Origin of the sequence: Salipiger marinus (genome assembly GCF_900100085.1) — a bacterium.
Lineage (GTDB): Bacteria > Pseudomonadota > Alphaproteobacteria > Rhodobacterales > Rhodobacteraceae > Salipiger > Salipiger marinus.
This window is the reverse complement of sequence record NZ_FNEJ01000011.1, coordinates 1-109,472: the sequence shown is the minus strand read 5'-3', so window position 1 is coordinate 109,472 and position 109,472 is coordinate 1. Positions and strand designations below refer to the sequence as shown.

Here is a 109,472-nt window from a genome sequence, read left to right as displayed (position 1 = left end):
CCGATCACCCACGACAACTACCTGTCGATCATCGCGGCGCGCCAGTCGCAGTCCAACTGATCCACGCTCCTGATCCGGGGCCCCGCGGCAGACGCGGGGCCCCTTTGCCTGTCTGTCCCCCCCTGATCCGGAAGCCCGCATGACCCAGATGCCCGACGCTCCCTTTGACACGCGCGCGCATTACCTTGCGCTGACCGCCCGCCGCAGGCTTTACGGCGGCATCCTGATGGCGGTCTTCGTGCTGCTCATGGTTTCGGGATTCCTGCTGGCCGACGGGCGCAATGCCGGCGGGTTCTGGGACGGGCTGCCGCATATCCTTGATTTCCCGGCCGATGTGGTGCGCGACACCATCCCCCGCCTGAACCTGCTGCCGGGCTATCTGGTGAAATATTTCCCCGCCCTTGTGGAAACCGTCAACATCGCCGCCGTGTCGACCCTGCTGGGCACGCTGGGGGCCATGGTGCTGTCGCTGCTGGCGACAAGGGGACTGGCGCGCTGGCCGCGGCTGATCCCGGTGTTCCGGCGGCTGATGGATCTGCTGCGCGCTGTGCCCGAGATCGTGGTGGCGCTGGTGCTGATCTTCGTGCTGGGCGGCGGGCCGGTGCCCGCGATGATCGCCATCGCGCTGCACACCGCCGGGGCGCTGGGGAAACTTTTCTCCGAGGTCAATGAAAACGCCGATCTGAAGCCGGTCGAGGGGCTGCATTCGGTGGGCGCCACATGGCTGCAGCGCATGTGGCTGGGCGTGGTGCCGCAGGTCTCGCCCAATTACCTCAGCTATGCGCTGATGCGCTTCGAAATCAACATCCGCGCCTCGGCCATCCTTGGCTTCGTCGGCGCGGGCGGCATCGGCTACGAGCTGCGCAACACCATGTCCTGGGGGCAGGGCAAGTTCGACGAGGCCGCCGCCATCTTCATCCTGCTGTTCCTGACCATCGTGGTCTTCGACCAGCTGTCCGGCCATGTCCGGCACATGATGATCACCTCCAGATCGAAGGGTCACTGACATGGCCGATGCCGCCCTTTACGCCTCCGCCGACCGGCTGTTCACCCGCAAGAAGCTGCTGAGCTTCGGCCTGCCCGCGCTGGTGCTGGCCTATCTGGTCTATGTCTTCTTCGCCTTCGACCTGCCCGGCCTTGCGGAACGCGCGCGCATGGACAATGCGCAGACGCTGCTGTCGGACACATGGAGCTACAAGACCCATGTCACCCGCGACAACCGCTCCGGCGGGATCGACATCGCCATCGAGGGCGAGCGCAAGGGCGCCTATGCCGAAGGCACCTCGCCCGACTGGGTGACGCCCGAGGGCGAGGCCACCCGTGTCGATCTGGGCGAGGGCCAGCATATCCTGCTGCTGCCGGAGAACGGCTTTGTCTGGGACGTGCCGGGCTACGGGCTGATCGAGGGCCGCCTTGACGGGCGCAGCCTCGTCACCAACCTGCCCGAAACCGGGCTGCCCGAGTGGATTTCCGCCTCCTCCTCGCGGGTGCAGATCACCCGCCCCGAGGCGCGCGTGGCGCTGACCCGCGCCAAGACCGAGGTGTTCCGCTATTTCCCCGGCTGGGAGCTGTTCTTCTTCACGCTGGACAGCCCCTATCATGGCCATGGCCTGACCGAGATCCTGTTCGGCGACCAGATCGATCCCGCGCGCGGCAATCTGGCCGGGGCATGGCATGATTTCTGGCAGAACGGCATGTGGCGCCACGCCGATGTGGCCTGGGCGCTGTTCGAGACGCTGCTGATGGCCTTTCTGGGCACCATGGGGGCCGCCATCGTGGCGCTGCCGCTGGCCTTCCTGTCGGCCAGGAATTTTGCGCCGCTGGGGGCGCTCCGCTTTGCCACGCGGCGGGTGTTCGATTTCCTGCGTGGGGTGGACGGGCTGATCTGGACCATCGTGCTGAGCCGCGCCTTCGGGCCCGGCCCGCTGACCGGGGCGCTGGCCATGCTGATCACCGATACCGGCAGCTTCGGCAAGCTGTTCTCGGAGGCGCTGGAAAACGTCGATGGCCGCCAGATCGAAGGGGTCGCCTCCACCGGGGCCAAGCCGCTGCAGCGCTACCGTTTCGGGGTGATCCCGCAGGTGATGCCGGTGCTGATCAGTCAGGTGCTTTACTTCCTTGAATCCAACACCCGCTCGGCCACCATCATCGGCGCGATCACCGGCGGCGGCATCGGCCTGCTGCTGACGCAGGCGATGATCACCCAGAAGGACTGGGAAGAGGTGACCTATTACATCCTGCTGGTGGTGCTGATGGTCATGGCGATGGACAGCCTGTCGGGCTGGCTGCGCCGCAAGCTGATCCGGGGCTCGTGATGGCGCGGCTGGGACGCGAGCCGCTGATCCATCCCGACTGCGAGATCGCGGACTGCAGCTTCGGCGGCTGGGTCGAGATCGGGCGCGGCTCGCGGCTGAGCCATGTGGAGATGGGGGATTATTCCTACTGCGACCGCTATGCCGATCTGGCCAATGCCAGCGTGGGCAAGTTCGCCAATATCGCAAGCTTCGTGCGGGTCGGGCCGACGGATCATCCGATGCAGCAGGCCTCGCTGCACCATTTCCTGTATCGCTCGGGCGATTACTGGGACGACGCGGCGCGGGACGAGGCGTTTTTTGCCCGCCGCCTGTCGCGCCGTGCCCGCATCGGCCATGACACATGGATCGGCCATGGCGCGGTGATCCGCCCCGAGGTGACGATCGGCGACGGTGCCGTGGTGGGCGCGGGGGCGGTGGTGACCAAGGACGTGCCGCCCTACTGGATCGTAACCGGGGTGCCCGCCACGCCGATGCGCCCGCGCTTTGCCCCGCCCATCGCCGAGCGGCTGAGCGCGCTGGCATGGTGGGACTGGGATCACGCGCTGCTGCGCGAGCGGCTGGAGGATTTCCGCAGTCTGGAGATCGAGGCGTTTCTGGAAAAATACCACGGCTGAGTTTCGGGTGGGCAGAGGAGGGGGCGCTGCCCCCTCTTGGCGCGTGCCGCGCCAATTCACCCCCGGAGTTTAGGGGCAAGATGAAGCCGGACGCGGCAAGGGCCGAGGCTGGGGCGGGTCCGGGAAAACTCGCTAGGGCGAGCGGCGGTCGGGAGGCGTGCGGGCGGCGGCGGGTTATTCCGCGGCCATCCGGGTTTCCTGTAGCGCCGAGACCATGCGGGCCCCCGCGCCGCCAGCCAGATAGGTGAGCCGCCCGCCGCTGACCGTGGCCTCGATCGCGCGGGTGGCTTCGTTGACCACCACAAAATCGGCGCGCTTGCCATGGTCCAGCGTGCCGCGATCGGCAAGTCCCATGATCTCCGCAGGCGTGGTCGAGATCATCGCCCAGGCCTGCGCCAGCCCGCGCAGGCCCTTGTCGACCAGCACCCATGCCGCTTCGGCAAGGCAGGGATAGTGGTAATCCGACACCAGCGCGTCACAGAGCCCCGCCGCCACCAGATGCTGCGCCGAGACATTGCCCGCCTGACTGCCGCCGCGCACCACATTGGGCGCGCCCATCAGCACCGGATCGTTGCAGGCGCGCGCCAGCTTGGCGGCGCTGACCGAGGTGGGAAATTCCGCGATCCGCGCGCCGATGAGCCGGTAATATTCCCGCGTCTCGCCATCGGGATCGTCATGGCTGCCATAGCGGATGTCCATGGCATCGAAGGCCTCGGCCAGCGCGCAGAGATGGCGCGGCACCTCGCGGGCGCGGTCCTTGGCCGCCTGCAGGCGGCTGCGGAACACCTGCGGCGCATCGCCCGCGCGGTCGGCCCATGCGGCGAGCCGACCGGGGGCGCGTTCCGCCACCTCCAGCGCTTCGGGCAGGTGGTTGTTGAACACGACGTAATCGACGCGGTGCCGGGTCACGGCGGCCAGAAGCCGGTCGCGGGTTTCGGGCATATGGGTTTCGCAGCGGATCTGCAGCCGCAGGTCGGTGAGCGCCTGCGGGCGGTAGCTGTCCAGTTCGCGCAGCACGGCTTCGGCAAAATCCGGGCCGCGCATGCCGCCTTCCCAGCTCCAGCACTGGGCGAGCCATGCGGTGGTGACGCCATGCGAGGCGGCCTCGCGGTCGGTGGCGCGCAGGCCCGAGGCGATGGGAAAGGGCGCTGAGGGCCGTGGAGCGATCTGGCGTTCGAAGGCGTCGCCATGCAGGTCGATGATGCCCGGCAGGATCAGATAGCCCGACAGATCCACCTCTGGCCGGGGGCCCTTGCTGATGAAACCGCCCTCGATCACCAGAGAGCGCCGCTGCAACATGCCGTCGCGCAGGATCGTGGCGCCGGTCAGGCGCAGGGGGGGAAGTTGGGCCGTCATGCAAGTCACCTGCCTTGCCTGCTCTGCGTTTTTCCCGTCTCTACCGACTCTCTGTGTCAGGGGCATGACGCGCTCAGGCGTCATGTTCCGGGCTGACGGTCAGCGCCACGCGGTCGCCCGCGAACCATGTGTGGCCCTGTTCCACCGGCTGCCCTTCGGGGTCGAGGTTGAGCCCCACCGACCGCAGCAGCGGCGCGCCTTCGCGCAGGTTCAGATGCAGCGCCTGCGTGGCGCTGGCAGGCTCGGCGGTCAGCCGGGTGAAGACGCGGGTGTAATCGGCCACACCCGCGCGGCGCAGCGCCTCGGTGACCGAAGCGGTCTCGCGCAGCGCCTCCGCCAGACCGGGCAGGCGGGATTGCGGAAAGAGGCTGATGAAATGCGCAACCGGCGTGCCGCCCGCCAGCGACAGGCCCTCATGCACCAGCACCGGATCGCCGGGGGCGAGGGCCAGCGCCTGCGCCTCGGTGGTATCTGCCGGGCGGGTTTCCAGCCGCAGGATGCGCTTGTCCGGCAGACGGCCCGTGGCGCGGACATTCTGATGAAAGCGCACCCGTTCGCCCAGCGGGTAATCCATCGGCGCCATGCGCACGAACACGCCCGAGCCGCGCCGCGCATGCACCAGCCCGCGTTCGGCCAGATCGGCAAGCGCCCGGCGCACGGTGTGGCGGTTCACCCCGAAGCGGCTGGACAGTTCCGCCTCGGTGGGCAGCTTGTCGCCCGCGCGGTAATGGCCGCGCGCGATTTCCGCCTCCAGCGTGGTGGCGATGGTCGACCAGACCGGGCTGCGGGTCATGGCGGGCTCCTGTCATTGAAATTTCACGCTTTGGCGCTTGCCGTCGGGGGCGAGTCGCGCCTAGTATTTGTCTAGTTGTATAGGAACCTAGACAGATCGGCAAGGTGTCCAGATGAGCGGAACCGAAACGGAAACGGCGGCCCGGCAGGGCTGGATGGGGCTTCTGGCGCGGGCGCCCGCGGCACGGCTGGCGGCGCTGATGGCGGGGCGGGCGCTGCCGGGCTTTGACTGGCTGCGCGTGCCGGAAACCGGCGGCGTGATGCTGCGCGGGCGGACGGGCGGCACCGGCGCGCCGTTCAATCTGGGCGAGATGACGGTGACGCGCTGCACGCTGCGGCTCGCCAGCGGCGAGACCGGCCATGCCCATGTGATGGGGCGCGACCGGGCTCATGCCGAACGCGCGGCGCTGGTGGATGCGCTGATGGCGGGGCCGCGTGCGGCCGAGATCCGGGCCGAGGTGCTGGAGGTGCTGGCCGCCGAGGAGGCCGCGCGGCGCCATGAGCGCGCCGCCAAGGCCGCCGCCACGAAGGTGGAGTTTTTTACCATGGTGCGGGGAGAATGACGATGCCGACCACGGAGGCCCTGACGGGCGGATTTTCCGACGCGCCGGTGCAGGCGGCGCGGGCGTTTCGCGCAGCACTCGAGGTGATGGCGCGCCCTGGCCATATCGCGCCGGTGACGGGGGCGCAGGCGCCGGGCCTGTCGGGGGCCGCGTCGGTGCTGCTGCTGACGCTCTGCGACCGCGAGACGCCGCTGCATCTGGCACAGGGCAGCGACAGCGCCGCGCTGCGCGACTGGGTGGCCTTCCATCTGGGCGCGCCGCTGGTTCCGGCGGAGGAGGCGATGTTTGCGCTGGGATCTTGGGCGGCACTGGCACCGCTGGAGCGGTTCCGCATCGGCACCGCCGAATATCCCGACCGGGCGGTGACGCTGATCGTCGAGATGGACAGGCTGGCACCGGATGGCGCGCGGCTGACCGGGCCGGGCATCGCCACGGAGGCGCGGCTGAGCCTGCCGGAGACCGCAGCGTTTCAGCGCAATAATGCCCTGTTCCCGTTGGGTTGGGATGCGTTCTTTACCTGCGGCGACGACATCGCCGCACTTCCCCGCAGCACGAAAGTGGAGGCCGCCTGATGTATGTGGCAGTCAAGGGCGGCGAGCGCGCCATCGAGGCGGCGCATGACTGGCTGGCCGAGGAACGCCGCGGCGATCCTGCGGTCCCGGAACTGACGCTGGAGCAGATCCGCGAACAGATGACGCTGGCGGTGAACCGGGTGATGGCGGAGGGCTCGCTTTACGATCCCGATCTGGCGGCGCTGGCGATCAAGCAGGCGCGCGGCGATCTGATCGAGGCGATCTTCCTGCTGCGCGCCTATCGCACCACGCTGCCGCGGCTGGGGGTGTCCATCCCGGTCGATACCGGCGCCATGCGCTGCGACCGGCGGGTCAGCGCCACCTTCAAGGACGTGCCGGGCGGTCAGGTGCTGGGCCCGACCTTCGATTACACGCACCGGCTCTTGGATTTTGCCCTGGCCGCCGAGGGCGAGGCGCCGCGCGCGCGGCAGGCGGAGCCGCGGCAGGAGCCCACGCCGCGCGTGACGGAATTTCTGAACAAGGACGGGCTGATACAGGACGAAGTTCGCACCGAGGACACGCCGCCCGACATGACCCGGCAGCCGATGGAATATCCGGCGGGCCGCGCGCTGCGGCTGCAGGCGCTGACCCGGGGCGACGAGGGGTTCGTGCTGGGCATGGCCTATTCCACCCAGCGCGGCTACGGGCGCACCCATCCTTTCGTGGGGGAGCTGCGCATCGGCGCGGTGGAGGTGGAGATGGAGATCCCCGAACTGGGTTTTGCCATCTGCATCGGAGAGGTCACGCTGACCGAATGCGAGACCGTGAACCAGTTTTCGGGGTCAAGGACAGAACCGCCCCAGTTTACAAGGGGATACGGGCTGGTCTTCGGACAGACGGAACGCAAGGCGATTTCCATGGCGCTTGTGGATCGGTCGCTGCGCTGGCAGGAACTGGGAGAGGAAAATACCGGCGCCCCGGCTCAGGACGAGGAATTCGTGCTCGCCCATGCCGACAACATTCAGGGCACCGGCTTTCTCGAACATATCAAGCTGCCGCATTACGTCGATTTTCAGTCCGAACTGGAACTGGTGCGCCGGATGCGTGCGGATGCCATGACAGCAAAGGATCCCGCGACATGACCAAGGCCTATTTCGGAGCAAAACTTCCCGCGCTGCCCAACGGGCAGGACTGGTATTGCGGGCTGGTGGAAGTGATCCGCATGCCCGGCACCGACTGCCCGTTTTTTGGCGACGAGCCGGAAGGCGACGTGGTGCTGGCGGTGCTGTGGATCTGCCTTGCCGCGACCTCTGCCGCCGAAGCCGAGGTGCTGCTTTCCGAACATGTCACCGAATGCGGCGGCGTGGCGGGGGCCATCGAGGACATCAAGCTGATCGCCCAGCCCTCCGACCTGCCGCTGGACGAGGACGGATCGCCTGATCTGTCCCTGCTGGAAGCCTTCAGCGACCCCGAACTCGGTGACGAGATCGTCTGGGGCGAGATTTACCTCTTTGCCGAGGAAGATGAGGAACCATGACCGACGCCGCCTATAACTTTGCCTATCTGGATGAGCAGACCAAGCGGATGATCCGCCGCGCCATCCTCAAGGGGCTGGCCGTGCCCGGCTATCAGGTGCCCTTTGCCAGCCGCGAAATGCCGATGCCCTATGGCTGGGGCACCGGCGGCGTGCAGGTCACCGCCGCCTGCCTGACCCCCGACGACGTGCTGAAGGTCATCGATCAGGGCGCCGACGACACCACCAATGCCGTGTCGATCCGGCGCTTTTTCGAACGCACCGGCGGCGTGGCGGTGACCACCCGGACCGAGGAGGCGAGCGTGATCCAGACCCGCCACCGCATCCCGGAAACCCCGCTGACCGAAGGGCAGATCCTTGTCTATCAGGTGCCCATCCCCGAACCGCTGCGCTTTCTTGAGCCGCGCGAGACCGAGACCCGCAAGATGCACGCGCTGGAGGAATACGGGCTCATGCATGTGAAGCTTTACGAGGACATCGCCCATAACGGCGCGATCTCCACCGCCTATGCCTATCCGGTGAAGGTGGAGGGGCGTTATGTCATGGACCCGTCGCCCATTCCCAAATTCGACAATCCCCGGCTGGAAAGTGCCGCGATCCAGCTGTTCGGCGCGGGCCGCGAACAGCGCATCTACGCGCTGCCGCCGCATACCAAGGTGGTCAGCCTCGATTTCGAGGATCATCCCTTTGATCCCAGCAAGGCCGATCATGACTGCGACCTGTGCGGATCGGGCAGCAGCTATCTGGACGAGGTCATCATGGATGACGAAGGCGGGCGGATGTTCGTCTGCTCTGACACCGATTACTGCGCGACCCGCCGCGCGCGGGGCTTTCGCGGCGCGCTTTCGTCCGAGGAGGATGCGGCATGACCCCGCTGCTGAAGGTGGAAGGCGTCACCAAACGCTACGGCGCCCGGCTGGGCTGCGGCGATGTCAGCTTTGATCTGTGGCCGGGCGAGGTCATGGGGATTGTGGGGGAATCCGGATCGGGCAAGTCCACGCTGCTGTCCTGTCTTGCCGGGCATCTGGCCCCCGATGCGGGCCGCGTGATCTTTGACACCCGCGCCGAGGGGCCGCGCGACGTGCTGGCGCTGTCGGAACCCGAACGGCGGATGCTGGCGCGCACCGACTGGGCCTTTGTCCACCAGAACCCGCGCGACGGGCTGCGCATGGGCGTATCGGCGGGTGGCAATGTGGGCGAGCGGCTGATGGCCGTCGGCGCCCGCCATTACGGCGACATCCGCGAGACGGCGATCGACTGGCTGGGCCGGGTGGAGATTGCCGCCGACCGGGTCGATGACCGCCCGCGCGCCTTTTCGGGGGGGATGCAGCAGCGGCTGCAGATCGCGCGCAATCTCGTGACCGGGCCTCGGCTGGTGTTCATGGACGAGCCGACCGGCGGCTTGGATGTCAGCGTGCAGGCGCGGCTTCTGGATCTGCTGCGCGGGCTGGTGCGGCAGATGGGGCTCTCTGCCGTCATCGTCACCCATGATCTGGCGGTGGTGCGGCTGCTGGCCGACCGGCTGATGGTGATGAAGGGCGGGCATGTGGTGGAAAGCGGGCTGACCGATCAGGTTCTGGACGATCCGCAGCACGGCTATACCCAGCTTCTGGTGTCGAGCGTTCTGCAGGTCTGACATGCTTTTTGCCTATCGCAGCACCGGGGCGGGCCTGTCGCGGGTCATCACCGAAAACCCCTCTCTGGCAGAGCCGACGCTGGCCTTCGATCTGCCCGCCGATGCGGTCTGGGTCGATCTTTATCGCCCGCTTTCGGGGCAGGTGGCGGCGGTGGGGGGGCTTGGCATCCATGTGCCGACGCTGTCGGAAATGGAAGAGATCGAGATCTCCAGCAGGCTCTATCACGAGGATGGCGCCGATTATCTGACCGTGGTGCTGCCCGGGCGCGATCCGGACGGCCATGTGATCGCGGGGCCGGTGACCTTCGTGCTGCAGCCCTCGCGGCTGATCACGGTGCGCCACCATCTGCCGCGCGCCTTTGAAACCTATCCGCTGCGCGCCGGTCAGGGGCCTGCGGGCTGCGCCACGCCGGACCGCATCTTTCTGGGGCTGATGGCGGAAATCGTGGGCTCGCTTGCCGACAGTCTGGAAGAGGCGGGCCGGGTGCTGGACGAAGCCGGGCGCCGGGTGTTTTCCGGCCATGCCGCCAACCGCCCCGACCTGCTGCAGAAAACGCTGGAGGAGGTGGGGCTGCAGGGCGAACGGCTGAGCCGGGTGCGCACCGCCACCACCACGCTTGACCGCGCGCTGAACCATTTTGCCGCCGCCCGGGACGGGCAGGGGCTGAAGGCGCTGGTCAAGGCGGAGCTGCGTGATCTGGCGGCGCTTGCCGTGCATGCGGATTTTCTGGCGGCAAGGGTCGGGCTGGCGGTGGATGCGACGCTGGGCATGATCCATCTGGCGCAGAACGCCACGGTGCGGATCGTGTCGGTGGTGGCGGTGCTGTTCCTGCCGCCGACGCTGGTCGCTTCGGCCTATGGCATGAACTTTGCCACCATGCCCGGGCTCGACCGGGGCTGGGGCTATCCTGCGGTGCTGGGGCTGATGCTGGCCTCGGCGCTTGGCACCTATCTTTTCTTCAAATGGAAGCACTGGCTATGATCGAGATCCGCGACCTGTCGAAATCCTTCGTGCTGCACAATCAGGGCAGTGCGGTGATCCCGGTGATGGCGGGGGCCAGCCTGTCCGTGGCGCGCGGCGAGTGCGTGGCGCTGGTGGGCAATTCGGGGGCGGGAAAATCCACCCTGATGCGCATGATCTACGGCAATTATCTGGCGCAGGATGGCGCGATCCGGGTCGGCGATCTGGACGTGGCGCAGGCCGAGCCGCGCCAGATCCTCGCGCTGCGCCGTCATGTGCTGGGATATGTCAGCCAGTTCCTGCGCGTGGTGCCGCGCGTGCCGACGCTGGACGTGGTGGCAGAGCCGGTTCTGGCGGCAGGCGGCAGCACCGAGGCAGGGCTGGACCGCGCCCGCGACCTGCTCGCGCGGCTCAACATCCCCGAACGGCTGTGGTCGCTGTCGCCCACCACGTTTTCCGGGGGCGAGCAGCAGCGGGTCAACATCGCGCGCGGCTTTGCGCATGACTTTCCGGCGCTGCTCTTGGATGAACCCACCGCCTCGCTGGATGCCACCAACCGCGCGGTGGTGCTGGATCTGATCCGCGAGGCCAAGACGCGGGGCGCCGCCATCCTTGGCATCTTCCACGACGCCGAGGCGCGCGAGGCGGTCTGCGACCGCGAGGTGGATGTCACCGCCTTCACCCCGGCCCGCGCGGCATGAGCCGGATCTTTGCCCTTGTCGGCCCGTCTGGCGTGGGCAAGGACACGCTGCTGGCGCGCGTGGCGCCCGGTCTGCCGGGGCTGCATGTGGTGCGCCGGGTGGTGACCCGCGCGCCCGCAGCCGGGGGCGAGGATCACGAGGCGGTCACGCCCGCCGAATTCGAGGACCAGCGCCGCGCGGGCCGTTTCGCGCTGCACTGGCAGGCGCATGGGCTGCATTACGGCATCCCGCAGGCCGAGCTGACCCGCGCGCCGGTCACGGTGTTCAACGGCTCGCGCAAGCATCTGGCCGCTGCGGCGGCGGCCATTCCCGGGCTGGAGGTGATCCATGTCACCGCCACCCGTGCGGCGCTGGCGGCCCGGCTTGCCGCGCGCGGGCGGGAGACGGCAGCGGACATCGCGGCGCGGCTGGACCGCGCCGCCGAGCCGCTGCCGCCGGGGCTCTGCGTGCATGTCATCGACAATTCCGGCGATCTTGACACCGCCGCCGCCGCGCTGCGCGCGCTGCTTCAGCCGGTCAGGGCGTAGCGGTGCAGCAGATGGAACCGCCCGTCCTCTGCCTCGCCGAAAAGGCACAGCGCGCCCAGCACGAAAGGTCGCGGCAGCAGCGGCGCCAGATGCGGGCGCAGCGCCTCGGCCACCTGATCCGCCTCGTCCCCGGGCAGCGGCCCGGTCAGCGTCAGGTGAAAGCGGAACTCCTCCATCACATAAGGATAGCCCCAGCGCTGCAGGTTCTGCTCCTGCCGCGGGCTCAGCCCCTTGGCACGGCGGCGGGCCAGGTCCGCCTCGGTCTGGGGCGCGCGGTGAGGATCGAGTGCGGCCACCACCTCTGCCGCGAGATCTGCCAGCGCCGATGCGTCGCCCTCGGGGACCAGCGCCAGAAACCGGCCCAGCCGGGCCAGCCGCAGCCCGTCCAGCGTGACGGGGGCCAGCCGGGCGGCAAGTGCGGCCAGATCGGCCTCAAGCCGCGCCTGACTTCCGGTCGGGCGGAAGGGCGGTTTCAGCGTGCCGTGAAAGCCATATTTGCGCGGATCGGCGGTGATCTCCGCCTGCGGACGGGGCAGGCCGGTCACATCGGGCGGCGCGGGTTCGGTCCCGGTGACCGGATCCCAGCCCAGCCAGCGGGCAGCAAATTCGGCCAGCGGCCCGGGATCGGGCGCGGCATAGACGGCGAAGCGGCGGAAGGGGGGCATGGCATCTGTCATGCGCCTGTTCTGCCACGCAAACATGACGGCGGGAAGACCGCCCGGATCCAAGACAAGACACAGGAATTGAGGTAAGGCATGGGCAACACGCTTTTGACCAACGCGCGCATCGTTCTGGACGATGCGGTGATCCACGGCACGCTGCATCTGCAGGACGGGCGCATCGCCGACATCACCGACGGCGCCACCACCGTGGCCGGGGCCGAGGATTGCGCGGGCGATCTGCTGATCCCCGGCCTGATCGAGCTGCATACCGACAATCTGGAACGCCACATGCAGCCGCGCCCCAAGGTGGACTGGCCGCATATGGCGGCGATCCTTGCGCATGATGGCGAACTGGCCTCGACCGGCATCACCACGGTGTTCGACGCGATGCGCGTGGGCTCTGTGGTCAGTGCCTCGCGCACGCGCTATGGCAAATATGCCCGGTCGCTGGCGGGCGAACTGCTGGAGGCGCGGCGCGCGGGCATGTTGCGGATCAGCCATTTCCTGCATCTGCGCGCCGAGATCTGTTCGGAAACCCTGCTGGAGGAGCTGGAGGAATTCGGCGCCGCCGACCGGGTGGGCATCCTGTCGCTGATGGATCACACCCCCGGCCAGCGCCAGTTCCGCGACATCAGCAAGTTCAAGGATTATGTCTGTGGCAAACATGGCCTGTCGGATGCGGAATTTGCCGAGCATGTGGCGAACCTGACCGGGCTGCGCGACAGCCTGGGCGCGCGGCACGAGGCAGGCGCGGTGCAAGCCGCGCGCCGTCTGGGCGCGGTGCTGGCCAGCCACGATGACACCACGGCGGATCATGTCACCACCAGCGCCGGGCATGGCGTGCGGCTGGCCGAATTCCCCACCACGGTGGAAGCGGCAGAGGCCTGCCATGCGGCGCAGATCGCGGTGATGATGGGGGCGCCGAACCTGATCCGGGGCGGGTCGCATTCCGGCAATGTCGCCGCCGAGGATCTGGCCAAGCTGAACCTGCTCGACATCCTGTCGTCGGATTACGTGCCCTCGTCGCTGCTGCTGGCGGCGTTCCGGCTGGCGGATCTGTGGGAGGATCTGCCGCGCGGCATCGCCAGCGTGACCCGGGCCCCCGCAGAGGCTGCCGGGCTGCAGGATCGCGGGCGTCTTGCGCCGGGGCTGCTGGGGGATGTGGTGCGCGTGGCCCATATCGAAGGCCAGCCGGTGATCCGTGGCGTCTGGAGCCATGGCCGCCGCGTCGCCTGATTTAGCCTGATTTCGGCAGTGTGCCGCGCCCCTGATGGGGCGCGGCGCGTTTATTCGGTATCCGTGCCGCGCAGCGCCAGAATGCCAAGGATGCCCAGCACCGCCAGCCCCGCCACCGCGATGTTGAGCGGGCTCAGGTTCGCCACGATCACCGCCACCAGCGCCCAGATCACCGTAATGCCGTAAAGCGGCGCGCGGTGCAGGCGGTATTGCACCACCAGCGCCAGCACGAGCGCCAGACCCAGCCCCACCAATGCGGCGGGCGTCGCCTCCAGAAGGCCATAGCCCGCCAGCAGCAGCCCGACCGAGACCGAGGCGGCAGCGGTCAGCCAGCCCGCATAGACCGCCACCGGCGACAGCTGCCACCAGCGGTCCATGTCCCCGGTCAGGAACAGCGCCCGCAGCACCGCAGCCGTCATCACCCAGATCATCACCGTTGCCGCGATCGGCGACAGGTTGGCCACCGGCAGCCAGAACGCCCCCACGGCAAGGCTCAGCACCAGCGGCGGGCGGGCAGGCGCCCAGTCTTCGGAATCGCTGCGCGCGAACAGGCCAAAGCCCGCCCCCGCGATCAGCCACAGATAGATCAGGCCCCAGATCGAAAAGGCATAGCCCGCCGGCTGCACCGGCGGATCGACCTGCGGCACCGGAAAGGCCTGCGGGTCAAATCCGTTGAAACCCGGCGTCAGCAGCGGCGAGGCGGCAAACGCCACCGCCGCCAGCAGCACCAGAACGGCCCAGATGCGTGTCATGTCAGATCAATGCCCCTTCCGCTGTCAGCCGGGTCTTGCCTCCCAGCCACGGGCTCAACGCCTCGGGCAGCAGGACGGATCCATCCGCCTGCTGGCCATTTTCCAGCACCGCGATCAGGCAGCGCCCCACGGCGAGGCCGGAGCCGTTCAGGCTGTGCACATATTCCGGCTTGCCACCCGCGCCCGGCTTGAACCGCGCGTTCATGCGCCGGGCCTGAAACGCGCCGCAGAGCGAGACCGAGCTGATCTCGCGGTAACAGTTCTGCCCGGGCAGCCAGACCTCGATGTCATGGGTGCGCCGCGCGCCAAAGCCCATGTCGCCGGTGCAAAGCACCACGGTGCGATAGGGCAGGCCCAGCTTCTGCAGGATGCCCTCGGCGCAGCCGGTCATCCGGTCCAGTTCGGCGCGCGAGGCGTCGGGATGGGTGATCGACACCATCTCGACCTTCTCGAACTGGTGCTGGCGCAGCATTCCGGCGGTGTCGCGCCCGGCGCTGCCCGCCTCGGAGCGGAAGCACTGGGTATGGGCGACATAGCGGCGCGGCAGGCTGTCTTCGTCCACGGTCAGGCCGCTGACGATATTGGTCAGCGTCACCTCCGCCGTGGGCACCAGCCACCAGCCGTCCCGCGTCTGATAGCTGTCTTCGCCGAACTTGGGCAACTGCCCGGTGCCCAGCATCATTTCCTCGCGCACCAGAACCGGGGTCCAGGTCTCGGTCAGGCCGTTTTCTTCGGTATGGGTGTCGAGCATGAACTGCGCCAGTGCGCGATGGATCCGCGCGGTGGCGCCCGACAGCACCACAAACCGCGCCCCCGACAGCTTGGCCGCGGTTTCAAAATCCATGCCGCGGGTCACCCCCTCCAGCTGGTAATGTTCCTTCGGAGTGAAGTCGAAGCTGGCGGGCGTGCCCCAGCGGCGGATCTCCACATTGTCGGCCTCGTCGCGGCCTTCGGGCACTTCGTCCAGCGGCAGGTTGGGGATTTCCAGCAGCAGCGCGGTCAGCGCCTCGTCCAGATCCTTGGCGCGGGCCATCATCGCGGCGACCTCGGCCTTCTTGTCGGAAACCAGCGCGCGCAGCCGTTCAAATTCGGCATCATCGCCGCGGCCCTTGGCGGCGCCGACTTCCTTGGAGGCGCGGTTCTGTTCCGCCTGCGCGGTTTCGGCGGCATGGATGGCGGCGCGGCGCGCCTCGTCCATCTCCAGCAGGCGGGACGACAGCGGTTCGGCACCCCGGCGCGACAGCGCCGCGTCAAAAGCGGCGGGGTTTTCGCGAATGGTGCGGATGTCGTGCATCGTCCTGATCCTTTGGCATGAAATGGCGACTCGGGGGCGTTATGCCCTGATTTGCTCAGCGAGGGTAGGGGGCGCCCGGCATCACCTGCCCGCGCAGCCAGCCATCAAGCGGCACCACCAGCGTGCCATGGTCAGAGCGGGCTGAAACCACCCCCACCACCTGCCAGCGCCCGTCCTGCCGCGCCAGCACCGGCCCGCCGGAATTGCCCGGGCGCACCGGACAGTCCAGCAGCAGCATCCGGTGCGACCTGCCCCCGCCGCAGTCCATCCGCCCCGACAGCCGGTGCGGGCGGTGATCGTGATAGCCGATCAGGGCAAAGGGCGGCCCGGCCCGTGTTCCCAGCGGCACCGGCGGCGGATCAAGCGGCGCGGCCAGATGCAGCAGCGCTAGGTCGTGCTCGATCGACAGCGCCTCGCCCTGCAGCGCCTTGGGGTGCAGATCGTAGCGCGCCACCTCCGCCACCCCGGCATGATCGCCGCCACGCCAGCCCGCGACAAAGCGCAGATCCGCCGCCCGCACCGGACGCGCGTCGGGCCCCAGCAGACAATGCGCCGCCGTCAGCACCAGATCGGGCGCCACCAGCGTGCCGGTGCACATGCCGACCCGACGGTAACCCTGCGTATTCACCCGCCCCACCGCCTGCCAGTCCGCCAGCTGATCCTGCGGCAGAACCGGCAGCTCCGCCGCCCGGACGGGCAGGGCAAGGATGAGGAGCAGCAGAGCGAGGCGTGTCATTGCAAGAGATGTGCGGTCCTGTGGCTGGATCGCCTTCTGCGCCAGCGGGTGTGACATAGCGCATCGCCCGGCTTTTTGCGCGACCAATGTGGTGGCCCAGCAGCCCCAGCCGCACAAAAAGGCCCGGAACATCCCCCCGGCGCCACGGGCCGAACGGTCCCCTGATCCATGCTTTCCCCAAGGTTCATGGGGTCAGGTCAGGGTGCGGCCGGGCCAGCGTCCATCTGCGAAGATCCGGCGCCTTGCATCCGGGGCGCTTCGCACATAGGTTCCGGCCAAATTTGCGGGGGGTGCCCCGCCTGACCAGCAAGGAGAGCCCCGCATGGATAGCAGCGCAATTGCCCAGTTTGTTCCTCTGATCCTCATTTTCGGGATCATGTATTTTCTGTTGATCCGCCCGCAGCAGAAGAAGGTCAAGGAACACCAGAAGATGGTGGCGGCGCTGCGCCGGGGTGACCAGATCGTGACCCAGGGCGGGCTGATCGGCAAGGTGTCGAAGGTCAAGGAAGGCGGCGAGCTGGAAGTGGAAATCGCCGAAGGCGTGCGCGTCCGCATCGTGCAGACCACCGTGGCACAGGTGCTGTCCAAGACCGAACCCGCCGCAGAAGCCTGATCATAAACGGAAAACGCCCGACACATGCTGCAGATCGATCTCTGGAAACGCCTGCTTGTCTGGGCGACTGTCATCGTGGGGCTGGCCTTGGCCAGCCCCAACCTGTTCTACAACCGCGTCGAGGCGCATAATGACGCGGTCGCCGCCATCGAGGAAAGCGGCGCCACCGCAGAGCGCGAGGCCGCCCGTGCGGGCTGGCCGGACTGGCTGCCCTCGGGACTGGTGAATCTCGGGCTCGACCTGCGCGGCGGCGCGCATCTGCTGGCCGAGGTCAAGGTGGCCGAGGTCTATCAGTCGCGCATGGAAGCGCTCTGGCCCGATGTCCGCGACATCCTGCGCGGCGAGCGGGACTCTGTGGGCACCATCCGCCTGCAGCCTTCGCCCCCGGGCGAGCTGCGCGTGCGCATTTCCGAACCGGACGGCATGGCCCGCGCGCTGGAACTGGTGCGCGGACTGGCGCGGCCCGTGGTCTCCATGACCGGGGCGGGCACCACCGATCTGCAGGTGGCGGGCGAGGGATCCGATATCGTGGTCCGCCTGTCGGAGGCCGAACAGCAGGCCACCGATGACCGCACCATGCAGCAGAGCCTTGAAATCATCCGCCGCCGCATCGACGAGGTCGGCACCCGCGAACCCACCATCCAGCGTCAGGGCGCCGACCGCATCCTGATTCAGGTGCCGGGCGTGGGATCGGCGGCAGAACTGAAAGCCATCATCGGCACCACGGCGCAGCTGACCTTTCAGGGCGTCGTCAGCCGCACCAGCAATCCCGACACCAGTGCCGGGGTCGGCAACGAGATCATGCCGTCGCAGGACGAGGAGGGCGTGTTCTATGTGCTGGAACAGGCACCCGTCGTCACCGGCGAGGAACTGGTGGATGCGCAGCCCGCCTTTGACCAGAACGGGCAGCCTGCGGTCAATTTCCGCTTCAACCCTTCGGGGGCGCGGAAATTCGGCGATTACACCGCCGCCAATATCGGCAGCCCCTTCGCCATCGTTCTGGATGGCGAGGTGATTTCCGCCCCGGTGATCCAGAGCCACATCCCCGGCGGGTCGGGCATCATCACCGGCAATTTCACCGTGGAACAGTCCACCAACCTTGCGGTGCTGCTGCGCGCGGGCGCGCTGCCTGCGGGGATGGATTTCCTTGAAGAACGCACCATCGGCCCGGAACTGGGGCAGGACAGCATCGAGGCGGGCAAGCTTGCCACGGCGGTGGCCTTCATCGCGGTGCTGGGCTTCATGTGGGCGAGCTATGGCCTCTTCGGACTCTTTGCCAATATCGCGCTCATCATCAATATCGGCCTGATCTTCGGCCTGCTGTCGCTGGTGGGGGCCACGCTGACCCTGCCCGGGATTGCGGGCATCGTGCTGACGGTCGGCATGGCGGTGGATGCCAACGTGCTGGTGTTCGAACGCATCCGCGAGGAACTGAAGACCGCGCGCGGCCCGGCCCGCGCCATCGAACTGGGCTACGAGAAGGCGCTGTCGGCCATTGTCGATGCCAACATCACCACCTTCCTGACCGCCACCATCCTGTATGTCATGGGCTCCGGCCCGGTGCGCGGTTTTGCCATCACGCTGGGTCTGGGGATCCTGACCTCGGTGTTCACGGCGATCTTTGTCACCCGGTTGCTGGTCTCCATGTGGTTCGCACGCCGCCGCCCCAAAAGCATCGAGGTCTGAGCCATGCGTCTTCGTATCATCCCCGACAATACCAGCTTTGACTTCTTCAGCCGCTGGAAGCTGTGGCTGGGCATTTCCGCCGTGATGATCGTGCTGGCGCTGGCAAGCTTCGCGCTGCGCGGTCTCAACTACGGCATCGACTTCCGGGGCGGCACCACCATCCGCACCGAAACCACCGAACCCGTGGATGTGGGCGCCTATCGCGAGGCGCTGGCCGCGCTTGATCTGGGTGACGTGCTGATCTCGGAGGTGTTCGACCCCTCCTTCGGCCCCGACCAGAACGTGGCCATGGTGCGCATTCAGGCGCAGGACGACGTGGAGGCGGTCAGTCAGGACACCATCGCGCAGGTCGAGGCGGCGCTGCAGGGCGTGGCCCCCGACATCCGCTTCATCTCTGTGGAATCGGTGGGGCCCAAGGTGTCGGGCGAACTGATCTGGACGGCGATTCAGGCGGTGGCGCTGTCGCTGGCGGCGGTGCTGGTCTATATCTGGCTGCGCTTCGAATGGCAGTTCGCGGCGGGGGCGGTGATCGCGCTGATCCATGACGTGGTGCTGACCATCGGCGTCTTTTCAGAGCTGCAGATCAAGTTCGACCTGACCACCATCGCGGCATTGCTGACGATCGTCGGCTATTCGCTGAACGACACCGTGGTGGTCTTTGACCGGGTCCGCGAGAATCTGGTGAAATACAAGAAGACCGAGCTGCGAGAGGTGCTGAACCTGTCGATCAACGAGACGCTGAGCCGGACCTTCATGACCTCCTTCACCACGCTGCTGGCGCTGGTGGCACTGTTCGTGCTGGGCGGCGACGTGATCCGCGGCTTTGTCTTCGCGATGATCTGGGGCGTGCTGGTCGGCACCTATTCCTCGGTCTTCATCGCCACGGCGCTGCTCTTGTGGTTCGGGGTCAAGCGCGACTGGTCGAAGCCCGAGGCAGAGGCCGAGGCCAAGAAAGCCGGTCCCTTCGTCTGAGGTGCGGGCCCGGCGCGGATTTGTGCCGGGCCTTGGCTTTTCAGCCCCGCTGCCCTATGGTCACTGCTGCGGTCAGGCCAGACGCGGCATATGCCGACGCGGGGGGAGGTTTGCCGTGTCCTGTGGCCTGACAGCTGATCGGGGATGCAATCCGTCCGCGGATTGCCTGTGTGGGATAAGGGGATCACCATGCGGTTGAACGAGATCACGTATAGCGATGCGATGCCGGTCGAGGGCTACGGCCCCGGGTTTTTCCGCATCGGCGGACAGGCCGTGGACGGGCCGGTCTGCATGACGCCGCGCGGCCGTATCGGCTGGGGCGGACTTTCCGACGAAGACACGCTGCTGGCGCTGGCAGACAGCATCGACGTGCTGTTCGTGGGCACGGGGCGGGACATCGCCTTTTTGCCGCAAAGCCTGACCGAACGTCTGGAACAGGCAGGCGTGGGCGTCGAGGTGATGAACTCTCCCTCCGCCTGCCGGACCTATAACGTGCTGCTGGCCGAAGGCCGCCGGGTGGCGCTGGCCGTGCTGCCGGTCTGACCGGGGCGGGGCCGCAACACCTTGTCGCGGGGCGGCTTTGCCGCTTTCCCGTGCAGAAGGGCTGGGCTAAAGGCAGATCATGGATGTGATCGCGCAGGATCTTGCGGTGGCCCGCGGCGGGGTGCCGGTGCTGGAGGGGCTGAGCTTTGTGCTGGGGCCCGGACAGGCGCTTGTGCTGCGCGGGCCCAACGGTTCGGGCAAGACCACGCTGCTGCGCACCGTGGCGGGCCTGCAGCCGCCGCTCGCCGGCAGCCTGAGCGGCACCGAAGACCGCATCGCCTATGCCGCCCATGCCGACGGGCTGAAATCCATGCTGAGCGTGGCGGAAAACCTGCGCTTCTGGGCGCAGGTCTTTGGCGCCTCCGACATCAAACCGGCGCTTGCGGCCTTCGATCTGGACCCGCTGCAGGACCGGCTGGCGGGCAGCCTGTCGGCGGGGCAGAAGCGGCGGCTCGGTCTGGCGCGGCTCATGGTCACCGCGCGCCCGGTCTGGGTGCTGGACGAACCCACCGTCTCGCTGGATGCGGCCTCGGTCGCGCTCTTCGCCGGGGTGGTGCGCCGCCATCTGGCCTCGGGCGGCTGCGCGCTGATCGCCACCCATATCGATCTGGGCCTGACCGAGGCGCGGATCCTCGATGTCACCCCCTACCGCGCCGCCCCCCGCGCCGCCCTTCAGGACGAGGCCTTCCTGTGACGGCGCTGCTCTGGCGCGATCTGCGGCTGGCGCTGCGTGCGGGCGGGGGCTTCGGGCTCGGGCTTGCGTTTTTCCTCATCGTCACGGTGCTGGTGCCCTTCGGGGTCGGGCCGGAAACCGCGCTGCTGACCCGCATCGGGCCGGGGGTGCTGTGGATCGGCGCGCTGCTTGCCTGCCTGCTGTCGCTGGACCGCATCTTCGCGCTGGACTGGGAGGATGGCTCGCTGGACCTTCTGGCCACGGCGCCGCTGCCGATGGAGGGTATCGTCAGCATCAAGGCGCTGGCGCATTGGCTGACCACCGGCCTGCCGCTGGTGCTGGCGGCCCCGGTGCTGGGGGTGCTGCTGAACCTGCCGCCCGCGGGCTATCTGTGGGTGGTGGTGTCGCTGGCGCTTGGCACGCCCGCGCTGTCGGTGATCGGCACCTTCGGGGCGGCGCTGACCGTGGGGCTGAAACGCGGCGGGCTGCTGCTGTCGCTGCTGGTGCTGCCGCTTTACGTGCCGACGCTGATCTTCGGCGCCGAGGTGGCGCGGCGCGGCGCCGAAGGTCTGGCGCTGCAGTCGCCGCTGCTGATGCTGGCGGGGATCAGCTTTGGCGTGATCGCGCTGCTGCCCTTTGCCAGCGCCGCCGTGCTGCGCATCAACCTGCGCTAGCGCGGCAGGCTGCCGCAGAGGCCCCCATTGTCCCTGTCGCAGTTTTGAAGTGTAACGGAGCCGGGGCTGGGGTAGAGGAAACACATGTCGATCTGGGAATATGCCAATCCGGTGAAATTCATCCGCGTGACGGACCGCATCCTGCCATGGATCGCGGGCGGTGCGGCGCTGTGTCTGGCCGTGGGGCTGGTCTGGGGCTTCTTCTTTACCCCCGATGATTACCGGCAGGGCGCCACGGTCAAGATCTTCTACCTGCATGTGCCCGCCGCCATGATGGCGATCAACGCATGGGTGATGATGCTGGTGGCCTCGCTGATCTGGATCGTGCGCCGCCATCACGTCTCGGCGCTGGCGGCGCGGGCGGCAGCCCCGGTCGGGGCGATGTTCACGCTGATCGCCCTGATCACCGGCGCCTTCTGGGGCCAGCCGATGTGGGGGACATGGTGGGAATGGGATCCGCGGCTGACCTCCTTCCTGATCCTGTTCCTGTTCTATCTGGGCTATATGGCGCTGTGGCAGGCCATCGAGAATGACGACACGGCGGCGGATCTCACCTCGATCCTCTGCCTCGTGGGCTCGGTCTTCGCACTGCTGTCGCGCTATGCGGTGCTGTTCTGGAATCAGGGCCTGCATCAGGGCGCCTCGCTGTCGCTCGATGCCGAAGAAAACGTCGCCGATGTCTACTGGTATCCGGCGCTGGTCTGCATCGCGGGCTTCGTGCTGCTGTTCGTGGCGCTGGTCTTTCTGCGGACCCAGACGGAAATCCGCGCCCGCCGCACCCGGGCGCTGCTGGCACGGGAGGGACGGGGATGATGCCCGATCTTGGAAAATACGCGGTGGCGGTCCTGGGATCCTACGGGGTCAGCCTCGCCATGATTGGCGCGCTGGTCTGGCACAGCATCGCCCGGGCCCGCCGGGCCCGCGCCGAACTCGACAAGGTGGAAGCAAGGCTGAACCGACATGGCTAGACTCTCGCCGCTCATGGCGCTCCCGCCGGTGATCTTCGCGGGCTTCGCGGTCATGGCCTATCTCGGCATGTACCGTGGCGATCCCAATGCGCTGCCCTCGACCTTCATCGGCCAGCCCGCGCCGCCCTTGCCCGCCGAGACGCTCGCGGGCTTTCCCGCCGCAACCGATGCCGACCTGCGCAGCGGCGAGGTCACGGTGGTGAACTTCTGGGCCAGCTGGTGCCCGCCCTGCCGCGCCGAACATCCCATGCTGCTGGATCTGCAGGCCGATGGCGTGCGCATCATCGGCGTCAACTACAAGGACCAGACCGCCGCCGCCTCGGGCTACCTGACCGAGGACGGCTCGCCCTTTATCGGCGTGCCCTATGATCCGCAGGGCCGCGCCGCGATCAACTGGGGCGTGACCGGCCCGCCGGAAACCTTCATCATCGCGGGCGACGGCACGGTGCTGCACAAACATGTGGGCCCGCTGGCAGGCACGCTCTACACCGATGTCTTCCTGCCCGCCCTCGACAAGGCGCTGGCCGCCGAAGACTGAGTGCGCTCAAAGCCCTTTCATCTTGCCCCTAAACTCCGGGGGTGAATTGGCCGCAGGCCAAGAGGGGGCAGCGCCCCCTCCCTCCATACCGCCTGCACCCGCTCAGAGGTCGCAGTGGTCGCTCACCGCCAGCGACGGGCAGCTCTTGGGGGTCTCGGAGCTGGCATAGGCGCCAAACACCGCCAGAACGGCAAGTGCTGCGGCCTGGATCAGGGTCAGAAGTTTCATGCTCGGCCTCTTGGAACGGGTCTTTTGTCCTGATCAGATGGCATCTGCCGCCAAAAGGTAAAGACCCCGCCGCGCGGGACGGGCCCTGCACCGGCGAACCTCCGCGCAGGCGGCGCGCGGCTGCCGCCGCAGCAGGCAGCGCTGGTGCGGGCAACGGAAAACCCCGCCGCAGGCGGGGCCTGCGGCGGGGTCATGTCGTTCAGCCGATGCGGCGGGGCGCCGGATCAGGACGCCTTGGCAAGGTTGCGCAGCACGTAATGCAGCACGCCGCCATGCTCGACATATTCCTTCTCGATCGCGGTATCGATCCGGCATTTCAGCTGGATGACCTTCTCGGCGCCATCGGCATAGGTGATGGTGCAGGGCACTTCGGCCAGCGGCGTCACGGTGTCGAGCCCGCCAATCGCCACGGTCTCGTCGCCGGTCAGCTTCAGCGTCTCGCGGGTGTCGCCCCCGGTGAACTCGAAGGGAATGACCCCCATGCCCACGAGGTTGGAGCGGTGGATGCGCTCGAAGCTTTCCGCGATCACGGCCTTGACGCCCAGCAGGGCCGTGCCCTTGGCCGCCCAGTCCCGCGAGGACCCGGCACCGTAAAGCTCGCCGCCAAAGATCACCAGCGGCGTGCCTTCGGCCTGATGCGCCATGGCCGCGTCATAGATCGAGCTCTGCGCGCCATCCGGACCCTTGGTGTAGCCGCCTTCGACCCCGTCCAGCATCTCGTTCTTGATGCGGATATTGGCGAAGGTTCCGCGCATCATCACCTCGTGGTTGCCGCGGCGCGAACCGTAGGAGTTGAACTCCCGCACCGGCACCTGACGTTCCACCAGATATTTCCCGGCAGGCGTCGTCTCCTTGAACGACCCCGCGGGCGAGATGTGGTCGGTGGTGATCATGTCGCCCAGCACGGCAAGGATGCGCGCGCCTTCGATATTGGTGATGACCCCCGGATCCTTGGACATGCCCTGGAAATAGGGCGGGTTCTGGATATAGGTCGAGCTTGCGGGCCAGGCGTAGGTCTCTCCGCCATTGACCTCGACGCCCTGCCACTTCTCGTCGCCCTTGAAGACGTCAGCATATTTGGACTGGAACGCCTCGCGGGTCACCACCCGCTCCACCAGTTCGGCGATCTCGGCGTTCGACGGCCAGATGTCCTTGAGGTAGACGGGGTTGCCGTTCTGGTCATTGCCCAGCGGTTCGGTGGTGATGTCGACATTCATGTCGCCCACCAGCGCATAGGCGACCACCAGCGGCGGCGAGGCCAGATAGTTGGCGCGCACGTCCGGGCTGATCCGGCCCTCGAAGTTGCGGTTGCCCGACAGCACCGAGGTGGCGATCAGGTCATGATCGTTGATCGCCTTGGAAATCGGCGCGTCCAGCGGACCGGAATTGCCGATGCAGGTGGTGCAGCCATAGCCCACGAGGTTGAAGCCGATCGCGTCCAGATCTTCCTGCAGGTCCGCCGCTTCCAGATATTGCGTCACGACCTGCGAGCCGGGGGCCAGCGAGGTCTTGACCCACGGCTTGCGGTTCAGACCCAGCGCGCGCGCCTTGCGTGCCACCAGACCCGCGCCGATCAGCACATAGGGGTTGGAGGTGTTGGTGCAGGAGGTGATCGAGGCGATCACGATGGAGCCGTCATGCAGCTGGTGGGTGCTGCCATCCTCGGCCTGATAGAAGCCGCGGTTGTGATGACCCTCGTCGCCGGGGATCTCGCGCGGTTCGGGGGCGCCGCCTTCACCTTCCCAGCGGATTTCCTCCTTGGGGGAGGCGTCCTTGCCGTCGCGCACGCCCTTGACGAACTTGCCGAAGGCCGAAGCGGCGGTGGTCAGCGGCAGGTAATCCTGCGGACGCTTGGGGCCGGAGATCGCGGGCACGATGGTGCCCATGTCCAGCTCCAGCGTGTCGGTGTAGATCGGCGCGTAATCCGAGCCGCGCCAGAAGCCGTTCGCCTTGGCATAGGCTTCGACCAGCGCGATGCGGTCTTCCTCGCGACCGGTCTGGCGCAGGTAGCGCAGGGTCTCGTCGTCGATCGGGAAGAAGCCGCAGGTGGCGCCGTATTCGGGGGCCATGTTGGCGATGGTGGCGCGCTGCGCCAGCGGCAGGTTGTCGAGCCCTTCGCCGTAGAATTCCACGAACTTGCCGACCACGCCCTTCTTGCGCAGCATCTCGACGACCTTCAGCACGAGGTCGGTGCCGGTGGTGCCTTCCAGCATCTCGCCGGTCAGCTTGAAGCCGACGACTTCGGGGATCAGCATGGAGATCGGCTGGCCCAGCATCGCGGCCTCGGCCTCGATCCCGCCCACGCCCCAGCCCAGAACGGCGGCGCCATTGACCATGGTGGTGTGGCTGTCGGTGCCCACCAGCGTGTCGGGATAGGCGACTTCGACGCCGTCCTGATCGCTGTCGGTCCAGACGGTCTGCGACAGGTATTCAAGGTTGACCTGATGGCAGATGCCGGTGCCCGGGGGCACGACGCGGAAGTTGTTGAACGCCGACTGGCCCCATTTCAGGAACTCGTAACGTTCGATGTTGCGCTCGTATTCGCGGTCCACGTTCATCTGGAACGCGCGCGGGTTGCCGAATTCGTCGATCATCACCGAATGGTCGATGACCAGATCCACCGGGTTCAGCGGGTTGATCTTCTGCGCGTCCCCGCCCAGGGCCTTGATGCCGTCGCGCATGGCGGCAAGATCGACCACGGCGGGCACGCCGGTGAAATCCTGCATCAGCACGCGGGCGGGGCGATAGGCGATCTCGCGCGGGTTCTGGCCGCCCTGCTTGCCCCAGTCAGAGAAGGCCTTGATGTCGTCCACCGACACCGTCTTGCCGTCTTCGAAACGGAGCATGTTTTCCAGCACCACCTTCAGCGCGGCGGGCAGCTGCGAAAAGTCACCAAGCCCTGCGGCCTCGGCGGCGGGGATGGAGTAATAGGCGAAGGACGTGCCGTTCACCTCAAGCGTCTTGCGCGTGCTGGATGTATCTTGGCCGACTACGATGGGCATGTCTGGCTCCCTATCAATGGCTGGAGAAAAGGGGTTCGCTTGCTCTGCCTTCTGCCCCATGGGCGCGCAGCGTTCAAGGGGGGCAGCGACGTTTTTGTATACCGTAGAATACCGTAGTGCGCAATTCTTGCCTCACCCGCTCTCGCAAAACCTTGATTGGTTATTTCAGACGCGCTTGGATACCCCGGACATGGCAGCAGAATGGGGAAGACTGGCCAGATGTTCCGACTCACTAACTGGATGGCACCGCTGGCCTTTGCCTGCGCGGCAACGGCGGCGCCCGCGGATGACAGCCCGGTCGTGGTCGAGCTTTTCACCTCTCAGGGCTGCGCCGCCTGTCCGCCCGCCGACGAGGTGCTGGCCGGGCTTGGCGGGCGCGACGATGTCATCGCCCTCGCCCTGCATGTGGATTACTGGGATTACATCGGCTGGAAGGACAGCTTCGCCGATCCCGCTTTCACCAAACGGCAGAAAGGCTATGCCCGCAGCGGCGGGCGCCGGTCGATCTACACGCCGCAGATGGTGGTCAACGGGCGCTTTGACGTGGTGGGCTCGCAGGCCATGAAGGTGATGGATGCCATCGCCGACGCGTCGGACGCCCCCGCGCCCGCAACGCTGAGCCTGAGCCGCGACGGCGCCGAACTGGTGGTGCAGATCGATCCGCTGGCGCCGCTGCCGCCCGAAACCGTGGTGCATCTGGTGCGCTACACCCCCGAACGCCATGTGGAAATCCTCGACGGCGAAAATGCCGGGCGCTCGATCACCTACACCAATGTCGCGCATGGCTGGCAGGTGCTGGGGAACTGGGACGGGCAGGGGCCGTGGCAGACCCGCGTGCCGCTGGAGGGCAGCGATCCGGCGGTGGTGCTGCTGCAGGAGCCGCCCTTCGGCGCCATCCTCGCCGCGGGGCAGCTGCGCTAGCCCCGCTCCGCCGCCGCCCGCGCCGCGCGCTTGCGCTGCCGCTTGGGCTTCCAGCGCCGGTGAATCCAGAACCACTGCCCCGGATGCGCGGCGATCCGCGCCTCCAGCCGCCGCGTCACCTCCGCCATCATCTCCACCGGCGGGCCATGCGGCACCGGCGCCTCGAACACCACCTCGAAGCTGAGGCCATCCGCCTGCCGGATCCCGAAAAACGGCACGAACAGCGCGCCGGTCTTCACCGCGATCTCGGCGGCGGAGGTCAGCGTGGGGGCGGGCTGGCCCATAAAATCCAGCGTGACCCCGGCGCTGTCGTAGACATCGAACAGCAGCACGCCCATGCCGCCATCGCGGATATGCCGCAGCAGCCCCATCGTGCCGCGCCGCCCCTGTTCGAAAACCGGATCGGAGAGCGCGTGCATGTTGGCGGCGTAATGGCTGTTGAAAAACGGGTTGGCCATGGGGCGGTAGAGCCCGCCGATCCGCCAGCCCCGGGCCACCAGCGCCGCACGCGGCGCCTCGAAATTGCCGAAATGGCCGGTGACGAACAGCACGGGCCGCCCCTCGGCCCGCGCCGCCTCGATCTCGGGCAGGCCCGCGCCGGTGATGGGGGCATCCTGCATCCGCGCCAGAAGGCCGGGCACGTCGTAATTCTCGATCATCGTGCGCCCGGCATTGTCGGCCACCGCATCGGCGATGCGCCGCCGTTCCGGCTCTGGCATGTCGGGCCAGACATGGGCCAGATTCTCCATCGCGCGCGCCCGATAGCCCGCCAGCGGCGCGATCACCCGCGCCACCGTCCAGCCCATCAGCCGCAGCCGCGTGCGCAGCGGCAGGCGCAGCGCCAGCCGGATCAGCGCGCGCAGCACCCGGTCGGCGATCCAGTCGCCCTTGCCGCCGCGCGGCTTCCGCTGTGCCGTGATCCGTGTCAAACCCTGCTCCGTGCCGCCGCGGTCCGGGCGCAGAGATAGGCCGCGCGGGCCCGCCGCACAAGCCGGGGCGGCTCATTCCTCCTCGTCGCTGTCGGGATCCTTCAGGTCGATCTCGCCCGCCTGCACCAGATCGCGGATGGTCGAGATCACCGCATTCTGCGCGGCCTCGCCGCGTTTGCCCTTCACGCTCATGCCGGCGGCATCCTCGCGCAGGCCGCCCGCCATGCGCTTCGACATGTTCTCCAGCAGGAATTCCACCGTGCGCAGCTCCGCCTCGCTGCTGGCAGAGGCGATGGCCTGCGTCAGCACATCCGCAGGCACGTCGCGGCTGATCTTCGGGACATCGCTTTTCTTCAGCCGGTCGGGGATATTGGCAAAGGTGAAGATCGCCTTGCGCACGGCCTCGGCGAAATCGCGGTCGGTCTCCTCCAGCCCGCCCAGCACCTCGTCGCGCTTGGCGGAGGCGGCGTAGTTGAGGATCGCCCCCAGCCGCTCGTCGGGACGTTTTTCAAACGCCTTCAGCGGCTCGGCATCCAGCTGCGCGGCAAGGCTGATGCCGATGCGGTCCACCGCTTCGGGGCTGACACCCGCCGTCATCGACACGGCATAGGTGATGCGCCGCGCCCGGTCCCCGGGCAGCCGCGCCAGCACCTTCGCCGCCTTGGCGGTGTCGATCTTGGACATCATCACCGCCGCCACCTCGGTGGATTCGCTGCTGACGAACCGCGCCAGCCGCTCTTCGTCGAGCTTGTTGATCCGCTCCCACGGATCGCCGGTCTGCCGCACCCCGGCCTCCTTGCGCAGGCGCATCGCGGTGCGTGCGCTGATCCGCCCGTCAAGCAGGCTCAGCGCCCCGGCCATGTCGCCGGGAAAGGCCAGCCCCACGGAATCGAGCGCATCGGCAAATTCCTCGACCACGGCATTCAGCGTCTCGCGGTCGACATAGCGCATGCGGCCCAGCTGCTGGGTCAGTTCGGCCTGCAGATCCTCGGGCAGGGAGGACAGCGGCACATCCGCGCCTTCGTTGAGCAGAAACTGCACGATGATCGCGGCCTTGGCGCGCTGGGTCAGGGGCGGGCGGGCCGCAGGCAGGCCCATCCGCTGCGGGGCGGCAAGCTGGGGAAGATTCGGCATCCGAGGGCTCCTGTTCCGGTGCCCCTCCAGTGCTAAGCCCCCGGGGTTAACGAAGCCTCTCCAGATCTGCCCCGGATCGGCCCCCGGTCGCGGCAATGCCCGGGGCGGCGCCGCCCCGGGTCGGTGGCTCAGCTGTTCACGACCTTGCAGCTGTGGCTGGCGGCGTCATAGGCCATGCCCGCCTCGCAGCTCATCTTGGCTTCGGAATGGGCGGGACAGGCAAGCGCGCCGGTCACCGAAGCCGCGACAAGCGCTGCGGCGGTCACAAGGGTCTTGGTCATCTGGCATCCTCCATGCTGACAGGGCTCCAGCCTAACACGGTCATGCCCCGTCCCAAAAAGAAATGCGCCCCGGCGCGCGGTCCCGCGCCGGTCTGCTGCTTCTTCTGACCGGAAATATCCCGGGGGAGCGGGCCTGCGGCCCGCGGGGGCAGAGCCCCCCGCGCCCTCAGCCGCCGAAGACGCGGGCGAAGATCGTGTCCACATGTTTGGTGTGATAGCCCATGTCGAACTTCTCGTTGATGCCGTCGACGCCAAGCGCCGCCACCACCTCCGCATCCGCCAGCAGCAGCTCGCGGAAATCGAGACGTTCTTCCCAGACCTTGAGCGCGTTGCGCTGGACCATGGAATAGGCATCCTCGCGGCTGACGCCCGCCTGTGTCAGCGCCAGGAGCACCCGCTGCGACATCACGAGACCGGGGAACTTGTTCATGTTGTCGAGCATGTTCTGCGGATAGATGATCATCTTCTCGACCACCCCGGCGAGACGGTTCAGCGCAAAATCGAGCGTGATCGTCGCGTCCGGCGCGATGCCGCGTTCCACCGAGCTGTGCGAGATGTCGCGCTCGTGCCAGAGCGCCACGTTCTCCATGGCCGGGATCACCGTCATCCGCACCAGCCGGGCAAGGCCGGTCAGGTTTTCGGTCAGCACCGGGTTCTTCTTGTGCGGCATGGCCGACGAGCCCTTCTGCCCCATGGAGAAGAATTCGGCGCCTTCCAGCACCTCGGTGCGCTGCATGTGGCGGATCTCGATGGCGACGTTCTCGATGCTCGAGGCAATGACGCCCAGCGTGGCGAAAAACATGGCGTGGCGGTCGCGCGGGATGACCTGCGTGCTGATCGGCTCGGGGGTGAGGCCCAGCATCCTGCAGACATGCTCTTCGACCGCCGGGTCGATATTGGCGAAGGTGCCGACGGCGCCCGAGATGGCGCCGGTCGCGATTTCTTCGCGGGCGCGCTCGAGCCGGGCCTTGTTGCGGTCCATTTCGGCATAGAAGCGCGCGAAGGTGAGGCCCATGGTGGTGGGCTCGGCATGGATCCCGTGGCTGCGGCCCACGCGCACCGTGTCCTTGTGTTCATAGGCGCGGGTCTTGAGCGCGGCGAGCAGCTTGTCCATGTCCGCAAGCAGGATGTCGGCGGCGCGCACCAGCTGCACGTTCAGGCAGGTGTCGAGCACGTCCGAACTGGTCATGCCCTGATGCACGAAGCGCGCCTCGTCGGAGCCCACATGTTCGGCGAGATGGGTCAGGAAGGCGATGACGTCATGTTTGGTCACGGCCTCGATCTCGTCGATGCGGGCCACGTCGAACTCCACGTCGCGGGCTTTCCAGACCGCCTCGGCATTGGCGCGGGGGATGACGCCCAGATCGGCCTGCGCGTCGCAGGCATGCGCCTCGATCTCATACCAGATGCGGAACTTGGTGGCGGGATCCCAGATCGCGGTCATTTCGGGGCGGGCATAACGGGGGATCATGGGCGGTCCTCGGATGGCTTGCGTGGGGTTTGCGCGCGTCATAGGGCTTGGGGGCCGTCGCGGCAAGGGTCCGGCGGCAGGCCGGGGGCGCTGCCCCCGGACCCCCGGGATATTTGGAGCCGAAGGAAGGGCAGGACGGTGCGCGGGCTGGAGGCATTTCTGGGAGAGTGGCGGCTTGACCGTGACATCCGCCATGGCGATGGCAGCCGCGCGCGGTTCGAGGGGCGCGCGGTCTGGCGCCGGGACGGGGCGGGGGCGGTCTGCGAGGAGGCGGGCGAGCTGATCCTGCCGCAGGGCCGGTTCCGGGCCGAACGGCGCTACCTCTGGGGGGAGGATCTGGTGGTGCGCTTCGAGGACGGGCGGTATTTCCATCAGGTGCCGCCCGAGGGCGGGCACGCGGCGCATTGGTGCGATCCCGACCAGTATGACGTGTGGTACGAGTTTGCGCTCTGGCCGGTCTGGACGGCGCGCTGGCGGGTCGGCGGGCCGCGCAAGGAGTACGAGATGCTGTCGCGCTACGCGCGGGGCTGAGCCCGGTCCGGTATGCGGTGGTATTCTTGTAATCGCATGAAAAACATGATGTATTTATCCTGCCTGTCTGGTTAGTCTGCTGCGACACAGCGGAGCCGGACCATGCCCCCGATCGACGATCACCCCTTGCGTTACCAGCTGGCGAACGAGCTGCATGCGCGGCCCTTTCCGTCGCTGGGCGTGCCCTGCCGCGCGGTCTATCTGGCGATCAAGAAGGAGCGCGATGCCGCCTCGCGCGACCGGGCGCAGGATCTGGCGCATCTGCGCGCGCTGCTGGACCGGCATGGCGCGCCGCATCCCCAGCCCGGCGCCACGCATTATTCCGGGCAGATCGGGCAGGCGGTGGTGAAATGGGAGCAGCATACCGAGTTTGTCACCTATACCGCCTTTCTGCCCGGGCTGGGGGCGCGGCCTTTTGATCCGGCGGATTTTGGCGTCTTTCCCGAGGACTGGCTGGCGGAGGCGCCGGGGGTCCGGGTGACCTCGGCGCTGATCCGGGTGGTGCCGCGGCCCGAGGCGGCGCGGATCAATGCCGATCTGGAGGACTGGCTGGTGGCGGATAGCGTGGCGGTAAGCCGGATGCTGGATGACGCGCTGGTGGTGGCCGGGGATTTCCGTATCGATCCGGCCGGGCACCAGCGCTTTGCGGTCTTTGTCAGCGACGGCGTGGGCGCCCGCCGGGTGGGGCGCGTGGTGCAGCGCATCTGCGAGATCGAGGTCTACAAGACCATGTCGATGCTGGGCTTCACCCGGGTCAGCGCCATCGGTGCCCGGCTGACCGAGATCGACGCGCAGCTGACCCATCTGATGACCGAGATGACCCATGGCACCGCCCCCGAGGAGGAGACGCTGCAGGCGCTTCTGCGGGTGAGTTCGGAACTAGAGACGCTGTCGGCGCAGACCGCGTTCCGGCTGTCGGCCACCGCGGCCTATGAGGCGCTGGTGACCGGGCGCATCGCGGTGCTGCGCGAGGAGCGCTTCGAGGGGCGGCAGAGTTTCCGCGAATTCATGGCGCGGCGCTTTGATCCGGCCATGCGCACGGTGAAAAGTGCGGAGAAGCGGCTGGAGGCGATGTCGGCCCGGGCGATGCGGGCGGGCGAGCTGCTGCGCACCCGGGTGGAGGTGAAACGCTCGGCGCAGAATCAGGAAATTCTGGCCAGCATGGACCGCCGCGCCGATCTGCAGCTGCGGCTGCAGACCACGGTGGAGGGGCTGTCGGTGGTGGCGATCAGCTATTACGCGCTGTCGCTGGTGGGCTATCTTTTGTATCCGGTCGCGGATTTTCTGGGCATGTCCAAGGGGATGCTGACGGCGCTGGCGGTGGCACCGGTGGTGCTGGCGGTCTGGGTGATGGTGCACCGGATCCGGCACCGGGTGGAACGGCAGGGCTGACCGGGCCCTGTGCGCCGGATGCCGCGCCGCTGCGCGCCAAACGGGCGGCGGTGGCGCCGGGGGGTGGCGCCGGCCCCTTGGGGGCTTGTGATCGGCGCGCGGGCAGGGCTAGGTCAGGGCAGATGACCGAAGGATGCCACATGACTTCCCGCCTTTCCCCGCGCGAGATCCTTGCGCAGCTCGTGACCTTTCCCACTGTCAGCACCGGCAGCAACCTTGATCTGATCGACTGGGTCGAGGGCTATCTGGCCGCGCATGGCATTGCCGCAGAGCGCATAGCCAAGCCCTCCGAGCCCGATCTGAAGGCCGCTCTTTTTGCCCATGTCGGGCCGGAGGTGCCGGGGGGCGTGGTGCTGTCGGGCCATACCGATGTGGTGCCGGTGGCGGGGCAGGTCTGGTCCAGCGATCCCTTCGAGATGACCGAACGCGACGGGCGGCTTTACGGGCGCGGAACCACCGACATGAAGGGTTTCGACGCGCTGGCGATCTGGGCCATGGTCGAGGCACGGGCGCGCGGCGTGACCCGCCCGCTGCAGCTGGCGCTGAGCTATGACGAAGAGATCGGCTGCACCGGCGCGCCGGATCTGGTGGCGGCAATGGCGGCGCTGCCGCAGGCCAGCGCGGTGATCGTGGGCGAGCCCACGCTGCTGCGCCCGGTCACGGCGCATAAGGGCGGCATCAGCTTCGAGGTGCATGTGCATGGGGTGGAGGTGCATTCCTCGATCCTTGAACGCGGCGTGTCGGCGATCATGTGGGGCGCCAAGCTTATCGAGTGGTGCAATGCGGTGAATGCCGAAAACGCCGCCCTGCCGCCGGGGCCGCTGGCGGTGCTGTTCGATCCGCCCTGGACCAATGTGCATGTGGGCCAGATCCGCGGCGGCACGGCGCAGAACATCACCGCCAAGGACTGCGTGTTCACGCTGGGGTTCCGCGTGGTGCCGGGCGAGGATGCTGCGGACTGGCGCGCCCGGCTGGAGGCGAAGGTGGCCGAATTGCAGGCGCAGATGCAGGCGGTGCAGCCCGCCGCCCGGATCGAGCTGCGCGACACCTTCCATCTGCCGACCTTTGCCCCGGCCCCGGGCAATGCCGCCGAAGAACTGGTGCGGCGCATCACCGGCGACAATGCCATCCGCCATGTCAGCTATGGCACCGAGGCCAGCCATTTTCAGGCGGGCGGCTATGATGTGGTGGTCTGCGGCCCGGGCGATATCGGCATCGCCCACCAGCCCGACGAATATCTGGAGATCGCGCAGCTGGAAGCCGGGCAGCAGTTCATGGAGCGGCTCCTGGAGCAGCTGGCATGAGCTTTCCGTTTCAGGACGTGATCCCGCGCGAACACGAGGCCGCACTGCCCGAGGCCTGTGATCTGGTGGTGATCGGCGCGGGCGTCATCGGCATCTGCACGGCACTTTATGCGGCTCGGGCCGGGCTGCGGGTGCTGGTGCTGGAAAAGGGCCGGGTGGCGGCAGAGCAAAGCTCGCGCAACTGGGGCTGGATCCGGGTGCAGGGCCGGGACATGGCCGAGATCCCCGTGGCGCTGGAGGCGCAGCGGCTCTGGTCCGCGCTGGAGGCCGAATGCGGCGGGCGGCTGGGGCTGCGCACCGTGGGCGTGGGCTATCTGGCGCGCAGCGACAAGGACATGGCCGCCTTCGGCAGCTGGCTGGAGGAGGCGAGGCCGCTTGGCGTCAGCTCGCGCCTGCTGGACCGGGCGGAGACGGCGGCGCTGACCGGGGCGGCGGAGAGCCCGTGGTGCGGCATGCTGCACACCCCCACCGACATGAAGGGCGAACCATGGGCCGCCGTGCCGGAACTGGCGCGGCTGGCGGTGGCCGAAGGGGTCACGATCCGCGAAGGCTGTGCGGTGCGCGGGCTCGACCTGGCCGCAGGGCAGGTGGCGGGCGTGGTGACAGAGGCGGGGCGGGTGCGCGCGCCCCGGGTCGTGCTGGCGGGGGGCGCGTGGTCCTCGCTGTTCCTGCGCCGCCATGGCGTGGATCTGCCGCAGCTGTCGGTGCGCTCGACCGCCATGGCGACGGGGCCACTGCCGCAGGCGGTGCCGCTGGCGGCGGTGGATGACCGGCTCGCCTTCCGCCCGCGCGCCGATGGCGGCTATACGCTGGCGCCGTCGGGCTGGTCGGAGCTGATGCTGGGGCCGGACACGCTGCGCCACATGCGCCATTACCTGCCGCTGGCGCTGAAGGGCGAGTTCGACGTGCATCTGCGCGCGCCCGCGCCGCGCGGCTATCCCGATGCCTTCGGCACGCCCCGGCGCTGGCGCGACGAGGAGCAGACCCCGTTCGAGCGGATGCGCATCCTGTCGCCCGAGCCCGCCGCCGCCAAGGTCGAGGCGACGCGCGCCGCCTTTGCCGCGCAGTTCCCGCAGATGGGCGAGGTGGCGCTGGCGGCGTCATGGGCGGGCATGATCGACGTGCTGCCCGATGTGGTGCCGGTGGTGGATCAGGTCGCGGCCCTGCCCGGGCTCATCGTCGCCACCGGCATGTGCGGCCATGGGTTCGGCATCGGGCCGGGCTTTGGCCGGGTGGTGGCCGACATGGTGCAGGACAACGCACCGGGGCATGATCTGGCCCGGTTCCGCCTGTCGCGTTTCAGCGACGGGTCAAAACTTGTGCCCGGGCCGAACCTCTAGCCGCCTGACGCAGCGGCGCCGGGCGGGCGGGTTGCGGGCCGCCGCAGCCGGTGGCAGGGTCGCGCGCATCATGATCCAAGGAGACCGACATGCCCGTGAAGAACCGCTTTGCCGAACTGCAGACAGAGATCACCGCCTGGCGGCGGGATCTGCACGAGCATCCCGAGATCCTGTTCGACACCCATCGCACGGCGGGGCTGGTGGCAGAACGGCTGCGGGCCTTTGGCTGTGACGAGGTGGTGGAAGGCATCGGGCGCACCGGCGTGGTGGGCGTGATCAAGGGCCGCGCGCAGGGCTCGGGCCGGGTCATCGGCCTGCGGGCCGACATGGACGCGCTGCCGATCCTTGAAGAAACCGGGCTGGACTATGCCTCCAAGACGCCGGGGGCGATGCATGCCTGCGGCCATGACGGCCATACCGCGATGCTGCTGGGGGCGGCGAAATATCTGGCCGAGACGCGGAATTTCGACGGCACGGCGGTGGTGATCTTCCAGCCCGCCGAAGAAGGCGGCGGCGGCGGGCGCGAGATGTGCGAAGACGGGCTGATGGCGCGCTGGGGCATTCAGGAAGTCTACGGCATGCACAACTGGCCGGGTGTGCCGCTGGGGCAGTTCGCCATCCGTCCGGGGCCGTTCTTTGCCGCGACGGACGTGTTCGAGGTCAAGATCACCGGGCGCGGCGGCCATGCCGCCAAGCCGCACGAGACGGTGGATCCCACCGTGGCCGCAGCGCAGATCGTCACGGCCCTGCAGACCATCGCCAGCCGCAACGCCGATCCGGTGAGCCAGATCGTGGTGTCGGTCACCTCGTTCGAGACCTCGTCCAAGGCGTTCAACGTCATTCCGCAGTCGGTGACGCTGCGCGGCACGGTGCGCACGCTCTCCCCGGAAAACCGCGATCTGGCAGAGACCCGGATCGCCGAGATCTGCACCGGCATGGCAACGGCGCTGCGGACAGAGGCCGAGGTAGAATATACCCGCAACTATCCGGTCATGGTGAACCATGACGAGCAGACCGACTTTGCCGCCGAGGTGGCGCGGGCCGTGTCCGGCGACTGCGCCGAGGCGCCGCTGGTGATGGGCGGCGAGGATTTCGCCTTCATGCTGGAGGAACGTCCCGGCGCCTATATCCTTGTGGGCAACGGCGACACCGCCCCGGTGCATCACCCCGCCTATAATTTCAACGACGAGGCCATCCCCGCCGGCTGTTCGTGGTGGGCGGAAATCGTCGAACGGCGCATGCCCGCCGCCTGAGCGCGGCAAGGGCCATGCGGCAGGAGGGGGCTCTGCCCCCTCTTGGCCTGCGGCCAATTCACCCCCGGAGTTTAGGGGCAAGATGAAGGGGCGGGCCGCGCGGGCAGGCTGGTCTTTCCATGCGGGTCCGGCGTCAGTCGTCCTGCCGTGCGGCGCGGGCGGCGGCCATTCTTGGGTGCGTCGGGGTGTGGCGCCTTACCAGCCCTTGCGGAAGGTCACCACCTTCGCCTCTGACGCCTTGGGGTAATAGCTGAGCCCGGCGCGGTGCATCGCGTCGAACACCGCCTGCACCCCGGCCTGACCGATCCATTGCGGGTGCAGTTCGATCACCGCCACCCGCAGCCCCGACCAGTCGCCCGCGGGCAGCAGATCCGCCTCGGCGCCTTCGATGTCGCAGACCAGCACCGTGGGACACACTTGGGCCAGCGCCTCGGCCAGCGGCTGGCGCGGCACCTGCACGGTCCGGGTGATGCTGTCGGGATCGCTGTCGCGGTCCATGGAGGAGGCGAGCAGGTTGCGCCGCACATGGAAGGCCACCGGCGGGCCCGGCTCCGGCGACAGGAGCGCATTGTGCAGATCGACATTGGTCACGCCATTGGCGGCATGCACCGAGCGGATATAGGGGATCAGGGCCGGATTGGCCTCGTAGCTGGTGACGCGGGCCACGCGGCGGGTCACCGACAGCAGCGTCGACATGTAGCCGATGCCGCCGCCCAGTTCCAGAACCACGTCGCCTTCCTGCACCACGCGGGCGACGGCATCGCATTCCTTGCGCTCGTAACTGTCGCTGCGCAGGGCGGCGCGCAGGCGGCCCGTGGTGATCTGCGGATGTTTGGGGATCAGCAGCCCGCGCGAGCGCAGGAAGGGGCTGCGGGGGGCGGCGGGGTCCATCGCTCAGCTTTCCATGTCGAGGGAGAGCGCGTAGGCCGCCCGTTCGGTGGGGGTCAGGCGCAGCGCCAGCGCCTGTGCGCGCAGCCGGGCAAAATCGGGGAGGCCGCGCAGTTCGGCGGCGCGGGCGCGGTGCCAGTCAAGCCCGTGCGCGTGCCAGCGCGCAAGTTCGGGATCGGCCAGCAGCCGTGCCATTTCGGTCCGGAGCCGGGGCAGGTTGCGGCGGATGGTGACGTCGCGCGCGCCGGACCAGTCCATGCGGATCCAGTAGTTCAGCCCGATGTCGCGGTCCACATGCAGGGCGCGTCCGCGCTGCCGCTTGATCAGGAAACTGTCGGCGGAGCGCAGCGCGTAATGGTTGAGCTGCACCAGATCATAGCCGATGGAGCGGCGGGAATTGCGCCAGCCCCGGTGCAGCACCTCCCCGGTCATGTCCGCGCCCGATCCGTTCACCCAGCGCACCTGTGCGGCCTGATCCGGATCCAGCTTGGTGGGGCGGTGGCAGGACAGCTTGGCATAGGCGCCGGTGGTGCGGGACAGCGTCTTGAACCCCCATGCGATATGCGGCTTGGGGCAATAGGCGGGGGCGCAGTCGGTGAACTGCGCGATCACCGGATCGCCGGACAGATCGGTGACGCCACCATGACCGAACAGCCGCCACGTCATCGCCACATGGGTGGTCTCTGCAGGCAGGCGCGCGAAAAGATCGTCCAGCGTGCCGTTGCCGCAGCGCAGGTTGATGAATTCGTCCACGTCGATATGAGCGATCCAGCCCGCCTGCCGCAGCAGCGGCTCGTCGCGCGCCTGATCCAGCGCGTGCTGCTGCGGGGATTTGCCCTGCCATGCGCTGTTGTCGCGATGCTGCAGCACCCCCATGGCCTGCAGCCGGTCGAGGATCTGCGCCGTGCCGTCCTCGCAGTCATTGCTGTAGATCAGGAAGCTGTCGAAGCCGATGGCGCGGTGATAGGCGACCCATTCGACGATATAGGGCGCCTCGTTCTTCATGCAGCCGACGATCACCCGCTCCGCCCTCCCGTCGGGCCGGGGCGGGCGCGGCGCGGCGGAATAGGCGGGCGCCTCTGCCGTCTCGTCGCAGGTGCCGAGCCGGTTATGCGGGGCAAAGGGGGTTCCGGCCAGCCGCTCCAGCGCCTGCTGCGCCTCGGGCGGCAGCGCGCTTCTGGCGGCGGGCGGCGGGCCTGCCTGCCCGAGCCTTGGCGCGAAGGCCATCAGATATTGCGTGGCGCGAAAGCCGTAGAGCGGATCCGCCTCCTGCCAGTCGGGCAGCGCCGGATCGGCGGCCATGCGCGCGGCGTCAAACCCGGCATGGCGGGCACAGAGCGCGGCGATGTCCGGCGCAAAGCGCGCCGACACGGCATGCAGCGCACCGGGGGCCAGCGCGGGGCCCGCCACCCGGATTTCGGTCAGCAGGCTGCGCCAGAGCGGCGGCGGCAGGCTCTGGCCATGGCGCGCCTGATGGCGCTGCAGCGCGTCGTTCATCAGGCGGCAGCGCGTCAGCCATGCTTCGGCAGGGGCTTCGGGCAGCGGCTCCGGCCTGCTGCGCCCGGTCAGGGAAAGACCGAAGGCCGCGCCGATCTCGGCCAAGGCATCTGGTCCGTAAAGCCGGTGCGGATCAGTGCTGCAGAACCGCACCCGGTCGACGCCAAACACCGCCTGCCATTCCGCCTCCAGCCGGGCGAAATCCAGCCAGAACGGCGCGCCCTCCACCTCGGGGAAGCGTCCGGCCAGCGGATCGGCGGCGGGGCGGCCCGCCAGCGCCGCCTGCCACCAGTCGGGCACCTCACAAAGCGCCAGATCCTGCGTCAGGGACGTGCTGCGCCCCGCCACCAGCTGCGCCGCGTAGTGCCGCGCCAGCAGCCGCGCGGGATCATCAAGATGCGCCAGCACGTGAATGTCATCCGACAGGGGCCGCAGCAGATCGCGCAGGCTCTGCAGCTCGGCGCGCGAGCAGAGCCCCGATCCCAGCTGCGGGGCCGACAGGATCAGCAGATCGGGCCGGTGCTGCGCCACCTCTTCCTGCAGCTGGCGCGCGATCTGCTGGCGCAGCGCCGCCTGGGCCTCGGGTGCGCCAAAGCCCTGCTGCACCCGCAGCCGGTCGATCCGCTGCGGATCGCTGGCCGCCATGGAAAGCCGTGCCGCCCCGCGCGGGCCGTGGTCGCGGGGCAGCAGCGCGCCCGCCGCGCGCAGCGCCTCCTGCGCCTCGGCCAGAACGCGGGCCAGCCGGTCGCCCGTGGCCCTGTCCGGCCCGATCTGCAGAACGATCCTCATGCGCGTCCCGATGCTGTCTGGCGGTTGCTGTTGGCCGTGCCCCACCACGGCAGGCTGAGGCCCAGATGGGCCCCAAGGCGCGCGGGGGCGGTGGGATCGCTTGTGTCATAGGCCAGAAACCGGGGATCCCCGGCAAACATCCGGTGCAGGAAGGCATGATGCGCCGCGATCCACTGCGCGCGCTCCAGCCGGGTTTCGCCATAGCCGCGCGGCAGGCCCGGCACCGAGCCCTGCGGCAGCCGGTCGGTGCCCAGATCGGACCAGCGCAGCATGGACTGCGCCATCTCGCCCGGATCGCGCATCGAGGCGACAAAGCGCAGATCCGGGTGGCGGGTGCGCAGCGCCTCGATCAGGCCGAAATCGGTCTGCGGCCACAGGCAAAGCCGCCGCGTCAGCACCGAGATCTCCGACAGCGCGTCAAAGCCCTGCAGCCGGAGCAGCGGATCGCCCGCGCCGAAATAGCCGTCATAAAGCTGCCGCGCCACGAAACTGCCCGCGATGTCGGGATCGGGGCATTTGCCGCGCCGCAGCCGGTAATCCGCCACGCGCCAGCCCGCCTTCTCCAGCGCCACCGCCAGCGTGGTCGTGCCGCTTTTGGGCAGGCCAAGGTTGATGACCCGCACCGTCATGCCAGCCCCAACTCGGCGCGAAGTTCGGCTTCGCCGGGGGGCAGGGCGGGCAGGGCTGAGAGACGCGCGCGCAGGGCCGCGGTGGCGGGATCGGCGGCCAGTGCCGCGATCCTGGCGCGATGGGCCGCGACGCAGGCGGCATGGCACGGCCCCAGCCGGGGATCGGCCTTCATCTTGGCCAGTGCTGCGGTCAGGGCGGGCAGATGGCGCTGGATCGACAGATCCTGCCATGCGGGATCGTTGCGTTCCTGCCAGTAATCTTCGGCAAAGACCCGGCCCGCGCGGTTCACGTCGCCCCGGTCGGATTTCACCAGATAGCTGTCCAGCGAACGCAGCGCGTAATGGTTGAGCGTCGCAAGCTGCCGCGCCCCTGCCGCCGGAACCCGCAGCCGCCAGCGGGGGGAGGCCGCATCGCGGAATACCTCCGGCACCGCGCGCCCCGACCCGTCACACCAGCGCGGCCGCTCCTCGCCGGGCAGTCCGGTGCGGAAAAACGGCCGGTGCGCGCCGTAATACCACAGCGGAAAATCGCGCCGCACCAGGGTCTTGACCTCGATCGCCGTTTCCGCCCCCCACAGATCCGGATTGTGCGAGCGGGAAAACTGCCCGATCACCGGCGCGTCGGCAAAGGCGCCGATCCCGTCATTGGCAAAGAACTGGAAGCTGACGGAGATTGCCATCACGTCGCCGCAGGCGGCAATAAGTGCGGCGATGTCATGACCCGGCGCATGGATGTTCAGAAACTCGTCCACATCCGCGATCCAGACCCAGTCGGCGCCCCGCACCACCTCCTGCCGCGCGGCATGGCGCAGCGCCTCCATCTGATAGCTGCGGCCCCGGGCGGGATTGGGCAGATGCACCACGCCCCAAGGCGCCAGCGCGTCCAGCAGCGGCTCGGTGCCATCGTCGCAGTCGTTGGAATAGATCAGAAAGTCGGTGACGCCGATCAGCCGGTGAAAGGCCACCCATTCCAGCAGGAAGGGGCCTTCGTTCTTCACGCATGTCACCGCGGTCACGCGCGGCGCGCCGCCCCTGCTGCTCATGACCGTTCCCGTGCCCGCCTGAAGGGGCCCCCTTGGGGGCCCTTGCGCCTCGCGGCCAGCATGGCACCGGCGGCGCCGCGCGTCAACGCGGCGGCGGATCCGCGACCAAAGCCCACTTGACCGGGGCGCGGCAGGCGGGCAGCAACAAAGACAGAGGAGGACCGCCATGCAGAACCCCGCATCCATCGACGAGGTCGTGACCCGACTGGCCTCAACCGGCTATGTCTGCGCCCGGCCCCTGGCCACGGTGGTGTTTCTGGCGCTGCGCCTTGGCCGCCCGCTGTTTCTGGAAGGCGAGGCAGGCACCGGCAAGACCGAGATCGCCCGTGCGCTGGCCCTGACGCTGGGCCGCCGCCTGATCCGGCTGCAATGTTACGAGGGGCTCGACGCCAGCACCGCCGTCTATGAATGGAACTTCGCCGCGCAGATGATCGCCATCCGCACCGCAGAGGCGCAGGGCGCCCCCGACCGCAAGGCGCTGCAGCAGGATCTGTTCGGCCCCGACTTTCTGATCGAACGCCCGCTGCTGCAGGCCATGCGCCCCGATCCCGCCGGCGCCCCGGTGCTGCTGATCGACGAGCTTGACCGCACCGACGAACCCTTCGAGGCCTTCCTGCTGGAGGCGCTGTCGGATTTTCAGGTGACCATCCCCGAGCTTGGCACGATCACGGCCCCCGAGCCCCCCATCGTCATCCTGACCTCCAACCGCACGCGCGAGGTGCATGACGCGCTGAAACGCCGCTGCCTGTATCACTGGGTCGATTACCCGGATTTTGACCGCGAACTCGACATCCTGCAGACCCGCGCGCCGGGGCTGGCCGACACGCTCAGCCGCCAGATCGTCGGCTTCGTGCAGGCGCTGCGCACCGAGGACATCTTCAAGAAACCGGGCGTGGCCGAAACCATCGACTGGGCCAAATGCCTGCTGGCGCTCGACGTGATCGACCTGTCGCCGCAGGTGATCTCGGACACGCTGGGGGCGATCCTCAAATATCAGGATGACATCGCCCGCATTCAGGGCTCCGAGGCGAAGCGCCTGCTGGAACAGGCCCGCGCCATGCCCGTCCCGACCTGACCCGCGCCCCTTCCTTCGGCCAGAAATATCCCGGGGGTCCGGGGGCAGCGCCCCCGGTCCGGCCCCAGCCCAAAGGCACAGCCCATGCCCGATTACGCCCCGCTTTCCCTGCCGGACCAGCCCCGGCTTGCCCAGAACATCCTGCATTTCGCCCGCGCCCTGCGCCGGGCCGGGCTGCCGGTGGGGTCGGGGCGGGCGATCGACGCGGTGCGCGCGGTGGAGGCGGCAGGCTTCACCGACCGGATGGATTTCTACTGGACGCTGCATGCCTGTTTCGTCAGCCGCCCCGAACATCGGGTGGTCTTTGCACAGGTGTTCCGGCTCTACTGGCGCGATCCGCGCTATCTTGAACACATGATGTCGCTGCTGCTGCCCTCGGTCCGTGGCGTGCAGGAGGAAAAACCGGCGCAATCCGCCGAAAAGCGCGCGGCACAGGCGCTTCTGGGCGACAGCCTGCCGCAGATGCCCGACCCCGAGGACGAGGGCGCCACCCGTATCGAGGTGGACAGCGCCTTTACCCTTTCGACCGAGGAACGGCTGAAGACCCTCGATTTCGAACAGATGTCCACCGAGGAGATCGCGCAGGCCAAGCGCATGCTGGCCCGGCTGAGCCTGCCGGTCACCCCCATCGCCTCGCGCCGGGGCAAACCCAGCCCGCATGGGCCGCGCATCGATGCACGCCGCACCCTGCGCGCGGCGCTGCGGCAGGGCGGCGAGGTGCGCGGGCTTGCCCGTCTGCGTCCGCGTCCGCGCTGGCCCAATCTGGTGGTGCTCTGCGACATCTCGGGCAGCATGGCGCAATATTCCCGCATGGTGCTGCATTTCCTGCATGCCGTCGCCAACCAGAAGGGGCAGGGCTGGGCCAAGGTGCATGCCTTCACCTTCGGCACCCGGCTGACCAACATCACCCGCCACCTGCGCGCCCGCGATGTCGACGCGGCGCTGAGGGCGGCAGGGTCAGAGGCGCAGGATTGGAAGGGCGGCACCCGCATCGGGCAATGCCTGTACGGCTTCAACCGGGACTGGTCGCGCCGGGTGACCGGGCAGGGCGCGGTGGTACTGCTCATCACCGATGGGCTTGACCGCGACGATGCCGGAGCCCTCTCGCGCGAGATGGAGCGGCTGCACCTCTCCTCGCGCCGTCTGATCTGGCTCAACCCGCTGCTGCGCTGGGACGGCTTTGCGCCGAAGGCGGCGGGCATCCGCGCCATGCTGCCGCATGTGGACAGCTTCCGTGCGGGCCATTCCATCGCTTCGCTGGAGGATCTGGCACAGGCGCTGTCGCGTCCCGATGACCATGGCGACCGCGACCGACTGCTGCGCATGATCGAGACTGCCCCCGGGCAGAAGTGAACTTTTTCCGCATCTGCCGCGTTTAGAAGCAAACCGCGTCCGCGCGGGGAACCATAAGGATGATGCCATGACGCTGCGTTTTCTGAAATCCACCACTGCCCTTGCGCTGGCCGCCAGCCTGACGCTGCCCGTCGCGGCCCAGCAGGCCGAGCAGGCCGCCCCGGAACTCAGCGCCTGTGCCGAAGCGCAGGATCCCGAAGCCTGCCGCGCCGCCGCCGAAGGCGCTGCCGCGCCCGAGGGTCTGCCCGCAGGTGAGGCGGTGGAAGGGGAGGCGGCCACACCCGCCGACGCGCTCCCGGATGCCGCAGCACAGGACGCCCCCGATAGCGAAAGCGAGGCGGTCGAGGATCTGCGCGAGATGAAGGACGACGCCGCCACCCGCGACGAGGTGCAGGCGACGCCCGAGACGCCGGAGCAGGAGGCGCCCGCCGCTGAAGCTGACGCGAAGGCCGAGGCGGAGGTTGAGGTTGCCCCCGGGCAGCAGGCGACCCCGGACGCGCAGGCACCCGCAGAGGAGGCCGCGCCCGAAGTGACCGCAGAGCAGCCCGCCCCCGAGGCGGAACCGGACGCCGCACCCACCGAAGCGCCCGCACCGGAAATCGCCGTCCCCGAGGCAGAGGATGCATCCGAGGCGGCTGAGACCGAAGCTGAGGGCACTGCCGAAGACACCGCCAGCCCCGAGGCGGAGCAGGAGACGGCGGAGCAGCCCGCCCCAGAGGCAGAGCAGGAGACCGCAGAGCAGCCCGAGACAGAGGACACGCCCGAGCAGCAGGCCGCCCCGGTAGAGGCCCCCGCGACCCAGAACACCGAAGCCGAAGAGGAAGAGACTGCGGAACAGCCCGCCAGCCCCGAGACGCCGGAGACCGAAGAGACCGAAGAGACCGCAGGGCAGCCCGCCCCCGACGCGCAGGACGAGGCCGAGCAGGCTGAGGCCGAGGCTGAATCCGACGAAGACAAGGACGCGCGTCAGGCCGAATCCGCGCAGCAGACCGCCACCGGTGCGCTTGCCGCCGCTGCCGCAGCGCTGGGTCTGGGCGAGGCCGAAATGGTCGAGGAATCGCTGACCGAAGCCGATGTCCGCAGCTCTGCCGAGGATTTTGCCACCCGTCTGCAGGCCAATCCGCAGGCCCGCAGCGAAGACGACGACGATGATGACGACGACGAGGACGGGCTGTCGAATTTCGAGGCCGCCGCGATCCTTGGTCTGGGCACGCTGGCGCTGAGCCAGATCCTCAACGATGACGAACGGGTCGTGCAGAACACCGGCGACCGCGTGGTGGTGGAACAGAACGGCCAGTATCGCGTGCTGCGCAATGACGACGTGCTGCTGCGCCAGCCGGGATCGGACGTGCAGACCTATCGCTATGATGACGGCTCGACCCGCAGCGTCGTCACCTATGACGATGGCACCGTGGTCGAAACCATCAAGGCCGCCGATGGCCGCGTGCTGCGCCGCAGCCGGGTGCTGCCGGACGGGCAGGAGGTGCTGCTGTTCGACGACACGGCAGAGCAGCGCGAAGTGGTGATCTCGGATCTGCCGCAGCAGACGGAGGAACCCGCCCGGATCAATTTCCGCGACGTGCAGGAACAGGATCTGGCCGCAGCCCTTGCCACCCGTCAGGGGCAGGATGCCGGGCGCAGCTTCTCGCTGAACCAGATCCGCAACATCGACCGCGTGCGCCATCTGGTGCCCGAGATTTCGGTGGACACGGTGCAGTTTGCCACCAATTCCGCCGCGATCCGTCCCGAGGAAGCGCAGGCGCTGGTGTCGCTGGGCAATGCCATGCGCGAGATCATCCTGCAGAACCCCGGCGAGGTGTTTCTGATCGAAGGCCATACCGATGCCACCGGCGGCGAGGCCTATAACCTTGCGCTGTCGGACCGGCGCGCCGAATCCGTGGCGCTGGCGCTGAGCGAATATTTCGACGTGCCGCCGGAAAACATGGTGCTGCAGGGCTATGGCGAAAGTGATCTGGCGGTGGAAACGCAGGCGGATGAACGCGCCAACCGCCGCGCCGCCGTGCGCCGCATCACCCCGCTGCTGCAGCCGCGCAGCTGACCGCCAGCATAGCACAGAAAAACGCCCCCGCAGCCTCTGCGGGGGCGTTCTGCTGTCCGGGACAGGCGCTGCGGATCAGCCGCCGGTATGGCTCATGTGGCGGGAGACGCGGCCATCGACGGCCTGCCGCGAATAGTCGAAATCATGGCCCTTGGGCTTGCGGGCGATGGCGTCGCGGATCGTCTGTTCCAGCACGTCATCGCTGCCGGGATGGTTGCGCAGCGGCGCGCGCAGGTCGGCATTGTCTTCCTGCCCCAGACACATGAACAGCTCGCCGGTGCAGGTCAGCCGCACCCGGTTGCAGCTTTCGCAGAAATTATGGGTGAGCGGCGTGATGAAGCCGATCTTCTGCCCGGTCTCTTCCAGCCGGACATACCGCGCAGGCCCGCCCGTGCGCTCTGCCAGATCGGTAAGCGTATACTGCTGGCCCAGCGTGGCGCGCAGCTCCTTCAGCGGCCAGTATTGCCCCAGCCGGTCCTCGTTGCCGATGTCCCCCATGGGCATGACCTCGATCCATGTCAGGTCGATGTTCCGGCTGGCGCACCATTCCGTCATGCTGAACAGCTCGTCCTCGTTGAAGCCCTTCAGCGCGACGGCGTTCAGCTTGACCCGCAGGCCCGCCGCCTGCGCCGCGTCGATGCCGCGCAGCACCTGCGGCAGACGGCCCCAGCGGGTGATGTCGGCGAATTTCTTCTCGTCCAGCGTATCGAGTGAGACATTGATCCGCCGCACGCCCGCATCCCAAAGCGGCTGCGCGAAGCGTTCCAGCTGCGAGCCATTGGTGGTGACGGTCAGCTCCTTCAGCGCGCCGCTGTCCAGATGCCGGGTCATGGCGCGGAAAAACGTCATGATGTCGCGCCGCACCAGAGGCTCGCCCCCGGTGATGCGCAGTTTTTCCACGCCAAGCCGCACGAAGCTGGAACAGAGCCGGTCCAGCTCTTCCAGCGTCAGCAGGTCTTTTTTGGGCAGAAAGGTCATGTTTTCCGACATGCAGTAGACACAGCGGAAATCGCACCGGTCCGTCACGGAAACGCGCAGGTAGGAAATCGGGCGAAGGAAGGGATCTATGAGCGGGGTCATGTCAGGGAATGTAGGCGCGTTCCCGCCGCGTCACAAGCCATCTGCGCATTGTCAGCTTGGGACAATGGTCCTAGGGTTGCGGCATGAAAGCGTTTCTTGTCCCCACCGTCCTTCTTCTGTCGGCCTGCAGCCAGCTGCCCTTTGACACGGGTCCGCAGCAGGACAGTGCCGCCGTGACCACCGCACCGCGCCCCGAGGCGCGGCCCGAAGCGCCCGCCCCGGCAGCGGGTGCCCGCACCGCCGACCAGTTCGACACCGCCAGTGCCGAGGACCGCAGTGCCGCCAGTGCCGCGCCTTCGGTGCAGGGCGAGATGCTGGGCAGCACCGTCGCCTCGCTGGGGGATCCGTCGCAGCCGGGCTTCTGGCTGGAGACGCCGCTGGTCAGCGCCCCCGCCACGGGCCGCGTGCTGCATCCGGGCACCAACAAATGGGCGCGGGTCGATCTGCGGCCCATCGACGGACCCGCTTCGGGCGGCAGCCGCATCTCGCTGTCGGCGATGCGGGTGCTTGGCGCCGACCTGACCGACCTGCCCACGGTCGAGGTTTACGCGGGCGGCTGAGGCGGCGTCACCTGCGCCTCTGCCCGGCGGTCAAGCTCGGCCACCCAGCGCGGCTGGCGGAAGCGCAGGTCGTAGATCGGCTTTTCGAACCAGCGGTAGCTGAGTTCGGCCAGCAGATAGATCAGCGGCAGGCCGATCAGCAGCAGCACATTGGACACAAGCGCGCTTTCCAGCGCGTCCTGCCCCGGCTGAACCAGCCCGGGCACCAGCTTGACCACCACCCGCGCCGCCTGTGCCAGCACCCACCACACGGCGGAATGGATCAGGTAGATGCCGAAGCTGACCGTGCCCAGCCGGACAAGGAACGGATGGCTGAGCACGCGCTTGACCACCGTGTCCTCGGGCGAGGCGAACAGCGCCAGCAGCAGCATGAAATAGACCGAGGTGAAGAGCACGCTCCAGCCATGGTCATGCGGCCATGGTCCGGTCAGCAGGATCGCCGCGACGCAGATGCAGATCACATGCAGCATCGGCACCGACAGGCGCACCCGCCCGCTGTCCAGAAGCGCCGCCAGCAGCACCCCCAGAAAGAACCCCCACAGACAGCGCGCCATGCCATAGGCGCTGTCCATCGTGTGCTGCGTCAGATAGGCGAAGGCCCCCGCCGCGATCAGCGCACAGACCCCGAGGAACAGCGGCCTGTGCCCGCGCAGCGCGTAAGCTGCCAGCGCAAACAGCCCGTAGGCCCAGAATTCGGCGGCCACCGACCAGCTGGGCTTGTTCCACGTCATGTGGTCCAGCATCAGCACATTGGTCAGGAAGACGTTGTGCAGGAAACTGTTCAGGTTGTTTTCGGCAAAGGCGGGCGTGTCGGCGGCGATGCCCGCATAGTGGGTGCCCGCATATTTCACCAGTTCCAGCCCGACAAAGACCAGCAGCATGACGATATGCAGCGGATAGACCCGCAGGAACCGCCCCCACAGGAAATGCACCACCCCGCCGGGCCGGTCCATCTGGGGCAGGAAGGCAAAGGAAATGACGCAGCCGGAGAGGATGAAGAAGAAATCCAGCATCATCCAACCGTTGTTCACAAGGTTGTTGTCGATGAACACCGTGTCTCCGCCCAGATGGTAGAGCACGATGGAGGTGGCGCCGAGCCCGCGCAGGGATTCAAAATAGGCGATGCGCTGGTGCAGCTGGGTCTTCCGGGTCATGCAAAATCCCCCGTCCCGTGTCGCGCAGACCGGAAAGGTGGCCTGCGCCGATCAGGCTGCGCGCAGAATAAGGCGAAATGCGCGCGCTTTGCGGAATTTTGCGGGGAATTGCTGCGACAGGGCTTTTGGCACCGGGCGTGGCGGGGGCGCGGACCGCCCCCGCCTGCGGGTCATTCGACCGTCACCGATTTGGCAAGGTTGCGCGGCTGGTCCACATCGGTGCCCTTGGCCACCGCCGCGTGATAGGCCAGCAGCTGCGCGGGCAGGGCGTAAAGCAGCGGCGCCAGCCGGTCGTCCACCGCAGGCAGGGTGATGCCCTGCCAGATGCCGTCGCCCGCCTGCGCCAGCCCCGCCGCGTCGGAGATCAGGCAGACCTTGCCGCCGCGCGCCATGACCTCCTGCATGTTGGACACGGTCTTGTCGAAAAGCGCGTCGCGCGGCGCCATCACGATCACCGGCACCATCTTGTCGATCAGCGCGATGGGGCCATGTTTCAGCTCGCCGCTTGCATAAGCTTCGGCGTGGATGTAGCTGATTTCCTTGAGTTTCAGCGCGCCTTCCAGGGCCAGAGGATACATCAGCCCGCGTCCAAGGAACAGCACGTCCCGCGCCTCGGCGATCTTGCGGGCGGCGGCCTCGATATCGGCGGACCGGTCGAGCGTCGCGTTGAAGAGCCCCGGCAGCGCCCGCAGTTCGGCCAGAAGCTGGCTCTTTTCGGCCTGCGACATGTGGCCCCGCGCGCAGGCGGCGGTGATGGCCAGCAGCAGCAGCACGTTGAGCTGGCAGGTGAAGGCCTTGGTCGAGGCCACGCCCACCTCGATGCCCGCATGGATGGGCAGCGCCAGATCGCTTTCCCGCGCGATGGAACTGGTTTCCACATTGACCACCGACAGGATGGTGTCGGCCTTGTCGCGGCAGTAGCGCAGGGCGGCCAATGTGTCGGCGGTCTCTCCCGACTGGCTGACAAAAACGGCGGCGGTGCCGGGCAGGATGGGCGGCTCGCGGTAGCGGAATTCCGAGGCGACATCGACCTCGACCGGCAGGCGGGCCATCTTCTCGAACCAGTATTTCGCCGTCAGGCAGGCGTAGAAGGCGGTGCCGCAGGCCACCAGCGTCAGCCGCTCGATCCTGGAGAAATCGATGCCGGGGTCGGGCAGCAGGATGGCGTCGCCATCCAGATAGGCGGCCAGCGCATCGGCCAGAACGCCGGGCTGGTCGGCGATTTCCTTGGCCATGAAATGCTTGTAGCCGCCCTTGTCGACGCGGGTGGCATCCAGCCACACCTGCTTGGTCTCACGATTGACGCGACGGCCCGCCATGTCGAAGATCTCGGCGCCCTTGCGGGTGATGACGGTCCAGTCGCCTTCTTCCAGATAGGTGATCCGGTCGGTCAGCGGCGCCAGCGCGATGGCGTCCGAGCCCACATACATCTCGCCATCGCCATGGCCCACCGCCAGCGGCGACCCCTTGCGGGCGGCGACGATCAGGTCATCCTCGCCCTCGAACAGGAAGGCCAGCGCAAAGGCGCCCTCCAGCCGCATCAGCGCGCCATGGGCCGCCTCGACCGGGGTCTTGCCGCTGTCGAGCAGGTGACAGACCAGCATGGCCACGGTTTCGGTATCGGTGTCGCTTTCCGGCTGCAGACCGGCCTCGCCCAGTTCGGCGCGCAGGTCGCGGAAATTCTCGATGATGCCGTTATGCACCACCGAGACCCGGCCCGCGCGATGCGGGTGGGCGTTGCGCGTGGTGGGCGCGCCATGGGTGGCCCAGCGGGTGTGACCGATCCCCGCCTTGCCCGCCAGCGGCTCGTGCACCAGCAGATCCGACAGGTTGACCAGCTTGCCCACGGCGCGGCGGCGGTCGAGCCGCCCGCCATTCACCGTGGCGATGCCCGCGCTGTCATAGCCGCGATATTCCAGCCGTTTCAGCGCCTCGACCAGAATAGGGGCGACCTCATGTTCGCCCAGAACGCCGATGATCCCGCACATGGGATTTACTCCTTGCCAATATTTGCTTTTTTCGCCCGCAGCGCGTCGCGCAGCCGCGTGGCGAAGCCCGGCTTCGTCACCTGTCTTGTCCGTCCCAGCCCCAGCGCGCCCGCAGGCACATCCTCGGTGATGACCGAGCCCGAGCCGGTCATGGCGCCGTCGCCCACGCTGACCGGCGCCACCAGCATGGTGTCCGATCCGATGAAGGCGTCGCGCCCGATGGTGGTGCGGTGCTTGAAGACGCCGTCATAATTGCAGGTGACGGTGCCCGCGCCGATATTGGTGCGCTCGCCCACATCGGCATCACCAAGATAGGTCAGGTGATTGGCCTTCACCCCCTCGGCCAGATAGGCGTTCTTGACCTCGACAAAATTGCCCACATGCACGTCCTCGGCCAGTTCCGCCCCCGGGCGGAGCCGGGCATAGGGGCCCACCACCGCGCCGCGGCTGACATGGCAGCCCTCCAGATGCGAAAAGGCGCGGATGCGCGCGCCGGTTTCCACCGTGACGCCGGGGCCGAAGACCACATAGGGTTCCACCTCGGCGTCGCGGCCGATCACCGTGTCCCATGCCAGATGCACCGTCTCGGGGGCGGTCATCAGCACGCCGTCGTCAAGCAGTGCCGCGCGGGCGCGGGTCTGGAACACCCCCTCTGCCGCGCGCAGTTCGGCGCGGGAATTGATGCCCAGCGTTTCCGCCTCGTCGCAGCGCACCACGCCCGCCGACAGGCCGCGCGCGCGGGCCAGCGCCACCACATCGGTCAGGTAATATTCGCCCGACGCATTGTCATTGCCCACCGCATCGACCAGCGCGAACAGCGTGTCCGACGCGGCGATCAGCACCCCGGAATTGCACAGCGAGATGGCGCGCTGCGCCTCGGTCGCGTCCTTGTATTCCACGATCTCCAGCAGATCGTCGCCTTGGGTGACCAGACGGCCATAGCGGCCCGGATCGGCGGCCTCGAAGCCCAGCACCACCACGTCATGCGTGGCGCGCGCCGCGATCATCGTCTGCAGCGTGGTGTCGCTGATGAAGGGCGTGTCGCCGTAAAGCACCAGCGCGTCCCCGCCGAAATCTTTCAGCGCGTCGCGGGCCTGTGCCACGGCATGGGCGGTGCCCAGCTGTTCGGACTGGATCACCACCTGCGCCTCCGGGGCGAACTCCAGCGTGGCGGCGCTCACCTCCTCGGCGCCGTGACCGGCCACCACCACGCAGGCCGCCGGATCCAGCGTCTGCCCGGCGCGCAGCGCGTGCCAGAGCAGCGGCGCCTGAGCCAGAGGGTGCAGCACCTTGGGACGGTCGGACTCCATTCGGGTGCCCTTGCCCGCAGCAAGGAGGATCAGCGCAATGCTCATGTGGTTTCCTGTTTGTCTTCTGCCTGCGCCCGTTTTATCCGCTTGGGCCAAGGGGGCAAGGTGATCCGGCTTCACGTTGGATTGCGGGTTGTGACAGGGAACGGGATCATGCGGACGGTTGTATTCGATCTGGACGGCACGCTGGCGGACACAAGCGGCGATCTGATCGCCGCCGCCAATGCCTGTTTCGAAGGAATGGGGATCGCCACGCGGCTTTGCCCCGAGGGCGATGCGCTGACCGCCTTTCACGGCGGGCGGGCGATGCTGCGGCTGGGGCTGGAGCGCGAGGGGCTGGCCGAGCAGATCGCCGCCGAACGGATGCTCGAAGAGTGGTATCCGCGCCTGCTGGCCTTTTATGCCGAAAAGATCGACCTGCACACGCGGCTTTATCCCGGCGCGCGGGAGGCAGTCACCGCCCTGCGTGCCGCAGGCTACCGCACCAGCGTCTGCACCAACAAGCCCGAGGCGCTGGCCGAAGTGCTGCTGACCCGGCTGGGGGTGCGCGATCTGTTCGGCGCGCTGGTGGGGGCGGACACGCTGCCGGTGCGCAAGCCCGATCCCGCGCCCTATGTGGCGGCGGTGGACCGCGCGGGCGGCGACGTGGAGCAAAGCTTGCTGGTCGGCGACACCCTGACCGACCGGCGCACCGCCGAGGCGGCGGGGGTGCCCTGCATCCTCGTGGGGTTCGGCCCCAGCGGCGACGCGGTGCGCGACATGGCGCCCGAGGCGGTGATCGCCGGATATGACGCGCTGGCGGAGGAGGTGCGGCGGCTGATCGGCTGAGCCGCGATCCCCGTTGACCTTCCCGGGGCGCGGGCGCATCACTGTGCCATGACCGAACGCTTCACCGGATCCTTCACCCAGCAGGAGCCCATCCCCGAACAGGGGATCGCGGCGGCGCTGGACGTGCTGCGCCACGGGCGCCTGCACCGTTACAACACCGCCCCCGACGAGACCGCCGAGACGGCCCTGCTGGAGCAGGAGTTCGCCGCCTTCACCGGCGCGCGCTATGCGCTGGCCGTGGCCTCTGGCGGCTATGCCTTGGGATGTGCGCTGCGTGCGCTTGGCGTGGGGCCGGGGGATGCGGTGCTGACCAATGCCTTCACCCTGGCACCGGTGCCGGGGGCGATTGCCGCCGTCGGCGCGCGCCCCGTCTATGTGGGCGTGACCGAAGCGCTGGTGATCGACCTTGACGATCTTGCGGCAAAGCTCGATCAGGCGCGGGTGCTGATGCTCAGCCATATGCGCGGCCATATCTGCGACATGGACCGGCTCATGGCGCTGTGCGATGCGGCGGGCGTGCGCGTGATCGAGGATTGCGCCCATACCATGGGGGCCAGCTGGAACGGCACCGCCTCGGGGCGGCACGGCATCCTCGGCTGCTATTCCACCCAGACCTACAAGCACATGAACAGCGGCGAGGGCGGGCTGCTGGTCACCGACGATGCCGAGCTTGCGGCGCGGGCGGTGATGCTGTCGGGCAGCTACATGCTTTACGACCGGCACCTTGCCGCCCCGCCGCCCGAAACCTTTGCCGAGCTGAAATACCTCACCCCCAATGTCTCGGGCCGGATGGACAACCTGCGCGCGGCGATCCTGCGCCCGCAGCTGGCAGCACTGCCCGACCAGATCGCGCGCTGGAATGACCGCTACCGCGTGGTGGACCAGGGGCTGCGCGACACGCCGGGGCTGCGGCTGATCGACCGGCCCGCCGCCGAAACCTATGTGGGCTCGTCCTTTCAGGCGCTGGTGCTGGACTGGCCTGCGCCCAAGGTGCAGGCGCTGCTGGCGCGCTGCGCCGCGCGCGGGGTCGAGCTGAAATGGTTCGGGGCTGCGGAACCGGTGGCCTTCACCTCGCGTTATGACAGCTGGCGCTATGCCCCCGCCGATCCCATGCCCGCCACCGACCGCATCCTTGCCGCCATCCTCGACATGCGGCTGCCGCTGACCTTCAGCCTTGACGACTGCGCGCAGATCGCCCGCATCCTGCGGGCCGAGATTTCCGCCGTTCACCAGCAGGGCTAGACGGCGGGACCGGGGCGGGCGCCCCCTTACCGACCAAACGCGGAGGACCGCCGCATGACCGATTTTGACACCATTCCCGAAACCGCCCTTGCGTGGCACCGCGCGGGCCGCCGCGCAGCGCTGGCCACGGTGACGCAGACATGGGGATCGGCGCCGCGCCGGGTCGGCGCGCAGCTGGCCATCGCGGGCGACGGTGCGATCGAAGGCTCGGTCTCCGGCGGCTGCGTCGAAGGCGCGGTGATCGTCGAGGCGCTGGAGGCGCTGGAGGCGGGCGTGGCGCGCGAACTGGAATTCGGCGTCTCCGATCAGGATGCCTTTGCCGTGGGTCTGGCCTGCGGCGGCACCATCCGCGTGCTGGTCGAGCCGGTGGGCAGCGCCCTGCCGGAGCCGCTGCTGGCCGAACTCTGCGCCGCCCGCGCCGCGCGGCAGGCGGTGGCCTATGTCGCCGATCTGGACAGCGGCGCGCGGCGGCTGGACCACAGCGGCCACGAGACGCGCTTCCGCATGGACCGCTCGGGCTTCGAGGAGGAGAGCCGCACCTTTGTGGCCATCCACAACCCGCCGCTGCGGCTTCTGGTGGTGGGGGCGGTGCATATCGCGCAGGCGCTGGTGCCCATGGCGCGGATCGCGGGCTATGACCCGGTGCTGATCGACCCGCGCGCGGCCTTCGGCTCCTCTGCGCGCTTCCCCGGCGAGACCATTCTTGACGACTGGCCGGACGAGGCGCTGGCCAAGCTGGGGCTGGATGCGCGCACGGCGCTGGTGCTGCTGACCCATGACCCCAAGCTGGACGATCCGGCGCTGGAAGCCGCCCTGCGCAGCGAGGTGTTCTATATCGGCGCGTTGGGGTCGACCCGCACCCATGCCAAGCGCGTGGCCCGGCTTACGGCAGAAGGCTTCACCGAGGCCGAGATCGCCCGCATCCACGCGCCCGTCGGGCTCGATATCGGCGCCGCCAGCCCCGCCGAAATCGCGGTGTCGGTGCTGGCGCAGATGGTGCGGGTGCTGAGGCAGGGCGCATGAGGTTCGGCCCCGTCGCGCTGGCCGAGGCCCGCGGCGCGCTGCTGGCCCATTCGGTCGAGCTGCCCGGCGGCAGCCGCCTGCGCAAGGGCCGCCTGCTGGAGCCCGCCGATCTGGAGGCGCTGGCGCAGGCGGGCCTGACCGAGGTGATCGCCGCCCGGCTTGACGCAGACGATGTGCCCGAGGACGCGGCGGCACTGCGGCTGGCCGAGGCGCTGCTGCCCGATCCCGAAGCCGCCGGGCTGCGGCTGGGGCCCGCCGCCACGGGGCGCGTCAACCTGCACGCCACCGGGCCGGGGCTGCTGGGGGTCGATGCCGCGCGCATCGACGCCGTCAATGCCGTGCATCCGATGATCACCGTGGCCACGCTGCGCCCGTTCCAGCGCATGGCCGACCGCGCCATGGCCGCCACGGTCAAGATCATCTCCTATGCCGTGCCGCAGGCCGCGCTGGCGCAGGCCTGCGCCGCAGCGGGTCAGGGGGCGCTGCGGCGCCATCCGCCCCGGCTGCGCCATGCCACGCTGATCGAAACCAGCGTCGGCACGGATCCGGGCGAAAAGGGCCGCCGCGCCACCAGGACCCGGCTTGACCGCTTCGGCACCACGCTGGCGCCGCGCTGCCTCGTGCCGCATCGCGTGACCCCGCTTGCCGAGGCGCTGCGCGCGGCCAGCGGTGACCTGCTGCTGATCCTCACCGGCTCTGCCACCTCTGACGCGCAGGATGTCGCCCCCGAGGCGCTGCGCGCGGCGGGGGGCGAGCTGCAGCATTTCGGCATGCCGGTTGATCCGGGCAACCTGCTGTTCATCGGCGCGCTGCAGGGCCGCCCGGTGATCGGCCTGCCGGGCTGCGCGCGTTCGCCCGCGCTCAACGGTGCCGACTGGGTGCTGGACCGGCTGCTCTGCGGGCTGCCGGTCAGCGGGCGCGACATCATGGGGCTGGGCGTGGGCGGGCTGCTCAAGGAACCGCCCTCGCGCCCGCGTCCGCGCGAAGGCTGACCCCTTCTTCTTGGCAAAAGTATCCCGGGGGCCGGGGGGCAGCGCCCCCCGCTGCCGGCAGGGCCGGCAGGCCGCGCACGTCACCGCAGACAAGAAAAACCCGCCGACAAAGGCGGCGGGTCCGGGTCGATGTCGGCAGGGCCAATGATCTTACTTGAGCACGGGTCCGATCATCATGACCATCTGGCGGCCTTCCATCTTGGGCATGTTTTCGACCTTGCCCAGTTCCTTGACGTCATCCGCCACGCGTTCCAGCAGTTCCCGGCCAAGGTTCTGGTGCGCCATTTCGCGGCCACGGAACCGCAGGGTGACCTTCACCTTGTCGCCATTCTCGAGGAACTTCATCACGTTCCGCATCTTGACTTCGTAGTCATGCGTGTCCGTACCCGGACGGAACTTGATTTCCTTGACCTCGATGATCTTCTGCTTCTTCCGGGCTTCGCTCTCGCGCTTCTGCTGTTCATACTTGAACTTGCCGAAGTCCATGATCTTGCAGACCGGAGGCGTTGCGTTCGGAGAGATTTCCACCAGATCAAGTCCGGCCTGTTCAGCCAGCTCCATGGCGCGCAGCGGCGGCAACACGCCAAGGTTTTCGCCTTCGGCGCCGATCAGGCGGATTTCAGGAGCCCGGATACGTTCGTTGACGCGGGGGCCGGTATCGCGCGTGGGGGGCGCATTGTGAGGTCTGCGGGCTATGGTATTCGTCCTTTGTGTCTGTGGTCGCAGGGGCGCAAGGTAATCTTCGCACCGGCGTCTTTCAAGCGGCAATTGGGCAAACTGCCGCCCAAACTGCCCCAAGCGCGCCACGCTCCCCCTTGTCCTGACGATGCTGCATCCGCACATGCAAGGCGGAGGGGCCGGATCCGCCGTGGCGCAGCGCCGCCGGGTCCGAAGGTCCGCCATGACAGAGCAGGAGACAGGAACCATGAACAAGGCGATTCTTGCGGTGGGGGGGCTGGCAGCCGTGGCGCTGGTGGTGCTGGTGCTGCGTCCCGACGAGACACCCGCGCCGCAGAGCCCGGCGACACCGCCCGCCCTGACCGAAACCGCGCCCGCCCCGGCGGATCCCGCGCCTGATGCGGCAGAGCTGCCGGACACCCCGGAGAGCCCCGCCAATGAGGCGGCAGAGCGGGCAGAGACGGCGGCAGAGACGGCGCGCCGCGCGGCGGAAGAGGCGCGCGAGGGGCTGGACCGCGCGCTGGATCAGGCGGGTGAGACGGCAGGTGCCGCAGGCGTGGCGCTGACCGAAGCCGCGCGCGAGGCGGCGGATACCGCCTCCCGCGCGGCCGATGTCGCGACAGAGATGGCGCGCGACGCCGCAGACCGCGCCCGTGCAGGCGCCGGAGAGGCGGCAGAGGGCGCCGCAGGCATGGCAGGCGAGGCGGCAGAGACCGCGGACAGCGCCGCCGACCGGGCGCTTCAGGCGGCGCGGGATGCGGGCTCTGCGCTGTCGCAGTCGCTGCAGGAGACGCCGCGCCCCGATCTGCCCGATGCGGCGGAACTGCGCGAACTGCTGACCGTCGACGGCTTCGACTATGACCGGGTGGTGGACTATGTCGAACAGTCCGACCTGAACGCTACGGTCAAGGTCACCACGCTGGCCACGCTGGAACGGGTGCGCAATTCCCCCGAACTGCTGCGCCAGACGCTGGAGCGGCTGCGCGACGAACTGGCGCTGTAAGCCAGCGGACAGACGGACGCCGCGCGACACCTCGCGCGGCGTTTCTTTTTCGGGAGTTGCGTGGCGTCAGTCCAGAAACGCCTTTTCCACCACATACTGCTTGGGGTCGGAATTGGCGCCCTCTTCCAGACCGTAGCTTTCCAGCATCTCTTTCAGTTCCAGATTGAACGCCAGATTGCCGCAGATCATCGCGCGGTCGGTCGCAGGGACCAGCGGGCCGGTGCCCAGATCCGCAAACGCCTCGCCCGTGCGCATCAGATCGGTGATGCGGCCCATCTTCGGGCTCTGTTCGCGGGTGGTGGTGGGGTAATACTTGATCTTTTTCCAGAAACCCTCGCCGATCACCTCGGCCAGCAGTTCGTCGCTTTTCAGCCCCTCGATCAGTTCGGCGCCATAGGCCAGCTCGCCCACTTCGCGGCAGGTATGGGTGATGATGATCTCGTCGTAATCCTCGTAAGTCTGCGGCTCGCGCAGCAGGCTCGCAAAGGGGGCAAAGCCGGTGCCGGTGGCGAAGAACCACAGCCGCTTGCCGGGCAGCAGCGCGTCATGCACCAGCGTGCCCACCGGCTTGGGCCGCAGGATGATCTCGTCGCCGGGCTGGATGTGCTGCAGCCGCGAGGTCAGCGGGCCGTCCTGCACCTTGATCGAGTAGAATTCCAGCTCCTCGTCCCAGGACGGCGAGGCGATGGAATAGGCGCGCAGCAGCGGCTTCTGCTTGCCGGTCTTGGGGTCGGGATCGCCCATCAGGCCGATCATCACGAATTCACCCGACCGGAACCGCATGGAGGTGGGACGGGTCATGCGGAAGGAAAACAGCCGGTCCGTCCAGTGCCGGACGGAGGTGACGGTCTGGGCATCCGGCAGCACCATCTTTTTCGGCGCGTCGGTCTTTACGGCGGTGGCGTTGGTCACGGGGGTCATCTCTGTCATGTCTGTCCTGCCGGCGGGATAAACCGACACCTCTGATTTAGCTTTGATGCAGATCAGGCGAAAGGGGATCAGCCGCGCAGGCGGGCCTGATAGTCATGGGCCCGCCAGTCGGCGCGGAATTCCCAGTCGGCTTCAGGCTGGCGGGCGGCAAGCTCGTCGCTGATCTCTACCTCGTCAAAGCCCGCGCGTCGAGCCATGGCATACTGGTCGGAAATCACATGACCGGCAGCCCGCAGCCGCCCGCGATAGCCGCGCAGGCGCAAAAGCCGCGCCAGCGTGAAGCCCCGCCCGTCAGAGAAGGACGGGAAGGCCACGCGGATCATCTCGGTGCCCTCGGGCACCTCCAGCGTGGCGGGGTCGGTGTCGGAGGGCAGATCCAGCACGCCCTCGGCCTCGAAACCGCGGGTCCATGTTTCGGGCCCGAATCCTGCGTCGGTCACGATGACGGTCATTGGCCTTCTCCCATCTTCACTGCGCGGCCATTCACGAAATGGATGCCGCATTCGTCCTTGTCCTTGCCGCGCCAGCGTCCGGCGCGCGGATCCTCGCCCGGGGCCACCTTGCTGGTGCAGGGCGCGCAGCCGATCGACGGATAGCCCTGCGCCACCAGCGGATGCCGGGGCAGGCGGTTTTCGTCCATATAGGCGGCGATGTCCTCGGGCGCCCAATGCGCCATCGGGTTCACCTTGATCCGGCCCGTGGTCTCTTCGAGTTCAAAGAAATCCAGCGCCGCGCGGGTGCGCGACTGGAACCGCTTGCGGCCGGTGATCCAGCCGTCGAACCCGTCCAGCGCCTGTTCCAGCGGCAGCGTCTTGCGCAGCGCGCAGCAGGCATCGGTGTCGGAAAAGCGCAGCGCGCCGTAAGGGTCGCGCGCCTGCATGGCGGCGTCATCGGTGCGCAGCACGCGCACGTCCGACAGCCGCAGCCGCTCCGCCACCTCCTGCTGATAGGCCAGCGTTTCGGCAAAAAGCAGCCGCGTGTCGATGAACAGCACCGGCGTGCTGCGGTCGACCATCGCCACCAGATGCAGCAGCGCCACGGATTCCGCGCCAAAGGACGACACCATCGCGATGCTCCCGGCCTCGGGGTCGCTGAGCGCGCCCTGCAGCACCGCCGTGGCGCCGTGATGGCGATAGCGCGCGTTCAGCGCCGCCACCCGCGCCCGGCGGTCCGCCAGAAGCTCGGGGCCCGGGGCAGGGGTGCTGCCATGGGGCGTGTCTGGAGCCAGATGCAGAGTCATCGCCTCAGGCCGCCTCTGACTGTGCGTCGGCGGTGTCGTAAAGGGCGGCCTTGAACGGCGCCATGCCAAGACGGCGATAGGCCTGCAGGAAAGTCTCCTCGGGGCTTTCGCGCTGCTCCAGATAGGCGCCGACGATGCGTTCGATCGCGGGCACGATGTCTTCGTAGGAAAAGCCGGGGCCGGTGCGGTCGCCAAGCGCCGCATCCTGCGTGGCATCGCCCCCCAGCGTGATCTGGTAGGTTTCCACCCCGCCGCGATCCAGACCGAGAATGCCGATATGGCCGACATGGTGGTGGCCGCAGGCATTGATGCAGCCCGAGATCTTGATCTTCAGCTCGCCGATATCGGCCTCGGTCTTCAGCTCGTCAAAGCGGGTGGCGATCTTCTGCGCGATGGGGATCGACCGGGCCGTGGCCAGCGCGCAGTAATCCATGCCGGGGCAGGCGATGATGTCGGAGATACGCCCGATATTGGCGGTGGCAAGCCCATGCGCCTTGAGGATCTTGTGCATCTTCGGCAGGTCGGACCTGTGGACATGCGGCAGCACCACGTTCTGTTCGTGGCTGATGCGCAGCTCGTCATGGCCGAAGCGTTCGGCAAGATCGGCAAGCACGCGCATCTGTTCGGCGCTGGCATCGCCCGGGGTTTCGCCATGCGCCTTGAGCGAGATCTGCGCGATGGCATAGCCCGGCACCTTGTGCGCGGTCAGGTTGGTATCGGCCCAGGCGCGGAACACCGGATCGGTGGCATAGGCCGCGTCATAGACGTCATCCGGCGCATTGCGGAAGGCGGGCGGGGCGAACTGTGCGCGGATATGGTCAAAGATCTCCAGATCGGCGCCGTTGAAGGCGGCGCGGGTCTCAACGAAGCGGTCCTCGACCAGACGACGGATTTCGTCGATGCCATGCTCGTGCACGGTGATCTTGATGCGCGCCTTGTATTTGTTGTCGCGCCGTCCCAGCAGGTTCCAGACCGACACCACGGCTTCGACATAGGGCAGCAGGTCGGCCTGCGGCACGAAGGCGGCGATTTCCTTGCCGATCATCGGCGTGCGGCCCAGACCGCCGCCCACGAGGATGCGATAGCCGATCTCGTCGCCGCGCCGCACCACTTCGATGCCGATGTCATGCGCCTTGATCACGGCGCGGTCATTGGGCGCGCCGGTGACGGCGATCTTGAACTTGCGCGGCAGGAACTGGAATTCCGGATGGTCGGTGGACCACTGCCGCAGCAGCTCGGCCACCGGGCGCGGATCGGCCACCTCGTCGGCGGCGGCCCCGGCGAAATGGTCGGCGGTCACGTTGCGGATGGTGTTGCCGCTGGTCTGGATCGCGTGCAAGCCCACTTCGGCCAGCGCATCCAGCATGTCCGGCACATCGGTCAGCTTCGGCCAGTTATACTGGATGTTCTGCCGCGTGGTGAAATGGCCATAGCCCTTGTCCCATTTCTCGGCGAGCAGGGCGAGCTGGCGCATCTGCGCCGAGGACAGCGTCCCATAGGGGATGGCCACGCGCAGCATGTAGGCGTGCAGCTGCAGATAAAGCCCGTTCATCAGGCGCAGCGGCTTGAACTCGTCTTCGGTCAGCGCGCCCGAGATGCGGCGTTCCACCTGCGCGCGGAACTGGCGGTTGCGCTCGGCAAGGAACGCGGTGTCAAAGTCGGTGTAGCGATACATGCGGAGTCTCCTGCGGCTGGCTGGCGGGTCGGCGGGCGGACGGGTGAGGGGATGCCTAGCGGCTGGCCTGCTTGCCGTGGTAATAGTTGGAGGGGCCGCGGCGGCGGAAATCCTCGCGGAAATGCGTGGGCTGCGGACCTGTCGTCCCGGGCGCCACATCGGCCAGATAGACGCCGACCGCCTCATGGGCGCGGGCGCTGGCCTCCAGCAGACGCACCTGCGCCACCGCCTCGTCGGTCAGGATTTCGGCCTGCGCCAGATCCCGCACCCAGGCATCGTCGGCGGCGAGGTATACGACGTCTCCCTCGATCAGCGCATTGGCGGTCACGACCTTGGGGGCAAAAGGCTTGGGCATCGGGGACGCTCCTGATCTGGTGGCGTTGTTCTCCTCTATATAGAATTTTGTCCTTGCCGCAGGCCAGTAGCTGATGGATATAAGGACATTCGTTTGCAGCACCGGCGCCTCTGCGGTCAGGTGTTCCGCGACGATGCAGAAGAAGGAACAGTCATGCAATTCGATGCCATGGACCGGAAAATCCTTCTGGAACTGCAGCAGGATGCGGGCCGTTCGCTGGACGAGATCGCCCGTGCGGTGGGGTCGTCCAAGACCCCGGTCTGGACCCGGATCCGCAAGCTGCGCGAGGCCGGGGTGATCGGGCCGCAGGTGGTGATCGCCGATCCCGAAAAGCTGGGCTTCGAGGCCTGTTTCTTCGTGCTGATCCGCACCTCCGAACACGAGGCCGACTGGCAGCGCCGCTTTCTGTCGGCCCTGCGCGACCGCCCCGAGGTGATGGAGGCGCATCGCCTTGCCGGCGAAATCGACTATATCTTGAAGGTGCGGGTGAAGAATGCCCGCGCCTATGACGTGTTCTATCAGGCGCTGATCTCCGAGGTGAAGGTGCATAACGTCACGGCGCTGCTGTCCATGGAAGAGATCAAGAACACCACCGCGCTGCCGCTCTGAGGATCAGACCATGACCGAGATCGCAAAACCGCAGGTCAGCATCAGCTATTGCACCGGCTGCAACTGGCTGCTGCGCGCAGGCTGGATGGCGCAGGAACTGCTGTCGACCTTTGGCGAGGATCTGGGTGGGGTCACGCTGATCCCCGGCCATGGCGGCATCTACGAGGTGCGCGTCGACGGCCATCTGCTGTGGGAGCGCAAGCGCGATGGCGGCTTTCCCGAGGCCCGGGTGCTGAAACAGCGGCTGCGCGACGCCATCGCGCCTGACCGCGATCTGGGTCATCTGGACCGCAGCTGAACTCTTTGCCCGCTCGCGGCGTTGATCCTTTGGAAGGCCCCGCGCAGGCGGGCGCCGCGACGTGACAGAAGGAGAGACCCGATGATCCGCAAGCGTGGTTCCGCAAACTGGCAAGGTGGCCTCAAGGACGGCACGGGCACCGTGTCGACCCAGTCCGGCGTGCTGGACAAGGCCAATTACGGCTTCAACAAACGTTTTGGCGACGAGCCGGGCACCAATCCCGAAGAGCTGATCGGCGCCGCCCATGCCAGCTGTTTTTCCATGGCTCTCAGCAAGATACTGGGCGAACATGATCTTGTGGCTGAAGACATCAGCACCGAGGCGACCGTGACGCTGGAAGAAAAGGATGGCGGGTTCGCCGTAACCAAGAGCCACCTGAAGCTGGTGGCGCGCATCCCCGGCGCCTCGCAGGAGGTGTTCGACAAGGTCACCGCGATGGCCAAGGATGGCTGCCCGATCTCCAAGCTGCTGAATGCCGAGATCACGCTGGAGGCGACGCTCGCCTGAGGCGCGGCTCGGCCTAGGGCGCCCTGCGCCCTGACCCTGCACACCCGACAGCAGAACGGCGCGCCCTTGCGGGTGCGCCGTTTTTTAATGATCGTTTGGGGGCGCGGGAGGCGCCGGGATCAGCCGGTGCGGCGTTCGTCAAAGCTCAGTGCGATGAACTCGGGCATGTGATCGCCCATGCCCACCACCACCGAGTCGCGGTCCGACCGGCGGTCGCCGCCACGGCTGCGGTTTGCGGACCGCTCTTCCCGGGCGGGACGCTCCTCGCGCGCCGGACGCTCTTCCCGTGCAGGACGTTCGTCCCGTGCAGGACGTTCGTCCCGTGCCGGGCGCTCGGCCCGGGCCACCGGCGCTTCGGCCACTTCGGTCTGTTCCACCTGTTCCACCTTTTCCGGCTTGTCGGACTTGCGGCTGCGCGACCGGCTGGGCCGCTTTTCGGTCCGGTCTTCCTCGACCGCGGGTGTGCCCAGATCGATGGGGCAGTCCACCCGCGGGATCTGTTTCTGGATCAGCGCCTCGACCGCGTCGAGGTTTTTCTCATCCTTGGGCACCACGATGGTGAAGGCGCGGCCATCGCGGCCCGCGCGCCCGGTGCGGCCGATGCGGTGGACATAATCCTCCGGATGGCTGGGCACGTCGAAGTTGAACACATGGCTGACCGAAGGCACGTCCAGCCCGCGCGCCGCCACGTCCGACGCGATCAGCAGCCGGATCGACCCGTCGCGGAACCCGTCCAGCGTGCGGGTGCGCTGGCTCTGGTCCAGATCGCCATGGATCGGCTCGGCATTGTAGCCATGCTGCTTCAGCGACTTGGCGACGATGTCCACATCGACCTTGCGGTTGCAGAAGATGATGGCGTTGGAGCAGGCCTCGCCTTCCTTGTCGATCAGCGCCCGCAGCACGGCGCGCTTTTCGCTGGCCTCGCGGTCGCGTCGCGACGGCTTGACCATGACCGCGCCCTGCGTGATCGTTTCCGATGCGCTGGCCTGACGGGCCACCTCGATCCGCGCCGGGGCGGACAGGAAGGTGTTGGTGATCCGCTCGATCTCGGGCGCCATGGTGGCCGAGAAGAACAGCGTCTGACGGGTAAAGGGCGTAAGCGAGAAGATGCGTTCGATATCGGGGATGAACCCCATGTCGAGCATCCGGTCAGCCTCGTCCACCACCATGATCTGCACGCCGGTCAGCAGCAGCTTGCCGCGCTCGAAATGATCGAGCAGGCGGCCCGGCGTCGCGATCAGCACGTCGACCCCCTTGTCGATCAGCTGGTCCTGCTCCTTGAAGCTGACGCCGCCGATCAGCAGCGCCTTGGTCAGCTTCATGTGCTTGGTATAGGTGTCGAAGTTTTCCGCCACCTGCGCCGCCAGTTCGCGGGTCGGGCACAGCACGAGGCTGCGCGGCATGCGCGCCCGGGCGCGGCCCCGGGCAAGCAGGGTGATCATCGGCAGCACGAAACCGGCGGTCTTGCCGGTGCCGGTCTGGGCAATCCCCAGCACGTCGCGGCCTTCCAGCGCGGGCGGAATGGCCCCCGCCTGAATGGGCGTCGGCGTCTGGTATCCCGCATCCTCGATGGCCTGCAGGACTTTGGGATTGAGGTTGAGATCAGAAAATTTGGTCATGAGTGTCCGATTTGGGTGCGGACACTGAAACTCGGCCCGCGCATCTGTGAGGAGGGCCCGGATGGCCCGACAGCCCGCCGGAATGCGGTGCCGTTGCGGGCTTGTAACGGAAACAGGCATGAAACGTCAACTTGAACAGGAATTTGGACACAAATCAGGCCGATTTTTCCGCGAAATGCCCGCCAATCGGCGCCTTCCGGGGCAGATCCGGCCCCCCAACCGCACGCGCGGACCGGTGCCGCGACTCACTTGGCCCTTCTTCTGACCCCAAATATCCCGGGGTCCGGGGCAGCGCCCCGGTCCGCGCGTGCCGCCCGCGCTACCGCTGCCGCCGCGCCATGAAGGCCAGCCGTTCAAACAGATGCACGTCCTGTTCGGTCTTGAGCAGCGCGCCATGCAGCCGTGGCAGCAGGCTGGCGCTGTCGCGGCGCAGATCCTCGGGGCCCAGATCCTCGGCCAGCAGCAGCTTCAGCCAGTCCAGCACCTCCGAGGTGGAGGGTTTCTTCTTCAGCCCCGGCTGTTCGCGCAGCTCGTAGAACTGCGTCAGCGCGGCGCTCAGAAGCGCGGGCTTGATGCCGGGATGGTGCACTTCGATGATGCGGGCCAGCACCTCGGGTTCGGGAAAGCGGATGTAATGGAAGAAGCAGCGGCGCAGGAAGGCGTCGGGCAGTTCCTTTTCGTTGTTCGAGGTGATGATGACGATGGGGCGCTGGCGGGCGCGCACCGTCTCGCCGGTCTCGTAGACATGGAACTCCATCCGGTCGAGTTCCTGCAGCAGGTCATTGGGGAATTCGATATCGGCCTTGTCGACCTCGTCGATCAGCAGCACCACCCGGCCCGGCGCGTCAAAGGCCTGCCACAGCTTGCCGCGGCGGATGTAATGGCCCACGTCGCTGACCCGCGGATCGCCCAGCTGGCTGTCGCGCAGGCGGCTGACCGCATCATATTCATAAAGCCCCTGCTGCGCGCGGGTGGTGGATTTGACGCTCCATTCGATCATCGGCAGATCCAGCGCCCGGGCCACCTGCCGGGCCAGCTCGGTCTTGCCGGTGCCGGGTTCGCCCTTGACCAGCAGCGGCCGTTCCAGCGTGATGGCGGCATTGACCGCCATGGTCAGATCGTCGGTGGCGACATAGCTTTCGGTGCCGTCAAAGCGCATGGGACTCTCCGTTCAGGGTCACCTTCCGGGGATAAGCGCGCGCCGCCCCCACTGCAAGCGGCGGGGCAGGGCGCGCGCCCCGGATTGCCGCAGCTGTCACCCTATCGGGCAGGATCTGCGCCCGCGCGCGCGGCGCTGCCGCGACCCTGCCGGGCAAATCCCCGAAAGCCCGCTTATTCAGTAGTGACAACCCCATGGCCTTGGGGTAGACGCAGCCACGCAAGGGGTGCCGGCACCGCAAGGCGCAGCCTGAGGCTCAGGCCGGCTTTGAAGAGGGAGCAGAAATGAAGCCCGAATCCTTTCTGCCAGACGAATATCGTCCGGCCGAAGACGAGCCTTTCATGAATGACCGGCAGCTGGAATATTTCCGCCGCAAGCTGGTTGCCTGGAAGAACGATATTCTTGCCGAAAGCCGCGACACCATCGAGGCATTGCAGGACAGCACCCGCAACATTCCCGACGTGACCGACCGCGCCAGCGAGGAGACCGACCGTGCCATCGAACTGCGCACGCGGGACCGCCAGCGCAAGCTGGTGTCGAAGATCGACTCGGCGCTGCGCCGGATCGAGAACGGGGAATACGGCTATTGCGAGGTGACGGGCGAGCCCATCAGCCTCAAACGGCTGGACGCGCGCCCCATCGCCACCATGAGCCTTGAGGCACAGGAACGGCACGAACGCCGCGAGAAGGTGCATCGCGACGACTGATCCGCCGCCGCTGCCGGGGCGCGATCCCGGTATCGGCAGGACAAGACGGGCGCCGGGGCGGCAAGCTCCGGCTTTTGCATTAGGTCTCTGGTGAGGGGTCATATGAGGCTCGAAGGCAGGCGCGTTGTGGTGGTGGGCGGCGGCATCGGCGGTCTGGCCGTGGCCTTGGCCTGTCGCCAGCACGGCGCCGAGGTGCTGGTGCTGGAGCAGGCGCAGGCCATCGAGGAGGTTGGCGCCGGGATCCAGATCAGCCCAAACGGCCTGTGCGTGCTGGATGCGCTGGGTCTGGGGCAGGGGCTGCGCGACCGGGCCTGCATCGCCAGCGCCGTCAGCCTGCGCGATCACAGCGGCGGCGCCGAGGTGCTGCGGCTGGATCTGTCCCGTCTCGCCGAAGCGGGCACCTATCATTTTGTCCATCGCGCCGATCTGATCGATCTTCTGGTCGAAGCCGTGCGCGCCTCTGGCGCGCAGATCCGGCTGCTGCAGCGCGTGGTGGCGGTGCGGCCCGGCGCGCCCGCGCAGATCGACCTTGCCAATGGCGACAGATGCGGCGGCGATCTGGTGATCGGCGCCGACGGCCTGCATTCCGCGGTGCGCGGCGCGCTCAACGGGGCGGTGGCGCCGGTCTTTACGCGGCAGGTGGCGTGGCGCGCGGTGGTGCCCAACCTTGCGGGCCATCCGCCAGAGGCGCGGGTGCATATGGGGCCGGGGCGCCATCTGGTCAGCTATCCGCTGCGTGGCGGCGCGCAGGTCAATCTGGTGGCGGTGGAAGAACGCTCTGACTGGGTGGCGGAAAGCTGGTCGCATCTGGATGCGCCCGAACCGATGCGCAGCGCGTTTCAGGACTTCGCCCCCGACGTGCAGGCCCTGCTGGGCGCGGTGGAGCGGCCCGGCCTCTGGGGTCTGTTCCGGCATCCGGTGGCGCGGGTCTGGCAGGGGGAGGGCGTGGCGCTGTTGGGGGATGCCGCGCATCCCACGCTGCCCTTCATGGCGCAGGGCGCCAATATGGCGCTCGAGGATGCATGGGCGCTCGCCGCCTGTCTGGAGCGCGACCCCCAGCCGCAGGCGCTGGCGCGCTACCAGCATCTGCGCCGCGACCGCTGCGCGCGGATCGTGGCCACGGCGGATGGCAATGCGTGGAAATATCACCTGAAAAACCCGCTGATCCGCAGCGCCGCCCATCTGGCCATGGGCGTGCTGGGACGGGTCGCGCCCGCACGGATGCTGGCACAGTTCGACTGGATCTACCGTTACGACGTCACCGCCGAGGCGTGATCCGCCTCAGCGCGCGGCTTCGGTGCCGTAAAGCGGCACGGTGGAAATCGCGAGCTTCGCCGAACCTTCGGTCAGTTCCGCCGCATGGGCCAGATAGATCAGCGTCTGGTTCTTTTCATCGAATATCCGCTTCACCCGCAGCGATTTCAGGATGATGGAGCGCGAGGTGCGGAACACGTCCTCGCCGCCCTCGCTGCGGTCAATGTCGCCGATCACGATGGGCCCGGTCTGGCGGCAGGCGATGGAGGCGTTGGACGGATCCTCGAACCAGTTGCCTTGGCTCAGCCGGTCCAGCAGGCCCCGGTCGAAATAGGCCAGATGGCAGGTCACGCCCTGCACCTCGGGGTCGGCCACGGCTTCGATGATGACATCGTTGCCGACCCAGTCCACGCCCACCTCGCCCATCTGTTCGGCGGCGGTCCAAGTGGGGATCAGGCAAAGCAGCGCAAGGCGGGCGTGGGTCAGCATCTGGCAGGTCTCCGGTCAGCGGTCTGGGGATCAGAACGTGACGTGACCATGCTCGCCCACGTCGGGCGTGTCACCTGTCATGTTGGCCTTGGCGATCTCATACAGGAAGCTGACGCCGCCATCGCCGGACCAGACCTCGGCATCCTTGGGGGTCATGCGGATCAGCTGCACCGCATTGTCGTCGCGCCCGTCCTTGAACCACGCGGCGGCCATCGCGCTCCAGATCTCGTCCAGCTTTGCGGCATCGTCCGAGCGGGTCAGCGTGCCTTCGACCGTGGCGTAAAGATGCGATTTGGCATCGGCCACGTAGAACTGCGCCGGGCCGCTGTCCAGTGCGGCGCGGTCGGCGGCGGATCCCTTGGCGGTGATGAACCAGATCGCGTTCTCGTCCTTGTCGGCATGGGGGGCCATCGGCACCGGGCGTTCGTTCGAAGCCCCCAGCAGCCCCGCCCGCACATCGTCCAGTCGGTGCCAGAAATCAGCCTTGAGGTCTTTGGTCATGGGAGTCTCCTTCGTGTCCATTGTGTCTCCAACGCCGGGAGAGGCACGCCCGTTCCTTTGCTGTTGACGGAGCGCGATTTGCGGCGTTATATATGAACAAGCGTTCATTAATCGTCGGGGAGGACGAGACCATGTTCAGCGCGGCCATGAGCTTTGATCTGGGGGAGGATGTGTCCGCGCTGCGCGACATGGTGCATCGCTGGGCGCAGGAGCGGGTGCGGCCCATGGCCGCCGCCATCGACCGCGACAACGTCTTTCCTGCGGACCTCTGGCCCGAAATGGGCGATCTCGGCCTGCTGGGCATCACCGTGCCCGAAGCCTATGGCGGCGCGGGCATGGGCTATCTGGCGCATGTCGTGGCGGTGGAGGAGATCGCGCGCGCCTCTGCCTCGGTCTCGCTCAGCTACGGCGCGCATTCCAACCTCTGCGTGAACCAGATCAAGCTCAACGGCACAGAGGCGCTGAAACAGCGCTACCTGCCCGGGCTGGTCAGCGGGCGGCAGGTGGGGGCGCTGGCCATGTCCGAAGCGGGCGCGGGATCCGATGTGGTCAGCATGACGCTGCGGGCCGAGAAGAAGAATGACCGCTACGTGCTGAACGGCAGCAAATACTGGATCACCAACGGCCCCGATGCCGATACGCTGGTGGTCTATGCCAAGACCGATCCGGAGGCGGGCAGCCGGGGCATCACCGCCTTTCTGGTGGAAAAGACCATGACGGGGTTCAGCACCTCGCGCCATTTCGACAAGCTGGGGATGCGTGGCTCCAACACCGCCGAACTGGTGTTCGAGAATGTCGAGGTGCCGTTCGACAACGTGCTGGGCGAAGAGGGGCGCGGCGTGCGCGTGCTGATGTCGGGGCTGGATTACGAACGGGTGGTGCTGGCGGGCATCGGCACCGGCATCATGGCGGCCTGTCTGGACGAAATCATGCCCTATATGGTGGAGCGGCGGCAATTCGGCCAGCCGATCGGCAGCTTTCAACTGATGCAGGGCAAGATCGCGGATATGTACACGGCGCTCAATTCCGCCCGGGCCTATGTCTATGAGGTGGCCCGCGCCTGCGACCGGGGCGATGTCACCCGGCAGGATGCGGCGGCCTGCTGTCTTTATGCCAGCGAACAGGCGATGGTGCAGGCGCATCAGGCGGTGCAGGCCATGGGCGGGGCGGGGTTTCTGGCCGATGCCCCGGTGGCGCGGCTGTTCCGCGATGCCAAGCTAATGGAGATCGGCGCGGGCACTTCGGAGATCCGGCGGATGCTGATCGGGCGCGAACTGACCGCGGCGATGGGCTGAGCCATGGCGGGGGCGCTGCGCGACAGACTTGGGGCAGGGCGATGCCGCCCCGCCCCCGCTCTGGTGCCAGACCTTCTGGCCTCAGAACTTCATGATGTAAGAGATGCCGAACACCATCGGGTCGACCTCGGCGGTGCCGATATCGGTGCCGTTCAGTTCGGCGTCCATGTCGATGTCCATCCAGCGCAGATCGGCGCGCAGCGCGCCGCGGTCGCTGATCGCGTAATCCACCCCCAGATGCAGCGCCGCACCCCAGGAATCGTCAAGCTCCAGATCTCCGAGCGGCGAGTCGACGTCCAGCGCCGTGGTGTAGTTGACCCCGATCCCGGCAAAGGGCGTGAACGCGGTCTTGGTCTGGAAATGGTAATTGATCGACACGGTGGGCGGCAGGTGCTTGACCTCGCCGATATCCGCGCCGCCCAGATCCAGATCATGGGTAAAGGGCGTGGCCGCCAGCACCTCGATGCCCAGATTGTCGGCGATGAAATATTCGAAGGTCAGCGTGACCTGGGTGTTCTTGTCGATCTCCAGCTTGGCGCCCGCGACGGTGCCGTTGTCCTCCTTGGGCGACACCGTGCCAAGCCCGAGGCCCAGCGTCCAGTCGCCCTGCGACTGCGCCATGGCGCCGGTGGCCGAAGTGGCAAGCAGCGCTGCGGCGCAAAGGGTCGTGATCCTGTTCATGTCTGTCTTGGTCCTTATCCAGATCGCGCGTGGGATCATGTCGCGCCTCTGCGCCGCGCGCGTGTTGATCTGGGTCAAGCGCCGCCCGGCATTCTGACGATTGTTGTAGATTTATCATATGGTTAGTCTGCGTCGCACCTTTGGCCCACGCGCCTTTATGCTGCTGCCGCTGGCAGTGCTGCTGGCGCTGCTGCTGCTGGCCGGGCTGCGCGCGGGCCAGCACGCGGCGCAGCTTAGCGAAAGCGACGCCATGGCGCCTTATGTGGCGCGCCATGTGCAGGAGGGCGGCGCGCGCACCGATTGCAGCGGGCGTCCGGGGCAGGGTCCGGTCTGGATCGTGCTGCGTTGCGAGGGGGCGGCGGGGGGTGCCGTCTATGACATTGATCGCCGCGGCGGGCTGCTGGCCCGGCAGCAGATCCGGCCACGGCCGCGCACATGACGCGGCGGCCATCACGACAGGGAGGGCGCGCATGAAACTGCAATCGCAGGTGGTCACCGGATCGGAGAGCTTCCGCGCCAACCGGGAGGCGCATCTGGCAGCGCTGGCCGAGATCCGCGCGGCGGCGGACCGGGCGGCGGCAGGCGGCGGAGAGACGGCGCGCGCCCGCCATGTGGCGCGGGGCAAGATGCTGCCGCGCGACCGGGTGGCGGGGCTGCTGGATCCGGGCTCGGCCTTTCTGGAAATCGGCGCGGTGGCGGCGCATGGGCTCTATGAGGGCGCTGCCCCCGGCGCGGGGCTGATCGCGGGCATCGGGCAGGTCATGGGGCATCAGGTCATGGTGCTGGCCAATGACGCCACGGTAAAGGGCGGCACCTATTACCCGATGACGGTGAAAAAGCACCTGCGCGCGCAGGAGATCGCCGAACAGAACCGTCTGCCCTGCGTCTATCTGGTCGACAGCGGCGGCGCCAACCTGCCCAATCAGGACGAGGTCTTTCCCGACCGCGATCATTTCGGGCGCATCTTCTACAATCAGGCGCGGATGAGCGCGCAGAACATCGCGCAGATTGCCGTGGTCATGGGCAGCTGCACGGCGGGCGGCGCCTATGTGCCCGCCATGTCCGATGTGGCGATCATCGTGAAAGAGCAGGGCACGATCTTTCTGGCCGGTCCGCCGCTGGTGCGGGCCGCGACAGGCGAAGTGGTGACGGCGGAGGATCTGGGCGGCGGCGACGTGCACACGAGGCTGTCGGGGGTGGCGGATTATCTGGCCGAGGATGACGCCCATGCGCTGGCGCTGGCGCGGCGCGCGGTGGCCGGGCTGAACCTTGTGGCTCCGGCCTTGGGGGCGGTGCAGCCGCCCGAGCCGCCCGCCTATGATCCGGAGGAAATTCTGGGCGTGGTGCCCGCCGGGCTGCGCACGCCTTATGACATCCGCGAGGTGATCGCGCGGCTGGTGGACGGCTCGCGGTTTGACGAGTTCAAGGCGCGGTTCGGCGACACGCTGGTGACGGGCTTTGCCCATGTCGAAGGCCTGCCGCTGGGGATCGTCGCCAATAACGGCGTGCTGTTTTCGGAGGCCGCGCAGAAAGGCGCGCATTTCATCGAGCTGTGCGCGCAGCGGCGCATCCCCTTGGTGTTCCTGCAGAACATCACCGGCTTCATGGTGGGCCGCAAATATGAAAACGACGGCATCGCCCGCCATGGCGCCAAGATGGTGACGGCGGTGGCAACCACCGAGGTGCCCAAGATCACGCTGCTGGTGGGGGGCAGTTTCGGCGCGGGCAATTACGGCATGGCGGGCCGCGCCTATGGCCCGCGCTTCCTGTGGACCTGGCCCAATGCCCGGATCGGCGTGATGGGTGGCGAACAGGCGGCGGGGGTGCTGGCGCAGGTGCGGCGCGAGGGTATCGAACGCGCGGGCGGCGCGTGGAGCGCGGAGGAGGAAGAGGCCTTCAAGCGCCCCACCATCGAGATGTTCGAAACCCAGTCGCATCCGCTTTATGCCAGCGCGCGGCTGTGGGATGACGGTGTCATCGACCCGCGCAGATCGCGCGACGTGCTGGCCCTGTCGCTGCGCGCCGCGCTGAATGCCCCGGTGGCGGAGACACGCTTTGGCGTGTTCCGCATGTGACCCTCTGCGGATGCCGCATAACCCAACAGGAGCCAGAGCCATGCCGAGCCTGCAGCAGATCATCGACGCGAACCCCGAGGCGGAGACCTTCCGCTTTGGCGACAGCAAGGCGCTGTGCGACCGGATCCTCGCGCTGGTGCGCGCCGGGACCAAGACCGCGACCTGCGAGGCGGCGCGGCATTACGGCCCCGGCGGCGACGCATGGCCCGAGGTGGGGCGCCGCGATGTCGCCTTGGAATGGGACGGGCGCCCGGCGGTGATGATCGAGACGGTGGCGGTGGAGACCCGGCGCTGGTCCGAGATGGACGCGGATCTGGTGGCGGCGCAGGGGGAATTCCGCGATCTGGCGCAATGGCAGCAGGAGTACCGCGCCTATTTCGAACGTAATGGCGGCTGGTCCGAGGACATGAAGATCATGTGCGAACGGTTCCGCGTCGTCGAGGATTACGCCGGGGGGCGGCGATGACCGGGTTTTCGCGCCTGCGCCATGGACGGGGGGAGCCATGTTCCACACGCTGCTGATCGCCAACCGCGGCGAGATCGCCTGCCGCATCGCGCGCACCGCCCGCGCCTTGGGCTGCCGGGTGGTCGCGGTCTATTCCGAGGCGGATGCCGGGGCGGCGCATGTGGCGCTGGCTGATGTCGCGGTGCCCATCGGCGGCGCCTCTCCCGCTGACAGCTATCTGCGCGGGGACCGCATCATCGCGGCGGCGCAGGCCACGGGCGCGCAGGCCATCCATCCCGGCTATGGCTTCCTGTCCGAGAACCCCGAGTTTGTGGAGGCGGTGACGGCGGCGGGGCTGGTCTTTGTCGGACCTTCGGCTCCGGCGATCCGCGCCATGGGGCTGAAGGATGCGGCCAAGCGGCTGATGGCCGAGGCGGGTGTGCCGGTGGTGCCGGGCTATCACGGCCCCGAACAGGATCCCGCATTTCTTGCCGCGCAGGCAGAGGCGCTTGGCTATCCGGTGCTGATCAAGGCGGTGGCGGGTGGTGGCGGCAAGGGCATGCGGCAGGTGGCGCGGGCGGCGGATTTCGCCACGGCGCTGGAAGGCGCGCGGGCCGAGGCACGCGGCGCCTTCGGCAATGACGCGGTGCTGATCGAGAAATTCGTGGCAAGCCCCCGCCATATCGAGGTGCAGGTCTTTGGCGATGGCAGCCGCGCGCTGCATTTGTTCGAACGGGACTGTTCGCTGCAGCGGCGCCACCAGAAGGTGATCGAAGAAGCACCCGCCCCCGGCATGACCGCCGAGATGCGCGCCGCCATGGGGCAGGCGGCGGTGCGCGCCGCCGAGGCCATCGGCTATAGCGGTGCGGGCACGGTGGAATTCATCGTCGACGGATCGGACGGACTGCGCCCCGACCGGTTCTGGTTCATGGAAATGAACACGCGGTTGCAGGTGGAACATCCCGTCACCGAACTGGTGACCGGCATCGATCTGGTGGAATGGCAGCTGCGGGTCGCGGCGGGCGAGCCCTTGCCCTGCGCGCAGGCCGATCTGCGGCTGACCGGCCATGCCTTCGAGGCGCGGCTTTACGCCGAGGACGTGCCTGCGGGCTTTCTGCCCGCCACCGGGCGGATCGGGCATCTGGCCTTTCCTGATGGCGTGCGCGCCGATAGCGGCGTGCGGTCGGGGGATGTGATCTCGCCGCATTATGACCCGATGATCGCCAAGCTGATCGTGCATGGCCCCACCCGCGCCATCGCGCGGCTGCGGCTGGTTTCGGCGCTGCGGCAGACGCAGGTCGCGGGCACGGTCACCAATCTGGGGTTTCTTGCGGCGCTGGCCTCGCATGACGGCTTTGCGGCGGGGCAGGTCGATACCGGGCTGATCGCGCGGGATCTGGCGCAGCTGGTGAGCCTGCCCGAACCTGCGCCGCAGGTGCTGGCGCAGGCGGCGCTGGCGCTGACCGGGCTCGACAGGCCGGGCGGGCCGCAGCGCGGCTTTACGCTTTGGGCGCCGCTGGAACAGGCGCTGGTGCTGAGGGTGGGACCGGACGAGCTGCCGCTGCGGCTGCGCGTTCTGGGGCCAGACCATGTGACGGTGATCCTGCCCGAGGCCGAGGTTCAGGCCGAACGCAGCGCAGGCCACTGGCGCTATGACGGCCAGCCCGCCGCCCCGCAGCATCTGGAGGTGGATCGCGTGACGGTCTTTGCCGGGCAGGCGGTGGCGGTGGCGCGGGTCGATCCGCTGGACCGTGCCGCGGCGCAGGGGGCGGGCTCGGCGCTGGTCGTGGCGCCGATGCCGGGCCGGGTGGTCGCGGTCTTTGCCAAGCCCGGGCAAAGCGTGGCGGCGGGCGACCGGCTGGCGCTGCTGGAAGCGATGAAGATGGAGCATACGCTTTGCGCCGCGCGCGACGGGCAGGTGGCGGAGGTGCTGGTCGAGGCGGGCGCGCAGGTCGAGGCGGGTGCCGCCCTGATCCGGCTGGAGGAGGAGGAGACATGATCACGCTGCATCACGCGCCGCAGTCCCGGTCGATGCGGGTGCTCTGGCTGCTGCACGAACTGGGGCTGGAGGTGGAGGTGGTGACCGAAGCCATGGACCGCAGCCTGCGCCGCGCCGACTATCTGGCGCGCTCTCCGGCAGGGCGGGTGCCGGCGCTGCTGATCGACGGGCGGGTGCTGTTCGAATCCGGCGCCATTCTGGAATATCTCTGCGAACGCCACCCCGAGGCGAGGCTGGCGCCGATGCCGGGGCAGCCCGAACGGGCGGATTTCCTGATTTGGCTGCATTTTGCCGAAACCCTGAGCCAGCACAGCGCCGCCCTGACCCAGCAGCATGTCATCCTGCGCGAGGATGCCATGCGCTCGCCCGTCGTGATGCGGCTGGAGGCGGCACGGGTCGGCAAATGTTACGACGCGATCGAGGCGCGGCTGGCGCAGAGCGGCGATCATCTGCTGCGCTCGGGGTTTTCCGCCGCCGATGTGGCGGTGGGGCAGGCGGTCTATATGGCGCTGCATTTCCGGCGGCTCGACAGGTTGCCGCATCTGGGCGCATGGATGGACCGGCTGAGCGCGCGCCCCGCCTTTGTCCGCGCGCTGCCGGGGGCCGAAGACCGGCTTTACCCGCAGGAGTTCTATGCGGCATGGGAGGATCCGGCATGACCCGCCCTGTCGAGATCTTCGAGGTTGGCCCCCGCGACGGGCTGCAGAACGAACCGCAGGTGATCCCGCTGGCGGCAAAGCTGGCGCTGGTCGACTGTCTGAGCCGCGCGGGCTTTCGCCGCATCGAATGCGCCAGCTTCGTCAGCCCGCGCTGGGTGCCGCAGATGGCCGACAGCGATCGGGTGCTGGCGGGGATCGCCCGCGCGCCGGGCGTGTCCTATGCCGCGCTGACCGCCAACATGCGCGGGCTGGAGGCGGCGCGGGCAGCGGGCGCGGATGAGGTGGCGATCTTTGCCTCCGCCTCCGAAGGGTTCTCGCGCGCCAATATCAATGCGAGCATTGCCGAAAGCCTTGAACGGTTCGCTCCCGTGGCGAAGGCCGCGCACGAGGCGGGGCTGCCGCTGCGCGGCTATGTCTCCTGCGCGGTGGAGTGTCCGTTCGAGGGCGCGGTCGCACCCGCAGCGGCGGCGCGGGTGGCGGACGCGCTGGCGGATTTGGGCTGCTACGAGATTTCGCTGGCCGACACGATTGGCCGGGCGCGGCCCGAGGCGGTGGCAGCCATGCTGGAGGCGGTGCTGCAGGGTCTGCCCGCAGACCGGCTGGCGGGGCATTTTCACGACACCGCCGGGCAGGCGCTGGCCAATGTCGAGGTGGCGCTGGATCTGGGGCTGCGCGTCTTCGACGCGGCGGCGGGTGGTCTGGGGGGCTGTCCCTATGCGCCGGGGGCTGCGGGCAATCTCGCGACCGAGGCGCTGGCGGCACGGCTGGCCGATCTGGGCTACGAGACCGGGCTTGATGCCGCCGTTCTTGCGGAGGCGGCGGACATGGCGCGGGCGCTGCGCCTGCGCAGGGAGGCAACCTGATGGATCTGGTGCGGATAGAGACGGAGCCGCGCGGCGTGGCCCGGCTGGTGCTGGCGCGGGGGGACAAGCACAACGCGCTGTCGCCCGAGATGCTGACCGAGCTGGAGGCGGCGGCGCGCGACTTGGCGAAGGACGAGGCGGCGCGTGTGGTGGTGCTGCAGGCCGAGGGCGCAAGTTTCTGCGCGGGGGGCGATCTGGCGTGGATGCGCACACAGTTCGGAATGGATCCCGCCGGGCGCCGCCGGGAATCCCGGCGCATCGCCACGGCGCTTGGCGCGCTGGCGGCCCTGCCGCAGCCGCTGGTCGGGCGGGTGCAGGGCAATGCCTTCGGCGGCGGGTTGGGGCTGATCTCGGTCTGCGACGTGGCGGTTGGCGTGGCGGGCGCGCGGTTCGGGTTCACCGAGACCCGGCTTGGCCTGCTGCCCGCCAATATCGGCCCCTATGTGCTGGCGCGGATGGGGGCGGCGCGTGCGCGGGAGGTGTTCATGAACGCGCGGCTTTTCGACGCGGAGGAGGCGGTGCGGCTTGGCCTTCTGGCGCGTGCCGTGCCGCCCGACCGGCTGGATGCGGCGGTGGAGGCGGAGATCACCCCCTATCTCGCCTGTGCGCCGGGGGCGGTGCGCGCCGCCAAGGCGCTGCTGGCGGATCTGACCGGGCGCGTCACCGAGGCGCAGGTCGATCTGGCGGTGGAGGCGCTGGCCGACCGCTGGGAGACGGAAGAGGCGCAGCAGGGTGTCGCCGCGTTTTTCGACCGCCGCCCGCCGCCGTGGCAGGAGGGCGGCGAGCCCGGCTGACCGGGTCGATAAGTGTTCAAGCCACTGGAGGTTAAACGCTTTCTTCGCCGTCGTCGCATGGACCGGTGGGGGCTGGGCGGAGCACGGCCTATCTTGGCCCGCCCGTGCGGCTGCCGTGCCCGGCCCGGATGATATGGCAGGGCAGCCCCTGACGGGGCGGGCACGGGCGCTGCAGGCCGCGGGTCAAACCCGCGCCCTTTGGCCCGCTTGTCTGCTCTCCCTCGTGAGCCACTGAGGAGGCGAACTCGCCCTGAGTCTCGGGCTTCGCCTGTCTCCTGCGCAATTGCCGCCGAAAAAAGTGCCGAAAGATCAGGCAGGCGCCGGGCCCGGTCGGCCTATCTCCTTGCGGAGCAAGTGTTTTAACCATCTGTGAATATATCTCGCCCATGTTGACCCCGACACGCCGCGGCGATAAGTGACGGGAGCAAGGCTACAACGCCATGGTCTCCGCGCCGATCAGCGGCGCGCCTCGCAAAGGAGCCACACAGTGGACGAGATGCTGCGGGAATATCTTCCCATCCTCGTTTTTCTTGCCGTTGCCATCGGGCTCGGTCTCGTGCTGATCCTTGCGGCCGTCGTGCTGGCGGTGCGCAATCCGGATCCGGAAAAAGTCTCGGCCTATGAGTGCGGGTTCAACGCCTTTGATGACGCACGCATGAAGTTCGACGTGCGCTTCTATCTGGTGTCGATCCTGTTCATCATCTTCGATCTGGAGATTGCCTTCCTGTTCCCTTGGGCCGTGGCGTTCAAGGATGTGAGCATGGCGGGCTTCTGGTCGATGATGGTGTTCCTTGGCGTGCTGACCATCGGCTTTGCCTATGAATGGAAGAAAGGGGCGCTGGAATGGGAGTGACCGACAAGGACCCGCTGGTGACCCCGGTTCACGGCGAGGGCCATCAGGCGCCGCGGCTGAAGAGCGGCCCCTCGGCGCTGGCCCCCTATGGCCAGACCACGGCGGGCGGCGACCGGGAGGTGGCGACGCAGGCGCTGAACCGCGAACTGTCCGACAAGGGCTTTCTGCTGACGACGGTGGATGATGTCATCAACTGGGCGCGCACCGGCTCGCTGCACTGGATGACCTTTGGTCTGGCCTGCTGCGCGGTCGAGATGATGCAGGCCTCGATGCCGCGCTATGATCTGGAACGTTTCGGCACCGCACCGCGCGCCAGTCCGCGCCAGTCCGACCTGATGATCGTCGCGGGCACCCTGACCAACAAGATGGCCCCGGCGCTGCGCAAGGTCTATGACCAGATGCCGGAGCCGCGCTACGTCATTTCCATGGGATCCTGCGCCAATGGCGGCGGCTATTACCACTACAGCTATTCGGTGGTGCGCGGCTGTGACCGCATCGTGCCGGTGGATGTCTATGTGCCGGGCTGCCCGCCGACCGCAGAAGCGCTGATGTATGGCCTGATGGCGCTGCAGAAGAAAATCCGCCGCACCGGCACGATCGTGCGCTGAGCCAGAGGCCGGAGAGAAAGCAATGACGCAAGCACTCAAGGAACTGGGCGGCCATATCGAACAGAAGCGCCCCGACTGCGTGATCGGCTGGGACGTGACGCATGGCGAGCTGAACATCGACGTGGCGCCTGCAAATATCGCGGGCCTGGTCGAGTTTCTGAAGTCCGACGCCACCTGCCGCTTCACCTCGCTGGTGGACATCACCGCGGTGGATTACCCGGCGCGTCCGAAGCGGTTCGACGTGGTCTATCATTTCCTGTCGATGTACCAGAACCACCGCATCCGCCTGCGCATCGCCGTGCGGGAGCAGGACATGGTGCCGTCGATCACGGGGCTTCACCCCTCGGCCAACTGGTTCGAGCGGGAGGTGTTCGACATGTTCGGCATCCTGTTCTCCAGCCATCCCGACCTGCGCCGCATCCTGACGGATTACGGCTTTCGCGGCCATCCGCTGCGCAAGGATTTTCCGACCACCGGCTATGTCGAAGTGCGCTATGACGAAGAACAGAAGCGCGTCGTCTATGAACCGGTAAGCCTCGTGCAGGAATACCGCCAGTTCGACTTCATGTCCCCGTGGGAAGGGGCGCAATACGTGCTGCCCGGCGACGAAAAGGCGGATGCAAAATGACCCGTTCCGGAATGAGCGAGATTTTTCGTGCGAAAAATCTTGCGGCGCAGGGGGCCCGTATCGAGAATTTCCGGACGGAAATTCTCGGCACTCGAACAGTGAGAGAAGGGGCAGAATGATGGACGGCTCCAAAGGTTTTGATGACGCCCTGACCGGCGAGCAGAAGATCCGGAATTTCAACATCAACTTCGGGCCCCAGCACCCGGCGGCGCATGGCGTGCTGCGGCTGGTGCTCGAGCTTGACGGGGAGATCGTCGAGCGCTGCGATCCGCATATCGGGCTGCTGCACCGCGGCACCGAAAAGCTGATGGAAAGCCGCACCTATCTGCAGAACCTGCCCTATTTCGACCGGCTGGATTACGTCGGCACGATGAATCAGGAACATGCCTGGTGTCTGGCGATCGAGCGGCTGTGTCAGGTTGAGGTGCCGCGACGGGCCTCGATCATCCGCGTGCTCTATTGCGAGATCGGGCGCATCCTGAACCATCTGCTGAACGTGACGACGCAGGCCATGGATGTGGGGGCGCTGACGCCGCCGCTCTGGGGCTTCGAGGAACGCGAGAAGCTGATGATCTTCTACGAGCGTGCCTCGGGCGCGCGCCTGCATGCGGCCTATTTCCGTCCCGGGGGCGTGCATCAGGATCTGCCGCCCGCACTGATCGACGATATCGATGCCTGGGCGCAGGCCTTTCCGGCCGTGCTGCAGGACATCGATGACCTGCTGACCGAGAACCGCATCTTCAAGCAGCGCAATGCCGATATCGGCGTCGTCACCGAAGACGACATTCAGGACTATGGCTTTTCGGGCGTGATGGTGCGCGGCTCTGGCTTTGCCTGGGACCTGCGGCGCGCCCAGCCCTATGAATGTTATGACGAGTTCGATTTCCAGATTCCCGTCGGCAAGAATGGCGACTGCTACGACCGCTATCTGGTCCGCATGGCGGAAATGCGCGAAAGCGTGAAGATCATGCGGCAGGCCTGCGCCATGCTGAAGATGCCGGAAAATCAGGGCGACGTGCTGGCCCGGGGCAAGGTCACGCCGCCGAAGCGGTCGGAGATGAAGACCTCGATGGAGGCGCTCATCCACCACTTCAAGCTCTATACCGAAGGCTTCCGCGTTCCCGAGGGCGAAATTTACGCCGCGGTCGAGGCGCCCAAGGGCGAATTTGGCGTCTATCTGGTGGCGGATGGCACCAACAAGCCGTATCGGGCAAAGCTGCGGGCGCCGGGCTTCCTGCATCTGCAGGCGATGGATTATCTGTGCCGGGGTCACCAGCTGGCCGACGTGGCCGCAATTCTGGGTTCGCTGGACATCGTGTTCGGCGAAGTGGACCGCTGAGGCGGGCAGGGGAAGATGATGGTGAATTACACTCCGATGCTCTGCCTTGCCGCTGCCCTGCTGGCCGGATGCGCAATGCCCCCCGAAGGCACCGAACCTGAGGATCTGGCCGCGTGGGATCAGGCGGTGACCTCCGTCGGCTGCAGCCTCGAGACCGAATCCGATTACCTGCCGGTGGAATTGCAGACCGGCCAGACACGCGCTCTGGTGCAGGAGATTGCGGCCTACAAGGTCGCCTCCGAAGAGGCCGTGCGGCTTGACAGCGGCGGCGTGCGCCTGATCACCGGCGCCTGCGCCCCCGTCCCGTCCTCCCCGGCGCCCGCTGCCGGGTAAGTTACAGAGCGGCGGGGTGCCAAGCCCCCGTCCGAACGCCGCGGCCCCGCTGGGCCCGGCCCCAGACAGGAACCGAAGGTCCGTTTGACATGCTGCGACGTCTTCATCCCGAACAGCCCGCCAGCTTCGCCTTCACGCCCGCCAACCTGGCTTGGGCGGAGGCGCAGATCACCAAATATCCCGAGGGACGGCAGGCCAGCGCGATCATTCCGCTGCTGTGGCGGGCTCAGGAACAGGAAGGTTGGCTGACCCGGCCCGCGATCGAGGCCGTGGCCCAGATGCTGGGCATGGCCTATATCCGCGCGCTGGAAGTGGCCACGTTCTACTTCATGTTCCAGCTGCAACCCGTTGGCAGCGTTGCGCATATTCAGGTCTGCGGCACCCTGTCCTGCATGATCTGCGGCGCCGAGGATCTGATTGGCGTCTGCAAGGAAAAGATCGCGCCCAAGGCGCATATGCTCTCCGACGATGGCCGGTTTTCATGGGAAGAGGTGGAATGCCTCGGATCCTGCGCCAACGCGCCCATGGCCCAGATCGGCAAGGATTATTACGAGGATCTGACCGCGGCGCGGCTCGCCGAGATGATCGACGAGATGGCGGCAGGCAAGGTGCCGCTGCCGGGTCCGCAGAATGGCCGCTATGCCTCGGAACCGCTCGGCGGGCTGACCTCGCTGGTGGCGCATGAAGAGGGGCGCGAGCCCCGCAACGCCTCGGTGCAGCTTGCCCATGACATCGGCGACACGCTGAAGCGCATCGATGGCACCGAAGTGCCGCTGCGCACGCCGTGGCATGACCGCTCGCACGAGGTGGGCGATACCGACGCGCCCGATGTGCATGAACCGCAGCTGTCCGCTGGCGCCAGCGCCGATGCGACGGGCATCGACAAGCGCGAGGCGCCGGTGACCGATGATGCGCGCGTGACCACCGATGCGCCCTCCACCGAACCGTCGCAGGACGCGGCGGAGGCGGGGCAGAAGCCTGCCACGCTGGAGGCGCCGCGCGAAGGTGGGGCCGACGATCTGAAGCGGATCAAGGGCGTTGGGCCGAAGCTTGAGGTGATGCTCAACGAGATGGGCTTTTTCCATTTCGACCAGATCGCGGGCTGGAGCGAGGCGGAACTGGCATGGGTCGACGAGAACCTGCCGGGCTTCAAGGGCCGCGCCTCGCGCGATGAATGGATCCCGCAGGCCAAGGCTCTGGCTTCGGGCGAGACGGGCGAGAACGGCGACGCCGAGGCGTGAGGGCGGGACGCTGGCGGGGCGATCTGTTATGGTCGCGCCGCGAGGGCTCTGCCGGAGTGGCGTCGTGCCCCCGGGATGTGGGCAGGCGCTGAGCGCTGCAGGAAAACGACAGGTCGCGCCCTTGGCGCGCCGCAACAAGAGGCCGGACCGGGCATGAACGGGCAGGACAAGCACAACCGGCAGGGGCGCGTCATCGCGCTTGTGATTGCCGGAACCGGCCTGGCCTGGATCGCCGCCACGGCTGCGGGCGAGCTGCTGGGATGGCCCCAGCGCACGAGGGCTTTCTTCGACCTGGCGGCACTGGCCGGGTTCGGGACGGCGATCTGGATGATTTACGGGCTCTGGCGGGCGCGTCAGAAGGACAAGGACTGAAGAGATGCTGAAGGACGAAGATCGGATTTTCACCAATCTCTACGGCATGCACGACCGCTCGCTCGCGGGGGCACGGAAGCGCGGCCATTGGGATGGCACCGCCGGGCTGCTCGCCAAGGGCCGGGACTGGATCATCAACGAGATGAAGGCCTCGGGGCTGCGCGGGCGCGGTGGCGCGGGCTTTCCCACCGGGCTCAAATGGTCCTTCATGCCGAAGGAATCCGATGGCCGCCCGTCCTATCTGGTGGTCAATGCGGATGAATCCGAGCCGGGCACCTGCAAGGACCGGGAGATCATGCGCCACGATCCGCATACGCTGATCGAAGGCTGCCTGATCGCCAGCTTCGCGATGCAGGCCCATGCCTGCTACATCTATATCCGCGGCGAATATATCCGCGAGAAGGAAGCGCTGCAGGCCGCCATCGACGAAGCCTATGACGCGGGTCTGCTTGGCCCGAACGCTGCCGGATCGGGCTGGGATTTCGACCTTTACCTGCATCACGGCGCGGGCGCCTATATCTGCGGCGAGGAAACAGCGCTTCTGGAAAGCCTTGAGGGCAAGAAGGGCATGCCGCGGATGAAGCCGCCATTCCCGGCGGGCGCGGGGCTTTATGGCTGCCCGACCACGGTGAACAACGTGGAATCCATCGCGGTGGCGCCGACGATCCTGCGCCGGGGCGCCGCCTGGTTCGCGGGCTTTGGCCGCCAGAACAATGCGGGCACCAAGCTGTTTGCGATCTCTGGCCATGTCAACCGGCCCTGCGTGGTCGAAGAGGCGATGTCGATCAGCTTTGAAGAGCTGATCGAGACGCATTGCGGCGGCATCCGCGGCGGCTGGGACAACCTGCTGGCGGTGATCCCGGGCGGATCGTCGGTGCCCTGCGTGCGCGGCGAAAAGATGCGTGACGCGGTGATGGATTTCGATTACCTGCGCGGCGAACTGGGCTCCGGCCTTGGCACGGCGGCGGTGATCGTGATGGACAAGCAGACCGACATCATCAAGGCGATCTGGCGGCTGTCGAAATTCTACAAGCATGAAAGCTGCGGCCAGTGTACGCCCTGCCGCGAAGGCACCGGCTGGATGATGCGCGTCATGGACCGACTGGTGCGCGGCGAGGCCGAGGTCGAAGAAATCGACATGCTGTTCCAGGTGACCAAGCAGGTCGAGGGCCACACCATCTGCGCGCTTGGCGACGCGGCGGCATGGCCGATCCAGGGCCTGATCCGCAACTTCCGCGAAGAGATCGAGGACCGGATCAAGGCGCAGAAGACCGGGCGCATGGGCGCGATGGCGGCGGAATGACCATGCGCCGTAGCCCCTCCTTTCTGCTCTGCCTGACGGCGCTGGCGGGTCTGACGCTGACCGCCTGCGGCGCCAGCCGTGACGCGCCGGTGTTCAACGGGGTGAAGTTCCGCTCCGATGTCCGGGCCTCGAAAGAGGACCGGGCGAGCTTTGTCGCCACGGTGCGCAATGCCACGCCCGCGCTTGAAGGCGCGGTGCTGGCGGCGGAATACGAAGGCGTGCGCTACTGCATCACCTATATCGGCAATTCCGACATCCAGTGGCAGGTCGGCCCCGACACGCCGCCCGCACAGCTGGTGGCGAGCGATGGCACGCTGAGCCTGCGGGGGCGCTGCGCCGGATGACGGAGTTTGCGCGCATTTCAACGGGTTACGGGGGTGGTTATTGCATGACCATGGCCCCAGTGCCCACATTCCGGCGGAGGGCCTGCCGCGCGCGCGCGGGCGGGCTCATCCATAACCGGAGACATGACATGCGCAGATGGACCCCTATTGCCCTTGCCGCGATGCTGGGTGCGGCGGGCCTGCCCGCCACGACGGAGGCCCAGACCCGGCCGCCGCTGAGCGAGGTGGCGGAGATTCACGACGGGCTGCTGGCCGTGGGGATCGCCGACGAGATCCGCAACAAATGCAGCGGCATCAGCGCGCGGATGATCAGCGCCTTCAGCTATCTGAACCGGCTGAAGGGGCAGGCGCGGGCCTTGGGCTACAGCGACAAGGAGATCGAGTCCTACGTGACCTCGAAATCCGAGAAACGGAAAATGCGCGCCGAAGGCGAAGCATGGCTTCAGGCACGCGGCGCGACGCCGGGCGTGGCCGAGGGCTACTGCCGGGTCGGGCGCGAGGAAATTGCCAGGGGCAGCCGGATCGGGCTGCTGCTGAGGGAAAACTGATGCGGCACGCGACGCGCAAAGCCCCGGACGCCTCTGCGGCGGTGGCGGCGGGGGCGTCGCGTGCAACACCTGTCATGGGAAGATGCCAATGACCAACCTGCGTAAGATCATCATTGACGGCAAGGAAGTGGAAGTGGACGGGGCGCTGACCCTGATCCAGGCCTGCGAGCAGGCGGGCATCGAGGTGCCGCGGTTCTGCTATCACGAGCGGCTGTCGATCGCCGGCAACTGCCGCATGTGCCTTGTCGAGGTGGTGGGCGGGCCGCCCAAGCCTGCGGCCTCCTGCGCGATGCAGGTGCGCGACCTGCGGCCCGGGCCCGAGGGCCAGCCGCCGGTGGTCAAGACCAATTCGCCCATGGTCAAGAAGGCGCGCGAGGGGGTGATGGAGTTCCTGCTCATCAACCACCCGCTGGACTGCCCGATCTGCGATCAGGGCGGCGAATGCGACCTGCAGGATCAGGCCATGGCCTATGGCGTGGATTTCTCGCGCTATCGCGAACCCAAGCGCGCGACCGAGGATCTGAACCTCGGGCCGCTGGTCGAAACCCATATGACGCGCTGCATCTCCTGCACGCGCTGCGTGCGCTTTACCACCGAGGTGGCGGGGATCACCCAGATGGGCCAGACCGGGCGCGGCGAGGATGCGGAGATCACCTCCTACCTCAACCAGACGCTGGATTCGAACCTGCAGGGCAATATCATCGACCTGTGCCCGGTGGGCGCGCTGGTCAGCAAGCCCTATGCCTTCACCGCGCGTCCGTGGGAACTGACCAAGACCGAATCCGTCGACGTGATGGATGCGCTGGGGTCGAACATCCGGGTCGACACCAAGGGCCGCGAAGTCATGCGCTTCCTGCCGCGCAACCATGATGGCGTGAACGAGGAATGGATTTCCGACAAGACGCGCTTTGTCTGGGACGGGCTGCGGCGGCAGCGGCTGGACCGGCCCTATATCCGCGTTGACGGCAAGCTGCGCCCGGCCACATGGCCCGAGGCGCTGGCAGCCGCCGCCGGTGCAATCAAGGGCGCCAAGAAGCTGGCCGGTCTGGTCGGCGATCTGACCCCGGTCGAGGCCGCCTATGCGCTGAAGGCGCTGGTCGAGGGGCAGGGCGGATCGGTGGAATGCCGCACCGATGGCGCGCGCCTGCCTGCGGGCAACCGCTCGGCCTATGTCGGCAACGTGACGATCGAAGACATCGACACCGCCTCCGAGATCATTCTGGTCGGCACCAACCCGCGCGACGAGGCGCCGGTGCTGAACGCGCGCATCCGCAAGGCGTGGATCCATGGCGCCGAAGTCAGCCTTGTCGGGCAGATGGCGGATCTGACCTATGACGCGACCCATCTGGGCACCGACCGTGCCGCACTGTCCAAGGCCAAGGCGGGCGAGGGCGCAATTGTCATCGTGGGGCAGGGCGCGCTGAATGAGGCCGATGGCGCCGCCGTGCTGGCCGCCTGCATGGCGCTGTCGGGCCGGGTTCTGGTGCTGCACACCGCCGCCTCGCGCGTGGGGGCGCTGGATGTGGGCGCCGTGACCGAAGGCGGGCTTGCCGCCGCGGTCGAGGGCGCCGACGTGATCTACAACCTTGGCGCCGACGAGATCGACATCGCGCCCGGGGCCTTCGTGATCTATCAGGGCAGCCATGGTGACCGGGGCGCGCATCGTGCCGACGTGATCCTGCCGGGGGCCGCCTATACCGAAGAAAACGGGCTCTTCGTGAACACCGAAGGCCGTCCGCAGCTGGCGCTGCGCGCGGGCTATGCGCCGGGGGAGGCCAAGGAAAACTGGGCCATCCTGCGCGCGCTCTCGGCGGAGATCGGGGCGACCCAGCCTTGGGACAGCCTTGCGCAGCTGCGCCAGAAGCTGGTGGCGGATGTGCCGCATCTGGCCGCCATCGACGTGGTGCCGGAAAACGACTGGCAGCCGCTGGAGACGGACAAGCTGGGCGATGCCGCCTTCCGCCCTGCGGTCAAGGACTTCTGGCTGAGCAACCCCATCGCCCGCGCCTCGGTGCTGATGGCAGAGCTTTCCGCCAATGCGAAGGCCCGCCGCAGCGCGCCGCTGGCTGCCGAGTAAGCCATGTGGCGCAGCGCCTGTCCTCTGATCGCGCTGATCGCGCTGACCGCCTGCGAGGAAAGCTCCCCGCAGGCGGAGGCGCCGTTTGCGCCGCAGTATCAGGGGGTGGAAACGCGGCTGCTGGATGGCGATCTGGTCAGCTTTCTTGTGTCGATGCGTGGCGCGCGCGACACGGGCGATCTGGAAAATTACGCAGAATGCGCTGCGGCGCAGTATGCGTTGATCCGTGGTTACGGATTCGCGCGTCATCTGCGGACGAATGTGTCGGAAGAGGGTGGCCTCTGGCGCGGAGATGCTGTTTACACCATCTCGGCGGCGCTACCCCGCGGGCTGAAGACGATCGACGCGGAAGTCGTCGCCGCAGCCTGCGCCGAGAACGGAATACCGATGGTGTGAGGGACACTTGATGGCAGACTTCTTCGCAACCCCCTTCGGCATCTTCATCATAGTGCTCGCGCAATCGCTTGCGGTCGTGGCCTTCGTGATGATCTCGCTGTTGTTTCTGGTCTATGGCGACCGCAAGATCTGGGCCGCCGTGCAGATGCGCCGCGGACCCAACGTGGTGGGGGCCTTTGGCATCCTGCAATCCGTGGCCGACGCGCTGAAATACGTCGTCAAGGAAGTGGTGATCCCGGCGGGGTCTGACAAGACCGTCTTCCTGCTGGCGCCGATGATTTCCTTCGTCATGGCCATGATCGCATGGGCGGTGATCCCGTTCTCCGACGGCTGGGTGCTGGCGGATATCAACGTGGCCATCCTTTACGTCTTCGCCATTTCTTCGCTGGAAGTGTATGGCGTGATCATGGGGGGCTGGGCGTCCAACTCCAAATACCCGTTCCTTGGCTCGCTGCGCTCTGCGGCGCAGATGATCTCTTACGAGGTGTCGATCGGGCTCATCATCATCGGCGTGATCATCTCCACCGGGTCGATGAATTTCGGCCATATCGTGGGCGCGCAGGATACCGGCTTCGGCTTCTTCGGCTGGTACTGGCTGCCGCATTTCCCGATGGTCTTCCTGTTCTTCATCTCGGCGCTGGCGGAAACCAACCGCCCGCCCTTCGACCTGCCGGAAGCGGAATCGGAACTGGTGGCGGGCTATCAGGTGGAATATTCCGCCACGCCCTTCCTGCTGTTCATGGCCGGTGAATACATCGCCATCTTCCTGATGTGCGCGCTGACCTCGCTGCTGTTCTTCGGCGGCTGGCTCTCGCCCATCCCGGGCCTGCCGGACGGCGCGCTGTGGATGGTCGGCAAGATGGCCTTCTTCTTCTTCGTCTTCGCGATGGTGAAGGCGATCACCCCCCGCTACCGCTACGACCAGCTGATGCGGCTTGGCTGGAAGGTCTTCCTTCCGTTCAGCCTGGTCTGGGTGGTGTTCGTGGCCTTCGCGGCAAAATTCGGCTGGTTCTGGGGCATCTTCGCCCGCTGGACCACGGGAGCATAAGCAACCATGGCAAGTATCGACTACGGCCGGGCAGCAAAGTATTTCCTGCTGGCGGATTTCATCAAGGGCTTCCAGCTCGGGCTGAAATACTTCTTCGCACCCAAGGCCACGCTCAACTATCCGCATGAGAAGGGACCGCTTAGCCCGCGGTTCCGCGGCGAACACGCGCTGCGCCGGTATCCCAACGGCGAAGAACGCTGCATTGCCTGCAAGCTTTGCGAGGCGATCTGCCCGGCGCAGGCCATCACCATCGACGCCGAGCCGCGCGATGACGGCTCGCGCCGGACCACGCGGTACGACATCGACATGACGAAATGCATCTATTGCGGCTTCTGTCAGGAAGCCTGCCCGGTGGATGCCATCGTCGAGGGGCCGAATTTCGAATTCACCACCGAAACCCGCGAAGAGCTGTTCTACGACAAGCAGAAGCTGCTTGCGAATGGCGACCGCTGGGAATCGGAAATCGCGCGCAACCTCGAACTCGACGCGCCCTATCGATGACCGATCCCCGGACCCCTTTCGAGCTGATGATGGCGCAGGCGCAGGAGATGGCGAAGGCCTTCAATCCCGCGCTTGAATCCTTCAACCCGAAGGAATTCGAAAAGCTGTGGCCGACCATGCCCAAGGATTTTATGGAATTCTGGTTCGGTCGCGGCCTTTCGAAGGAGGGTCTGGACAGCAAGACCCGGCTGCTGCTGACGCTGGCCGGGCTGACCATGCAGGGCGCGCAGGCCGATACGGCCGTGCGCATGACGGTGCGCCACCTGATCGAGGCGGGCGCCACCAAGGATGAGATCGCCGAGACCATCGCGCATATGTCGATGTTCGCAGGCCTACCCGCCATGACCCGCGCCATGGAACTTGCGCGCGCGGTGATGGAAGACAACAAGGATGACGCATCATGACCGTGTTCGCCTTTTACCTCTTTTCGCTCAGCGCCATTGCGGGCGGGCTGTTCACGGTGATCGCCCGGAACCCGGTGCATTCGGTGCTGTGGCTCATCCTCGCCTTTCTCAGCTCGGCGGGGCTGTTCGTCCTGCTCGGGGCCGAGTTCGTGGCGATGCTGCTGATCATCGTCTATGTGGGCGCGGTCGCGGTGCTGTTCCTGTTCGTCGTCATGATGCTGGACGTGGATTTTGCCGAACTGCGCGCGGGCATGGCGAAATACATGCCGCTGGCGCTGCTGATCGGCATCGTGCTGCTGATGCAGCTTGCCATGGCTTTCGGCGGCTGGCAGGCGTCCGAACTTGCGTCGACGCAGCTTTCCGCACCCGCACCGGTGGATGTGCAGAACACTGCGGCGCTGGGGCTGGTGCTTTATGACCGTTACTTCCTGCTGTTCCAGCTGGCGGGCCTGATCCTGCTGGTGGCCATGATCGGTGCCATCGTGCTGACGCTGCGCCACCGGGTCGGGGTGAAACGTCAGGACGTGCTGGCCCAGATGTGGCGCGACCCGAAAAAGGCGCTGGATCTGCGCGACGTGAAGCCCGGGCAGGGGCTCTGAGGTTAATGCCGGGGCCGGGACCGCGATCGCCGTGGGGGTGATCACGGCGGTCTCGGTCGCGAACGGATATTTAGGCGGGTAAGAAAAGACCCGGAGGGACAGAATGATCGGACTTGAACATTACCTGACGGTGGCGGCGGTGCTGTTCGTCATCGGCATCTTCGGGATCTTCCTGAACCGGAAGAACGTGATCATCCTCTTGATGTCGATCGAACTCATCCTGCTGTCGGTCAACATCAACTTCGTCGCGTTCTCGTCCTTTCTGGGCGATCTCGCGGGGCAGGTCTTCACGCTGTTCGTGCTGACCGTCGCCGCGGCGGAGGCGGCCATCGGGCTTGCGATCCTCGTCTGCTTCTTCCGCAACCGCGGCACCATTGCCGTGGAAGACGTCAACGTGATGAAAGGCTAAGGGCATATGGAGACGATCATTCTCTTCGCCCCGCTCGTGGGTTCGCTGATCGCGGGCTTCGGCTGGAAATTCATCGGCGAGAAAGGCGCGCAATGGGTGTCCACGGGGCTGCTGTTCCTTGCCTGCTTTCTCTCCTGGATCGTGTTCTTCACGCTGGGCGAGGCGGAAAGCATCCCGCTGTTCCGCTTCATTGAATCGGGCACGCTGAGCACGGACTGGGCGATCCGCTCCGACCGGCTGACCGCGATCATGCTGATCGTGATCACCACCGTCTCGGCGCTCGTGCACCTCTACAGCTTCGGCTACATGGCGCATGACGAGAACTTCAAGCATGGCGAAAGCTACCGCCCGCGCTTCTTTGCCTATCTGTCCTTCTTCACCTTCGCCATGCTGGCGCTGGTGACCGCCGACAACCTGCTGCAGATGTTCTTCGGCTGGGAAGGCGTGGGTGTCGCCTCCTATCTGCTGATCGGCTTCTACTACCGCAAGCCCACGGCCAATGCCGCCGCGATGAAGGCCTTTGTGGTCAACCGGGTGGGGGATTTCGGCTTCCTGCTGGGGATATTCGCGCTTTATTACCTCACGGATTCGATCCGGTTCGACGACATCTTCGCGCAGGTCCCGCAGATCGCGGAAACGCAGCTGACCTTCCTGTGGCGCGACTGGAACGCGGCCAACCTGATCGCCTTCCTGCTGTTCGTGGGCGCAATGGGCAAATCGGCGCAGCTTCTGCTGCACACATGGCTGCCCGACGCGATGGAAGGCCCGACCCCGGTGTCGGCGCTGATCCACGCGGCCACCATGGTCACCGCGGGCGTGTTCCTTGTCTGCCGCATGTCGCCGCTGATGGAATACGCGCCCGAGGCCACGGCCTTCATCACCTTCCTTGGGGCCACCACCGCCTTCTTCGCGGCGACGGTGGGTCTGGTGCAGACCGACATCAAGCGCGTCATCGCCTATTCCACCTGTTCGCAGCTTGGCTACATGTTCGTGGCGGCAGGGGTCGGCGTCTACAGCGTGGCGATGTTCCACCTGTTCACGCACGCCTTCTTCAAGGCGATGCTGTTCCTTGGCGCAGGCTCGGTCATCCATGCCATGCATCACGAGCAGGACATGCGGAACTACGGCGGGCTGCGGAAGAAGATCCCCTATACCTTCTGGGCGATGATGATCGGCACGCTGGCGATCACCGGCGTCGGCATCCCGCTGACCCATATCGGCTTCGCGGGCTTCCTGTCCAAGGATGCGGTGATCGAAAGCGCATGGGCCGGAACCGGGGGCGGTTATGCCTTCTGGATGCTGGTCATCGCCGCGCTCTTCACCTCGTTCTACTCGTGGCGCCTGATCTTCCTGACCTTCTTCGGGCGTCCGCGCGGCGACAAGCACACGCATGAACACGCGCATGAAAGCCCGATGGTCATGCTGATCCCGCTGGGGGTGCTGTCGCTGGGTGCCGTGTTCTCCGGGATGCTGTGGTATGGCTCGTTCTTTGGCGATCATGACAAGGTGACGCGCTTCTTCGGGATGCCCGCGCATCACGCCGAAGCCTCCGAAGGCGAGCATGCCGAGGCAGCCCCGGCAGCCACGCTGGTTCCCGAAGGCGACGCCGCCGCTGACGATGCGGCAGAAGCTGAGGGCGATGGCGAAGCCCATGCCGCCGCCATGGGGCCGGTGGGGTCCATCTACATGGCCCCCGACAACACGGTGATGGATGACGCGCATCACGCGCCGGCTCTGGTCAAGGCTGCGCCCTTCATCGCGATGGTGATCGGTCTCGCCGTGGCTTACCTGTTCTACATCGTGAACCCGGCGCTGCCGAAGCGGCTGGCCGAAAACCAGCGCCCGCTTTACCTGTTCCTGCTCAACAAGTGGTACTTTGACGAGATCTACAACTTCGTCTTTGTCCAGCCCGCCAAGGCGCTGGGGCGTCTGCTCTGGAAACGCGGCGACGGGTCGGTCATTGACGGGTCGATCAACGGGATCGCCATGGGGATCATCCCCTTCTTCACCAAACTCGCGGGCCGTGCACAGTCCGGCTACATCTTCACCTATGCCTTCGCCATGGTGATCGGCATTGCCGTTCTGGTCACCTGGATGTCGATCCTCGGAGGGGCGCAGTAATGGCCAGCCTTCTTTCCATCGTCACCTTCCTGCCTGCGCTCGCCGCGCTGATCCTCGCGCTGTTCCTGCGCGGGGGGGATGCAGCCGGTGACCGCAACGCCAAGGTCTTTGCGCTGGTGGCCACGGGCGCGACCTTCGTGATCTCGCTCTTCATCCTGTTCCAGTTCGATCCCGCCGATACCGGCTTCCAGATGGTCGAGCAGGGCCGCTGGATCATGGGGCTCAACTACAAGATGGGCGTGGACGGCATTTCGGTGCTGTTCGTCATGCTCACCACCTTCATGATGCCGCTCACCATCCTCGCCTCGTGGGACGTGAAGCTGCGGGTGAAGGAATACATGATCGCCTTCCTGCTGCTGGAAACGCTGATGCTTGGCGTGTTCATGGCGCTGGACATGGTGCTGTTCTACCTGTTCTTCGAGGCAGGGCTGATCCCCATGTTCCTGATCATCGGGATCTGGGGTGGCAAGGACCGCATCTACGCGTCCTTCAAGTTCTTCCTCTATACCTTCCTTGGTTCGCTGCTGATGCTGGTTGCCATGGTCGCGATGTATGCCGATGCGGGCACCACCGACATTCCGACGCTGCTGAGCCATCAGTTCGCCTTCGCCGATTTCGAGGTGCTGGGGGTGCATATCGTCGGTGGCATGCAGACGCTGCTGTGGCTTGCCTTCTTTGCCAGCTTCGCGGTCAAGATGCCGATGTGGCCGGTGCACACCTGGTTGCCCGATGCCCACGTGCAGGCCCCGACCGCAGGGTCGGTGGTGCTGGCGGCGATCCTGCTGAAGATGGGCGGCTACGGCTTCCTGCGCTTCTCTCTGCCGATGTTCCCGGTGGGGTCCGAGGTGATGGCACCGCTGGTCTACTGGATGTCGGCCATCGCCATCGTCTATACCAGCCTCGTGGCGCTGGTGCAGGAGGACATGAAGAAGCTCATCGCCTACAGCTCCGTCGCGCATATGGGCTTTGTCACCATGGGCATCTTCGCGGCCAACCAGCAGGGCATCGACGGCGCGATCTTCCAGATGGTCAGCCACGGCTTCGTCTCGGGCGCGCTGTTCCTGTGTGTGGGCGTGATCTATGACCGGATGCACACCCGCGACATCGACGCCTATGGCGGTCTGGTGAACCGGATGCCCGCCTATGCGCTGGTCTTCCTGCTGTTCACCATGGCCAATGTCGGCCTGCCCGGCACCTCGGGCTTTGTGGGCGAATTCCTGACGCTGATGGGCATTTTCCAGGTCAACACCTGGGTCGGCCTGTTCGCCACCAGCGGCGTGATCCTGTCGGCGGGCTATGCGCTGTGGCTCTATCGCCGCGTGGTCATGGGCGACCTGATCAAGGAAAGCCTGAAGACCATTCAGGACATGACCCCGCGCGAGCGCTGGATCTTCGCGCCGCTGATCGTCATGACGCTGTGGCTGGGGGTCTACCCCGCAGCGGCGCTGGACATCATCGGCCCGTCGGTCGAGGCGCTTGTCTCCAACCATGAAACGGCCGTGGCCGCTGCCGATCTTGGCGGCGCCACCGTGGCCCAATCGAACCACTGAGGGGGCGGGACATGATCTCGGCTGATCTGAACATCATCCTTCCGGAGATCCTGCTGGCGGTCTATGCCATGCTGGCGCTGGTCGGCGCGGTCTATACGGGCAAGGACAAACTCGCCTCGCCGCTGGTCTGGGCCACGGCAGCCGTCATGCTGATCATGGCGCTGTGGATCGGCACCACCGGCAGCGGCACCCGTGTCGGGTTCTTCGGCATGTTCAATGACGACGCCTTCTCGCGCTTCGCCAAGGTGGTCATCCTGATCGCCGCCGCCTGCGTGCTGATCATGGGCGAGGCCTTCATGAAGCGGCACAACCTGCTGCGCTTCGAATACCCGGTGCTGGTGGTGCTGTCGGTGATCGGCATGATGGTCATGGTCTCTGCCGGAGACCTGATGACCCTCTATATGGGGCTGGAACTGCAGTCGCTGGCGCTTTACGTCGTGGCCTCGCTGCGGCGCGACAGCGAGATGTCGACCGAGGCGGGCCTGAAATATTTCGTGCTGGGCGCGCTCAGCTCCGGCCTGCTGCTTTACGGCGCATCGCTGGTCTATGGCTTTGCCGGAACCACGCTGTTTTCGGGCATCATCGCGGCGGCGGGAACCGGGCAGCTGTCCATCGGCCTGCTGATCGGTCTGGTCCTGATGATCTCGGGCCTTGCCTTCAAGGTGTCGGCGGTGCCGTTCCACATGTGGACGCCTGATGTCTATCAGGGCGCGCCGACGCCGGTCACCGCGTTTTTCGCCACGGCGCCCAAGATGGCGGCGATGGGCCTTTTCGCGCGGCTGCTGCATGACGCCTTCGGCGCCGCCGTCTCCGACTGGAGCCAGGTCGTGGCGCTGATCGCGGTGCTGTCGATGTTCCTTGGCTCCATCGCGGCCATCGGGCAGCGCAACATCAAGCGGCTGATGGCCTATTCGTCGATTGCCCATATGGGTTACGCGCTGATCGGGCTGGCGGCGGGCACGCAGGCCGGGGTGCAGGCGATGCTGGTCTATATGGCCGTCTATGTGACGATGAATGTCGGCACCTTTGCCTTCATCCTGTCGATGCAGAAGGACGGCCAGCCAGTGACCGAGGTCGACTCGCTGGGCATGTATGCCAAGCGCGAGCCGGGCAGGGCGCTGGCGGTGCTGGTGCTGCTGTTCAGCCTTGCCGGTGTGCCGCCGCTTCTGGGCTTCTTCGCCAAGCTCGGCGTGTGGCAGGCGGCGATCGCGTCGGACATGTACTGGCTGGTCGTGGCCTCTGCCGTCGCATCGGCCATCGGCGCCTATTACTACCTGCGCATCGTCTATCTGATGTATTTCGGAGAAGACCGCGAAGATGCGCTGGATGCGGGCGGCTCGCCAGTGCTCTGGGGCTTTCTCGCGGCCTCGGCCTTCGTGATGGTGGCGGGGGTGGTGAACCTCTTCGGCATCGAAGGCGCTGCAGCCGCGGCGGCAGCCACGCTTGTCAACTGATCCCGGCTCCGCCTGTCTGGCAAACGGTGACGCGCCTCTGGCGCGTCGCTTTTTTTCTTGGCAGTCCTGCGGACTGCGGGCCTCCGGCGGGAGTTTTCCGGGCAAGATGAAGGAGCAGCGGCATGTGGCCTGAAGGATACGGGCGGCACGTTCTGGCCGAGACCGACAGCACCAATGCCGAAGCCGCGCGGCGGGCCGGGCAGGGCGCGGGGCCCGAATGGATCCTTGCGCTGCGGCAGTCGGCGGCGCGCGGGCGGCGCGGGCGGCCATGGTCCATGCCTGCCGGGAATTTTGCCGCGACGCTGCTGCTGCCGGTCAGCGAGCCGCCGCAAGTGGTGGCGCTGCGCAGCTTCGTGGCCGCTCTGGCGCTGCATGGCGCGTTCTGCGCCGTCACTGGACGGGCGGAGGGGCTGGCGCTGAAATGGCCCAATGATGTGCTGCTCAACGGCGGCAAGGTGGCGGGCATCCTGCTGGAGAATCTCGGGCCGCGGGGCGGCACCGGCTGGCTCGCCATCGGCATCGGCGTCAATCTGGCCACGGCACCGGAGGTCGGCGAGGTGGAGCCCGGCGCGCTGCGCCCGGTGAGCCTGCTGTCAGAGACCGGCGTGGCGGTCACGCCCGAGGAGTTCCTGACCGTGTTGGCGCGCTGCTATGCCGAAGAGGAAGCGCGCTTTGCCACGCTGGGATTTGCCGCGATCCGCGCCGCATGGCTGTCGCGCGCGGCCCGTCTGGGCGAGGTGATCACCGCGCGCACCGGGCGGGCCGAGATGACCGGCACGTTCGAGACGGTGGACGATGCGGGCAATCTTGTCCTAATCACGGCGGGTGGACGTCAGGCGATCGCCGCGGCGGACGTGTTTTTCTGAGGAGGGCGGCCATGCTTCTGGCCATCGACTGCGGCAATACCAACACCGTGTTCTCGATCTGGGACGGCACGCGGTTTCTGGCGACGTGGCGCACCTCGACCGAGCACCAGCGCACGGCGGACCAGTATTACGTCTGGCTTTCGACGCTGATGGAGTTTCTGGGCATCAAGGCGGAGATCACCGATGTGATCGTGTCCTCCACCGTGCCGCGCGTGGTGTTCAACCTGCGGGTGCTGGCGGACCGCTATTTCAACACCCGCGCCATGGTGGTGGGTAAGCCGGATTGCGAACTGCCCGTGGATGTGCGGGTGGATCTGGGCACCAATGTCGGCCCTGACCGGCTGGTCAATACCGTGGCGGGGTTCGACCTTTATGGCGGCGACCTGATCGTGGTGGATTTCGGCACGGCGACCACCTTTGACGTGGTGGCGGCGGATGGCGCCTATGAGGGCGGCGTGATCGCCCCGGGCGTGAATCTCAGCCTTGAGGCGCTACATCAGGCGGCTGCCGCCCTGCCGCATGTGGACATCACCAAACCGCAGCGCGTGGTGGGCACCAACACGGTGGCCTGCATGCAGTCGGGCATTTTCTGGGGCTATGTCGGGCTGGTCCGCGAGATCTGCGCCCGCATCAAAGCTGAACGCGATCGCCCCATGCGCATCATATCGACCGGCGGGCTGGCGCCGCTTTTCCAGCAGGCTGAAGATCTCTTCGACGACTGGCGGGAGGATTTGACCATGCATGGTCTCACCGTCATTCACAGGTACAATACGCATAAGGACTTCCGACAATGAGCAGCGAGCGCATCATCTATCTTCCCCTAGGGGGCGCCGGCGAGATCGGCATGAACGCCTATGTCTATGGCTATGGCAAACCTGGAAATGAACGGCTGATCCTTGTGGATCTGGGCGTGGCCTTTCCGGATATGGACACCTCGCCGGGGGTCGATCTGATCTTCGCCGATCTGACATGGCTGCGGCAGAACCGCAACCGGCTGGAGGCGATCTTCATCACCCATGCCCATGAGGACCATGTGGGCGCCATCGGCCATTGCTGGGAAAGCCTTGGCGTGCCGGTCTATGCCCGCGCCTTTACTGCCAACATTGCCCGGGGCAAGCTGGACGAATACGGCTTTTCCGCCGAAACCGTGACCACCTGTTCGCCCTGGCCCGAAACCGTGCAGGCCGGGCCGTTCCGCGTGGGCTTCGTGCCGATCTCGCATTCGATCCCCGAAAGCTCGGGGCTGGTGATCGACACCCCGCAGGGGCGGCTGATCCATACCGGCGATTTCAAGCTGGACCCAGCGCCGCTGGTCGGCGAGGCCTTTGATCCCGAACTCTGGGGGTCGATTTCGGCGGGGGGCGTCCGCGCGCTGATCTGCGATTCCACCAATGTGTTCTCGCAGCATCCGGGCCGGTCGGAATCGACGCTGGGGCCGGAGATCGTGTCGCTGGTGGAACAGGCCCCCAACATGGTGGTGGCGACCAGCTTTGCCTCGAACGTGGCGCGGGTCAAGACGCTGGCCGAGGCGGGCGAACGCGCGGGCCGGTCGATCTGTCTGCTGGGCCGGGCGATGCGCCGCATGATCGAAGCCTCGATCGAGACCGGGGTGCTGTCCTCCTTCCCGAAGGTGGTGAGCCCCGAGGAAGCCTCTGACATCCCGCGCGAAAACCTGATGCTGATCGTGACCGGGTCGCAGGGCGAACGCCGCGCCGCCTCGGCGCAGCTGTCGCGGGGCAAGTATAACGGGCTGGAGCTGAAGGAAGGGGACATGTTCCTGTTCTCGTCCAAGACCATCCCGGGCAATGAAAAGGAAGTTGCCCGCATCATGAACGCGCTGTCGGAAAAGGGCGTGGATGTGGTGGATGACAGCAACGGGCGCTATCACGTGTCCGGCCATGCCAACCGCCCCGATCTGGAGCGGCTGCAGGACATCGTCAATCCGCAGATCGTGGTGCCGATGCATGGCGAACACCGCCATCTGCGCGAGCATGTGAAGCTGGCCGACGCGCGGGGCCGCGCCGGGGTGCTGGCGGTGAACGGCACCATGGTCGATCTGTCGGGCAATATGCCCAAGATTGCGGGCTATGTGGAAACCGGGCGCACCTATCTGGACGGGCGGGTGCAGATCGGCGCGCTGGACGGCATCGTGCGCGACCGGATCCGCATGGCGCTGAACGGGCACGTTCTGGTGACGCTCATCCTTGACGAAGAGGATGAACCGCTGGGTGAACCCTGGTGCGAACTGTCGGGGCTGGCCGAAACCGGGCGGTCCAACGCGCCGCTGGTCGACGTGCTGGAAGCCGATCTGACCCAGTTTCTGGGCCGCGCGGGCGAGGCCACGCTGACCGATGACGACAAGCTGGAAGAGGGCATGCGTCGCATCGTGCGCAACACCACCTCCAACGAGATCGGCAAGAAGCCCGAGGTGACGGTGGTGATCAGCCGCCTGTCCTGAGAGCGAGCTGTAGAAACAAAAAAAACCGCGCGCCTGTCCCGAGTTCGGGGCAGGCGCGCGGCGCTTTTGGGGGCAGATTGTCGGGGGATCAGTCGGCGCTGGCGTTCAGCGCCTCGATGATCGGCAGGAAATCATCGGCCCGCAGCGAGGCGCCGCCGACCAGCGCGCCATCCACGTTGGACACGGCAAAGATCTCTGCCGCATTGCCGGGTTTTACCGAGCCGCCGTAAAGCAGCCGCACCGAGCGGCCCACACCTTCGCCGAAGCGTTTTTCCAGCCGGGCGCGGATAAAATCATGCACCTCGCCGATCTGGTCGACATCGGGCACCTTGCCAGTGCCGATGGCCCAGACCGGTTCATAGGCGACCACAAGATTATGGCCGGTGGCGCCGTCGGGCAGCGACCCGGCAAGCTGGCCCGCAATGATGTCGAGCGTGTTCTGCGCTTCGCGTTCCGACAGCGTCTCGCCCACGCAGACCACCGCCGCCAGACCAGCGTCCCATGCGGCGCGGCATTTTTCGCGGACATGTTCATCATGTTCGTCATGATCGGCGCGGCGTTCGGAATGACCGAGAATCACATAGGTGGCGCCCGCATCTTTCAGCATGGCGGCGGAAATATCGCCGGTATGCGCGCCGGCGTCCTTGGCGTGGCAGTCCTGCCCGCCGATGGCGAGCGGCAGACCCAGCGCTGCGGCGGGGGCCACCAGCGTGGCGGGCGGACAGATCAGCACCTCGGCCTTGCCATCCGCCGCCGGTCCCATCGCCGCCAGTTCGTCCAGCGCGGCACTGAGCCCGTTCATCTTCCAGTTTCCGGCGGCAAGTTTCCTGCGCATGGTCTCTCCTTTAGTCGCGGGGATGGGGGCCATCATCGCGGCAGGGGGGGCGGCGTCAAGGCTGGTAGCGCCGGACAGCCGGGGCTACTTGCCCGCGCGTTCGGCTTCCAGCTCGTCCAGATCCTTGAACTTGATGGATTCTCCGCAGCCGCAGGCATCCGCCACATTGGGGTTGTTGAAGCGGAAGCCCGATTCCAGCAGCGAGGTGTGGTGGTCGATTTCGGTGCCGAACAGGAACATCTGCGCCATGGGCGCGATCAGCACCCGCGCGCCGTCCTGTTCCACCACCTCGTCATTGGGGGCGGGGCTGTCCACGAATTCCATGGTATATTCCATGCCCGCGCAGCCGCCCTTCTTCACGCCGATCCGCAGACCGGCGCGGTTGTCACGTTCCATCAGCTTGCGAATCTGCACCACCGCCGAAGGGGTTATGCTGACCGCCTGTTTTCCGGGAATACCGAACATGGCTGTCTCCTTTGTGCTGAATCTAGGAAGTTGCGGCGTCCCTGACAAGCGGGGGTGCCGCGCCTGTCTTACATGAAGCCCAGTTCCAGCCGCGCCTCATCCGACATCATGTCCATGCCCCAGGGCGGATCGAACACCATGTCCACGTCCACATCGCGGACGCCGGGCACGGCGCTGATCGAATCCTGCACCCAGCCGGGCATCTCCCCGGCCACGGGGCAGCCGGGTGCGGTCAGCGTCATGGTGACCTTCACCGCGTTTTCGGAATCGATCAGAACGGTGTAGATCAGCCCCAGATCGTAGATGTTCACCGGAATTTCCGGGTCAAACACCGTCCGGCAGGCTTCGACCACCGAATCGTAAAGCGGATGGTCGGTGCTGGAGGGCGCGATCAGCGGGGCGCCTTCAAGCTGTGCATCGGTCATGGCCGGTCCTTCCCGTGGCGTTTCCTGAGAAAAGATATAGGAAATGCGCCCGCCGGGGTAAAGGGGCGGTCAGCCAAGATAGGCATCAAGCCAGCGTTCGACATCCGGAAGCCGTCCGCGCGCCACGGGCACGGTGCTGCCATCGGCAAGGCGCAGAATCGGGCGGGGGCCGTCGCGGTCCAGCGCGCAGACGGCATGGCGCGCCACCCACCAGCTGCGATGCGGCTGCACCCCATCTTCGGCGCGGGTCTGCGCCACTACGTCAGACAGGCGCGCGCGCTGGACAAGCGAGGTGCCGTCCAGATGGACATGCACGTGATGTTCCCGTGCTTCGACCACCGTCAGGTCGCGCAGCGGCACAGGACGACCGCCGATCACCACGACCCGCTCTTCTTCCTCGGGCGGCTTGGTGTCCGGCTCCGGATCAGAGGGCTCGGGCTCCGGCGTACTCGCGTCGGGCAGGGGCGGCGCTTCTCCGGCACGCAGGGGGGTGCCGGTCAGGGCTTCGGCGCAGACCACCGGCAGCACGAATCGCAGGAAGATCATCTCGAATACCAGAACCGTGACTGCCAGAAAAACCAGCCGCGACATCACCGGAAACTGGATTTCCGGCTCCACCAGCACCAGCACGTCTTTCATGATCACGATGGTCGGACCGAGCGACAGCAGGGTGATCATCGGCCAGTAGATGCGGTTGCTTGGCCGGACCCCGCGCAGGATGGCGCAGCAGGTCAGCACAAGGATCTGACATCCCAGATAAACGCTCTGCCCGGCAAAGGTCGCCAGAACGTAAGCTCCGAAGGGCAGCACGGCGTGCAGGTCGTTCGGATCCGTCGCCACAAAGATGACGCAGACAAGCCCAAGGTAAAGCTGGGTCCGGGGAGAGCGATAAATGTTCAGGAACTGTTCAAGCGTCAGGGAAAGCCTGCCGCCGGTGGTATGGATGAGCCCAAGCTGTTGTTTGACAATGATTTGCAATCGAGACCGTACATGTTGTTTTCGCCAGTCAAGAGTGCCTGTTCCCCGATCCGGTGGCAAGCCGATAGCAGCGTCACCTGACGCGCAAGAGAGGCAGCCCGGGATAAGGCTGAAACAGGGCACAAACACGCGGCCTGCGTGCTCGGAAAACGCTTACCTCACGAGGCGGCTGTGCTAAGCTGAAACGGCCTGTCGCGCTTTGGTCGGGGGACTTGTGCGGCGGCACCGGGTTTGGTGTGTGGTGTTTTTATGGCCGGGTTCCATGCCGCCACTGGCGGGGGTCTGGCCGGTAACTTGTGTTCCAGTTGTCAAAGTTTTTACGTGGAAACACCCCTGACACATCCGATCCGTTCTGTGTGCCGTCCGGAGAAGGACCGCCCGAACGGCGGCTCTCCGGATCTTTGACAGCGATCCGTCACGTCGGGGGGTGCCGGTGTGACGCAACTGGAAGTGGTGAGTATGACGAATGGGGACATGTCGGTAGAAGGCACGGAAGATCTGAACGCGCTTTTGGACCAAGCCCTGCGCATGCAGGGGGGGGCAGCCGTACCGCAATTGCTGCAGGCGGCGTCACGGATTCTGGAACATTGCGCCTATGAACTGGCCCGGTCCGAAATGGGCGGGCAGGTGTCCCGCATCATCCTGATTTCGGATGAACTGGACCGGATGGCAAAGGCACAGGGACGGCTTGCCGCCGGGCGCGGCGGCTAGGGGCAGGGATGACCCAAGGGCGGGCCGCAGGCATCTGGTTCGTCCGGACAGGTCGCGGCCGGTGCCGGGCCGGTTGGTGAGCTTTGGCCCGCAAGGGCCTGAACCCCCGCAACAATCCTTGTTTTTAAGGGCGCAAGCGGGGCAGCCCTGAGCCCGGAGAAAAAATCTGCACTCCGGGCTCAGAAAAGCGCTTGACGGGGTCCGGTCCCCCGCCTAGAACCCCCAACACGTTCGGGGCACGCTCCAGACGGCAGCGAGCGGTTGTAGCTCAGTTGGTTAGAGTACCGGCCTGTCACGCCGGGGGTCGCGGGTTCGAGCCCCGTCAACCGCGCCACTTTCTTCCGGAGCGCTTCACACGCCTCGTGGTCCTTGGGCCGCGTGGCGTTTGCGTTTTGGGGGTGGGGCGGTTTCGCCCCGACACCAGAACTTGAGCCGCGCGAGATCTCGCGCTACACCGCGCCGGATCATCTCCTGCGTCCCGCCCTGATCCGAAAGACGGCCCATGAAATTTCTTGATCTGTGCAAGGTCTACATCCGCTCCGGGGCGGGCGGTAACGGCTCCATCTCCTTCCGCCGCGAGAAGTTCATCGAATTCGGCGGCCCCGATGGCGGCGATGGCGGGCGCGGCGGCGATGTCTGGGCCGAAGCGGTGGACGGGCTGAACACGCTCATCGATTTCCGTTACCAGCAGCATTTCTTCGCCAATAACGGCCAGGGCGGCGGCGGACGCCAGCGCACCGGGGCCGATGGCGACGACATCGTGCTGCGCGTGCCGGTCGGCACCGAGATTCTGGACGAAGACGAGGAAACCGTGGTCGCCGACATGACCGAACTGGGCCAGCGCGTGCTGCTGGCGCGGGGCGGCAATGGCGGCTGGGGCAACCTGCATTTCAAGACCTCCAGCAATCAGGCGCCGCGCCGGGCCAATCCGGGCCAGCCCGCCATCGAACGCACGCTGTGGCTGCGGCTGAAGCTGATCGCCGATGTGGGCCTGCTGGGCCTGCCCAATGCGGGCAAATCGACCTTTCTTGCCGCCACCTCCAACGCGCGGCCCAAGATCGCGGATTATCCCTTTACCACGCTGCACCCGAATCTGGGCGTGGTCGGGGTCGATGGCCGCGAATTCGTCGTGGCCGACATTCCCGGCCTCATCGAGGGCGCGCATGAGGGCCGGGGGCTGGGCGACCTGTTTCTGGGCCATGTGGAACGCTGCGCGGTGCTGCTGCATCTGGTGGACGGCACCTCCGGCTCGCTGCTGGAAGACTGGCAGACCATCATCAACGAGATCGAAGCCTATGGCGGCGGGCTGGCCGACAAGCCGCGCGTCACCGTGCTCAACAAGATCGACACGATGGATGACGAGGAACGCGCCTTCCTGCAGGACGAGCTGGAGGCCAAGGTCGGCGGCCCGGTGCTGCTGATGTCGGGCGCCAGCGGCGAAAACACCACCGAGGTGCTGCGCGCCCTGCGCGCCCATATCGACGAAAACCGCCTGCGCGACGCGCCCGAGGATGACGAGACATGGCGACCCTGAGCGCGGCCCGCCGCCTTGTGGTAAAAATCGGCTCGGCGCTGCTGGTGGACAAGACCACCGGCGCGCTGCGCCGCGACTGGCTGGCGTCGATTGCCGCCGATGTGGCGCGGATCAAGGCGCGCGGCACCGATGTGGTGCTGGTGTCGTCGGGCTCTATCGCGCTGGGGCGCGGCGTGCTGCGCCTGCCGCCGGTGACCCTGCCGCTGGAGCAGAGTCAGGCCGCCGCCGCCGTGGGCCAGATCCGGCTGGCCCGCGCGTGGGAAGAGGTGCTGGCGCCGCATGGCATCACCACCGCGCAGGTGCTGGTCACGCTGGAGGATTCCGCCGACCGCCGCCGCTATCTCAATTCCCGGGCCACGATGGAAACCCTGCTGGGCTTCGGCGTGGTGCCGATCGTCAACGAGAATGACACCGTGGCCACGGATGAAATCCGCTATGGCGACAATGACCGGCTGGCGGCTCAGGTCGCGGTGACGGTGGGGGCGGACCAGCTGATCCTGCTGTCGGATGTGGACGGGTTCTACACCGCCAACCCCGCGCAGGATCCGACCGCCCGCCGCTTCGACGTGATCGACAGCATCACGCCAGAGATCGAGGCGATGGCGGGCGATGCCGGGTCGGGCCTGTCCAAGGGCGGGATGAAGACCAAGCTGATGGCCGCCAAGACCGCAACGCTGGCAGGCTGCGCCATGGCCATCACCGAAGGTTCGGCGCTGTTTCCGCTGACCGCGCTGGAAGACGGCGCCAATGCCACATGGTTCACCCCGCAGCTCGATCCGCAGGCGGCGCGCAAGCGCTGGATCGCCGCGATGAAACCCTGCGGCACGCTGACCGTGGATGCGGGGGCGGCGGCGGCGCTGGCGCAGGGCCGGTCGCTGCTGCCGGTGGGCGTGACGCGCAGCGACGGCGCCTTTGGCCGGGGCGATCCGGTGGTGATCCGCGACGCGCAAGGCCGCACGCTGGGTCAGGGGCTGAGCCGCTACACCGCAGAAGAAGCGCAGGCGATCCTTGGCCACCACTCTTCGGAGATCGAGGCGGTGCTGGGCTATCCCGGTCGCGCCGTGCTGATCCATCGCGACGACATGGCCCTGTAATCCGCGCGCCCAAGGGGGTATAGGGGGGATCCCGAAACCCTGACCATGGGCAAAGCGATGAAAGACCTGACAGACATTCCCGCCATCATGACCGATCTGGGCACCCGCGCCCGCGCGGCTGCGGCTGTTCTGGCCTTTGCCCCGCCAGAGGCGAAGGCTGCGGCGCTGGAGGCGGCGGCAGAGGCCGTCTGGACCCGCCGCGCCGAAATCCTTGAGGCCAATGCCAAGGATCTGGAGTTTGGCCGCGACAAGGGTCTGAGCGAGGCGATGATGGACCGCCTGCTGCTGACCGAGGACCGGCTGCGTGGCGTGGCCGAGGGCCTGCGCGCCATCGCCGCCCAGCCCGATCCGGTGGGCGAGGTGCTGGCGGAATGGGACCGGCCCAACGGGCTGCATATCCGCCGCGTGCGCACGCCGCTGGGGGTGGTGGGGGTGATCTACGAATCGCGCCCCAACGTCACCGCCGATGCGGGCGCGCTGTGCCTGAAATCCGGCAATGCGGTGATTCTGCGCGGCGGATCGGAAAGCCATCACAGCTCCACCGCGCTGCATGCCTGTCTGGTCGACGGGCTGCGCGCCGCCGGTCTGCCCGAAGATGCGATCCAGCTGGTGCCGACGCGCGACCGCGCGGCGGTGTCCGAACTGCTGAGCATGACCGACTATGTCGATGTGATCGTGCCGCGCGGCGGCAAGGGGCTGGTGGGGCTGGTGCAGCGCGAGGCGCGGGTGCCGGTCTTTGCCCATCTCGAAGGCATCGTGCATGTCTATATCGACAAGGAGGCCGATCCGGTCACCGCGCTCAAGGTGGTGAAAAACGCCAAGACCCGGCGCACCGGCATCTGCGGCGCCGCCGAATGCCTGCTGATCCATGCCGAGGTGGTGGACACCATCGGGCAGGGCGTGATTCGCGCGTTGCTCGAATCCGGGGTGGAGGTGCGGGCCGATGCGGCGCTGCAGGCCATCCCGGGCACCGTGCCCGCCACGTCCGAGGACTGGGGCCGCGAATATCTGGACAGCATCATCGCGGCGCGGGTGGTGGCGGACGAGGACGAGGCCATCGCCCATATCCGCCGCTACGGCTCGCAGCATACCGACTGCATCCTGTCGCAGGACGAGGCGGCGATCGACCGCTTTGTCGAGCGGGTGGACAGCGCCATCGTGATGATCAACTCCTCCACCCAGTTCGCCGATGGCGGCGAATTCGGCATGGGGGCGGAAATCGGCATCGCCACCGGCAAGATGCATGCGCGCGGCCCGGTGGGCGCCGAGCAGCTGACCAGCTTCAAATATGTGGTGCGCTCTGACGGGGCGACCCGCGCCTGACCGGGCTCAGCGGATCAGCAGGGTCACCGCGCCCGGCTGGTCCGCCACCTCCAGCTGCCGTCCCGCCACGGCGGCAAGCATGGACAGGCAGGCGAACTGCACCCGCGCGGGCGTGATGACCTGCGCCAGCGCGGTGGTCGACAGCTGCGCCCAGACATCCGGCTCAAGCTGCAGGCGCGGACCTGCGGCGCTCAGCCGCCATGTCGTGCCGTCGGTGCTGATGGTGATGGTGCCGCCCTGCGGCAGCGCGCTTTCACAGCAGAGCCAGCCCAGAAGCACCAGCTGCACGGTCGGGCGCGGCGTATCGTCGGCGGGCTGCCAGTCCGGCATGATCCGCCCGCCCCGGCAGTATTCCGCCAGAAGCTTGGTGATCTCGCGCCGCCCGATCATCTGTTCCCCCTTGGCGCTGCCGAAAGCGATGCGGAAAAAGGCGATCCGCGCCGCCGCAGAGGCGCAGCTGTCCTCGATCAGGGTCATTTCTTCGGACCCGCCGCCCGCGCCGGACAGCGCCACCAGTTCCAGCCCGTTGCGGATGGCACCAATCGGGCTGACCAGATCATGGCACAGGCGCGACCCTACCAGAGTGGCCAGCTTGGCACTATCATCGAACATCTCCGCTTTCCTCTTACAGATCGGGACGCCGCTATGGACGAACTCAACGCATTTCTTGAACCCGGCATGCTGGTCCAGCATCCGGACCAGCCGGAGTGGGGGGTGGGGCAGGTGCAATCCAATATCTCAGGCCGTATCACCGTCAACTTCCGCGAACAGGGCAAGGTGGTGCTGGATGGCCGCCGTGTCGCGCTGGTGCCGATTTTTGAAGCCTAGCCTGCGGCGCAATGCTTTACGAATGATTAATCCCGGCCCCGCACCCGACATCTGCCGGACCGAAAGCGGTTTTCCTTTGCGCCGTGCCGGATTAGAACCGCGTCGAGCGTGAAGGGGAGCGCGATGGCTCTGGACGACCGGGAACTGACTGTGCGGCTGGCCCGCGACGCGGAAGACATCGCCGCGGCGCAGCGCCTGCGCTACGAGGTCTTTGTCGAGGAACTGGGCGGCGGCGGCACGCTGGTCGATCACGAAAACCGGCTGGAATGCGACCGCTTCGATCCGTTCTTCGATCACCTGATCCTGACCGATGGCCGCCGCGACAATGCCGTGGTGGGGGTCTACCGGCTGCTGCGCGACGATCAGGCCGCCGAGGCCGGGCAGTTCTATTCCGAGGATGAATATGATCTGGCGCCGCTGCGCGCCACCGGGCGGCGCCTGCTGGAACTGGGGCGGTCCTGCCTGCATCCCGATTACCGCGGCGGCTCCGGCGTGATGCGGCTGTGGCAGGGGCTGGCGGGCTATGTCGCCGAGCACAAGATCGAGATCCTGTTTGGCACGGCGTCGTTTCACGGCACCGATGTGCAGGCGCTGGCGCATCCGCTGTCGCTGCTGCGCGCCCGGCATCTGGCGCCCGAGGATCTGCGTGTGCGCTCGCGCGCCTATCAGCCGATGGATCTGCTGCCCGAGGCCGAGATCGACCGCCGCCGCGCCATGCTGGAGACGCCCGCGCTGATCAAGGGCTATCTGCGGCTGGGGGGCGTGGTGGGGGATGGCGCCTTTGTCGACCATGCCTTCAACACCACCGATGTCTGTCTGCTGATGGACACCGCGCGGCTGAATGCACAGGTCGCGGGGCTGTATACACGGGGCCGGGGATGAGCAGTCCGACATGGTTCGGACCGGATCCCGCGCCGGATCCCGTTCCTCTGCGCGCGGCGGGCTGGATCCGGGCGGGGCTGCGCGGCACGCTGCTGCTGCTGGTGCTGCTGGCGGGGCTTCTGGTGAAGCTGCCGCTGCGCGGGCTGGAATGGCTGATCTGGCGGCGCCGCAGGCCCTTTTCGCCAAGGGTGTCGCAGGCGATCTGCCGCATGGGGCTGAGGGCGCTGGGGATCAGGCTGCAGATGCGCGGACGACCGCTGCGCGGGCCGGGGGCGATGGTGGCCAATCACGGCTCGTGGCTGGACATCCTTGCGCTGAACGCGAGATGCAGCGTGTGTTTTGTCGCCAAATCCGAGGTGCGCGACTGGCCCGGCATCGGCGCGCTGGCGCGGCTGGCGGGCACGCTGTTCATCGCGCGCGACCGGCGGGCGGCCCCGGATCAGGCGCGGATCTTTGGCGAAAGGCTGGCGCTGGGGCACCGGCTGCTGTTCTTCCCCGAAGGCACCTCCAGCGACGGGCTGCGGGTGCTGCCGTTCAAGACCTCGCTTTTTGCCGCCTTTCTGGCCGAAGGCGTGCCCGCCGACATGCGCCTGCAGGCGGTCACCGTAACTTGGCACGCGCCGCGCGGCGCCGATCCGCGTTTTTATGCGTGGTGGGGCGACATGGCGCTGGGGCCGCATCTGCTGCAGGTGCTGTCGGCGCGGCGTCAGGGCCGGGTGGAGGTCACCTATCACCGCCCGGTGCTGGCCAGCGCCTTTTCCGACCGCAAGGCACTGGCCGCCTTTCTGGAGGCGCAGGTGCGCGACGGCCATGCGCCGCTGCGCGGCCGCAGGTAGGGGATCAGCGCCGCGACATGGCAGCGCGGATCGCGGTCAGCGCAGGGGGGCGGTCAGCAGGGCGAGGGCGGCCACCGGATCCTCGGCGGACCAGATCTCTTCGCCGATGCCGAAGAAATC

General features: G+C 67.2%; 117 protein-coding genes and 1 tRNA gene (1 of these 118 running past the window's edge). 82 read left to right on the top strand and 36 right to left on the bottom strand.

Annotation, left to right across the window (positions count from 1 at the left end; all coding sequences use genetic code 11):
• From phnD to BLR51_RS14125, 4 genes are all read left to right on the top strand, one after another.
• A protein-coding gene (gene phnD, locus BLR51_RS14140) for a phosphonate ABC transporter substrate-binding protein (protein WP_089848047.1) crosses the window boundary here: on the top strand, positions 1-60 show its end. Its footprint begins 846 nt before the window's first position; only the last 60 of its 906 coding nucleotides appear in the window; its start codon lies off the left edge, out of view; it ends in the stop codon at positions 58-60.
• 79 nt (positions 61-139) lie between these two features.
• Positions 140-1,006 (top strand): phosphonate ABC transporter, permease protein PhnE, encoded by an 867-nt coding sequence (gene phnE, locus BLR51_RS14135; protein WP_375342686.1) that lies wholly within the window; start codon positions 140-142, stop codon positions 1,004-1,006.
• A 1-nt stretch (position 1,007) separates the two neighbouring features.
• Positions 1,008-2,315, top strand: a complete 1,308-nt coding sequence (gene phnE, locus BLR51_RS14130; RefSeq protein ID WP_089848045.1) for a phosphonate ABC transporter, permease protein PhnE — start codon at positions 1,008-1,010, stop codon at positions 2,313-2,315.
• On the top strand, positions 2,315-2,929 hold the full coding sequence (locus BLR51_RS14125; protein WP_089848043.1) for a DapH/DapD/GlmU-related protein: 615 nt from the start codon (positions 2,315-2,317) through the stop codon (positions 2,927-2,929). Before phnE (BLR51_RS14130) ends, BLR51_RS14125 begins: the two co-directional genes overlap by 1 nt.
• 174 nt (positions 2,930-3,103) lie before the next feature.
• On the opposite strand, the gene BLR51_RS14120 is transcribed toward BLR51_RS14125, so the two are convergent.
• On the bottom strand, positions 3,104-4,285 hold the full coding sequence (locus BLR51_RS14120) for an alpha-D-ribose 1-methylphosphonate 5-triphosphate diphosphatase (RefSeq protein ID WP_089848041.1): 1,182 nt from the start codon (positions 4,283-4,285) through the stop codon (positions 3,104-3,106).
• A gap of 73 nt (positions 4,286-4,358) precedes the next feature.
• Positions 4,359-5,078, bottom strand: coding sequence for a phosphonate metabolism transcriptional regulator PhnF (gene phnF, locus BLR51_RS14115; protein ID WP_089848039.1), 720 nt, complete (start codon positions 5,076-5,078; stop codon positions 4,359-4,361).
• Between the two features lie 112 nt (positions 5,079-5,190).
• Here phnF and phnG point away from each other — a divergent pair, with 112 nt between their 5' ends.
• Genes phnG through phnN form a run of 9 tightly spaced genes read left to right on the top strand, consistent with a single transcriptional unit; the run spans position 5,191 to position 11,511 of the window.
• On the top strand, positions 5,191-5,640 hold the full coding sequence (gene phnG, locus BLR51_RS14110) for a phosphonate C-P lyase system protein PhnG (RefSeq protein WP_089848037.1): 450 nt from the start codon (positions 5,191-5,193) through the stop codon (positions 5,638-5,640).
• A gap of 2 nt (positions 5,641-5,642) precedes the next feature.
• Entirely contained in the window at positions 5,643-6,212 is a 570-nt protein-coding gene (gene phnH, locus BLR51_RS14105; protein WP_089848035.1) for a phosphonate C-P lyase system protein PhnH, read from the top strand.
• Positions 6,212-7,294, top strand: coding sequence for a carbon-phosphorus lyase complex subunit (locus BLR51_RS14100; protein WP_089848034.1), 1,083 nt, complete (start codon positions 6,212-6,214; stop codon positions 7,292-7,294). The genes phnH and BLR51_RS14100 overlap by 1 nt, the downstream gene beginning before the upstream one ends.
• Positions 7,291-7,689 (top strand): hypothetical protein, encoded by a 399-nt coding sequence (locus BLR51_RS14095; RefSeq protein ID WP_089848032.1) that lies wholly within the window; start codon positions 7,291-7,293, stop codon positions 7,687-7,689. The genes BLR51_RS14100 and BLR51_RS14095 overlap by 4 nt, the downstream gene beginning before the upstream one ends.
• A complete protein-coding gene (locus BLR51_RS14090) occupies positions 7,686-8,555 on the top strand; it encodes an alpha-D-ribose 1-methylphosphonate 5-phosphate C-P-lyase PhnJ (protein WP_089848030.1) in 870 nt (289 codons plus the stop codon). Before BLR51_RS14095 ends, BLR51_RS14090 begins: the two co-directional genes overlap by 4 nt.
• Complete coding sequence (phnK, locus tag BLR51_RS14085; protein WP_089848028.1) at positions 8,552-9,322, top strand: phosphonate C-P lyase system protein PhnK; 771 nt, start codon at positions 8,552-8,554, stop codon at positions 9,320-9,322. The genes BLR51_RS14090 and phnK overlap by 4 nt, the downstream gene beginning before the upstream one ends.
• 1 nt (position 9,323) lies before the next feature.
• Positions 9,324-10,304, top strand: coding sequence for a magnesium transporter CorA family protein (locus tag BLR51_RS14080; protein ID WP_089848026.1), 981 nt, complete (start codon positions 9,324-9,326; stop codon positions 10,302-10,304).
• A complete protein-coding gene (gene phnL, locus BLR51_RS14075; protein WP_089848025.1) occupies positions 10,301-10,984 on the top strand; it encodes a phosphonate C-P lyase system protein PhnL in 684 nt (227 codons plus the stop codon). The genes BLR51_RS14080 and phnL overlap by 4 nt, the downstream gene beginning before the upstream one ends.
• Positions 10,981-11,511 (top strand): phosphonate metabolism protein/1,5-bisphosphokinase (PRPP-forming) PhnN, encoded by a 531-nt coding sequence (gene phnN, locus BLR51_RS14070; RefSeq protein WP_089848023.1) that lies wholly within the window; start codon positions 10,981-10,983, stop codon positions 11,509-11,511. Before phnL ends, phnN begins: the two co-directional genes overlap by 4 nt.
• Here the strand turns inward: phnN and BLR51_RS14065 are convergent.
• Entirely contained in the window at positions 11,493-12,188 is a 696-nt protein-coding gene (locus BLR51_RS14065; protein WP_242656731.1) for a DUF1045 domain-containing protein, read from the bottom strand. The genes phnN and BLR51_RS14065 overlap by 19 nt on opposite strands.
• Positions 12,189-12,266: 78 nt before the next feature.
• Between BLR51_RS14065 and BLR51_RS14060 the strand changes: the two genes are divergently transcribed.
• Positions 12,267-13,409, top strand: a complete 1,143-nt coding sequence (locus tag BLR51_RS14060) for an alpha-D-ribose 1-methylphosphonate 5-triphosphate diphosphatase (RefSeq protein WP_089848021.1) — start codon at positions 12,267-12,269, stop codon at positions 13,407-13,409.
• A gap of 50 nt (positions 13,410-13,459) precedes the next feature.
• Here the strand turns inward: BLR51_RS14060 and BLR51_RS14055 are convergent, their stop codons facing one another.
• Genes BLR51_RS14055 through BLR51_RS14045 form a run of 3 tightly spaced genes read right to left on the bottom strand, consistent with a single transcriptional unit; the run spans position 13,460 to position 16,191 of the window.
• Positions 13,460-14,161, bottom strand: coding sequence for a TspO-related membrane protein (locus tag BLR51_RS14055; protein WP_089848019.1), 702 nt, complete (start codon positions 14,159-14,161; stop codon positions 13,460-13,462).
• 1 nt (position 14,162) lies between these two features.
• Positions 14,163-15,455: a serine--tRNA ligase gene (serS, locus tag BLR51_RS14050; protein ID WP_089848017.1), complete on the bottom strand. Its 1,293-nt coding sequence runs from the start codon at positions 15,453-15,455 to the stop codon at positions 14,163-14,165.
• 55 nt (positions 15,456-15,510) lie between these two features.
• Complete coding sequence (locus BLR51_RS14045) at positions 15,511-16,191, bottom strand: trypsin-like serine peptidase (protein WP_089848015.1); 681 nt, start codon at positions 16,189-16,191, stop codon at positions 15,511-15,513.
• A gap of 322 nt (positions 16,192-16,513) precedes the next feature.
• Between BLR51_RS14045 and yajC the strand changes: the two genes are divergently transcribed.
• The 9 genes from yajC to BLR51_RS14005 all read left to right on the top strand — a co-directional run bounded on the left by yajC (position 16,514) and on the right by BLR51_RS14005 (position 22,858).
• Positions 16,514-16,804: a preprotein translocase subunit YajC gene (yajC, locus tag BLR51_RS14040; protein ID WP_089848013.1), complete on the top strand. Its 291-nt coding sequence runs from the start codon at positions 16,514-16,516 to the stop codon at positions 16,802-16,804.
• Between the two features lie 24 nt (positions 16,805-16,828).
• Positions 16,829-18,490 (top strand): protein translocase subunit SecD, encoded by a 1,662-nt coding sequence (gene secD, locus BLR51_RS28175; RefSeq protein WP_230794477.1) that lies wholly within the window; start codon positions 16,829-16,831, stop codon positions 18,488-18,490.
• 3 nt (positions 18,491-18,493) lie between these two features.
• On the top strand, positions 18,494-19,462 hold the full coding sequence (secF, locus tag BLR51_RS28170) for a protein translocase subunit SecF (RefSeq protein ID WP_230794478.1): 969 nt from the start codon (positions 18,494-18,496) through the stop codon (positions 19,460-19,462).
• A 189-nt stretch (positions 19,463-19,651) separates the two neighbouring features.
• Complete coding sequence (locus BLR51_RS14030) at positions 19,652-20,005, top strand: Mth938-like domain-containing protein (RefSeq protein ID WP_089848011.1); 354 nt, start codon at positions 19,652-19,654, stop codon at positions 20,003-20,005.
• A 79-nt stretch (positions 20,006-20,084) separates the two neighbouring features.
• Positions 20,085-20,699, top strand: coding sequence for a heme ABC exporter ATP-binding protein CcmA (gene ccmA, locus BLR51_RS14025; protein WP_089848009.1), 615 nt, complete (start codon positions 20,085-20,087; stop codon positions 20,697-20,699).
• On the top strand, positions 20,696-21,352 hold the full coding sequence (gene ccmB / locus BLR51_RS14020; RefSeq protein ID WP_089848007.1) for a heme exporter protein CcmB: 657 nt from the start codon (positions 20,696-20,698) through the stop codon (positions 21,350-21,352). The genes ccmA and ccmB overlap by 4 nt, the downstream gene beginning before the upstream one ends.
• Before the next feature lie 84 nt (positions 21,353-21,436).
• Positions 21,437-22,165: a heme ABC transporter permease gene (locus tag BLR51_RS14015; protein WP_089848005.1), complete on the top strand. Its 729-nt coding sequence runs from the start codon at positions 21,437-21,439 to the stop codon at positions 22,163-22,165.
• Positions 22,165-22,320: a heme exporter protein CcmD gene (gene ccmD / locus BLR51_RS14010; protein WP_311135838.1), complete on the top strand. Its 156-nt coding sequence runs from the start codon at positions 22,165-22,167 to the stop codon at positions 22,318-22,320. The genes BLR51_RS14015 and ccmD overlap by 1 nt, the downstream gene beginning before the upstream one ends.
• Positions 22,313-22,858: a DsbE family thiol:disulfide interchange protein gene (locus BLR51_RS14005; protein ID WP_230794482.1), complete on the top strand. Its 546-nt coding sequence runs from the start codon at positions 22,313-22,315 to the stop codon at positions 22,856-22,858. Before ccmD ends, BLR51_RS14005 begins: the two co-directional genes overlap by 8 nt.
• A gap of 102 nt (positions 22,859-22,960) precedes the next feature.
• On the opposite strand, the gene BLR51_RS28465 is transcribed toward BLR51_RS14005, so the two are convergent.
• Positions 22,961-23,086: a hypothetical protein gene (locus tag BLR51_RS28465; RefSeq protein ID WP_269061872.1), complete on the bottom strand. Its 126-nt coding sequence runs from the start codon at positions 23,084-23,086 to the stop codon at positions 22,961-22,963.
• 224 nt (positions 23,087-23,310) lie between these two features.
• Complete coding sequence (gene acnA / locus BLR51_RS14000; protein ID WP_089847999.1) at positions 23,311-26,088, bottom strand: aconitate hydratase AcnA; 2,778 nt, start codon at positions 26,086-26,088, stop codon at positions 23,311-23,313.
• Between the two features lie 219 nt (positions 26,089-26,307).
• Here acnA and BLR51_RS13995 point away from each other — a divergent pair, with 219 nt between their 5' ends.
• Positions 26,308-27,009: a DUF1223 domain-containing protein gene (locus tag BLR51_RS13995; protein WP_089847997.1), complete on the top strand. Its 702-nt coding sequence runs from the start codon at positions 26,308-26,310 to the stop codon at positions 27,007-27,009.
• Here the strand turns inward: BLR51_RS13995 and BLR51_RS13990 are convergent.
• The 4 genes from BLR51_RS13990 to purB all read right to left on the bottom strand — a co-directional run bounded on the left by BLR51_RS13990 (position 27,006) and on the right by purB (position 30,824).
• Positions 27,006-27,938: a lysophospholipid acyltransferase family protein gene (locus tag BLR51_RS13990; protein ID WP_165616821.1), complete on the bottom strand. Its 933-nt coding sequence runs from the start codon at positions 27,936-27,938 to the stop codon at positions 27,006-27,008. The genes BLR51_RS13995 and BLR51_RS13990 overlap by 4 nt on opposite strands.
• Positions 27,939-28,010: 72 nt before the next feature.
• Positions 28,011-29,072: a flagellar motor switch protein FliG gene (locus BLR51_RS13985; protein WP_089847995.1), complete on the bottom strand. Its 1,062-nt coding sequence runs from the start codon at positions 29,070-29,072 to the stop codon at positions 28,011-28,013.
• A gap of 128 nt (positions 29,073-29,200) precedes the next feature.
• A complete protein-coding gene (locus tag BLR51_RS13980; RefSeq protein ID WP_089847993.1) occupies positions 29,201-29,353 on the bottom strand; it encodes an adenylosuccinate lyase in 153 nt (50 codons plus the stop codon).
• Between the two features lie 166 nt (positions 29,354-29,519).
• Positions 29,520-30,824: an adenylosuccinate lyase gene (gene purB / locus BLR51_RS13975; protein WP_089847991.1), complete on the bottom strand. Its 1,305-nt coding sequence runs from the start codon at positions 30,822-30,824 to the stop codon at positions 29,520-29,522.
• A 138-nt stretch (positions 30,825-30,962) separates the two neighbouring features.
• Here purB and BLR51_RS13970 point away from each other — a divergent pair, with 138 nt between their 5' ends.
• From BLR51_RS13970 to BLR51_RS13950, 5 genes are all read left to right on the top strand, one after another.
• Positions 30,963-31,355: a DUF6314 family protein gene (locus BLR51_RS13970; protein ID WP_089847989.1), complete on the top strand. Its 393-nt coding sequence runs from the start codon at positions 30,963-30,965 to the stop codon at positions 31,353-31,355.
• 102 nt (positions 31,356-31,457) lie between these two features.
• The gene (locus BLR51_RS13965) at positions 31,458-32,747 is read left to right on the top strand and encodes a DUF3422 family protein (RefSeq protein WP_089847987.1); all 1,290 of its coding nucleotides are present in this window, start codon (positions 31,458-31,460) and stop codon (positions 32,745-32,747) included.
• Between the two features lie 140 nt (positions 32,748-32,887).
• Positions 32,888-34,051, top strand: a complete 1,164-nt coding sequence (argE, locus tag BLR51_RS13960) for an acetylornithine deacetylase (RefSeq protein WP_089847985.1) — start codon at positions 32,888-32,890, stop codon at positions 34,049-34,051.
• Positions 34,048-35,391, top strand: a complete 1,344-nt coding sequence (locus BLR51_RS13955) for an NAD(P)/FAD-dependent oxidoreductase (RefSeq protein ID WP_089847983.1) — start codon at positions 34,048-34,050, stop codon at positions 35,389-35,391. Before argE ends, BLR51_RS13955 begins: the two co-directional genes overlap by 4 nt.
• Positions 35,392-35,480: 89 nt before the next feature.
• Entirely contained in the window at positions 35,481-36,644 is a 1,164-nt protein-coding gene (locus BLR51_RS13950) for a M20 aminoacylase family protein (RefSeq protein WP_089847982.1), read from the top strand.
• A gap of 195 nt (positions 36,645-36,839) precedes the next feature.
• Here BLR51_RS13950 and BLR51_RS13945 read toward each other — a convergent pair whose 3' ends face one another.
• Genes BLR51_RS13945 through BLR51_RS13930 form a run of 4 tightly spaced genes read right to left on the bottom strand, consistent with a single transcriptional unit; the run spans position 36,840 to position 41,490 of the window.
• Positions 36,840-37,535: an FkbM family methyltransferase gene (locus BLR51_RS13945; RefSeq protein WP_089847980.1), complete on the bottom strand. Its 696-nt coding sequence runs from the start codon at positions 37,533-37,535 to the stop codon at positions 36,840-36,842.
• Between the two features lie 3 nt (positions 37,536-37,538).
• Complete coding sequence (locus BLR51_RS13940) at positions 37,539-39,818, bottom strand: glycosyltransferase family 2 protein (RefSeq protein WP_089847978.1); 2,280 nt, start codon at positions 39,816-39,818, stop codon at positions 37,539-37,541.
• Positions 39,815-40,447 (bottom strand): sulfotransferase family protein, encoded by a 633-nt coding sequence (locus BLR51_RS13935; protein WP_089847976.1) that lies wholly within the window; start codon positions 40,445-40,447, stop codon positions 39,815-39,817. The genes BLR51_RS13940 and BLR51_RS13935 overlap by 4 nt, the downstream gene beginning before the upstream one ends.
• Positions 40,444-41,490: a glycosyltransferase family 2 protein gene (locus tag BLR51_RS13930; RefSeq protein ID WP_089847975.1), complete on the bottom strand. Its 1,047-nt coding sequence runs from the start codon at positions 41,488-41,490 to the stop codon at positions 40,444-40,446. The genes BLR51_RS13935 and BLR51_RS13930 overlap by 4 nt, the downstream gene beginning before the upstream one ends.
• A 166-nt stretch (positions 41,491-41,656) precedes the next feature.
• Between BLR51_RS13930 and BLR51_RS13925 the strand changes: the two genes are divergently transcribed.
• The 3 genes from BLR51_RS13925 (at position 41,657) to BLR51_RS13915 (ending at position 45,977) form a co-directional block, all read left to right on the top strand.
• Positions 41,657-42,565 carry an AAA family ATPase gene (locus BLR51_RS13925; protein WP_089847973.1) on the top strand — a complete coding sequence of 303 codons (909 nt, stop codon included), beginning with the start codon at positions 41,657-41,659 and terminating at the stop codon, positions 42,563-42,565.
• Between the two features lie 84 nt (positions 42,566-42,649).
• Complete coding sequence (locus BLR51_RS13920; RefSeq protein WP_089847970.1) at positions 42,650-43,918, top strand: vWA domain-containing protein; 1,269 nt, start codon at positions 42,650-42,652, stop codon at positions 43,916-43,918.
• Positions 43,919-43,985: 67 nt separating this feature from the next.
• On the top strand, positions 43,986-45,977 hold the full coding sequence (locus BLR51_RS13915) for an OmpA family protein (protein WP_089847968.1): 1,992 nt from the start codon (positions 43,986-43,988) through the stop codon (positions 45,975-45,977).
• A 75-nt stretch (positions 45,978-46,052) separates the two neighbouring features.
• On the opposite strand, the gene moaA is transcribed toward BLR51_RS13915, so the two are convergent.
• On the bottom strand, positions 46,053-47,057 hold the full coding sequence (gene moaA, locus BLR51_RS13910; RefSeq protein WP_089847966.1) for a GTP 3',8-cyclase MoaA: 1,005 nt from the start codon (positions 47,055-47,057) through the stop codon (positions 46,053-46,055).
• A gap of 83 nt (positions 47,058-47,140) precedes the next feature.
• On the opposite strand from moaA, the gene BLR51_RS13905 reads away from it, so the two are divergent.
• Positions 47,141-47,617 (top strand): hypothetical protein, encoded by a 477-nt coding sequence (locus BLR51_RS13905; protein WP_089847964.1) that lies wholly within the window; start codon positions 47,141-47,143, stop codon positions 47,615-47,617.
• On the opposite strand, the gene BLR51_RS13900 is transcribed toward BLR51_RS13905, so the two are convergent.
• The 3 genes from BLR51_RS13900 to glmU all read right to left on the bottom strand — a co-directional run bounded on the left by BLR51_RS13900 (position 47,602) and on the right by glmU (position 52,114).
• Positions 47,602-48,771, bottom strand: coding sequence for an acyltransferase family protein (locus BLR51_RS13900; RefSeq protein ID WP_089847962.1), 1,170 nt, complete (start codon positions 48,769-48,771; stop codon positions 47,602-47,604). The genes BLR51_RS13905 and BLR51_RS13900 overlap by 16 nt on opposite strands.
• 170 nt (positions 48,772-48,941) lie before the next feature.
• Entirely contained in the window at positions 48,942-50,759 is a 1,818-nt protein-coding gene (gene glmS, locus BLR51_RS13895) for a glutamine--fructose-6-phosphate transaminase (isomerizing) (protein ID WP_089847961.1), read from the bottom strand.
• A 5-nt stretch (positions 50,760-50,764) separates the two neighbouring features.
• Entirely contained in the window at positions 50,765-52,114 is a 1,350-nt protein-coding gene (gene glmU, locus BLR51_RS13890; RefSeq protein ID WP_089847959.1) for a bifunctional UDP-N-acetylglucosamine diphosphorylase/glucosamine-1-phosphate N-acetyltransferase GlmU, read from the bottom strand.
• Positions 52,115-52,222: 108 nt separating this feature from the next.
• Here glmU and BLR51_RS13885 point away from each other — a divergent pair, with 108 nt between their 5' ends.
• The 4 genes from BLR51_RS13885 to BLR51_RS13870 are packed head-to-tail and all read left to right on the top strand — an operon-like array spanning position 52,223 to position 56,154.
• Positions 52,223-52,897, top strand: coding sequence for an HAD-IA family hydrolase (locus tag BLR51_RS13885; RefSeq protein WP_089847957.1), 675 nt, complete (start codon positions 52,223-52,225; stop codon positions 52,895-52,897).
• A gap of 48 nt (positions 52,898-52,945) precedes the next feature.
• Positions 52,946-54,139, top strand: coding sequence for a DegT/DnrJ/EryC1/StrS family aminotransferase (locus BLR51_RS13880; protein WP_089847955.1), 1,194 nt, complete (start codon positions 52,946-52,948; stop codon positions 54,137-54,139).
• A 54-nt stretch (positions 54,140-54,193) separates the two neighbouring features.
• Positions 54,194-55,162, top strand: a complete 969-nt coding sequence (locus BLR51_RS13875) for an XdhC family protein (protein ID WP_089847953.1) — start codon at positions 54,194-54,196, stop codon at positions 55,160-55,162.
• On the top strand, positions 55,159-56,154 hold the full coding sequence (locus BLR51_RS13870; RefSeq protein ID WP_089847950.1) for a molybdopterin-binding protein: 996 nt from the start codon (positions 55,159-55,161) through the stop codon (positions 56,152-56,154). The genes BLR51_RS13875 and BLR51_RS13870 overlap by 4 nt, the downstream gene beginning before the upstream one ends.
• A gap of 150 nt (positions 56,155-56,304) precedes the next feature.
• Here BLR51_RS13870 and infC read toward each other — a convergent pair whose 3' ends face one another.
• Positions 56,305-56,961, bottom strand: a complete 657-nt coding sequence (gene infC, locus BLR51_RS13865; protein WP_311135837.1) for a translation initiation factor IF-3 — start codon at positions 56,959-56,961, stop codon at positions 56,305-56,307.
• Between the two features lie 118 nt (positions 56,962-57,079).
• On the opposite strand from infC, the gene BLR51_RS13860 reads away from it, so the two are divergent.
• Positions 57,080-57,835 carry a hypothetical protein gene (locus BLR51_RS13860; protein WP_089847948.1) on the top strand — a complete coding sequence of 252 codons (756 nt, stop codon included), beginning with the start codon at positions 57,080-57,082 and terminating at the stop codon, positions 57,833-57,835.
• Between the two features lie 66 nt (positions 57,836-57,901).
• Here BLR51_RS13860 and BLR51_RS13855 read toward each other — a convergent pair whose 3' ends face one another.
• The 5 genes from BLR51_RS13855 to BLR51_RS13835 form a co-directional block, all read right to left on the bottom strand.
• The gene (locus BLR51_RS13855) at positions 57,902-58,765 is read right to left on the bottom strand and encodes a ferredoxin--NADP reductase (RefSeq protein WP_089847946.1); all 864 of its coding nucleotides are present in this window, start codon (positions 58,763-58,765) and stop codon (positions 57,902-57,904) included.
• Positions 58,766-58,833: 68 nt separating this feature from the next.
• A complete protein-coding gene (locus tag BLR51_RS13850; protein ID WP_089847944.1) occupies positions 58,834-59,217 on the bottom strand; it encodes a DUF934 domain-containing protein in 384 nt (127 codons plus the stop codon).
• Complete coding sequence (locus tag BLR51_RS13845; RefSeq protein WP_089847942.1) at positions 59,214-60,005, bottom strand: phosphoadenylyl-sulfate reductase; 792 nt, start codon at positions 60,003-60,005, stop codon at positions 59,214-59,216. Before BLR51_RS13845 ends, BLR51_RS13850 begins: the two co-directional genes overlap by 4 nt.
• Before the next feature lie 4 nt (positions 60,006-60,009).
• Entirely contained in the window at positions 60,010-61,680 is a 1,671-nt protein-coding gene (locus BLR51_RS13840) for a nitrite/sulfite reductase (RefSeq protein WP_089847941.1), read from the bottom strand.
• 55 nt (positions 61,681-61,735) lie between these two features.
• Positions 61,736-62,035 carry a DUF2849 domain-containing protein gene (locus BLR51_RS13835; protein WP_089847939.1) on the bottom strand — a complete coding sequence of 100 codons (300 nt, stop codon included), beginning with the start codon at positions 62,033-62,035 and terminating at the stop codon, positions 61,736-61,738.
• Positions 62,036-62,188: 153 nt separating this feature from the next.
• Here BLR51_RS13835 and BLR51_RS13830 point away from each other — a divergent pair, with 153 nt between their 5' ends.
• The 3 genes from BLR51_RS13830 to BLR51_RS13820 all read left to right on the top strand — a co-directional run bounded on the left by BLR51_RS13830 (position 62,189) and on the right by BLR51_RS13820 (position 63,449).
• Positions 62,189-62,644, top strand: a complete 456-nt coding sequence (locus BLR51_RS13830; protein WP_089847937.1) for an Lrp/AsnC family transcriptional regulator — start codon at positions 62,189-62,191, stop codon at positions 62,642-62,644.
• Positions 62,645-62,654: 10 nt separating this feature from the next.
• Positions 62,655-62,942 carry an Rdx family protein gene (locus BLR51_RS13825; RefSeq protein WP_089847935.1) on the top strand — a complete coding sequence of 96 codons (288 nt, stop codon included), beginning with the start codon at positions 62,655-62,657 and terminating at the stop codon, positions 62,940-62,942.
• A gap of 81 nt (positions 62,943-63,023) precedes the next feature.
• Complete coding sequence (locus BLR51_RS13820; RefSeq protein WP_089847933.1) at positions 63,024-63,449, top strand: OsmC family protein; 426 nt, start codon at positions 63,024-63,026, stop codon at positions 63,447-63,449.
• A gap of 119 nt (positions 63,450-63,568) precedes the next feature.
• Here BLR51_RS13820 and BLR51_RS13815 read toward each other — a convergent pair whose 3' ends face one another.
• The gene (locus BLR51_RS13815) at positions 63,569-65,068 is read right to left on the bottom strand and encodes a DEAD/DEAH box helicase (protein WP_089847931.1); all 1,500 of its coding nucleotides are present in this window, start codon (positions 65,066-65,068) and stop codon (positions 63,569-63,571) included.
• 319 nt (positions 65,069-65,387) lie between these two features.
• Complete coding sequence (locus tag BLR51_RS13810; protein ID WP_089847929.1) at positions 65,388-66,227, bottom strand: AAA family ATPase; 840 nt, start codon at positions 66,225-66,227, stop codon at positions 65,388-65,390.
• A gap of 284 nt (positions 66,228-66,511) precedes the next feature.
• Here BLR51_RS13810 and dksA point away from each other — a divergent pair, with 284 nt between their 5' ends.
• Positions 66,512-66,934, top strand: coding sequence for an RNA polymerase-binding protein DksA (dksA, locus tag BLR51_RS13805; protein WP_089847927.1), 423 nt, complete (start codon positions 66,512-66,514; stop codon positions 66,932-66,934).
• Between the two features lie 102 nt (positions 66,935-67,036).
• Complete coding sequence (locus BLR51_RS13800; RefSeq protein ID WP_089847925.1) at positions 67,037-68,209, top strand: FAD-dependent monooxygenase; 1,173 nt, start codon at positions 67,037-67,039, stop codon at positions 68,207-68,209.
• A 6-nt stretch (positions 68,210-68,215) separates the two neighbouring features.
• Here BLR51_RS13800 and BLR51_RS13795 read toward each other — a convergent pair whose 3' ends face one another.
• Entirely contained in the window at positions 68,216-68,677 is a 462-nt protein-coding gene (locus BLR51_RS13795; RefSeq protein WP_089847923.1) for a CreA family protein, read from the bottom strand.
• Positions 68,678-68,707: 30 nt separating this feature from the next.
• Positions 68,708-69,178: a pyridoxamine 5'-phosphate oxidase family protein gene (locus BLR51_RS13790; RefSeq protein ID WP_089847921.1), complete on the bottom strand. Its 471-nt coding sequence runs from the start codon at positions 69,176-69,178 to the stop codon at positions 68,708-68,710.
• 131 nt (positions 69,179-69,309) lie between these two features.
• Between BLR51_RS13790 and BLR51_RS13785 the strand changes: the two genes are divergently transcribed.
• Positions 69,310-70,473 (top strand): isovaleryl-CoA dehydrogenase, encoded by a 1,164-nt coding sequence (locus BLR51_RS13785; RefSeq protein ID WP_089847919.1) that lies wholly within the window; start codon positions 69,310-69,312, stop codon positions 70,471-70,473.
• Between the two features lie 81 nt (positions 70,474-70,554).
• Here BLR51_RS13785 and BLR51_RS13780 read toward each other — a convergent pair whose 3' ends face one another.
• Positions 70,555-71,154 carry an OmpW/AlkL family protein gene (locus tag BLR51_RS13780; RefSeq protein ID WP_089847917.1) on the bottom strand — a complete coding sequence of 200 codons (600 nt, stop codon included), beginning with the start codon at positions 71,152-71,154 and terminating at the stop codon, positions 70,555-70,557.
• 118 nt (positions 71,155-71,272) lie between these two features.
• On the opposite strand from BLR51_RS13780, the gene BLR51_RS13775 reads away from it, so the two are divergent.
• From BLR51_RS13775 to BLR51_RS13630, 30 genes are all read left to right on the top strand, one after another.
• Entirely contained in the window at positions 71,273-71,593 is a 321-nt protein-coding gene (locus BLR51_RS13775) for a hypothetical protein (protein WP_131821818.1), read from the top strand.
• Between the two features lie 31 nt (positions 71,594-71,624).
• Positions 71,625-73,229 (top strand): carboxyl transferase domain-containing protein, encoded by a 1,605-nt coding sequence (locus BLR51_RS13770; protein WP_089847913.1) that lies wholly within the window; start codon positions 71,625-71,627, stop codon positions 73,227-73,229.
• A 40-nt stretch (positions 73,230-73,269) separates the two neighbouring features.
• Positions 73,270-73,695: an ASCH domain-containing protein gene (locus BLR51_RS13765; RefSeq protein WP_089847911.1), complete on the top strand. Its 426-nt coding sequence runs from the start codon at positions 73,270-73,272 to the stop codon at positions 73,693-73,695.
• Between the two features lie 37 nt (positions 73,696-73,732).
• Positions 73,733-75,673 carry an acetyl/propionyl/methylcrotonyl-CoA carboxylase subunit alpha gene (locus BLR51_RS13760; protein WP_089847909.1) on the top strand — a complete coding sequence of 647 codons (1,941 nt, stop codon included), beginning with the start codon at positions 73,733-73,735 and terminating at the stop codon, positions 75,671-75,673.
• Entirely contained in the window at positions 75,670-76,332 is a 663-nt protein-coding gene (locus BLR51_RS13755) for a glutathione S-transferase family protein (protein ID WP_089847907.1), read from the top strand. Before BLR51_RS13760 ends, BLR51_RS13755 begins: the two co-directional genes overlap by 4 nt.
• Positions 76,329-77,195 (top strand): hydroxymethylglutaryl-CoA lyase, encoded by an 867-nt coding sequence (locus BLR51_RS13750; protein WP_089847905.1) that lies wholly within the window; start codon positions 76,329-76,331, stop codon positions 77,193-77,195. Before BLR51_RS13755 ends, BLR51_RS13750 begins: the two co-directional genes overlap by 4 nt.
• Positions 77,195-77,989, top strand: coding sequence for a crotonase/enoyl-CoA hydratase family protein (locus BLR51_RS13745; RefSeq protein ID WP_207543628.1), 795 nt, complete (start codon positions 77,195-77,197; stop codon positions 77,987-77,989). Before BLR51_RS13750 ends, BLR51_RS13745 begins: the two co-directional genes overlap by 1 nt.
• Positions 77,990-78,476: 487 nt before the next feature.
• Positions 78,477-78,842 carry an NADH-quinone oxidoreductase subunit A gene (locus BLR51_RS13740; protein WP_089847901.1) on the top strand — a complete coding sequence of 122 codons (366 nt, stop codon included), beginning with the start codon at positions 78,477-78,479 and terminating at the stop codon, positions 78,840-78,842.
• A complete protein-coding gene (locus BLR51_RS13735) occupies positions 78,833-79,450 on the top strand; it encodes a NuoB/complex I 20 kDa subunit family protein (RefSeq protein WP_242656730.1) in 618 nt (205 codons plus the stop codon). Before BLR51_RS13740 ends, BLR51_RS13735 begins: the two co-directional genes overlap by 10 nt.
• A gap of 22 nt (positions 79,451-79,472) precedes the next feature.
• Positions 79,473-80,078 (top strand): NADH-quinone oxidoreductase subunit C, encoded by a 606-nt coding sequence (locus BLR51_RS13730; protein WP_089847899.1) that lies wholly within the window; start codon positions 79,473-79,475, stop codon positions 80,076-80,078.
• Positions 80,079-80,196: 118 nt separating this feature from the next.
• A complete protein-coding gene (locus tag BLR51_RS13725) occupies positions 80,197-81,417 on the top strand; it encodes an NADH-quinone oxidoreductase subunit D (protein WP_207543630.1) in 1,221 nt (406 codons plus the stop codon).
• An 18-nt stretch (positions 81,418-81,435) separates the two neighbouring features.
• Entirely contained in the window at positions 81,436-81,750 is a 315-nt protein-coding gene (locus BLR51_RS13720) for a hypothetical protein (protein ID WP_089847895.1), read from the top strand.
• A gap of 89 nt (positions 81,751-81,839) precedes the next feature.
• A complete protein-coding gene (locus BLR51_RS13715; RefSeq protein WP_089847893.1) occupies positions 81,840-82,991 on the top strand; it encodes an NADH-quinone oxidoreductase subunit E in 1,152 nt (383 codons plus the stop codon).
• Between the two features lie 153 nt (positions 82,992-83,144).
• The gene (locus BLR51_RS13710; protein WP_089847891.1) at positions 83,145-83,363 is read left to right on the top strand and encodes a DUF5337 domain-containing protein; all 219 of its coding nucleotides are present in this window, start codon (positions 83,145-83,147) and stop codon (positions 83,361-83,363) included.
• A gap of 4 nt (positions 83,364-83,367) precedes the next feature.
• Positions 83,368-84,666 carry an NADH-quinone oxidoreductase subunit NuoF gene (gene nuoF / locus BLR51_RS13705; RefSeq protein WP_089847889.1) on the top strand — a complete coding sequence of 433 codons (1,299 nt, stop codon included), beginning with the start codon at positions 83,368-83,370 and terminating at the stop codon, positions 84,664-84,666.
• A complete protein-coding gene (locus BLR51_RS13700; RefSeq protein ID WP_089847887.1) occupies positions 84,663-85,010 on the top strand; it encodes a hypothetical protein in 348 nt (115 codons plus the stop codon). Before nuoF ends, BLR51_RS13700 begins: the two co-directional genes overlap by 4 nt.
• Positions 85,011-85,138: 128 nt before the next feature.
• Positions 85,139-85,558: a DUF5333 domain-containing protein gene (locus BLR51_RS13695; protein WP_089847885.1), complete on the top strand. Its 420-nt coding sequence runs from the start codon at positions 85,139-85,141 to the stop codon at positions 85,556-85,558.
• A gap of 88 nt (positions 85,559-85,646) precedes the next feature.
• Positions 85,647-87,635: an NADH-quinone oxidoreductase subunit NuoG gene (gene nuoG, locus BLR51_RS13690; RefSeq protein ID WP_089847884.1), complete on the top strand. Its 1,989-nt coding sequence runs from the start codon at positions 85,647-85,649 to the stop codon at positions 87,633-87,635.
• 3 nt (positions 87,636-87,638) lie between these two features.
• Positions 87,639-88,031 carry a YNQ4 family lipoprotein gene (locus BLR51_RS13685; RefSeq protein ID WP_089847882.1) on the top strand — a complete coding sequence of 131 codons (393 nt, stop codon included), beginning with the start codon at positions 87,639-87,641 and terminating at the stop codon, positions 88,029-88,031.
• Positions 88,032-88,041: 10 nt separating this feature from the next.
• Complete coding sequence (gene nuoH / locus BLR51_RS13680; protein ID WP_089847879.1) at positions 88,042-89,079, top strand: NADH-quinone oxidoreductase subunit NuoH; 1,038 nt, start codon at positions 88,042-88,044, stop codon at positions 89,077-89,079.
• Positions 89,080-89,085: 6 nt separating this feature from the next.
• Positions 89,086-89,580, top strand: coding sequence for an NADH-quinone oxidoreductase subunit NuoI (nuoI, locus tag BLR51_RS13675; RefSeq protein WP_089847877.1), 495 nt, complete (start codon positions 89,086-89,088; stop codon positions 89,578-89,580).
• Positions 89,577-89,984 (top strand): carboxymuconolactone decarboxylase family protein, encoded by a 408-nt coding sequence (locus BLR51_RS13670; RefSeq protein WP_089847876.1) that lies wholly within the window; start codon positions 89,577-89,579, stop codon positions 89,982-89,984. The genes nuoI and BLR51_RS13670 overlap by 4 nt, the downstream gene beginning before the upstream one ends.
• On the top strand, positions 89,981-90,583 hold the full coding sequence (locus tag BLR51_RS13665) for an NADH-quinone oxidoreductase subunit J (protein WP_089847873.1): 603 nt from the start codon (positions 89,981-89,983) through the stop codon (positions 90,581-90,583). Before BLR51_RS13670 ends, BLR51_RS13665 begins: the two co-directional genes overlap by 4 nt.
• Positions 90,584-90,686: 103 nt before the next feature.
• Positions 90,687-90,992: an NADH-quinone oxidoreductase subunit NuoK gene (gene nuoK, locus BLR51_RS13660; RefSeq protein ID WP_020038696.1), complete on the top strand. Its 306-nt coding sequence runs from the start codon at positions 90,687-90,689 to the stop codon at positions 90,990-90,992.
• Between the two features lie 6 nt (positions 90,993-90,998).
• Complete coding sequence (nuoL, locus tag BLR51_RS13655) at positions 90,999-93,113, top strand: NADH-quinone oxidoreductase subunit L (RefSeq protein ID WP_089847871.1); 2,115 nt, start codon at positions 90,999-91,001, stop codon at positions 93,111-93,113.
• Complete coding sequence (locus BLR51_RS13650; RefSeq protein WP_089847869.1) at positions 93,113-94,663, top strand: NADH-quinone oxidoreductase subunit M; 1,551 nt, start codon at positions 93,113-93,115, stop codon at positions 94,661-94,663. Before nuoL ends, BLR51_RS13650 begins: the two co-directional genes overlap by 1 nt.
• An 11-nt stretch (positions 94,664-94,674) precedes the next feature.
• Entirely contained in the window at positions 94,675-96,117 is a 1,443-nt protein-coding gene (gene nuoN / locus BLR51_RS13645; protein ID WP_089847868.1) for an NADH-quinone oxidoreductase subunit NuoN, read from the top strand.
• Positions 96,118-96,239: 122 nt separating this feature from the next.
• A complete protein-coding gene (locus BLR51_RS13640; protein ID WP_089847866.1) occupies positions 96,240-96,983 on the top strand; it encodes a biotin--[acetyl-CoA-carboxylase] ligase in 744 nt (247 codons plus the stop codon).
• A gap of 11 nt (positions 96,984-96,994) precedes the next feature.
• Positions 96,995-97,777: a type III pantothenate kinase gene (locus tag BLR51_RS13635; protein ID WP_089847864.1), complete on the top strand. Its 783-nt coding sequence runs from the start codon at positions 96,995-96,997 to the stop codon at positions 97,775-97,777.
• Entirely contained in the window at positions 97,774-99,441 is a 1,668-nt protein-coding gene (locus tag BLR51_RS13630) for a ribonuclease J (RefSeq protein WP_089847862.1), read from the top strand. The genes BLR51_RS13635 and BLR51_RS13630 overlap by 4 nt, the downstream gene beginning before the upstream one ends.
• 88 nt (positions 99,442-99,529) lie before the next feature.
• Here the strand turns inward: BLR51_RS13630 and tpiA are convergent, their stop codons facing one another.
• The 4 genes from tpiA to BLR51_RS13610 form a co-directional block, all read right to left on the bottom strand.
• Positions 99,530-100,276 carry a triose-phosphate isomerase gene (gene tpiA / locus BLR51_RS13625; RefSeq protein ID WP_089847860.1) on the bottom strand — a complete coding sequence of 249 codons (747 nt, stop codon included), beginning with the start codon at positions 100,274-100,276 and terminating at the stop codon, positions 99,530-99,532.
• 84 nt (positions 100,277-100,360) lie between these two features.
• Positions 100,361-100,741 carry a HesB/IscA family protein gene (locus BLR51_RS13620; protein ID WP_089847858.1) on the bottom strand — a complete coding sequence of 127 codons (381 nt, stop codon included), beginning with the start codon at positions 100,739-100,741 and terminating at the stop codon, positions 100,361-100,363.
• A gap of 68 nt (positions 100,742-100,809) precedes the next feature.
• The gene (locus tag BLR51_RS13615) at positions 100,810-101,166 is read right to left on the bottom strand and encodes an SUF system Fe-S cluster assembly protein (protein WP_089847856.1); all 357 of its coding nucleotides are present in this window, start codon (positions 101,164-101,166) and stop codon (positions 100,810-100,812) included.
• A gap of 69 nt (positions 101,167-101,235) precedes the next feature.
• Complete coding sequence (locus BLR51_RS13610; protein ID WP_089847854.1) at positions 101,236-102,144, bottom strand: LytTR family DNA-binding domain-containing protein; 909 nt, start codon at positions 102,142-102,144, stop codon at positions 101,236-101,238.
• Between the two features lie 435 nt (positions 102,145-102,579).
• Between BLR51_RS13610 and BLR51_RS13605 the strand changes: the two genes are divergently transcribed.
• The 5 genes from BLR51_RS13605 to BLR51_RS13585 all read left to right on the top strand — a co-directional run bounded on the left by BLR51_RS13605 (position 102,580) and on the right by BLR51_RS13585 (position 106,806).
• Complete coding sequence (locus tag BLR51_RS13605; protein ID WP_131821817.1) at positions 102,580-102,855, top strand: DNA primase; 276 nt, start codon at positions 102,580-102,582, stop codon at positions 102,853-102,855.
• Between the two features lie 257 nt (positions 102,856-103,112).
• A tRNA-Asp gene (locus tag BLR51_RS13600) sits at positions 103,113-103,189 on the top strand.
• 168 nt (positions 103,190-103,357) lie between these two features.
• Entirely contained in the window at positions 103,358-104,389 is a 1,032-nt protein-coding gene (gene obgE, locus BLR51_RS13595; protein WP_089847850.1) for a GTPase ObgE, read from the top strand.
• The gene (gene proB, locus BLR51_RS13590) at positions 104,377-105,483 is read left to right on the top strand and encodes a glutamate 5-kinase (protein ID WP_089847848.1); all 1,107 of its coding nucleotides are present in this window, start codon (positions 104,377-104,379) and stop codon (positions 105,481-105,483) included. The genes obgE and proB overlap by 13 nt, the downstream gene beginning before the upstream one ends.
• 57 nt (positions 105,484-105,540) lie before the next feature.
• Positions 105,541-106,806, top strand: a complete 1,266-nt coding sequence (locus tag BLR51_RS13585; RefSeq protein WP_089848164.1) for a glutamate-5-semialdehyde dehydrogenase — start codon at positions 105,541-105,543, stop codon at positions 106,804-106,806.
• 6 nt (positions 106,807-106,812) lie between these two features.
• On the opposite strand, the gene BLR51_RS13580 is transcribed toward BLR51_RS13585, so the two are convergent.
• Complete coding sequence (locus BLR51_RS13580; protein WP_089847846.1) at positions 106,813-107,418, bottom strand: histidine phosphotransferase family protein; 606 nt, start codon at positions 107,416-107,418, stop codon at positions 106,813-106,815.
• 33 nt (positions 107,419-107,451) lie between these two features.
• Between BLR51_RS13580 and BLR51_RS13575 the strand changes: the two genes are divergently transcribed.
• The 3 genes from BLR51_RS13575 (at position 107,452) to olsA (ending at position 109,352) form a co-directional block, all read left to right on the top strand.
• Positions 107,452-107,634, top strand: coding sequence for a DUF3553 domain-containing protein (locus tag BLR51_RS13575; protein WP_089847844.1), 183 nt, complete (start codon positions 107,452-107,454; stop codon positions 107,632-107,634).
• A 123-nt stretch (positions 107,635-107,757) separates the two neighbouring features.
• The gene (olsB, locus tag BLR51_RS13570; RefSeq protein ID WP_089847842.1) at positions 107,758-108,516 is read left to right on the top strand and encodes an L-ornithine N(alpha)-acyltransferase; all 759 of its coding nucleotides are present in this window, start codon (positions 107,758-107,760) and stop codon (positions 108,514-108,516) included.
• Positions 108,513-109,352: a lyso-ornithine lipid O-acyltransferase gene (gene olsA / locus BLR51_RS13565; protein ID WP_089847840.1), complete on the top strand. Its 840-nt coding sequence runs from the start codon at positions 108,513-108,515 to the stop codon at positions 109,350-109,352. Before olsB ends, olsA begins: the two co-directional genes overlap by 4 nt.
• Positions 109,353-109,472 lie beyond the last annotated feature (120 nt).

Bases quoted from the DNA above. Each gene is read 5' to 3' on its own strand.
- BLR51_RS13985 (WP_089847995.1), bottom strand. From the start codon at position 29,072: ATGCCGAATCTTCCCCAGCTTGCCGCCCCGCAGCGGATGGGCCTGCCT.
- BLR51_RS13715 (WP_089847893.1), top strand. From the start codon at position 81,840: ATGCTGCGACGTCTTCATCCCGAACAGCCCGCCAGCTTCGCCTTCACG.
- proB (WP_089847848.1), top strand. From the start codon at position 104,377: ATGGCGACCCTGAGCGCGGCCCGCCGCCTTGTGGTAAAAATCGGCTCG.
- BLR51_RS13850 (WP_089847944.1), bottom strand. From the start codon at position 59,217: ATGACCGTCATCGTGACCGACGCAGGATTCGGGCCCGAAACATGGACC.
- BLR51_RS13695 (WP_089847885.1), top strand. From the start codon at position 85,139: ATGCGCAGATGGACCCCTATTGCCCTTGCCGCGATGCTGGGTGCGGCG.
- BLR51_RS13875 (WP_089847953.1), top strand. From the start codon at position 54,194: ATGACCGATTTTGACACCATTCCCGAAACCGCCCTTGCGTGGCACCGC.
- BLR51_RS14005 (WP_230794482.1), top strand. From the start codon at position 22,313: ATGGCTAGACTCTCGCCGCTCATGGCGCTCCCGCCGGTGATCTTCGCG.
- BLR51_RS13620 (WP_089847858.1), bottom strand. From the start codon at position 100,741: ATGTTCGGTATTCCCGGAAAACAGGCGGTCAGCATAACCCCTTCGGCG.
- BLR51_RS13735 (WP_242656730.1), top strand. From the start codon at position 78,833: ATGGGAGTGACCGACAAGGACCCGCTGGTGACCCCGGTTCACGGCGAG.
- BLR51_RS13830 (WP_089847937.1), top strand. From the start codon at position 62,189: ATGCAATTCGATGCCATGGACCGGAAAATCCTTCTGGAACTGCAGCAG.
- BLR51_RS13955 (WP_089847983.1), top strand. From the start codon at position 34,048: ATGAGCTTTCCGTTTCAGGACGTGATCCCGCGCGAACACGAGGCCGCA.
- BLR51_RS13845 (WP_089847942.1), bottom strand. From the start codon at position 60,005: ATGACTCTGCATCTGGCTCCAGACACGCCCCATGGCAGCACCCCTGCC.
- glmS (WP_089847961.1), bottom strand. From the start codon at position 50,759: ATGTGCGGGATCATCGGCGTTCTGGGCGAACATGAGGTCGCCCCTATT.
- BLR51_RS13760 (WP_089847909.1), top strand. From the start codon at position 73,733: ATGTTCCACACGCTGCTGATCGCCAACCGCGGCGAGATCGCCTGCCGC.
- BLR51_RS14065 (WP_242656731.1), bottom strand. From the start codon at position 12,188: ATGACAGATGCCATGCCCCCCTTCCGCCGCTTCGCCGTCTATGCCGCG.
- BLR51_RS13770 (WP_089847913.1), top strand. From the start codon at position 71,625: ATGAAACTGCAATCGCAGGTGGTCACCGGATCGGAGAGCTTCCGCGCC.
- nuoG (WP_089847884.1), top strand. From the start codon at position 85,647: ATGACCAACCTGCGTAAGATCATCATTGACGGCAAGGAAGTGGAAGTG.
- BLR51_RS13925 (WP_089847973.1), top strand. From the start codon at position 41,657: ATGCAGAACCCCGCATCCATCGACGAGGTCGTGACCCGACTGGCCTCA.
- BLR51_RS13785 (WP_089847919.1), top strand. From the start codon at position 69,310: ATGTTCAGCGCGGCCATGAGCTTTGATCTGGGGGAGGATGTGTCCGCG.
- BLR51_RS13700 (WP_089847887.1), top strand. From the start codon at position 84,663: ATGACCATGCGCCGTAGCCCCTCCTTTCTGCTCTGCCTGACGGCGCTG.
- phnL (WP_089848025.1), top strand. From the start codon at position 10,301: ATGATCGAGATCCGCGACCTGTCGAAATCCTTCGTGCTGCACAATCAG.
- BLR51_RS13945 (WP_089847980.1), bottom strand. From the start codon at position 37,535: ATGGACCCCGCCGCCCCCCGCAGCCCCTTCCTGCGCTCGCGCGGGCTG.
- tpiA (WP_089847860.1), bottom strand. From the start codon at position 100,276: ATGCGCAGGAAACTTGCCGCCGGAAACTGGAAGATGAACGGGCTCAGT.
- BLR51_RS13710 (WP_089847891.1), top strand. From the start codon at position 83,145: ATGAACGGGCAGGACAAGCACAACCGGCAGGGGCGCGTCATCGCGCTT.
- acnA (WP_089847999.1), bottom strand. From the start codon at position 26,088: ATGCCCATCGTAGTCGGCCAAGATACATCCAGCACGCGCAAGACGCTT.
- BLR51_RS13995 (WP_089847997.1), top strand. From the start codon at position 26,308: ATGTTCCGACTCACTAACTGGATGGCACCGCTGGCCTTTGCCTGCGCG.
- dksA (WP_089847927.1), top strand. From the start codon at position 66,512: ATGAAGCCCGAATCCTTTCTGCCAGACGAATATCGTCCGGCCGAAGAC.
- BLR51_RS28465 (WP_269061872.1), bottom strand. From the start codon at position 23,086: ATGAAACTTCTGACCCTGATCCAGGCCGCAGCACTTGCCGTTCTGGCG.
- glmU (WP_089847959.1), bottom strand. From the start codon at position 52,114: ATGAGCATTGCGCTGATCCTCCTTGCTGCGGGCAAGGGCACCCGAATG.
- BLR51_RS13820 (WP_089847933.1), top strand. From the start codon at position 63,024: ATGATCCGCAAGCGTGGTTCCGCAAACTGGCAAGGTGGCCTCAAGGAC.
- BLR51_RS13915 (WP_089847968.1), top strand. From the start codon at position 43,986: ATGACGCTGCGTTTTCTGAAATCCACCACTGCCCTTGCGCTGGCCGCC.
- BLR51_RS13615 (WP_089847856.1), bottom strand. From the start codon at position 101,166: ATGACCGATGCACAGCTTGAAGGCGCCCCGCTGATCGCGCCCTCCAGC.
- BLR51_RS13800 (WP_089847925.1), top strand. From the start codon at position 67,037: ATGAGGCTCGAAGGCAGGCGCGTTGTGGTGGTGGGCGGCGGCATCGGC.
- BLR51_RS13665 (WP_089847873.1), top strand. From the start codon at position 89,981: ATGACCGTGTTCGCCTTTTACCTCTTTTCGCTCAGCGCCATTGCGGGC.
- BLR51_RS13855 (WP_089847946.1), bottom strand. From the start codon at position 58,765: ATGACAGAGATGACCCCCGTGACCAACGCCACCGCCGTAAAGACCGAC.
- BLR51_RS13880 (WP_089847955.1), top strand. From the start codon at position 52,946: ATGACCGAACGCTTCACCGGATCCTTCACCCAGCAGGAGCCCATCCCC.
- secD (WP_230794477.1), top strand. From the start codon at position 16,829: ATGCTGCAGATCGATCTCTGGAAACGCCTGCTTGTCTGGGCGACTGTC.
- argE (WP_089847985.1), top strand. From the start codon at position 32,888: ATGACTTCCCGCCTTTCCCCGCGCGAGATCCTTGCGCAGCTCGTGACC.
- phnG (WP_089848037.1), top strand. From the start codon at position 5,191: ATGAGCGGAACCGAAACGGAAACGGCGGCCCGGCAGGGCTGGATGGGG.
- olsA (WP_089847840.1), top strand. From the start codon at position 108,513: ATGAGCAGTCCGACATGGTTCGGACCGGATCCCGCGCCGGATCCCGTT.
- BLR51_RS13930 (WP_089847975.1), bottom strand. From the start codon at position 41,490: ATGAGCAGCAGGGGCGGCGCGCCGCGCGTGACCGCGGTGACATGCGTG.
- BLR51_RS14125 (WP_089848043.1), top strand. From the start codon at position 2,315: ATGGCGCGGCTGGGACGCGAGCCGCTGATCCATCCCGACTGCGAGATC.
- olsB (WP_089847842.1), top strand. From the start codon at position 107,758: ATGGCTCTGGACGACCGGGAACTGACTGTGCGGCTGGCCCGCGACGCG.
- BLR51_RS14045 (WP_089848015.1), bottom strand. From the start codon at position 16,191: ATGACACGCCTCGCTCTGCTGCTCCTCATCCTTGCCCTGCCCGTCCGG.
- yajC (WP_089848013.1), top strand. From the start codon at position 16,514: ATGGATAGCAGCGCAATTGCCCAGTTTGTTCCTCTGATCCTCATTTTC.
- nuoF (WP_089847889.1), top strand. From the start codon at position 83,368: ATGCTGAAGGACGAAGATCGGATTTTCACCAATCTCTACGGCATGCAC.
- BLR51_RS13685 (WP_089847882.1), top strand. From the start codon at position 87,639: ATGTGGCGCAGCGCCTGTCCTCTGATCGCGCTGATCGCGCTGACCGCC.
- BLR51_RS13575 (WP_089847844.1), top strand. From the start codon at position 107,452: ATGGACGAACTCAACGCATTTCTTGAACCCGGCATGCTGGTCCAGCAT.
- BLR51_RS13950 (WP_089847982.1), top strand. From the start codon at position 35,481: ATGCCCGTGAAGAACCGCTTTGCCGAACTGCAGACAGAGATCACCGCC.
- BLR51_RS14080 (WP_089848026.1), top strand. From the start codon at position 9,324: ATGCTTTTTGCCTATCGCAGCACCGGGGCGGGCCTGTCGCGGGTCATC.
- BLR51_RS13900 (WP_089847962.1), bottom strand. From the start codon at position 48,771: ATGACCCGGAAGACCCAGCTGCACCAGCGCATCGCCTATTTTGAATCC.
- BLR51_RS13775 (WP_131821818.1), top strand. From the start codon at position 71,273: ATGGTTAGTCTGCGTCGCACCTTTGGCCCACGCGCCTTTATGCTGCTG.
- BLR51_RS13720 (WP_089847895.1), top strand. From the start codon at position 81,436: ATGGTGAATTACACTCCGATGCTCTGCCTTGCCGCTGCCCTGCTGGCC.
- phnE (WP_375342686.1), top strand. From the start codon at position 140: ATGACCCAGATGCCCGACGCTCCCTTTGACACGCGCGCGCATTACCTT.
- moaA (WP_089847966.1), bottom strand. From the start codon at position 47,057: ATGACCCCGCTCATAGATCCCTTCCTTCGCCCGATTTCCTACCTGCGC.
- BLR51_RS13790 (WP_089847921.1), bottom strand. From the start codon at position 69,178: ATGACCAAAGACCTCAAGGCTGATTTCTGGCACCGACTGGACGATGTG.
- BLR51_RS13725 (WP_207543630.1), top strand. From the start codon at position 80,197: ATGGACGGCTCCAAAGGTTTTGATGACGCCCTGACCGGCGAGCAGAAG.
- BLR51_RS13635 (WP_089847864.1), top strand. From the start codon at position 96,995: ATGCTTCTGGCCATCGACTGCGGCAATACCAACACCGTGTTCTCGATC.
- serS (WP_089848017.1), bottom strand. From the start codon at position 15,455: ATGCACGACATCCGCACCATTCGCGAAAACCCCGCCGCTTTTGACGCG.
- secF (WP_230794478.1), top strand. From the start codon at position 18,494: ATGCGTCTTCGTATCATCCCCGACAATACCAGCTTTGACTTCTTCAGC.
- phnF (WP_089848039.1), bottom strand. From the start codon at position 5,078: ATGACCCGCAGCCCGGTCTGGTCGACCATCGCCACCACGCTGGAGGCG.
- BLR51_RS13920 (WP_089847970.1), top strand. From the start codon at position 42,650: ATGCCCGATTACGCCCCGCTTTCCCTGCCGGACCAGCCCCGGCTTGCC.
- BLR51_RS13730 (WP_089847899.1), top strand. From the start codon at position 79,473: ATGACGCAAGCACTCAAGGAACTGGGCGGCCATATCGAACAGAAGCGC.
- obgE (WP_089847850.1), top strand. From the start codon at position 103,358: ATGAAATTTCTTGATCTGTGCAAGGTCTACATCCGCTCCGGGGCGGGC.
- nuoI (WP_089847877.1), top strand. From the start codon at position 89,086: ATGGCAAGTATCGACTACGGCCGGGCAGCAAAGTATTTCCTGCTGGCG.
- BLR51_RS13640 (WP_089847866.1), top strand. From the start codon at position 96,240: ATGTGGCCTGAAGGATACGGGCGGCACGTTCTGGCCGAGACCGACAGC.
- phnK (WP_089848028.1), top strand. From the start codon at position 8,552: ATGACCCCGCTGCTGAAGGTGGAAGGCGTCACCAAACGCTACGGCGCC.
- BLR51_RS14120 (WP_089848041.1), bottom strand. From the start codon at position 4,285: ATGACGGCCCAACTTCCCCCCCTGCGCCTGACCGGCGCCACGATCCTG.
- BLR51_RS13585 (WP_089848164.1), top strand. From the start codon at position 105,541: ATGAAAGACCTGACAGACATTCCCGCCATCATGACCGATCTGGGCACC.
- BLR51_RS13815 (WP_089847931.1), bottom strand. From the start codon at position 65,068: ATGACCAAATTTTCTGATCTCAACCTCAATCCCAAAGTCCTGCAGGCC.
- BLR51_RS13755 (WP_089847907.1), top strand. From the start codon at position 75,670: ATGATCACGCTGCATCACGCGCCGCAGTCCCGGTCGATGCGGGTGCTC.
- BLR51_RS14095 (WP_089848032.1), top strand. From the start codon at position 7,291: ATGACCAAGGCCTATTTCGGAGCAAAACTTCCCGCGCTGCCCAACGGG.
- nuoK (WP_020038696.1), top strand. From the start codon at position 90,687: ATGATCGGACTTGAACATTACCTGACGGTGGCGGCGGTGCTGTTCGTC.
- BLR51_RS13780 (WP_089847917.1), bottom strand. From the start codon at position 71,154: ATGAACAGGATCACGACCCTTTGCGCCGCAGCGCTGCTTGCCACTTCG.
- BLR51_RS13940 (WP_089847978.1), bottom strand. From the start codon at position 39,818: ATGAGGATCGTTCTGCAGATCGGGCCGGACAGGGCCACGGGCGACCGG.
- BLR51_RS13765 (WP_089847911.1), top strand. From the start codon at position 73,270: ATGCCGAGCCTGCAGCAGATCATCGACGCGAACCCCGAGGCGGAGACC.
- BLR51_RS14015 (WP_089848005.1), top strand. From the start codon at position 21,437: ATGTCGATCTGGGAATATGCCAATCCGGTGAAATTCATCCGCGTGACG.
- BLR51_RS14030 (WP_089848011.1), top strand. From the start codon at position 19,652: ATGCGGTTGAACGAGATCACGTATAGCGATGCGATGCCGGTCGAGGGC.
- ccmA (WP_089848009.1), top strand. From the start codon at position 20,085: ATGGATGTGATCGCGCAGGATCTTGCGGTGGCCCGCGGCGGGGTGCCG.
- BLR51_RS13840 (WP_089847941.1), bottom strand. From the start codon at position 61,680: ATGTATCGCTACACCGACTTTGACACCGCGTTCCTTGCCGAGCGCAAC.
- BLR51_RS13885 (WP_089847957.1), top strand. From the start codon at position 52,223: ATGCGGACGGTTGTATTCGATCTGGACGGCACGCTGGCGGACACAAGC.
- BLR51_RS13795 (WP_089847923.1), bottom strand. From the start codon at position 68,677: ATGCTGACCCACGCCCGCCTTGCGCTGCTTTGCCTGATCCCCACTTGG.
- nuoN (WP_089847868.1), top strand. From the start codon at position 94,675: ATGATCTCGGCTGATCTGAACATCATCCTTCCGGAGATCCTGCTGGCG.
- BLR51_RS13935 (WP_089847976.1), bottom strand. From the start codon at position 40,447: ATGACGGTGCGGGTCATCAACCTTGGCCTGCCCAAAAGCGGCACGACC.
- BLR51_RS13980 (WP_089847993.1), bottom strand. From the start codon at position 29,353: ATGACCAAGACCCTTGTGACCGCCGCAGCGCTTGTCGCGGCTTCGGTG.
- BLR51_RS13750 (WP_089847905.1), top strand. From the start codon at position 76,329: ATGACCCGCCCTGTCGAGATCTTCGAGGTTGGCCCCCGCGACGGGCTG.
- BLR51_RS13835 (WP_089847939.1), bottom strand. From the start codon at position 62,035: ATGCCCAAGCCTTTTGCCCCCAAGGTCGTGACCGCCAATGCGCTGATC.
- BLR51_RS13860 (WP_089847948.1), top strand. From the start codon at position 57,080: ATGAACAAGGCGATTCTTGCGGTGGGGGGGCTGGCAGCCGTGGCGCTG.
- BLR51_RS13670 (WP_089847876.1), top strand. From the start codon at position 89,577: ATGACCGATCCCCGGACCCCTTTCGAGCTGATGATGGCGCAGGCGCAG.
- BLR51_RS14090 (WP_089848030.1), top strand. From the start codon at position 7,686: ATGACCGACGCCGCCTATAACTTTGCCTATCTGGATGAGCAGACCAAG.
- BLR51_RS13650 (WP_089847869.1), top strand. From the start codon at position 93,113: ATGGCCAGCCTTCTTTCCATCGTCACCTTCCTGCCTGCGCTCGCCGCG.
- phnN (WP_089848023.1), top strand. From the start codon at position 10,981: ATGAGCCGGATCTTTGCCCTTGTCGGCCCGTCTGGCGTGGGCAAGGAC.
- phnH (WP_089848035.1), top strand. From the start codon at position 5,643: ATGCCGACCACGGAGGCCCTGACGGGCGGATTTTCCGACGCGCCGGTG.
- phnE (WP_089848045.1), top strand. From the start codon at position 1,008: ATGGCCGATGCCGCCCTTTACGCCTCCGCCGACCGGCTGTTCACCCGC.
- BLR51_RS13630 (WP_089847862.1), top strand. From the start codon at position 97,774: ATGAGCAGCGAGCGCATCATCTATCTTCCCCTAGGGGGCGCCGGCGAG.
- nuoH (WP_089847879.1), top strand. From the start codon at position 88,042: ATGGCAGACTTCTTCGCAACCCCCTTCGGCATCTTCATCATAGTGCTC.
- ccmD (WP_311135838.1), top strand. From the start codon at position 22,165: ATGCCCGATCTTGGAAAATACGCGGTGGCGGTCCTGGGATCCTACGGG.
- nuoL (WP_089847871.1), top strand. From the start codon at position 90,999: ATGGAGACGATCATTCTCTTCGCCCCGCTCGTGGGTTCGCTGATCGCG.
- BLR51_RS14060 (WP_089848021.1), top strand. From the start codon at position 12,267: ATGGGCAACACGCTTTTGACCAACGCGCGCATCGTTCTGGACGATGCG.
- BLR51_RS13745 (WP_207543628.1), top strand. From the start codon at position 77,195: ATGGATCTGGTGCGGATAGAGACGGAGCCGCGCGGCGTGGCCCGGCTG.
- BLR51_RS13825 (WP_089847935.1), top strand. From the start codon at position 62,655: ATGACCGAGATCGCAAAACCGCAGGTCAGCATCAGCTATTGCACCGGC.
- BLR51_RS14100 (WP_089848034.1), top strand. From the start codon at position 6,212: ATGTATGTGGCAGTCAAGGGCGGCGAGCGCGCCATCGAGGCGGCGCAT.
- BLR51_RS13580 (WP_089847846.1), bottom strand. From the start codon at position 107,418: ATGTTCGATGATAGTGCCAAGCTGGCCACTCTGGTAGGGTCGCGCCTG.
- BLR51_RS13870 (WP_089847950.1), top strand. From the start codon at position 55,159: ATGAGGTTCGGCCCCGTCGCGCTGGCCGAGGCCCGCGGCGCGCTGCTG.
- BLR51_RS13905 (WP_089847964.1), top strand. From the start codon at position 47,141: ATGAAAGCGTTTCTTGTCCCCACCGTCCTTCTTCTGTCGGCCTGCAGC.
- purB (WP_089847991.1), bottom strand. From the start codon at position 30,824: ATGATCCCCCGTTATGCCCGCCCCGAAATGACCGCGATCTGGGATCCC.
- BLR51_RS13965 (WP_089847987.1), top strand. From the start codon at position 31,458: ATGCCCCCGATCGACGATCACCCCTTGCGTTACCAGCTGGCGAACGAG.
- BLR51_RS14055 (WP_089848019.1), bottom strand. From the start codon at position 14,161: ATGACACGCATCTGGGCCGTTCTGGTGCTGCTGGCGGCGGTGGCGTTT.
- BLR51_RS13810 (WP_089847929.1), bottom strand. From the start codon at position 66,227: ATGCGCTTTGACGGCACCGAAAGCTATGTCGCCACCGACGATCTGACC.